This window comes from Geobacter benzoatilyticus, from assembly GCF_017338855.1.
Lineage (GTDB): Bacteria > Desulfobacterota > Desulfuromonadia > Geobacterales > Geobacteraceae > Geobacter > Geobacter benzoatilyticus.
In genome coordinates this window covers 492,501-606,207 of the sequence record NZ_CP071382.1, presented here as the reverse complement: position 1 = coordinate 606,207, position 113,707 = coordinate 492,501, and the positions used below count along the sequence as shown (strand labels likewise).

Genomic DNA, 113,707 nt, shown 5'->3' with positions numbered 1-113,707 from the left:
CATCTACCAGCTTTTTGACGTGCTTTTGCGCTGCTTGTCGGCTTATGCCGAAGTGTTCTGAAACTGATCTCGAAAGCTTTTGAGCTTGGTTTTTGAATACTGATTCGCAGATATATTCTCTGATTTCCATAGCACCCCTCGATGGCAGGTAATTGCAAACCGTTGCATATATATTTGTAAAACAGACCTCGCAATATTGTCAACTTAAAGTTTGCAATATGGGCTACCTTGTCGAGTGGAGTGGCCCAACACCGACATAGATGCTGACGCGGCAGGATAGTACCCTGCCGCGCAGGTCATGCCGAGCCGCCGTTATTGCCGGTAAGATTGATTACCCGCGCTGACCGCTTGATGATTCGGCTGATCCTGTCGACGTCCAAAGGGCCGATGGACCTACGGGCCGTTGTGGAAATAATCGACTGGCACCAGGTTGAGGTATTCGGTAGAGTTATAATCGATACATAGAAGAAAGGACGGAGGACCATGAAAAAGGCATTGCTGATCATCGACGTGCAAAATGAATACTTCACCGGCGCGTTGCCTGTGACCCATCCGGCGGGGAGTTTCGTCAATATCCTTGCGGCCATGGATGCCGCCACGGCGAACGGCATTCCGGTGGTTGTCGTCCGTCATTCTTCGCCCCGCCCCGGTGCGGGGAGCTTTCAGCCGGGAACTCCTGCCTGGGACCTTCACCCCGAGGTGGCCCGGCGCCCCCATGACCTGCTGCTGGAGAAACAGTTGCCGGGGAGCTTCACGAACACGGGCCTGGAGTCCTGGCTCCGGGAGCGGGGGATCGGCACCGTGGTCATCAGCGGCTACATGACCCAGATGTGCTGCGACACCACTTCCCGCGAGGCGTTTCACCGGGGCTTCGCCGTGGAGTTCCTCTCCGATGCCACGGGGACGCTGGCGTTTTCAAACAACGCCGGCTCCGTCACTGCCGAAGAGTTGCATCGGGCGGTGCTGGTGACCCAGCAGCTTATGTTCGCCACGGTGATGACCACGGCGTCGTGGGTCGGCTCTTTTTCGGGGAAGAACGGCTGAGTGCCGGGGCAGGCGTGCCGCGCTGGCGCGGTCACCGGAAAAAACTACATATATGGCGGAGAGAAATTAATGCGTGAACTGTACGACATAAGCAATGTTTCCAATGCCATTCACCTGGCGGTTGCCCCTGTTTTTTTGCTTACCGCCATAGGTGCCATTCTGGGGGTGATGACGAACCGCCTGGGACGGGTCATTGACCGGGCCAGGCTCCTGGAGGGGAGGCTGGAGAACGCGGCGCCGGAAGATGTGGCCGGCATTACGGCTCATCTCTGCATCCTCTCCCGCCGCGCCAAGCTCATCAACCTGGCCATCACCTGTTGTACGATGACGGCATTGTTGATCTGCAGCGTAATCGCCGTTCTCTTCCTGGGCTCGTTTGTCCATTTCAATTTCGCCATACCTGTCGCCATGCTCTTCATAATGGCTATGTTCCTTATGGTTATTGGACTTCTCTGGTTCCTGCGCGAAATCTTTCTTGCCACGGCCAACCTGCGTATCGGCAACCGGTGATTCACGATTTCTGCCGCATGCGAAATCGCCCTCGCCTTGCAGGGGGGGCGGCCGCCCGATGGCGTCAGCCGTCCCGGAGCTTCGAGCCCTGTGCCGGTTTTGCTGCCGGGACGCCTGGAGGTGCAGTCTATTTGCCGGCTACCATGTCTGAGTCACGGAATCGGGGGTAACGGCCAGGGTGGCGCGCAGCCAATCGAACTTTGACTTCAGCAGGTCATAATCGGGGCCGGACGTTATGAACGCTGCCTTTCCTTTGATCAGAAAGCCGGCGCCGGGACCATGCAGCCCCTGAACTTTACTGCTTCCCAGCGTGATCAGTACTTCGGGGTTAAAGGCGATGTTCGCCTCGGTCCGGTGCATGTAACCGGCGGGAATCAGCAACCGACCATCGGCGGATATCCGGACGTAACTGTTCCAGGTGTTGACCATGTGCGGCCCGTCCTGCCCCATCGTTGCGATGGCGACGATGCCGTCCTGTTTCAGAATTTCCTGCAGTTTTTCGGGAATCATGAATGTTGCCTCCTGTGAGTCGATGGGTGTGCCGCTCCACGCAATGATGGAAAGTTATTCTGAACCATAACCGACCAGGGGCTGATGCGCAAGAAGCTCTTGGAAACGGTCATCGCAAATGATGAAAAGAACAGGGAAAGAACAGAGGGGGGGCTCAAATAAGGATATTGTTAATTGTTGAGACCTGACCCCCCCCTATAATTTCTTCTTTTTTCGCGCTTGCAATTTTAGAGCTTTTACTCTATTAGAATAAAAACTCTAACCGAGCCGGAAAGAGAGGACCCATCATGAAAGTGCTCCTCATTCAGCCTCCAAGCTGTGACCCCATCACGGACCGGGTTTTCATGTTCGAGCCCCTTGCTCTCGAATACCTGGGCGCCGGCCTCAAGCTGGACGGCCACGAAGTCCGGTTGCTGGATGCCCGCATCGAACCGGATATCGATGGGGCTTTCGATGGCTTCCGTCCGGACTTGGTGGGGCTCACCGGCTACACCAGCCACGTGAACATAATCAAGAATATCGCACGCCGTTTGAAGGAAAGATCCCCGGATCTCCTGGTCGTGGTTGGCGGCCACCATGCCACGGTCCGTCCCGCGGACTTCAACGAGCCGTGCATCGACATGGTGGTGATCGGCGAAGGAGTGTTCACGCTACGGGAAATCGTCTGGGCCGTGGGTAACGGCGGGAATCTTGCCCACATCAGGGGGGTGGCGATCCCGAACCCCCGCGGCATGGACTTCAGCGAGCCGCGCCCATATACCGACCTGAACGAGCTCCCCTTTCCCGACCGGACCCTCACCGCTCCCTACCGCAAGAACTACTTCAGCGAATGGTTCAAGCCCCTCGCCTCTGTGCGCACTTCCCTCGGCTGCACCGCCCGCTGTAATTTTTGCGCCCTCTGGTCCATCACCGGCGGCAAGTACCTGCGGCGCTCGCCGGAAGCTGTGGTGGAGGAGTTGCGGGGAGTCGCCGAGCCCAACGTCTTTTTCTGCGACGACGAGTCCATGTGCGACGTGAAACGGATGGACCGGCTGGCCGATCTGATCCGGGAGGCGGGGATCAGGAAGAATTATTTCCTCTACGGGCGGGTGGATACCATCGTCGACCACCCGGAGCTGTTCGCCAAGTGGGCCAAAATCGGCCTGGCCCAGGTGTTCGTCGGCATGGAGGACTTTTCCGACGCGCGGCTTGCCGCCATGAAGAAGGGGGTGACCATCGCCCAGCAGGAAAAGGCGGTGAAAATCCTCGATGACCTGGGGGTGATGATGTATGCGTCCTACATGGTCGATCCCGCCTATACCCGCGAGGATTTCCGGAACCTCCTGGGCCATGTGCGGCGCCTGAAGCACAAGTACGCCACCTTTACGGTGTTGACGCCGCTTCCCGGGACCGAGTTGTATGCGGCCAGGGAAGAGGAGCTCATTTCCCGCAAGCCGGAGTTGTACGACATGATCCACGCGCTCCTCCCCACCACGCTGCCGCTTCGGGAGTTCAACGAGGAACTGGCCAATCTATGGGTCAAGGCGGTGCCGTTTCACCGGGTGCTTCCAACCCTCGCCCGCTTCGGGCTGCGGGGGATGCTGATGCGGATCAGGCTGTTCAGCCGAATTCTGGAAAAGGCCCGCGCGGCACACCTGGATTACTGAGTCACCCTGGCTGGGCAGCCGCCGGAAGAGCGATTCTTTCCGGTGGCTATCGTTATCGCCATCTGCTAAAGTTCCGGCCATGAAAACCCGCGACAGAATCATCGAAACCGCCATCGAACTCTTCAACGGGCAGGGGACCAAGGCGGTGACCACCAACCATATCGCCGCTGCAGCAGGCATCAGCCCCGGCAACCTCTACTACCATTTCCGCAACAAGGAAGACATCATCCGCGCCATCTTCGAGCAGATGGACGCCTACGGCCTGGAGCAGTACCGGCTCATTACCGACGTATGTCCCGTCGGCACCCTGGAGGCGATGGAACGGACTTTCGTCATGATCCAGGAGTACAACTGGCGTTACCGCTTTTTCAAGCGCGAGTTGACGGCCCTGATCATGGCCGACCCTCTCCTGCGGGAGCGTTTCCAGCAGACGCACCACGCCCTGCTTGCCCTGGTTCGGCACTCCGTTGACAGCTCAATGGAGTTGGGGGTGATCAGAACTCTTCCAGAGCGGGAACGGGCGCTGCTGACCGAGGAGATCTGGCTGATTGCGCTTTTCTGGCTAAACTACCTGGAAGTGGGGGGAGAGGAAGTCAACGACAATACCCTCGGGAGGGGGATTGAGCTTCTCCGGAACATTCTTGAAGCTTATGGTGCGCAGGTGGACCGCTGATCGTAACGTTCTGCGGCGCGCTGCGGTGGGAGGCGGAATGCATGCAGCTGTTTTGTGGATAGCGAAACTAAATTTTTTAGTATCGCTAAAATTTTAGTTTCGCTATACTCCTCCGGTGAGCACTCTCGCCTTTACCCTCATCGTAATATCCGCCGTGATGCACGCCCTCTGGAACCTGCTGGTGAAGCGGAGCCGGCACAAGACGGTCTTCATCTGGTGGATGTTCGTGGCCTCCAGCGCCCTTTTTACCGTTACGATACCGTTTCTGCCGGAGCGGTTTCGGTGGCCCGACCCCTCGACCTTCCTGCTGGTGACGGCGGGGGCGGTCTGCTTCGTCCTCTACCATCTCCTCAACGGCCGCGCCTACCGGGGGGGCGACCTGTCGGTGGTTTACCCCCTTTCCCAGACTTCCATGGTGTACGTTCCCGTCTGGGGGATGAGCATCCTGGGGGAGCGGTTGTCGATGCCGGGTGTTGCCGGCATCCTGCTGGTGATCCTGGGGGCGTTTTCGGTGCAAATGGAGCGCATCTCCCTGGACGAATTCCTCCGACCCTTCCGCAACCTCGGTTCCTCCACGGTGCAGAATGCCCTGGCGGCGGGGTTCATCTACTCCCTCGGCTCCATCGCCGAGAAGGTGGGGGTGCGGCACTACTCACCCCTCTACTTCACCTATTTCCTCGTGCTCATCATGCTGGGGCTGATGTCGGTCAATCTCCTTCGCTCCTGCTATCGTCCCCTTGTCGTTGAGGAACTGCGGGAGCACTGGCGGCTCATCCTCATAAGCGGACCGATCATGATGGCATCTTTCCTCACCTTCCGCTACGGCCTGAACCTCTCCCCCATGAGCTATGCGGTGCCGGTGCGCCAGGTGAGCATCCTCATGGGGGTGCTCATCGGCATCCTCTTCCTGGGGGAGTCGTGCGGCCGCATCAGGCTAGGCGCGGCGCTGGTGATCCTGGCCGGGGCCGTCATGATACGGCTGGGATAATGCAACCTGTTTTCTAGGATGGATGTGTTGTCGTTTTTCCGGTGGCAAGGTGTTTGCCCACGGCTGTGAGCACCGCGTCGAACTCGGCAACAAAAAGGGCAAGGAGAGGGTCGCAGCATTCGGAACCTTTTCGCAGAGCCGTCTCGAGGTCACGGGCAATGGTCTGGAGTTGCAACGCCGCCACCAGGCCGGCGGCGCTCTTGATGGCGTGGGCGATATCGGCTGCCCGGCATCGGTTCCCCCTTTCCATTTCCGCGCGTACTTCCTCGGCCGTTTCCCCGTAGTCCTTCACGAATTGCCGCAGCAGTTGCCGGTGCAGATCGCGATTCCCCCCGATTTGCCTGATGCCCTCTTCCCAATCGGTGGGCAAAGGCCGGTTTGGCGATTCGCCGTTTGTTTCGGGGCACTGTTGCGCCTCTGCCGCCGGCGCGACAGTGCCGCAAGGAAGCTGAAGCAGGCGGCCTATCTCCTGCAGCAGGGCTGCAGGAGGATACGGTTTGCATAGGTAGCCGTTCATGCCGGCATTGATGCTTGCCCGGACATCATCGTCATTTTCGCTGGCCGTGAAAGCGAGGATGGGGAGGGCGTCGATGCCTGGCTTCGATAGTTGGCGGATCTGATGGGCAGCCGTCAGCCCATCCATGACCGGCATCATGATGTCCATGATCACCAGGTCGAAGTTCTGCTCCTTGACCAACTCGATTGCTTCGGCACCGTTATTGGCGATAGTTACCTCCATGCCGGCTTTTGTCAGGGTAGCGACTGCGAGTCTCTGATTGCAAAGGGCGTCCTCCGCCAGGAGTATCCGCTTGCCGGCCAGTGAATTCCCCGAGAGATTTTTCCCGGGGCCTCCTGCCCCATTGGTGTTCGGCATGTTCCCTCCAACTTTCGGGAATACCGTGACTTCGTGAATGCTTGCGAAGCCCGGTTTGTGTCCCTGGTTTATTCATCGACTCCTGTTATTTGTTGCTTTAGAAAAACTTGTTCCACCTCGGCTTCCGAAAACATCTTTTCCGGGTCAATAATGATCAGCATCTGAGCCGCCAGGTTGATTACCCCGATGAGGCATTGGTGGCTGTCGCTGCCTGACAGCATGGTGGGGGGATACTGGATGTCGCTCCCCGAGACACGCATTACCTCGGAAACGGTATCAACCTTGAATCCCATCAGGGAGTTCCCGACGGTCATGACGATGATCCGGGTCCGGCTGTCGCTTTCGGCCAGTTGAAAGCCAAACCTCTCGCGCATAGATATGACAGGAATCAAGCTTCCCCTAAGGTTGATGATCCCTTCCACGTATGGGGGGGCTGTTGGAACGTGGGTAATGGAGGGAAGCCGTATTATTTCGCTTACTTTTAATACGTCAACCCCGAATTGCTCTCCCTCGACGGTAAAGCTGACGAGTTGCGTCAGTTCGTATCTCACCGCTGCCGGTTCCTCTGCAACAAGGGCATGTGCCATGATTTTCTCCCGTTATCCCTGCATTGAAAGGGGGAGCGTCATTATCTCCTTCCCCCAGCAACCCTGCTGATAGTCTCATGCCAGGCTGAACCGGCTCACAAGGGTCTGCAAGTCGGTAGCCTGCCGGGCAAGCTGTGCCGCCGCCCCGGCCGTTTCCTCGGCCCCGTTTGCCGTCTGGTGCACCACTTCTGTGATCTGCTGGATGTTGGTGGTCACTTCACTGGTGGTTGCGGTCTGCTGCTCGGCAGCGGTGGCTATCTGGCTCACCTGCATGGCCACTTCGTTTATGCGGCTCAGGATATCTTCCAGCGCTTCACCCGATTTCTGGGCCGACACCGCACCCTTTTCGGCCTCCTGAACCCCCTCGTCCATGGCGCGTACTGCATCCCGGGTCTCGCTCTGGATCGTCTTGATCATGGCACCGATCTCCTTGGTGGCCTTGGTGGTGCGCTCTGCCAGCGCCCGCACTTCGTCGGCGACAACGGCGAAGCCGCGTCCCTGTTCCCCGGCTCGCGCAGCTTCAATGGCGGCGTTCAGGGCCAGAAGGTTCGTCTGATCGGCGATGTCCTCAATGGTTCCGATGATTTCGCCGATTTCCTCCGAGCGGGTTCCCAGGGCTTCAACCGTTCTGGACGTCTGGCGCACCCGGTCGGCGATGACCCCCATGCCGGTTATGGTTTCCTGAACGATCTTGGCGCCGGCGGTTGCCGATGCGGTGGACTGCATGGAGGCATCGGCTGCTGCACCGCAGTTGCGGGCGATGTCCGAACTGGTGGCTGCCATTTCTTCACTCGCCGTGGCAACGGTGCCGCTCTGGGAGGCCACTTCTTCCGCGCCGGTGGCGATCTGCTCGGACGTTGCATGGAGCTGTGAGGAGGCGGCCGCGATGCCTGTGGATATGGTTACGGTCTGGATTACCATGTCACGGAGGCTTCTCACCATGTTTCCCATGGCGGAGAGCACCTGTCCGGTCTCGTCGCCCGACGTGGCGACGACATCAACCGTCAGGTCGCCGTCGGCCAAGCGGTTGGCGACTTCGACTGCCTTGCCCAATGGGGCGGTGATTATCCGGGAGATGATCAAGCCGAGGCCGACGGCCATAATCACGCCGATAACCGCGAGCATAGTCATAAGCCGCGAGGCCGATGTGGCAACGGCGTTGTTATTTTCTGCGGTCAGCTTGGCCTGCTTCTCTTTCGACTCCATCAGCTTGTCCAGCAACTCCTGCTCGTGAAATGCCGCTTTCTTGGCGTCGCCATGCATCAGCTCCACCGCCTCGGCATCCCTGCCGGCTTCGTCGAGCTGCAATACTTTGTCGGAAAGCCCTATGTACGCCTTTCGTGTTTCCTTGAACTCGGTAAAAAGTCTCCGCCCATCTTCGGTCAGGATTGTCTTTTCGAAGCGTTCAGCCCTCTCGGTTATTATTTGGCGAAGCTGAAGGATTTTTTCCACATTATGCTGTCGTTCCGTCGGCTCTCTCTCTTCCACTGCGTCGCGCAAGTTAATCCTGATCCGCTGGAAGGCGACAGACATGTTGCCCAGATCGCCCAGGGGAACGGTTACCTTTTCGTTGAGTTTAATGCTTTCGTCTTTAAGCTGGTGAATCTTCAAGATGCCGACAACCCCGATGATGGCGGCGACCATGGCCACCGAAACAAATCCTGCAATGAGCTTCGTGCCAACCTTGAAATTGTTGAACCATTTCATGCCGATTCCTCCTGATGATTTAATAAGTCTCTTGGTGTAACCCTTGCGGTACCTTCGGTGCATATCAGGTGCTGGCGCGGGAAAATCGCTCGATGCGGCTGTCAAGCTAGGCTGAATAGGGGTGAATCTTCCCCTTCGTATCACGGCGAGTTCTTCGGCGCTGAGTACGTAACCCTAATCCCGACAAGCATCTTGCAGGAGATTTTGCCGCTTCCTGCCGAAAGGCATCGTCTGCCGGCAAGCATCCCAGAAATTTCCCACACCTACCTGTGACATGGTTGTTTTCCTGTTCTGTCCCGCAGCGGGACAGTTGCCAATGCTGTTACCCTTAATGTGGCAGGAGTGGTGCCAATTTGTAGATGTAAGTGATTACAGCTATTTATGGTGTTGCGTGCTTTTTGTATTGTCCCTTGAGGGGACAGTGTGGCCTGGGAGGGGACACATGCGGCGGGAAAATGATCGAGGGGAGTTTCAGGAGCGGTAGAAGGCCTTGCGGTTTATCCGAAGGAATTGGGAGGCCTTTGACTTGTTGCCGCCGCACCGCTCCAGGGTTATTGCTAGGATGCGGTCGGTGAGGGCATCGAGGGAGATCTGGTCTGATGGGAGCGTCAGGGTGTAGGTTGTGGTTCCGGGACTGCTCACGGTCTGGATATCGTCGGCCGGCCCCGTTCCTATTCCCAGGTGGGAAGGGCGGATGAGTTCGCCGTCGGTGAGGATGGCGGCCCGCTCCAGGCAGTTGCGCAGTTCCCGGACATTGCCGGGCCATGGGTAATCGAGCATGATATTCATGGCTTCCTGGGATATGCCGGGGAGCGGTTTGCCGAGGTGCTGACGCAACTGGTCGAGGACATGTTCGCACAGCAGGGGGATGTCGTCCTTGCGTTCCCTGAGGGGGGGGATGGTAAGGGGAAAGACGTTGATCCGGTGGTAGAGGTCCTCCCGGAATTTGCCGGAAGCAACCAGGCTGACCAGGTTGCGGTTTGTGGCCACGATGACCCGGCAGTCGGCCAGCAGCGGAGTGTTGCTGCCGATCTTCTCGAAGACCCGTTCCTGGAGGACCCGCAGGAGCTTTGCCTGGAGCGGCAGGGGCATGTCGCCGATCTCGTCCAGGAGGATCGTCCCGCCTCGGGCCATGCTGAATTTCCCTTCCCGATCCCGATCGGCGCCGGTGAAGGCTCCCCGTACATGGCCGAAAAGCTCGCTTTCCAGAAGATGCTCGGGGATAGCGGCGCAGTTGACTGCAACAAATCCGGCAGGGAGCCCATTGCCGGCAAAGTGGATGGCGCGCGCCAGCACTTCCTTGCCTGCACCGCTCTCACCGTAAATGGCCACCGTGGTCTGCCGGGCCGACGCGACCCTGGCGGCCAGTTCCAGAAGTTCCTTCATGGCCGGGTTGACGGTGACGATGCTCTGGAAGGTGAATCGCTCCCGCAGCAATCCCGTGATCTGCTGGTTTTCGCGGATGACGTGATGATGGTCGAGGGCGCGCCGGATGGTGATACCCAGGACATCCGGGTTGTAAGGTTTCTCCAGATAATCGTAGGCGCCCCGCCGCATGGCCTCCACGGCGCTTTCGACGCTCCCGTGGCCGGTGAGAACTATTATGGGAAGGCCGGGATGGCGCTTGTGAACCTGTTCAATGAGTTCAAGGCCGTCCATTCCCGGCATCATCAGGTCGGAGATGATCAGGTCGACCGCTTGCTGTTCGAGGATGGCCAGTGCCTCTTGTCCGACTGACGCGGTCAGGGGGGTGAACCCAGCCTCGCGCAGGTGATTTTCGAGGAGAAGCAGAAAAATCTGCTGATCGTCTACCGCTAGGATTTTCGGGTCGCCCATGGTTCAGATGGCCTTTGCGTTCTCTATTGCAGTTCACTTTAAGTCTTATCGGCAAGAATGAAGATTTATTCACTGCGAATAATAATTTTGAAAATTGCAATAAAATCGAATCATTATATTAATTCTTGAGGCTGGGTCGGCTTTCTGTTAAGTTTTTTTGCATGTTCGAGGCTGTGCGTGGGGAGAGGAGTCCGGCCCCTGCCCATGAGCAGGCAAAGGAGGCGAACGGATGCTCGGAAAACTCGTCTGGTTGGTGATTTCGGCGGTTGCGGCGATTTCACTTGCCGTGGTGGCTGGGGTTGTGAATCCGGGGGAGAAGGTGAACGCCCTCTGGCTCGTGACTGCCGCCGCCTGTTTCTACCTGGTTGCCTACCGCTTCTACGGCGCCTTCCTGGCGGCGAAGGTTCTCTCCCTCGATGCCCACCTGAAAACTCCGGCCCGGCGCCTGGCCGACGGCATGGACTACCACCCCACCAACCGCTGGGTCCTCTTCGGCCACCACTTCGCGGCCATCGCCGGGGCCGGTCCCCTCATCGGCCCGATGCTGGCGGCCCAGTTCGGCTACCTGCCGGGATTCCTCTGGATTCTCATCGGGGCAGTGGTGGTGGGGGCGGTGCACGATATGGTGATCCTGGCGGCGTCGGTGCGGCGCAACGGCCGATCCCTGGCCCGGATCGCCAAGGACGAGATCGGGCCGGTGGGGGGGCTGGCGGCGTCGCTGGCCATCCTCTTCATCCTGATCGTGGCCCTGGCGGGGCTCGGCCTTGCGGTGGTGAACTCCCTGGCCAATAGCCCCTGGGGGACTTTCACCATCTTCCTCACCATCCCCATTGCCCTCTTCATGGGGCTCTACCTCTACAAGCTCCGCCCCGGCCGGGTGGGGGAGGTGAGCGCCATCGGTTTCGTGCTCCTTCTGCTGGCGGTATTCAGCGGCCACTTCATTCCCGGTTCTCCCCTTGAGCCCTTCTTCAGTCTCGGGAAGGGGGGGCTTACCCTTGCCATGGCAGCCTACGGCCTCATCGCTTCCATTCTCCCGGTCTGGATGCTCCTCTGCCCCCGGGACTACATCTCCACCTACATGAAGATCGGCACGGTGAGCCTTCTGGCCGTCGGCGTCATCTTCATGGCTCCCACCATCCAGATGCCGGCCGTGACCTCGTTCGTTTCCGGCGGCGGGCCGGTGATCCCCGGCAAGCTCTTCCCATTCATGTTCATTACCATTGCCTGTGGCGCGGTTTCGGGGTTCCATTCCCTCATATCCTCGGGCACCACGCCGAAGATGATCATGAGCGAACGGGAGATACCGATGATCGGCTATGGGGCCATGCTGGCCGAGGGTTTCGTGTCGGTCATGGCGCTGGTGGCGGCCACAATCCTCATCCCCGGCGACTACTTCGCCATCAACACGAAGCTCTCCTTCGACGCCATCGCGGCCCTGGGGTTTCCCATCGACCGGGTGCGGGAGCTGTCGGCCATGGTGGGGACCGACATCGTCGGCCGCCCCGGCGGCGCCGTTTCCCTGGCGGTGGGGATGGCTTCCATCCTGTCGTCGCTCCCCGGCATGAAGGGGCTCATGCCCTACTGGTACAACTTCGCCCTCATGTTCGAGGCCCTCTTCATCCTCACCACCGTCGATACCGGCACCAGGGTGGCCCGCTTTCTCCTCCAGGAGCTGGGGAGCCGGGTCTATGCGCCCCTGGGGCGGCAGCGCTGGCTTCCCGGCATCATTTTCACGAGCGCTGTCGTGGTGGCCGCATGGTCATACCTGATATGGTCCGGCAACGTCTCCACCATCTGGCCCATGTTCGGGGTGTCGAACCAGCTCCTGGCGGCCATTGCCCTCGGGGTCGGCACCACTATCCTCATCAAAACCGGCAAGGTCCGCTACGCCTGGACTACGTTGATCCCCATGGCTTTCATGTACGTGACGACGTTCGCCGCCTCGTGGGACCTCGTGGGCATTTTTCTCGGCAAGGCCGCCACGGCTCCCGCGGCATCGGAAGCCCTGACCTTCAGGATGAACGCCGGGCTGGTGGCGGTGATGGCTGTCCTGGCGGTGGTGACCCTGATCGATATGCTCTACAAGTGGTACGGCTACCTCACCGAGAAGAGGCCCATTGCCACAAGCGAGGTGCTGGAGTATGAGGATGCCGCGTAGCCGCACCATGATCGTCACCATCATCGCCGCCATGGCCGAGAATCGCGTGATCGGAAAAGACGGCGCCATGCCGTGGCACATCCCCGACGATCTGGCCCGGTTCAAGTCCATAACCATGGGGCACCCGGTCATCATGGGCCGGAAGACCTTCGAGTCCTTGGGACGCCCGCTTCCGGGGCGGCAGAATATCGTCCTTACCCGCCGGGAAGGATATGCCCCCGAAGGTGTGACCGTCGCCCGCACCCTTGACGAGGCCCTGGAGCTGGCCGGTGCCGCCCGCGAGGTGTTCATCTGCGGCGGCGGCGAGGTTTACCGGGAGGTTCTGCCGCTTGCGGGCCGCATCCTTCTCACGGTTATCCATGACGCGTACGAAGGGGATACGGTTTTTCCGGAGATCCCCGGCGATTTTCAGGAGATGGAGCGGATTTCCGGCGAGGGGGCGCCCCCCCATGAGTTTCTCTCTTTCGAGCGCCGGAGGGAGCTGACGCCATGACCAGCCGCCGCTTTTCCGTATTCCTTGTCCCGGCTGCGGACGACCGCCGTTGGGCCGAAGGGGTGATCCGCGAGCTTGCCGCCCGCTATGACGCGCCTCCCTTCGAACCCCACGTCACCGTCTATGGCGGGAGCTACGATACGGATGCCGACCTGGAGCCGGTGCGCCGGGCCCTTGCCGAGGCGGCGGCCGGAACTGGCCCCATCACCCTGCGGGTGACGGGGCTCGGTGTGACGGAGGAGTACTTTCGGTCCCTCTTTGTTGCCTTCGGGGATGAGCCCCCCCTGAGCCGGGTTCATGAAATGGTGAAGGGGGCGGTGGCCGCCGATTCGGGGCACGTGCTCATGCCGCACCTCTCGCTGCTCTATGCCGACATGCCGCTGGCAGCAAAGGAGATGGCGGCGCGCACCGTCTCCCTGGACAGGCAGGAGATGCGCTTTGACGAGCTGAAGATCGTTGCCCCAGACCCGGTGACCGGCTGGAGCGACGCCCGGAGGTGGCAGACCCTTTTTCGGGTGCGGCTCGGGGCGCCGGCGAAGGGGGTGAAGGCGGTCCTCTTCGACTATGGCGGGGTGCTGGCCGAGGAGGGGTTCCGGGAGGGGCTCTTCGAGCTCGCCCGGCGCCAGGGGCTGGACCCAATCGCGCTTCACGGTGCCGGCATGGAGGCGGTCTATGAGAGCGGCTATGTCCTGGGGACGGGGAGCGAGAGCGCGTTCTGGTGCATGGTGCGGGAGCGGACCGGCCTGCGGGGTAGCGCCCGGGAGCTGACATCAGTCATCCTGGACCGCTTCGTTCTCCGCCCCGGGATGCTGGAGCTGGTGCGGGCACTTCGTGCAAAAGGGTACATCACCGCAATCGTCAGCGACCAGACCGACTGGCTGGAATGGCTTGACCGGCGTGACGGCTTCTTCCGGGAATTCGACCGGGTATTCAACAGCTACCGCCTCGGCAAGGGGAAGCGCGATCCGTCCCTCTTTGACGATGTGGCGCGGGAGTTGGGCATCGACCCCCGTGATGCGGTCTTTGTGGATGACATGCTGGCAAACGTTGTCCGGGCCGAGAGCCGGGGGATGCGGGGGATCGTTGCCGATGGCGAGCCGCAGCTGCGGCGTGAGCTCAAACGGTTCGTGGAGGTGTGACATGCGTGCGATGATTTTCGACGGGGCGGGGATGCCCCTTCGTCTTGCCGATGTGCCGGTGCCGGAGCCGGGTGCCGGGGAAGTGCTCCTAAAGGTCCACGCCTGCGGCATCTGCCGCACTGACCTCCACATCGTGGACGGCGAACTGACGGAGCCGAAGCTCCCCCTCATTCCCGGCCACCAGATAGTGGGGAGCGTGGTGCGCCTCGGTGCCGGAGTCCATCGCTTCGCGGAGGGAACCAGGGTGGGGGTGCCGTGGCTGGGGGCCACCTGCGGCACCTGCCGCCACTGCACTTCCGGGCGGGAGAACCTGTGCGACCATGCCCTGTTCACCGGCTACCAGCGAAACGGCGGTTTCGCCGAGTACACGGTGGCCGATGCCCGTTTCTGCTTCCCGATCCCCGAAGGGTACCCGGACCTGCAGGCGGCGCCGCTCCTCTGCGCCGGGCTCATCGGCTACCGCTCCCTGGTCATGGCGGGGGACGCGGAGCACCTCGGGGTCTACGGCTTCGGCGCAGCGGCGCATATTGTAACCCAGGTGGCCGCTTTCCAGGGGCGCAAGGTTTTCGGATTTACCCGGCCCGGCGACGGTGAAGGGCAGGCATTCGCCCGGGAGATGGGGGCGGTTTGGGCGGGAAGTTCGTCGGAGCTTCCTCCCGAGGAACTGGATGCCGCCATCATATTCGCCCCGGCGGGAGAGCTGGTGCCGGCCGCGCTCCGGGCGCTGGGGAAGGGGGGGGGCGTCGTCTGCGGGGGCATCCACATGAGCGATATCCCGCAGTTCCCCTACGACATCCTCTGGGGAGAACGGAGCATCAGGTCCGTCGCCAACCTCACGCGCCGGGACGGCGAGGAGTTCCTTGCCCTGGCGCCGCGGGTGCCGGTGCGGACTGAAGTTCAATCCTATCCGCTTGAGGCTGCCAACGAAGCCCTGGGCGATCTGCGCCGTGGAGCGATCCGGGGGGCAGGGGTCCTGGTGGTGACGTAAGCTGTAAATATTTTTTCTGCTAAATGGCTGCATGATTGTCGAAATTTGTTATGGTGACATTTTTTTTATCTTTGTTTGTTGAGGATTTTTGATTAATTGTAGTCCCTTACATCGCTTCGCGATGCCGTTATATAACTGGCTCGAATCTTGAAAATAGATTGGTCAGATGGACGGCAGTTCCTAAGGGGGTTAGCGAGGCGCACCATGCAGGCATTACATGATGACGAGTGGTTTGAGCGGGGGGTCGAGGCGCTGGACAACGGTAATGTCTATATGGCGCGCTCCTGTTTTGAACATGTGGCTCGGGTGGGTGCAAATCCGGAAGCCTTTTCCTATCTTGCCCTCTGCCAGGCAAAGACCCGTGGCAAGTTCAGCGACTCCATATCCCTTGCCCGCAGCGCCATTGCCCGCGAACCGGACAATCCCCGCCTGTACGAGAATCTGGGAAGAATCTATTATCTGGCGGGGATGAGGCTTGAGGCGGTGGAAGTCCTGCGCGAGGGGGTGAGGCGCGGAGCCGGTGAAAATGCGGTGAACGAACTGAAGCGGATTGGTACCCGGAAGCCGCCACCCTTTCGCTGGCTGCACCGCAACCATGTCCTCAACAAGTACACCGGCATTTTGCTGGCGCGGCTCAAGCTGCGGTAGGGTGGGAGAGAAAAGGGGCGTCCGGATAACCGGGCGCCCTTTCCAGTTTCAGGCTGAGATTGACGGGATTGGAGGTCCGATGGTACCTTGTCCCCCATGGAATTGACCTGCTCCGAAGCCATAGTTCTTGCCTCCATGGATTTTCGCGAGAGCGACCGCATCGTCACCCTCTTCACATTGGAGCACGGGAAGGTGCGGGGCGTGGCCAAGGGGGCCAAGCGGAGCGCCCGGCGTTTCGGCCCGGCGCTGGAGCCCTTCGCGCGCATTCGCGTGGAGATGGTTGTGAGGGAAGGGCTCTCATCGGTGCGGGGGGCCGACGTGGTTACCCTCTATCCCGGAATCCGCGGTGACCTTTACGCCATCGGCCTTGCCGGCTATGCCGTTGAGCTTACGGACCGCTACCTTCCCGATGGGGCGCCGGCCCCCCGGCTCTACCGGCTTCTGACCGCATACCTGGAGCGGCTCGATGCCGGGGAAACCGCCGCTTCGGACCGGCGTTTTTTCGAGGCGAATTTTCTCAATATTCTCGGTTATCGCATATCGCTCGACCAGTGCGCGTCGTGCGGCGTTGATATTCCGCCGGAGGGTTCCCGGCGGGTGGGTGGGGGGGGAGCGGTGCTCTGTGCCGGTTGCGGCCGTCACGGCATCACCCTTGGAGCGGAAGCTGCGGCGCTTCTCGGGCGATGCCTCGAAACCGGCCGGTTCGGAACCGTGCACTTTTCACCCCCCGCCCTGCGTGAGGCGGGGGCGCTTCTCGACAGCGCCATCGCCGTCCATCTGACCCGTCCACTCAACTCCATTGCCTTTCTTAAACAGATTGAGCCCGATTAATCCTTGACACGCTCGGCCGGACGATGTAATCTTTCCGACTCTAATTGTGCGTAACTTGGACTCTTTTTAAGTTTCGTCAAACACTGTTTATAACGGGTAAAGAGCTTTGTTTTTTACCGACGGAGGAGCCGTTTTGACGTTTCAAGATCTGATTCTCTCCCTCCAGGGGTACTGGGCCAAGCAAGGCTGCGTGATTCAGCAGCCCTATGACACCGAAAAAGGTGCCGGTACCTTCAACCCCGCGACATTCCTCCGCGTCATAGGCCCCGAGCCGTGGAACGTGGCCTATGTCGAGCCTTCCCGCCGTCCCACCGACGGCCGCTACGGCGAAAACCCCAACCGACTCCAGCACTATTACCAGTTCCAGGTCATCATGAAGCCGTCTCCCCTCAATATCCTGGATCTCTACCTGGATTCCCTGCGGGCCTTCGGCATCGATCCCCAGAAGCACGACATCCGTTTCGTTGAGGACGACTGGGAGTCGCCGACCCTGGGAGCCTGGGGCCTCGGCTGGGAGGTATGGCTTGACGGGATGGAGATCACCCAGTTCACCTACTTCCAGCAGGCGGGCGGCATCGACCTGAAGCCCGTAGCCTCGGAGATTACCTACGGCTGCGAGCGGATCGCCATGTACCTCCAGGGTGTGGACAACGTCTACGACCTGGAATGGGTCAAGGGGGTCAGCTACGGCGACATCCACCATCGGAGCGAGGTGGAATTCTCCACCTACAACTTCGAGGAGGCGGATGTGGCGATGCTTCTCCAGCTCTTCACCATGTACGAGAAGGAGTGCGTCCGGCTGGTGGAGCGGGGGCTTGTGCTCCCCGCCTACGATTACGTCATGAAATGCTCCCACACCTTCAACCTCCTGGATGCGCGTGGGGCCATCTCGGTCACCGAGCGCGCCTCCTACATCGGCCGGGTGCGGAACGTGGCGCGGCTGTGCGCCGAAGGGTACCTGAAATTACGCGAAAGCCTCGGCTTCCCGCTGTTGAAAGGAGGCCGTTAGCATGAGCAAGGAGCTTTTTCTTGAAGTAGGCACCGAAGAGATTCCGTCGGGTTTCATCCCCAAGGCCATGGCCGAGATAGAGGCCCTTCTCGCGAAGGAGCTGGAACACGCCCGCCTCACCTATGGCGAAATTCGCACGCTCGGCACGCCGCGCCGCCTTGCTGTTGCGGTCAGCGGACTGCCGACGGTGCAGCCCGATGCCGAGATAACCGCCCTCGGACCGGCAAAGAACGTGGCCTTCAATGCCGAGGGGAAACCGACCAAAGCTGCCGAAGGTTTTGCCCGCGGGCAGGGGGTGGACGTTGCTTCCCTTACCCTGGTCTCCACCGAGAAGGGCGAGTATGTTGCTGCCGTTCGCAAGGAGAGCGGCCGTCCGGTGACGGATCTCCTGGGCGAGATCCTGCCGCGGCTCCTGGGGAACATCTCCTTCCGCAAGTCCATGCGCTGGGGCGATCTGGATGTGCGCTTCGCGCGGCCCATCCACTGGATCGTGGCCCTGTTCGACGGGGTCGTGGTCCCCTTCAGCTTCGGCAACATCGAGAGCGGCACCATCTCCCGCGGGCACCGTTTCATGGCTAACCAGCCCTTCCCGGTGCGGGACTTCGCCCACTATCTTGAAGAGTGCGAGCGCCACTTCGTCATCCCCGACCCGGAGCGGAGAAAAGAAATCATCCGCCGGGAGGTTCACCGGGTTGCCAAACTGGCCGGCGGTCATGTCCTCCCCGATGAGGGGCTCCTGGAAGAGGTTGCATATCTCTGCGAATATCCGAGCGCGGTCCACGGCACCTTCTCCGCCGAGTTCCTGAAGGTTCCCCGGGAGGTCCTCATCACCTCCATGCGGAACCATCAACGCTATTTCTCCGTCGTCGACGAGGACGGGAAGCTCCGCCCCGCCTTCATCACCATCAACAACACCCTGACCGACGACCCCTCCGTGGTCATCAAGGGGAACGAGCGGGTGCTCCGTGCCCGTCTTTCCGATGCCCGCTTCTTCTTCGAGGAAGATCAGAAGGTGAAGCTGGAAACCAGGGTGGAATCGTTGAAAAGCGTTGTTTACCAGCAGAAGCTGGGCACCTCCTTCGAGAAGATGGAGCGCTTCCGGGCTCTGGCCGAAGGGCTTGCCGGCCTCCTCAATCCGGCGGTTAAGGAAAAGGCCAGCCGGACCGCGTTCCTCTGCAAGGCCGATCTCGTCTCCGGCATGGTGGGCGAGTTCCCCGAGGTGCAGGGGATCATGGGGCGCGAATACGCCCTCATCGAAGGGGAGGATGCGGAGGTGGCCGCAGCCATTGCCGAACACTACCTCCCGACCCAGGCGGGGGGCGAGCTTCCGGCTTCGGACATCGGTGCCTTCGTCTCCATCGCGGACAAGCTTGATACCATCTGCGGCTGCTTCGGCGTGGGACTCATCCCCACCGGCTCCGCCGATCCCTACGCTCTGCGCCGTTCTGCCCTGGGCATCATCAATATCATCCTGGACAAGGAGTACCGCATCTCCCTTGAGGAGCAGGTGGACAAGGCTCTGGGGCTGTTGGCAGCAAAACTGACCCGCCCCGTTGCCGAGGTTAAGGCGGATGTTGTGGAGTTCTTCCGGGGCCGTTTCGTGAATCTCATGGCCGACCGCTATGCCGCCGATGCGGTCGAGGCGGCCGTGTCGGCCGGTTGCTCCGACCTGGTGGATGCCGAGGCCCGGATTGCCGCCCTGGCTGCCTTCAAGCTGCAATCCGATTTCGAACCCCTTGCCGTGGCTTTCAAGCGGGTCGGCAACATCGTGAAGGACGGGGTGGACGTGCCCGTGGACCCGAAACTGTTCCAGGACCCCGCCGAGGGTGGGCTTCACAAGGCTGTCCAGGCCGTTGCCGCCACCGTACGCAAGAAGATCGAGGAGAGGGCTTACCTGGACGCCCTTACCGAGATTGCCGCCCTTCGGGGGCCGGTCGATACATTCTTCGACAAGGTCATGGTCATGGCCGAGGACGAACGGGTGCGGACCAACCGCCTTGCGCTCCTGACAGGGATCGCAAGGATGCTCGGCACCATGGCCGACTTCGCCAAGATAGCCGCCTAGCTCACGCTAGGCGGCTTTTTTTATGTTTTAGTCCGGCTGAACTGTGTTGAGTAACACTTAAGGTGAATTTAATAAGGCCGAAAAGAGTTTATTGTCAATAAATGGCGGCGTAACCGTCACAACCACAGAGGAGGAGTGCAATGGCTGAAAAGTATGTCTATTTCTTCGGTAACGGCAATGCAGAGGGAAAAGCCGACATGAAGAACCTGCTGGGGGGCAAGGGGGCCAACCTGGCGGAAATGACAGCAATCGGACTGCCGGTTCCCCCCGGCTTCACCATCACCACCGAGGTATGCACCTACTACTACGCCAACAACCAGACTTATCCGGCGTCCCTTGCGGCCGAAGTGGCCGGGAACCTGAAGCAGGTGGAGGCCATCATGGGGCGGACCTTCGGCGATCCGAAGAATCCCCTGCTGGTTTCGGTTCGCTCCGGTGCCCGCGCCTCCATGCCGGGTATGATGGATACGATTCTCAACCTGGGCCTCAACGACGAAACGGTGCAGGGGATCATCGCCCAGAGCGGCGACGAGCGCTTCGCCTATGACGCCTACCGCCGGTTCGTGCAGATGTACTCCGACGTTGTCATGGGGATGGACAAGGATGCCCTGGAGCACCTGCTGGAGGAAAAGAAGGAGGCTAAAGGGGTAAAGCTCGACACGGAGCTCACCGCTGCCGACTGGAAAGAACTGGTTGGGAAGTTCAAGGCAAAAATCAAGGACGTTCTCGGAGTCACTTTCCCCGAAAATCCCCAGGATCAACTCTGGGGCGCCGTGGGTGCCGTTTTCGGCTCCTGGATGAATCAGCGGGCCATCACCTATCGCCGGCTTAACGGCATCCCCGCCGACTGGGGCACCGCCGTCAACGTCCAGTCCATGGTCTACGGCAACATGGGGAACGATTGCGCCACCGGCGTCGCCTTCACCCGCGACCCCTCCACCGGCGAGAACTATTTCTACGGCGAGTACCTGGTCAATGCCCAGGGCGAGGACGTGGTTGCCGGCATCCGGACCCCGCAGCCCATCAATCGCTCCAACAGCAAGGACTCCACGCTTCCCGCCATGGAAGAGGTCATGCCCGAGTGCTACAAGCAGCTGGTGGATATCCGCGGCATCCTGGAGAAGCACTACAGGGACATGCAGGATATCGAGTTCACCATCGAGAAGGGCAAACTCTTCATGCTCCAGACCCGCAACGGCAAGCGGACCGCCAAGGCGGCCATAAAGGTTGCCGTGGATATGGTGAATGAAGGGCTCATCGACGAGAAGACCGCGGTCCTGCGGGTCTCTCCGTCACAGCTTGACCAGCTCCTCCACCCCTCCCTTGACCCCAAGGCCAAGAAGAATGTCATTGCCAAGGGGCTTCCCGCATCGCCGGGCGCCGCATCGGGCGAGGTGGTCTTCACTGCCGATGAGGCCGAGGCCGCCGGCCGGCTCGGGCTCAAGGTCATCCTGGTCCGGGTTGAAACTTCCCCGGAAGACATTCACGGCATGCATGCGGCCCAGGGAATCCTCACCGCCAGGGGGGGAATGACCTCCCACGCGGCGGTGGTGGCCCGGGGGATGGGCAAGTGCTGCGTGGCCGGTTGCGGCGACATCAAGGTGGATTATGCCGCCGGCCAGTTCATGACTGCCAAGGGGGAACTGGTCAAGAAGGGGGACACGATTACCCTCGACGGTTCAACCGGCGAGGTTATGCTCGGCGAGGTGCCCACCGTGGCACCCCAGCTCACCGGCGACTTCGGCATCCTCATGGGGTGGGTCGACAACTACCGCAAGCTCAAGGTGCGGACCAATGCCGACACACCCAACGACTCCCGGGTGGCCCGCGAATTCGGCGCTGAGGGGATCGGCCTTTGCCGTACCGAGCATATGTTCTTCGAGGCGGACCGTATTGCGGCTGTGCGCGAGATGATTCTCTCCGACGATGTCGAGGGGAGAAAGCGGGCGCTGGCCAAAATCCTCCCCATGCAGAAGGGGGACTTCCTCGGCATATTCCGCGAGATGAAAGACCTGCCTGTTACCATCCGTCTCCTGGATCCGCCGCTGCACGAGTTCCTTCCCCAGGATGACAAAGACATAGATGCCTTGGCCAAGACCATGGGTGTGACTGCCCAGACCCTAAAGAACAAGGTGGATTATCTGCACGAGTTCAACCCGATGCTAGGCCATCGCGGGTGCCGCCTGGGGCTCACTTTCCCTGAGATCTACGACATGCAGGTGCAGGCTATTATGGAAGCCGCCTGCGAACTGACCAAGAACGAGGGCTTCACCATAGTCCCCGAGATCATGATTCCGCTTGTGGGAGTGGTGAGCGAACTGGCCCGCCTGAGGGAGAACACCGTGCGGGTCTGCGAGGAGGTCATCGCCGCCTATGGCGTGAAAATCAACTACCTGATCGGCACCATGATCGAGCTCCCCAGGGCGGCCATCACCGCCGACGAGATTGCCCGTCAGGCCGATTTCTTCTCCTTCGGCACCAATGACCTGACCCAGACCACCTTCGGCCTGTCGCGGGACGACGCCGGCAAGTTCCTGCCGTTCTATGTGGAGTCGGGGCTCCTGGAAGAGGACCCCTTCGTCTCCCTCGACCAGAACGGCGTCGGCGTTCTGGTGAAAATGGCAACGGAGAAAGGGCGCGCCACGCGGCCTGGCATCAAGCTCGGCATCTGCGGTGAGCACGGCGGCGACCCGTCGTCGGTTATCTTCTGCCACAAGATCGGTCTCGACTACGTTTCCTGCTCCCCCTTCCGGGTGCCCATCGCCCGTCTGGCCGCTGCCCATGCGGCCCTGGAGGAAGCGAACTGAACCACGGTTGATTAGTTGTTTGTTAAAAAAGCCCCGGCATTGCCGGGGCTTTTTTTGTTGTCCCTCCCGTTTGCCATCACTTGAAGCCTGATGTTTACCGAAAAATAAAACATTTTTATAGAAACGCTAAAGAGTTGACACCCGGTGCCGATAAGGTAGTAACGGCCAGGTTATACGATGGAGGTGTCATGATATGCTGAAGAACAGACTTGAATTTAAAGTGCTGGGGATAATCGGTGCGACGCTCTGCGTGGGGTTCGCGATCCTCGGCGTGACCGCAATCTGGCTGGAATATGCCGCGTTGATGAAGCTCCAGACAACTAACACGCGCGGCCTTGCAAACCTCATTGCCCAGGAACTCGCCGAGAATATGATGGCAGGGGAGATGGCGGTTATAAACCGGTATGTGGAGCGGGTGAAGGGAAAGGGGCAGGTGCTGGACCTCAAGGTGTTCAGTCCTGAAGGCAAACCGTCGGGGAACAAGAGTGCGCCTGTCGACCCGGTTGTTGCCGAAGCCCTTGCCTCGGGCCAGGCCAGAGAATTGCGTCGTACACTCGACGACGGGAAGCACGTTCTGAGCTTTGCCGTCCCGCTGGCGAACGAAGAACGCTGTACCTCGTGTCATGACAAGGGCGCCCGGTACGCCGGCGCAATCCTTCTCACCACCTCGCTTCAGGATGGATATATCGCCGCCCGGAATCTGACCTTCACCCTCACGGCGGCGGGTTTTGTCTTTTTCCTGATCATGCTCGGGTCTCTTTACCTCTTCTTCCGCCAGACCATCGTCCGCAACATCCGTGAACTGTCGGAGCGGATCCAGGTCATTGCCCACGGGGAAGGCGACCTTACTTCCCGGATGCCGGTTCGGACCGGCGACGAGCTCGGCGAACTGGCCGAAGGGGTCAATATGCTGATCGCCAAGCTGCGGGAGATCGTGACCTCCCTCTACAGCCAGGCGGGGCATATCGCCATATCGGCCTGCCGTACCGTAAAGGGAACTGAAGAGCTTGTTGCGTCCACCTCGGAACAGAAGGACCTTTCCACCTCGGTGGCGGTGGCCTCCGAGGAGATGTCGGCCACCCTGAACGACGTGGCTGCCACTACCCAGCGGGCGGCCCAGCTTTCCCTCAATGTGGACCGCGCCGCAAAGGTGGGAATGGAGACCGTGGAGGAGACCTCCCTGAGCATCGACCAGATTCGGACCAACGTATTAGGCACCCTTGAGGCCATGGGGAAGCTGGAGGTGTCGTCGGGACAGATCGGCGAGATTGTGGGGATCATCGAGGATATCGCGGATCAGACCAATCTTCTGGCCCTCAACGCGGCCATCGAGGCGGCCCGGGCCGGCGACGCGGGGCGGGGATTCGCAGTGGTGGCCAACGAGGTGAAGACGCTCTCCAATCGTACCGCCACCTCCACGCGGCAGATTGCCGCCATTGTGAAGAGCATTCAGGAAGAGATCGGCGCGGTGGTGGCTTCCATCGACGAGGGTAAGGCGAGGGTTGAGGAGGGGGTTGAGAGGTCAGTCCATGCCCGTCAGCAACTGGAGGGGATTCTGCGGCTGGCAGGCGACTCGACGGAGATGATCAGTCAGATTGCCACGGCTACCGAGGAGCAGAGTGCCACAACCATTGAAATTACGGAGAAAATCGGCCAGGTGTCGGCCACGGCGGGAGCGGTGAATGGGCAGATGGAGCAGACGGCCCGCATATTCCGCGAACTGTCGGAAACGGCCGAAAACATCTACGGTACCGTGGGGAAGTTCAGCGTGGGGTGCTATCACGATACCGTAAAAGGGTATGCCGCAGAGTTGCGGGAGCGGGTCACGGCAGCCCTGGAGAAGGCCATTGCAGACCGGAAGATTACCATGGAGGCCCTTTTCAGCACCGACTACATGCCGATTCCGAACACCGCCCCCCAGAAATACCGCACCCCCTTCGACCGGTTCTTCGATGAAGTCGTGTCGCCGCTCCAGGAAGATATCCTTGCGCGGGACAGCGGCATGTACTACGCCATCAGCGTCGATCGCAAGGGGTACTGCCCTTCCCACAACCTGCGCTATGCCCGTCCCCTGACCGGAGACGCCGCCGAGGACAAAGAGCACAACCGCACCAAGCGGATATTCAACGACCGGACCGGTATCCGCTGCGCCACCCATACCCAGAGCTTCCTGCTCCAGACCTACCTCAGGGATACCGGAGAGGTCATGAACGACCTGTCAACACCCATAACAATCGGCGGGAAACACTGGGGGGCGGTCAGGATCGGCTACCGGGCCGACGACTGATACAAACCCTATACCTGGAAACCGCTCATGGCCTCGCTCAGTTCATCGATCTGGCGCGTGAGGCCCGAGACGGTCCCATCCATGATGCGGGTAGTTTCCATCCCCCCCTCGGACGTGGTGTTCAGATTATCCACTGCCAGGACAATCTTCTCCGTGCTTGCGGTCTGGATCTGGCAGGCCTGGCGGATCGTTACGACCATCTGCGATATTCCCGCACTGGACGTGACGATGAGGGTGCCGGCGTTGCGCTGCTCCTGGGTGGCCCGCCGTACCTGGGAGGTAAGGTTCTTCATGCGGCCGGCGGCATCCATGATAAGCCCTGTGCCGTGGGCCTGCTCCTCTGTGGCCCGGGCGATCTGTTCCACCTTGCCGGCAACCCGGTCAACGGCAGCCCTCATGTGCTCGCTGGCCTGGGCCTGTTCAACGGCGGTGCGGGCAATGTCGCTCACCTGACCGGAGGACATTTTCACCCCGTCAACAATCTTGTTGAGGGCTTCTCCCGAACGGTACGACAGTTTTTCCCCCTCGGCGATCCGTAGTTCGGAATGCTTGATGGCGGCCACAGCCCGTTCGCTCTCTTCCCTCAGACCTGTAATGATGGTGCCTATCTCGCCCGTGGAATTGGTGGTCCGCTTGGCAAGTTCCTTGATCTCGTTGGCCACTACCGCGAAGCCCTTGCCGTGTTCGCCCGCCTGCGCGGCGATGATGGATGCGTTCAGGGCGAGGAGTTTCGTCTGCTCCGCGATGTCGTTGATTACGGAGATGATGGTGCCGATGTGGTCCGCCCTTTGTGAGAGCGTTGCGACGGTTTCACCCACGTAACGGGAAGAGCGGCGGATTTCGTCAATGCCGGCGATGGTGCTTTCTACGGCCTCGCGCCCCTGCTCCGCATCCCGTATCACTTCCTCCGATATGGCGGCGGTTTCCATGACGCTTTTTTCGATCTGCTTGATGGATGTATCCATCTCGGCCACCAGTGACGCGGTCCGCATGGCATCGTTCATGAGGGTGGAGGCATTGGAACCGATCTCCTTTTCGGCGGCCGCTGTCTGAACAATGGAGGCGCTTACCTCTTCAACGGCTCTGGCAAGGGCGTCCACGTGCTCGGCAACATCCTCGATGCTTGCCGACATTTGCATAATGGATGAGGAGTTTTCCGCGGCCGTGCGGGAAAGCTGCTCCACCGAGAGAGCTACGTCGGTAACAGATCTGTCGATGGCCCGGACCCCCTCGGTGGTTTCCAGAACGGCATCTGCCTGTATTTTTGCATTGCTCACGCCGCTGTTGGCCGCCGCCTGTACGGTTTCGGCAATCGTGCGCAACTCTGCCACCGATGATTTTACCCTGGTAAGGGTTGCAGCCAGGCGTTGCAGCATGGTGTTGAAGTTGACGGAGAGGAGCCCCAGTTCGTCATCTGCGTCACTCTCCACTGTGACGGTCATGTCACCTTCGGCGCCACGGTCCATGGCGTAGGCCAATTTGTTGACACGCTTTACCACTTTTCTGGCAGCGAACATCCATAAAACGAACAGGAACAGCACGGCATTGACGAGGGAAATCACAAGGGTGAGCCGGGCGATGTTCTGGGCCGCGGGGGGCGCATCTGTCAGATAACCGCTGGAATAGTACGCACAGATGCTGCCGATAAGGGCAATTACAATGCCCGCAATGAGCGAGAAGCGGATCAGCCTTGAGCCGATGCGCAGGTTTTTTGCCATTATTGCTCTCCTTTAAGACGGCGGGGAACACCGGAGGGATTGATGCTGTCCCCTGTGTCAAGCGGACATTTGGGGTATGACTGCAAAGGGTGTACCCTTAGAGGTCTTTTCTTACCCGAAGCGATAGACTCTTTTACCCCCGTGGTAGAGTTCGATCGGGCCGTCTTCGGACACCTTGATGACCCGCCCGAAGTAGGACGCTGCGCTGGCGGCCGTTGTGCGGCCTCCGCCCACCACAACCTCCCGCGTATGGGAGGTGTCGATTATGAAGCCGGTCTCCATGAGCTTTCCTTTTTTGCTGAAGACGGTCATGCCGTCCGAAGAAAGGAGCCGGAGCAGTTCTCCCGACTGTTTGAGCGTGCTGATACTCTTCCCCTTGACTTTTCCGAACAGGATGGCGCTAAGGGGGTCGCCTCCCCCCACTGAGCCACGTCTGAGGGTTGCCAGTTGTCGCGGGCTCCGTTCATGGATCAGGACGACGGTGCCGTGACGGGTTTTGGACAGGGTGTAGACCGTCCACAGCAAGTGGTCGATCTCCTCTTTCCCGAGGCTTTCCGCCAGAAACGAGCGGATGATGTCCGGATCGAAGATTCTCCACTGCCCACGCCTCCTCACCAGAAGCTTGTCGGGCCCGATGATGACTTCGATTTCCGATGACTCGTTTACCTTTATGGCGAAGGCCCCTGCGCCGGCGCTGCGCAGCAGAGAGAAGGCCCCCTGGTGGGTCTGGCGGTCCACCTCTTCCCGCTCGGCCGTGGCGCTGGTCCGGATAATTCCGCCCACCTGCATCTGGATATTGGCCACAAAAAGAGAGCTCAGGCCGTCGATGAACCGGTAGGTGAGGGGATTCGCAAAAAAATCGTCATTTATGGCTTGCGGAGGCTTGAGTTCGGTCCAGTCGTATTTCTGGTACCGTATTCTCCGGCGAAGGTCGGGGAGTTTTGTCCGGTGGATGAGAAATCCCGTGGTGGCAGGCTTTCCTTCGTACCGCTGGTAGGAAAGATTCTTCAGGAGCTGGATCAGTTGCTGGATCGACCAGAAGGCTTTGCGATGGTCGCCCCGCAGGAAACGGGCCACGGCGATATCCATAATCGAAGCGAGAAGCGCCGTGCGAAAATGGGCTGCGTATCCCTCCTGCTTGAAGCCGGTGAACATGGCGGCAAAGGCGGCCAGCAGCTCGCGGCAGAAGACTTCCTCCGTCCGGGTAAAGGGGATGGCGTAGCGCCGTGCCGTGAAGCTATAGGGGAGGTCGTCGATGGTGATTGTTTCGCGCAGGAGCGGTTCGCCTTCCTCTATGGGCGCTTCGCCGGGTACCAGGCTTAGCTCTGCTCCTCCAAGAAGTGTCTGGATACTTCCCTTGATTACATCGAAGGCGGCTGCCGGCATTGATTTCTCCCGGTTCATGGGTTGTAGGCGGATTTAATTCTAGCATCGAGCGGGACTGACGACAACCGTCACAAAACGAAAATGAATCCGCGAAAATGCTGAAAGGGGATGGAATCCCATCCCCTTTCGCTCATCCGCAGCAACCCGTCGGCTGATTGTCCGACAACGGCATTTTCTTTCCACACTTCTGGCACCGCCAGAAGAGGCCCCCTCAGCCGGGAAGGAGGATCATTTTCCCCTGGCAGTCGGGACACGTTTTCTCATTCTCCATGTACCACCTCCTGTATGGTCTTTTACTGATTAGAGCAATAAATATACCTATTCGAATTATTTGACGCTAGCCCGGAGGCGGGCAACACCAGGTATCTCGGCGACAAGTTCGTCTCCCGGAACAATGGCGCTGACGCCGGCCGGTGTGCCGGTGAGAATTACGTCGCCCGGTTCCAGGGTGAAAATCCCCGACATGTAACAGATAATGTCGCGGACGGTGTGAATCATGAGAGAAGTGGAGCCGTCCTGGCGGGTCTGCCCGTTGACGGTGAGATGTATCCTCAGATCCTGGGGGTCGCTAACCTGGGCCGCGGGGGTGAACGACGAGAGGGGGCAGGCAGTGTCGAATCCCTTGGCAATGTCCCAGGGGAGCCCTTTCTTCTTAAGCTCCGCCTGCACGTCGCGGAGTGTCAGGTCGATGGCGACGCCGTAGCCTGCCACGTGCTCCAGGGCGCGCTCTGCCGGGATATTCTTCCCCTTGGTTCCGATGAGTGCCGCCAACTCCGCTTCGTGGTGGCAGTCCTTCGAGTAGGATGGGATAACAATGGCACCGCCGTCGCCGATCACCGACGTGGCTGGTTTCATGAAGATTACCGGCGCTTCGGGAGTCTCGTTTCCCAGTTCCTTGATGTGCTCCGCGTAGTTCCGGCCGATGCAGAGGATTTTTCCGATGGGGTACTCCTGCCCCAAGCTGGCGATTCTGGCTGTCGTCATGGCGTCACTCCATTCAGAGATTTCCGACCCTGCACGGGGTGCCGGCAAGCCGGAATCCCTGCCAGGTGCCGCGGCGTTTCAGTTCGTTCACGATTGAATACCACATCTGGTTGTTCTTGAGATCCCAGTGGGGGGCTATCCGTATGGCGATGGGGGCCGAGCCGTAGAGCCTTTGGATGGCGATTCGCGGCGGCAGGAGCTCCAGGAAATCGCAGGCGGCGGAGACATACTCCCGGTGGCTGATGGGGATGAATTCACCGCTATAGTAAAGCTCTGCCAGTTTCGTCCCCCGTATTGCCTGGAGCTGGTGGAGCTTTACCGAGTTGACCGGAAGTTTTGCCATCAGATCGGCGGTACGCAAAAACCCTTCTCTGGTCTCGCCGGGGAAACCGTAGATCAGGTGGGTGCAGAGATCGATGCCGCGGCCTTCGATTCGTCCAACCGTCTCGAGGTATTCGTCCAGGGTGTGGCCACGGCCGATCTGACGGAGGATTGCATCATCCATGGACTGGAGGCCCAATTCGATACAGACGTAACGGCTTTTCGCCAGATCGGTCAGGAGGTCCAGCGCTTGGTTCGACAGGGAGTCTGGGCGGGTGCCGATTGAGATGCCGACGACGTCGGGATGGGCCAGGGCGCGGGTGTAGAGGTCACGGAGCCGCTCAACCGGGGCGTAGGTGTTGGTGAATTTCTGGAAGTATACGATGAATTTTTCGCTTCCCAGGCGGTGGCGATGATAGGCCATCCCCTCATCCATCTGGAGCTCGATCGTTTTCTCGGGCACGGTGCCCCCAGGCGAGAACGAGGCATTGTCGCAGTAGATGCATCCCCCGGTCCCCCGGGCACCATCACGGTTGGGGCAGGTGAAGCCGCCGTCCACGTTCACTTTGCTGACACGGCAGCCGAAGCGGCGGCGCAGGTATGTGCCGTAGGAGTTGAAGCGGAGATCTGGGTTTATGAGCGAATCGGACATCGGTTACTCGGTGTGTTCTACTGCGCCAGGAGCGACAAAAAGACGCGGGCTTCTTCTTCGGGGTTGCCGGCAGCAATGATGGCGGAAATGAGAGCAATGCCGGCTGCTCCCGCAGCAAGGGTATCGGGCGTGTTTTCCCTCTTTATACCTCCGAGGGCGAAGACGGGGATGCTTAGGAGCGAAACCGCTTCGGCAAGGAGTTTCAGCCCCACGGGGGCGCCGTAGGCCGCCTTCGAGGGAGTGGGGTAAACGGGGCCGAAGGTGATGAAATCGGCTCCAGCCTCTGCGGCAGCCATGGCACTCTCCCTGCTGTGACAGGAGACGCCGATGAGCCGATCTCCGCCGAGAATCCGGCGGGCCGCATTGGCGGGGATGCCCGCTTCCCCCAGGTGGATGCCGTCGGCGCCTGCAGCCAGGGCAATATCCGCCCGGTCGTTGATGATGAGTTTCGCCCCGTAGCGGTCGGTCAGCTTCCGCATGGCACGGGCCAGTTCAAGAAGATCCCTGGGGGGGATATCCTTTTCCCGAAGCTGTACCGCCCGCACCCCCCCTGCCAGAGCCCCCTCCACCGCGGCAAAGAGGTCCCCGCCGGGCGCCTGGTGGCGGTCGGTAATGAGGTAGAGGCGAAAATCGGCCTTATTCAATCATCCCCTCGACGGGGCTTGACGCGGTGGCGTAGAGTTTTTTCGGAATGCGTCCCGCCCTGTAGGCAAGGCGTCCCGCCCGCACTGCCAGATTCATGGCTTCCGCCATGGCGATTGGGTCTTTAGCCCCGGCGATGCCGGTATTCATGAGGACGCCGTCAACGCCCAACTCCATGGCTATTGCTGCGTCGGAAGCGGTTCCTACGCCTGCGTCCACGATGACCGGCACCTTCACGGTCTCCATGATGATCCGGATGGTATAGGGATTGCGGATGCCGAGGCCGCTCCCGATGGGGGCTCCCAGGGGCATCACGGCGGCACAGCCGATATCTTCCAGCTTTTTGCAGATGATGGGGTCGTCGCTTGTGTAGGGGAGGACGGTGAACCCTTCCTGCACAAGGATTTTGGCCGCCTTGAGGAGTTCCTCGTTGTCGGGGTATAGGGTTTTCTCGTTCCCGAGGACTTCCAGCTTCACCATGTCGCTCATCCCGGCTTCCCGGGCGAGGCGGCAGGTGCGGACCGCGTCATCGGCCGTGTAGCAGCCGGCGGTGTTGGGGAGCAGGGTGTATTTCTTGGGGTCGATGAAGTCGAGGAGCGATTCCTTGGAGCGGTCGGTGATGTTCACCCGCCGCACCGCAACGGTTATTATCTCTGCCCCCGAGGCTTCCAGGGCCGCTACCATCTGCTCGTTGCTGGCATATTTGCCGGTGCCGACCATGAGGCGTGAGTTGAACTCCCGGCCGGCGATGATCAATTTGTCGTTCGAGTTGGACATTGGTAAATCTCCTTTGTTATCCCCCGCCCACGAAGTGGACGATTTCGATCCGGTCTCCGGCGTTGAGGATGGTGGATTCATATTCCCCTTTGGGCAGGATGTCCTGGTTCAGTTCGACGGCTACCCGGCGGGGATCGATGTCGAGGGAGCGGAGCAGTTCCATGATTGACACGGGCGTGGCGGCGCGTGTTTCGCCATTGACGATGATTTCCATTGCGGTCTCCGAGTTATTGGTGCCGACTCTGTCGGCGGCATGAGTCGTGTAAACAAAAAAAGCCGCAGAAGCGGCCCGTGGTTGTGGATTAAACCATGCTGGAACGCTTCCCTACGCCGGCATTATCCGGATCAGGTTCAAAGGGTTGTCCGAAGCAGTGCATCGGACTCTCAGTCGAAACTCCCCTAGCGATTTGATATTATGCAATTATAAAACAGCGTAACCTCGACACAAAGCTAACAAGTATGCCGGGATTCGTCAAGGGTTTTCAGGTGATGTCTCCTGTCGAGGGGCAGGGGGAGTGGGGGAAGGATGCGTCATGATTTCCTGAACCGCTCGATGGTGTCGAGAACCTCCTGCTCGCGGCGGATTGCTTCGTTGCAGAAGTTCCAGATGTGATAGCTTTCGAGCCCCAGGATGGTTATTCCTGCCACGAAGACCGCCCAGTAATTTTCGTTCAGGGCCCTGGAGAAATGGTAAAAACCGTAGAAGGCCGTGAGGTAGCCCACATGGGCAAAACCGCTGTATTCCTCCTTGCCTGCCATCATGCGCGAAAGGATGAGGATGATGGCTGAGAAGGTGTACAGAACAAGCGCGCCGCTGATCATTATGGCGGAGGGTGGCTTTCCGAGAGTCGAGCGGATTGATGCCGGGAGCGAGGGGAGAATGCTGAAATCTCCCAGTGCCACGATACTTACTGCAATAAAGAGAGCCATGGCCCATAGCCCGCGGTTCGCCTTGCGCCGGAGCTTGTTGACCCGTTGAATGGTTTCAAGGCGCACGGCATCCCGGTCGGGCATAGTGCCGGCTGCATCAGGCTGGGCGGGCGGTTGCTGGTCACGCTTCATGGGTGATCTGTCGTGGTTGTCTGCCATGAACGACGTATGTCAGGAACGGCTGTCGGCGCCATCGCCTTCGGCTGAGCGCGGTTGTTTCAACTCATTCTGAGTGGTCTTCAGCCTGTTTGCCATATCTTCATAGGCACGGGCCAGTTCGCCGATCTCGTCCCGGTAGGCAGGCGCTTTACTGCTCTGCTCTCCTCTGTTTATGGCGGTGACGTAGTTGGCCAATTCCTTGATGGGGAGCAGGACGTTGCGGAGCAGAAGGGCGGAAACCCCGCCTACGGTCAGAACCAGAACCATGAGACAGAAGACGATCATTCTGCTGCGCAGGGTGCCGAGAGTTTTCTGAAGCGGCTCTTCCGAAAGGCCGATGTCGAGGGTGCCGAGGAGTTTCTGGGTGGAGCTGTGGACGTGGCAGGCGGCAGTGAAGCAGTCCGGTTCGTTGTAGATGGGAACCGTGATGGCGATGACGCTGTGACCATTTTCATTGATGAAGCGCCGGGCCTGTTCCATTCTCCCCATGCTGGTGAGGGGTACCGGGCCGGCATGGCAGGCGATGCAACCTGCTGCTTTTTTGTCCACAAACTTGTTTACGTCCTCGGGGTGGGCCGAGAACATGATAACTCCCTTTTTGTTGAATATGCGGGTGTGTTCAACCCCCTTCTGCTGGCCAATATTATCTATGATGTTGCGCAAGGTTTCCCGATCGTCCTTGAGCATGGCGTAGCGTGCCGATTTGACGATGGTTCCTGCCAGGTTGGTTTCGTTCAGAATTGCGTCATTAAGCATATCGGTCTTGATGACCGAGTACAGGAGTATGCAGCAGACCACGACAAAGCCTGTTACGGCTATGGCGGGCGGCACAGTCGCCTTCGCGGCAAAGCTCTTCAGCATGGGAGCTCCCTGAAAATGATATATTTTTCTAAATCATACTCTCGGCGGCAGATAATGCAAGGGCGGGAGTTGTTTCCCCCCGCCCTTGGTAATGACCTGTATCAGCTGCTTTGTATGACTACATGTCGTGACACTTCACGCAGTCTTCGCGGACTGAAAAAGCTTTCTTGCCGTCGTGGCAGGCGCCGCAGGACTTCCCGTTCTCCATTTCCAGCATGGTCACTACTTTGTTGTTGCGCCCCGCCTTGAAAATCTTGGTGTGGCAGGCGTTGCAGCTGTACATGCCCAAGTGGAGATCGTGATCGAATTTCGCCGGTCCTGCCCCTTTTACCTTGAAGTCGACATTCTTGACCGGGTGGCACTTGGCGCATTGCTTCACATCGAAGAGACCCTTGCCGTTGTGGCAGGCCCCGCACGATTTCCCTTTTTCCATGGCCGCCATGCCGACCGGCGTGTTGCGCCCGGGGGTGTAGAGCTGGTTGTGGCAGTCGCCGCACTTTCTCTTGCTGGTATGGAGCTTGTGGCTGAAGATAATCCTGCCGGTTTCCTTGGATGTGAGGCTCACTTCTTTAACCAGGTGGCAACGAGCGCATTCATCGACACTGAAGGCTGATTTGCCGTTATGGCAAGCCCCGCAGGATTTCCCTTTCTCCATCTCGGCCATGGTGACGGGCTTATTGCGTCCGGCCTTGAATAACCTGGGGTGGCAGGCGCTACAGTCGGAGTACTTGGCCAGGTGCTTCTTGTGGCTGAAGGGGGTGGGGCCGGCGGATTTTACATGGTAGGTGATTTCCTTCACGGCGTGGCAGCGGGCGCAATCCTTGAGCGGGAAGACTCCGTTCTTGCCGGTGTGACAGGCTCCGCAAGACTTTCCCCGCTCCATGTCGGCCATGGTGTAGGTGACTTTCTTCTTCATGTCGAAGATGGAGGGGTGACAGGCTTTGCAGTTATTTTCAATCCCCTTTTTGCCAAGGTGGGCCTTGTGCTTGAAGACGACATTTCCGGCGTCTTTGGTGGTGAAGACGACATCCCTGATGCTGATGCCGTAGGAAAGGCCGGCGGCGACGAGCGTGTAGGCCACGAGCAGAAGGGTGAAGCGGAATCTCATATTAGCCTCCTCAAAAAAATAAATGCTTATGCGCCAGAACGGCCTGAATTATAGGGAAACCATTCAGATTAGTCAATTTTAAATCCCCGTCGTTCAATGCGGCTTATTCTTGAGCGCAAAAAGAAAGGCGAAACGGGCTGTCCATTTCGCCTTTGCATGGTCTGACAATTCAAATCAGTGGTGGTCTACTTCTTCCCAGCCATTCCACATGGGCTTGAAGTGGGCTATTACGGTGTGCCCCATGGTGGCCAGGTAGATGTGAACGAAAAGGAAGGCGAAGAAGCAGCAGGCAATCAGGAAATGGGCACTGACCAGAATTTTGAGGCCTCCCAGGAGCATGATCATTTCTCTGAGTGGTGCCACGTTGAGGATCAGGATGCCGCTCAGGATTACCAGTGGCAGCAGTACGAGCATCAGCCCCATGTAAGCCACTTTCTGCATCGGGTTGAACTTGTCGTCGGGACTGGGGTGGTGAGGGCTCGAGCCGCCTTTGAAATAATAGTAAAAGTAATAGAGCACCTGGCGGAATATTCCCATCTTTATGTCATAGACGCTGGGGACATAGAGCTTGAATAGATTCCCCTTTACGATCAGGTAGTAGGCAAACCATATAGCGTAGAAAATGGAGACCGTTATTCCGGCAGTATTATGGAGTCTTATGGCGGCCTTGTAGGTTCCGAAGATGTTCACATATTCTGGGAACCTGATCTGGATGCCGGTAACCACAAGGGTTACAATCCCGAGGGCATTGATCCAGTGCCATATCCTTACCGGCATGGGGGTGAGGTAGATATATTCGACGTGTTTTGCGTGTTCATTGAGTTCAGCATGTTCAGCATGCAATGTTTGCTCGCTATGGGCGCTCATTGTTAGTGCTCCTTTCTATTTCTTCTGGTAAGGAATCTGAAGGTCCCGTGTACTCCGGCAAACCCCATGCCGCCCAGGACGATGAGGCCGCCGACTATGGAGAGCGCCGTGCTGCGGGTGGAGCCCATCATGTAGAAGTCGGGGGTCCCATAAAGGACATCGAGTACTGCGCCTTTCTCCACTGCTACGCGGGTGTACGTTCCTCCCTTGTCAGGAAATGCGACGTAGCTCGTCTGCATTGCCTTGGGGCCCGATGCGTGGCAGAAGGTGCAGTCCCAGCGGTTGTCTAGAATCTGATAGCTGTGGGTCACCTTTTCAGGGGTCATCATCCCCCAGAGCCTCATGTCGTCGTGTTTCGAGTTAAGGTTAAAGGAGCGTAGCTCATCAAGGGAGATGAGGTTGTCGTTGTTGCTGTCAATGAGGGATTTAACATCTTTGCCGCCCGGCACGAGACGAGTGAGATCGTCGTGGCTTGCTACCTTGAAATTGCTATGTTTCTCTGATCCTATACGTTTTTCGATGTACATGGTAATGACGTAATTCTCAGACCCGGTGTGACAGGTGATGCAGGGGAGCGCGTCAATGTGGAGGTCAGCCTGAGGAAGCCATTTTGCGTGGGCTTTTACCATGTCGTTGGTCCCATGGCACTTGGCGCACATGGCGTTCATGTCGCTGGCGGATGTCATTGCCGGCGATTTCACCGTGTGGGGATTATGGCAATCGGCACATCCGGCGTTGTTGGCGTGGAGACTTGCGGCATATTCCTGATTGACTTCATTGTGGCATTCCTTGCAGGTAGCCCTGGAAGGCCTGATCCCGTCATTGGGGTGGTTCGCGGTTACCGATTCATGGCAAGACGTGCACCCGATGATTGAGTGGCTGGTTTTCTTGTATTGAACCGGATCGACGAAGAGATGCGACCCATTTTTGCCGCTGATGTTCTTGTCGCCGTGGCAGGTGATGCATGCATCTTCAGGCATGTTGGCAGCAAGAGCCGTAAGCGGGAAGATCGAGAGAATCGACAGCACGAAAGCTGCTGATCGTAAGGTTAACATTATGCCGTCTCCTTTTTCTGTGCCATTTGATGGTTGACTCATCGCGAAGCGTCCTTTGTCCTTTTCGCTAGTGGTGCGCGGATTCACTGGCCAGTGGCCGTTCCTTTTTCACTCCTTTGGCGAAACCGAGCATCATGAAAACGGCCGGAAGGAGTTGGGCTACAATGATGAGGGCGCAGAACCCGAGGAAGAGCCAGACGAAGATGCCGCTGTTGTCTTCCCGTGCCCCTGAAGCGGCCAGAGCCGGAGCTGCCGTGCCGAGCCATGCTGCGATTGCCTGTACCAATGCCGAGCGTTTCATGATGTCCTCCTTGTGTTCTTTTCTATCGGCGAGGTTGCTTAACCTGTTTGCTATTTCTCCGGTCGGCTGTTGAGGAGGTTTTCGAAGGCGCATCGCACCACCTGGCGAATCTCCTCCTTGTCTTCCGGCTTGACCGGTCTCAGGGCGTGATAAAAAATCCCTTCCTTTCGCAGTTTGCGAATGACAGGAAGCGATGCGTCGTTGGAAACGAGGATGATGGTTACGTTCCTGTCGCATTTTTTTATCAGGGGTATCAGTTCCCCCGCCTTGAATTCGTCGAACTCGCTTCCGATCAGTACTACTTGGGCGGTCTTTTTGAGGACCCCATTGAGGGCGTTGGCTGCGGAGTTGGTTACGGTTACATTGTAGCCCGCCTCGATGAAGAGATCCGCCAGTTCCTTGCGAGCGACCGTATCATTATCAGCAATGAGAAGTCCTAACATGGTCGTCCTCTCCCCGTCGGAATTGCCGGATTTATCGCTCTCCCCGTTGTGTATTCAGGGGGATCTCTTCGACAGGATGAGAAAAAAGTCCTCTGAGCATGGAGCCGAACAGAAACAGGCCGGGGGCCAGTTGGAACACTATTATCAATGCTCCGAATGCAAGGAAGAAAGTAGCCAGAAAACCGTTGGCCTCGAACTCGGCGCTGCTTGCCGCAAAGGCTGTACCGGATGCTGCGAGAAGTGTGATTAAGATTCTTGATGTGGCCTTCATGATATTCTCCCTGAATAAGTCGAATGGGATTCGGTTTATTGTTTTGCAATCTATTCTGCATTCGTTATGCCATGTTGATTAAATGTTTTTAAGTCGGCGAAAGTAGGGGGAAATCGGCTTGGTTGCCACGGGGGCTGGAGTGTTTAAAAACGCTAATGTGTATAGTGTGGTTATACGGACTCCGGCTTATGTGGGAGCCGGCCAACTTGGTGCCAAATGCTAACCTGCCGAAATTGCGAATAATTATTGCTGGTTCTCGGGTGTATAAAATAATATACGGGTGTAAGCTGATGTAACATGCCGAAATTACCGGTAAACATCATTGGGGGCGGCGAATACCTCGTGGTTGGGGATTATAAGGTGTTTGACTTGTTATTTCGGTTGATGTAATTTGAAAACATTAATTGTATGTTGTTTTATCGCCGTTCTGTACTGTTATGTATGAGAAACCTGATCATGCGTTCGAAAACGAAAAGGGAAGGTGGCGATGGAAAACATTGATGTACTTGTGGTTGATGACGAAGCGGTCATACGTGAAGGGTTGCGGCGCATTCTGGAAAAGGAGGGATTTTACGTTGAGACCTCCGCCAGCGGGCAGATTGCGCTGGAGCGGATGCAGGAGGAAAACTTCAGCCTGGTCATAACCGACCTGAAAATGCCGGGCATGAGCGGCATGGAGGTTCTCAAGGCCATAAAGGTTCTTCAGCCCGAAGTCCCGGTTATCATCATAACCGGCTTCTCGACCGTAGATACTGCCGTGGAGGCCATGAAAAACGGCGCCTTCGACTATATTGCCAAGCCGTTCACCCCCGAACAGATTACCGAGAAAGTGAAAAAAGCCCTCGATCAGCGGGCTGTACTGATTGAGAATATCTTCCTGAAGAAAGAACTGGGAGACCATCACGGCTTCGACCTCTTCGTGGGAGAGAGCAAGGAGATACAGAAAGTCTACCGGCGTATCATCCAGGTTGCTCCCACCGACAGTACGGTCCTCATCACCGGAGAGAGCGGCACGGGCAAAGAGCTCGTTGCGCGTGCAATCCACAACCACAGCAACCGTCGCGAAAACCCCTTTGTTGCCGTCGATTGCACTTCACTGGCAGAAAATCTTCTTGAAAGCGAGTTGTTCGGCCACGTGAAAGGATCATTCACCGGCGCCATCCAGACCAAGACCGGTCTCTTCAAGGTTGCCGACGGCGGCACCCTCTTTCTTGACGAAATATCCAACATCAGCCTCACGACCCAGGCTAAGCTCCTGCGGGTCCTCCAGGAGAGGGAGATCACACCCATCGGCGGCACTCAGCCGGTTCCCATCGATATCCGCCTTGTTGCCGCCACCAACAAGAACCTCCGGACCCTGGTCGCGCAGGGAACCTTCCGGGAAGACCTCTTCTTCCGCCTGAACATTATTCCCATCGACCTTCCTCCACTGCGTGACCGCAAGGGGGATATGCCGCTGCTTATCGCGTTCTTCCTGAAGAAATTTTCCGAGGAGATGGGGCGGGAGATCCGCGGGCTTGCGCCTGATGCAATGGCGCTGCTGGAGGACTACAATTTCCCCGGAAACGTCCGGGAGCTTGAGAACATCATAGAACGAGCCGTGGTCCTTGCCGAGGAGGATCTGATCCAGAAGGAGGATCTGGAACTTCGCCTCGCAGGAGGCGAGGGGACGGCAGCCGCGGCCTATATCCCCCAGAACGTAGAGGAGTTGAAGGAGACCAAGCGCCAGATACGGGAGCGGGCCGTCGAGCCCATCGAGAAGGCTTTTGTCCTCCAGGCGCTTAAGCGCAACAACTGGAATATCACCCGTGCTGCCGAAGAGACGGGCATGCTCCGCCCGAACTTCCAGGCGTTGCTGAAAAAACTGCGTATTTCAGTGCGGAATCAGATGAGTAATTGACCCTTGCAGGCAACAGCGGGGTCTTGAAATGGAGAAAGGGGCATACGAATCGTGTGCCCCTTTTCTGTTCCCAGGCGTCGGATGATCAGGCGGGTTTTTGCGGAGGGGGCGGGTCCGGCTCCGTTGCGGTCTTTTGCGATTCTTCATAATCCACAGGGAGCCAGCAGGTGAAGGTGGTTCCCACGTCGACGGTGCTTTGCACGTCTATTCTTCCTCCGTGTCCCTCAATAATTCCGTAGGAAACCGAGAGCCCCAGACCGGTACCCTTGTTGTCTTTGGTTGAGAAAAACGGATCGAAGATTTTCGACAGGTTTTCCTCGGGAATGCCGCAGCCGTTATCGGTTATGGCCGCGTAGACCTCGCCCTTTTCATGGTCAATGCCGGTTTTTATCCTTATTTCTCCCGGGCCGCCGATGGCATGGCAGGCGTTCAGGAGCAGATTTATGAAAACCTGCTCTATCTGGTTCGGGTCGAGATGCATCTCGGGGATATCCGGGTTGTACTCCTTCACTACGTTGATGTCGTGGAAACAGGCCTGGTTGCAGATCAGGGTCAATGTCGCGTCCATGATGGCATTGAGCGCGGAGGGCTTTTTCTGGGGCATCGATTCCCGTGCGAAGTCGAGGAGCCCTTTCACGATCCGGGCACATCTCTGGGTCTCTTTGACGATGAGGTCCAGGTCCCCCTTCAGGGACGGATCGAGTTTGGAGTCGCCTGCGATCAGCGATGCGAAGACGAGGATTCCGGTCAGCGGATTGTTGATCTCGTGGGCGATCCCCGCAACGAGTTCTCCCAGGGAAGCGAGTTTTTCGGAGTGGACCAGTTGCGACTCGATTTTCTTGATCTCCTGAGTCCGCTCTTCCACTTTCTCTTCAAGGTTTTTCCCCCAGTCCTCAAGTTCTACCCTGGCTTTTTTGAGGTTTTTTGTCATCCTGTTAAACGCATTGGCCAGTTCGCCGAGTTCGTCGCGGTTTTTGACGGTCACCGTGGCGTCGAGGTCGCCTCCTCCGATCAGGTGCGCGTGCTGAACCATTGCACGGACCGGCCGGTTGACCAGGCGCTGGGTCAAGAAAGTCAGGCAAAGGGCGATAAGGCCGATTTGCATGACGGTCAGGACGATGATTTCATTGCGGTAGACGTAGACTTTCTGGTGCATCTGGTCGAGGGAGACGATGACATCGAGGACGCCGAGGACCTTTGCCTCCTTGGGGTGGAAATGGCAGGGGGCCGTGAAGCAGCGTTCTTCGTTGTAGATGGCCTTGGCCAGGCCGAGGACCTCTTTCCCCGCCTTGTCGGTGAAGATGCGGCTGCGGTTCATGCTGGTGGCGTGGAGCAGGGGGGATGGCCCCGAGTGGCACATGCTGCATGCTTCGGCTTTCTTGTCGAGATAGAGGCCGTTTTCCTTGCTGTCGGTAGAATGGGTGACCAGCCCGAACTTGTTTACCATCCTGATCCGCTCTATGGAGTCCCTTTGGGAACCTACTTCGTCGATAATCTGGTAGGCCCGCTTCAGGTTGTTTTCGAGCATGTGGTAGTGGGTGGTGCGGATGATCGTTTCGCTCAGTTTGTCGGCATCGGTTATGGCTTCTTCGTAGAGGAGCTTCTCGAGCTGTTCCACGTTGATATAGGCAAAGAGCCCCATGGTGGCGAGGAGGATGAGGCTTATAGCGAGGGACAGTTTGGCTAGCAGCGACAGGCGCAAAGGCATAACCTCTTGATGGTTCGGTTGCCGCAAAGGTTTATGGGGTGTGATAAATTAAAGACAGATTAATCTCTGCCGGGGCATTAGTCAAGGTTCCTGGTTCGCCGTCAGGCATGGTGGGCTGCGTGCCGTTGACGGAGATGCCGCGATCGGATACGATCAGCCGGAGGTTCTTGCCGGAGAGGTCATGCGAATACCAGTTTTCATTTTCCTTCTCATTCTGATGCTGATATGTCCGGGCTGTTCGTCGCTCCTGTTTTACCCTCAGCGGCAACTGGTGGACAATCCGCTGCTCGTCCGTTTTCCCGCCGAAGACGTATTCTTCCGCTCTTCCGACGGGGTCCGCCTGCACGGCTGGTTCCTGCGCCCCTCCCGCCCGTCCCGTGGCAGCATTCTCGTTCTCCACGGCAACGCCGAAAATATCAGCACCCATGTGAACAGTGTCTTCTGGCTGGTTCAGGAAGGTTTCGCGGTTTTCATCATAGATTACCGGGGATTTGGCTTGTCCGAGGGGAAACCGGCCATCGAAGGGGTTCATCGGGATGCCGAGGCGGCTCTTGCTACGCTCTTGACTCTGCCGGGTGTGGACCCGCGCCGGATAGCGGTTATGGGGCAAAGCCTGGGTGGGGCCGTTGCAATCCATCTGGTGGCGACTACACCATACAAAAAAGCAGTCCGGCAATTAATCGTCGACAGCCCCTTTGCCGATTACCGGCTCATCGCCAGGGAGAAGCTGGGCGGTTTCTTCCTCACCTGGCCCCTGCAGTATCCCCTCTCACTTCTCTTCAATAACTCTTACAGCCCCCTGCTGTTCATGGGGCAGGTTGCGCCGGTACCGGTCATCATCATCAACGACGAGCAGGATCCGATAGTTCCGGCGCATCACGGCAGGCTGCTGCGCGATGCGGCCGGCCCCAAAGCGGAGCTCTGGACGACGTCGGGCCGGGGTCATGTCGGTTCGTTTGCCGACCCGGAGTTGAGGCGCACCCTTGTGGAGCGTCTCGACCGGGTGTTTGCCCCCATGACTTCAGGGCAGTAAGGCGTTGACATCGTTTCTCGATGTGATAGGGTTAAGCAATGAAAAAATTTTAGCCCAGGAGGTAGGTATGAAAAGAATTATTCTCGCGGCAGCCATCACCGTCGTCACTGCAAGCTCTGTTTTTGCGGCCGGCGGCAAGGCCAATACCGGCTGTGGTCTCGGAACGGTCCTGTGGGCCGGCAGGGCAGACGGCTCCATCCTCTCGCAGGCATTTCAGGCAACAACCAACCAGACCTTCGGCAACCAGACCTTCGGCATCACCTCCGGAACCCTTGAGTGCGGTACTCCCGGCAAGGCAGTGCAGAATGAGCGCCTGAACCACTTTGTCCGCGCCAACATGGACAACCTGGCCCTTGATATCGCCCAGGGCCACGGTGAGTCCCTCGACGCCTTTGCCGAGCTCCTCCAGGTTCCGGCCGAAAAGCGCCCCGGTTTCTATGCTGCCCTCCAGAGCAACTTCTCGTCGGTATTCACCTCCGAGAACGTGGTTGTGGCAGAGGTAATCGATAACGCCGTTGCCGTTGCCAACTGATTTCCCGTTGTGACCAGACCAACAAAGGGGTGCGTCCCGCGGCGCGCCCCTTTTCTATATGCACCGTCATCCCAACGGCGAGACGAACCGGCTTTCTGTATTTTATTGTGACTATGCCAATGATCTGTTGCTCGTACCGAAAACGTTTCCACCTGATTATGCAGCCCCTGGCCGTGGGGCTGCTGGTGTTGTTAATCAATTTTGGGGCTTCTGCCGGCGTCTGCTTCGGAGCCGATGACCCCTATCTTTCAGATCTCCTGAACCGGGCCGCGGAACGCCGGCTCCATAGGGAGCGTGCCTGGGAGGTGCTGCTCCACTATCGCCCCAGGGGTGAAGAGCGGAAGAGCCTGGTGGACGATCCCCGTTTTTTCCTCTCCCCGGAAGGGAAGACCGACCCTGCGGCGGAGCTGGCTGCCACCCTGCGCGGCATATTCTCCCCGGATACCACCGGCGACGAGCACCCCCGCTGCCGGTTCCCAGCCCGCGCCGCCTGGCTCGCGGAAGAGCTGGCCATCGCCCCGGAGCATCTCCCCCCCATGGCCTGCCCCCAGCTGGACGAGGCAATGGAGGCCGTCAATCCCCGCACTGCGGTGTTGGTATTCCCCGCTGCCCATCCCAACGGACCAGCCTCCATGTTCGGCCACACCCTGTTGCGGGTGGGAAGCACCTATCGGAGCGATCTCCTCTCCTACGCGGTCAACTACGCCTCCCATACCACCGACACCAACGGTATCGTCTACGCCTTCAAGGGGATTTTCGGGGGATATCCAGGGTATTATTCAATTCTTCCCTATTATGAAAAAGTAAAGGAATACAACGATCTGGAGCACCGGGATGTTTGGGAGTATCCCCTCGCCCTCACCCCCGATGAGGTTGTGCGGATGGTGCGCCATATCTGGGAGCTGCGGGGTATCTACTCTGATTATTATTTCTTCGACGAGAACTGCTCGTTCAATCTGCTCTTTCTTCTCGAGGCTGCCCGGCCCCAGCTGAGGCTTGCGGAGGAGTATTGGGACCGAGCAGGCTTTTGGGTGATGCCGGCCGATACCGTTGCGGTCATCGACAGGGCCGGGCTCCTCGAGAAGCAGACCTACCGCCCCGCCCAAGCGACCCGCATTCGCCACAGGGCGTCGCTACTGTCGCCGGATGCCCGCAGGGAGGCGCTCCTGACGGCCCGTTCGCCCCGGCTGGCACAGAATGTTGCCGCTTCCGGCCGCCCCGTTGAGGAGCGCCGCCAGATACTCAACCTGGCAGCCGAATACGTCCAGTACCGCTATTCGCGCAAAGAACTGGAGCAGCCGGAGTTTCAGCGGCAGTTCCTGGAGGTGCTCCGGGCGCGAAGCCCCCTGGGCCCCGACGAGTCGGACGCTGGACAGGTTCCGGTCCCTCCTCTGCCGGAGACCGGGCATATGCCGGGACGGATCGGCCTCGGTGCCGGCTACCGTCACGACACCCCCTTCGTGGAGTTGACCCTGCGCCCGGCGTACCACTCCCTGATGGATGCCGATGAAGGATACAGCCCCCATTCCCAGATTAACTTCATGGAGGCGACCGGCCGCTACTACACGGAGCGGAACTCGGTCAAGCTTCAGAAGCTCACGGTGGTGGACATCGTATCCCTGGCCCCCCGGGACGAGTTTTTCAAGCCCATTTCCTGGAAGGTGAACGGCGGCCTTTCCCGCCGCCCCTTTGCCGATGGTTCCGATCGCTTGTTTGCCCGGTTTAACACCGGCGGCGGCATGGCTTGGCCGGTTCCCGGCAACGGGGTGGTTTATGGCATGGCGGAGATGGATATAAACGTGAGTGACCGCCTGCGGGACAAGGCAGTGCTTGGTGGCGGCCTTTCCGCGGGAATTATCGTCACTCCCGTCGAGCGCTGGAAGGCGGCGCTTTCGGGGAGTGCCTTCGGATACGGGCTCGAATTTCATGAGTACTACCGTGTGGCCCTGGAGCAGAACCTGGCCCTGAGCCGTTCCCTGGGCCTCGGCTTCACGGCATCGTGGGAGCGGAGCTTCGACCGAAACCGGGCCGAGGCCCTACTGACGGTAAACCGCTATTTCTGATGGCTGGCGCCGTCTGAATTTCGGTATACTCTTCAGGCATGAGGAAGCGCTTAATGACAAAGCAGACCATGATGGTTTTGACGGCAGGCATTCTTTTTCTGACGGCCTGCCTGCCGGGGTGCGGCATGACCCGTGCGCTGACACCTCCGGAGTCTTCCGTTCTTGCTGCGGGTTCAAAACCCGTTGCCGTCATGTATGTGCGGCCCGGATGCCCTTATTGCCGGGAAGCCCGCCGGTTCTTTGCCGACCGGGGGCTGCCGGTTATGGAACGCAATGTGCTGGCAGACCGGCAAGCCTTGGCTGAGATGCTTGAAATCCATGTCAGGAGCTTCCCGGATGAGGAGCCGATTGTGCCGCTTATCGTTATCGGCGGCCATGCGATGAGCGGTTTCGACCGCGAAGAGGTCGAGGCGGCCCTTGAAATGGCGGGGCCGAAGCCGGTAGCGGCAGGGAGTAAACAGTGACCATCAAGCAAATCCCCCCCTTTTTTCCATTCAATATGCAGATTGCCGGCCGCTTCTGGCGTCAGCTGGACCTGGCGCCGTCAGCCCGGGAGCTTGAGCGGCTGGGCAGGCCGGCCATTCTCTTCTGCCGGGAACTGGCGGCACGGCTCAATCGTCTTCCGGAGAGGGCCGGACGGCCGGTCCAGGGGGGGCTCCTCAATCTCTACGCCCTGCAAGGGACCATATTCCGGCACCTGATATACCGCTATGTGCAGCAGAAGGGCCCGGTCATGCTGGAGCAGGCCCTGACCGATGCCGGCTTTCCCCCCGATTCGCCCGAACTGACAGGCCTCCTGGAACGGTTTGTCACCCTGTTCCCTCCTGCGGCGCTTCTCTACGGCGAGACCGGCTCTCCGGCCGCCTGGCTTGCGGGGGGGGGCGCACCCAGGCGGCTCCAGGCGGTGGGCGAGTTGCTGCTCCTGGCGCTTTCCGCCGAGAATCCCGCACTGGACAGCTTCCGGGAGCTGGTGGACGATGCCGAACTCGTGGCCACGACCCCGTATCGGCCTGCCGTGGCCAGGCTGGAGCAGGCCCTGGCCGCTGCCCCGCCGGTGGGGGGCTTCGGCGTAACTCTTGCGGAACTTCTCCGGGCGCCGCTACGGGCCGCCCCACAATCCCTGGCTGGGCAACTTGCCTACATGCGTGAGGCATGGAGCCCCTTGCTGCCTGATGAGCTCTTTGCCCCGCTGGAGGTGGCTTTCGGCATTGTGGCCGAGGAGACCCGTCCATTCTGGAGCGGTGGCGGCGGTCCTTCGCCGGTCCTGGAATTCGGCTCCGGTGACGGGTTGCCGTCACCCGACGAGTATTACCCGGAGCCGGAGCAGTTTTCCGCCGACGTGGACTGGATGCCCAACGTGGTCCTCATGGCCAAGATGGTCTATGTCTGGCTGGGCCAGCTATCCGGCTGGTATGGCAAAGAGATCCACCGCCTCGACCAGATTCCCGACGCGGAGCTGGACAAGCTCGCCCGGTGGGGGATCACGGGGCTCTGGCTCATCGGCATATGGGAGCGTTCCCCCGCCTCCCAGACCATCAAGCGGATCTGTGGTAATCCCGAGGCGATAGCATCGGCATATTCCCTCTACGACTACACCATCGCCCATGACCTTGGGGGGTGGGAGGCGCTGGCAAATCTGCGGGAGCGGGCGCTGAAGCGCGGCATCAGGCTTGCCAGCGACATGGTGCCGAACCACACCGGCATCTACTCCAAGTGGATCGTGGAGCATCCCGACTGGTTCGTGCAGCTGGACTATCCGCCTTACCCCACCTACCGGTTCACCGGCCCCGACCTTTCATCCTCTCCCGAGGTCTCCATCCAGATCGAGGACGGCTACTGGAACAAGAGCGACGCCGCCGTGGTCTTCAAGCACTACGACCACCGCAACGGCCGGACCCGTTACATCTATCACGGCAACGACGGCACCAGCACCCCCTGGAACGACACGGCCCAACTGGATTACCTGAACCCCGAGGTGCGGGAGGCAGTGACCCGCACCATCCTCCACGTGGCCCACAACTTCCCCATCATCCGCTTCGATGCCGCCATGACCCTGGCCAAGAAGCACTACCAGCGCCTATGGTTTCCCCAGCCGGGGCTTGGTAGCGGCGTACCGTCACGGGCGGAGCACGGCCTTACCCGTGCCGCCTTCGACGCCGCCATGCCCGACGAGTTCTGGCGCCAGGTGGTGGACAGGGCCGCTGCGGAGACGCCGGACACGCTCCTTCTGGCCGAGGCCTTCTGGCTCATGGAGGGGTACTTCGTCCGGACGTTGGGGATGCACCGGGTCTACAACAGCGCTTTCATGAACATGCTGAAGATGGAGGAGAATGCCAAATACCGCCAGACCATCAAGAACGTTCTCGAATTCAACCATGAAATACTGAAGCGCTTCGTCAACTTCATGAACAACCCCGACGAAAAGACCGCCGTGGAGCAGTTCGGCAAAGAGGACAAGTACTTCGGCGCGGCGGTCCTCCTGGTGACCATGCCGGGGCTGCCGATGCTGGGCCATGGTCAGGTGGAGGGATTCCACGAGAAGTACGGCATGGAGTACCGGCGGGCCTACTGGGATGAACAGGTGGATGAACACCTGGTAGCGGAGCACGATCGGCGGATATTCCCACTCATGCGGCGGCGGCGCCTCTTTTCCGGCTCCGAAAGCTTCATTCTCTACGATTTCTTCGTGGAGGGGATAGTGAACGAGGATGTCTTCGCCTACTCCAACCGTCATGGTGACGACCGGGGGCTCATCCTCTTTAATAACCGCTATGGCCGCACTGCCGGGTGGATAAAGAATTCCACCGCCCGGGCCGAGCGGATCGATTCGGGGGAAACTGTCCTGCGCCAGACCGAGCTGGGGCACGCCCTCGGCGTGAACACCGATGGGCGGCATTACTATATCTTCCGCGATTATGCGACCGGCCTGGAGTATATCCGTCATGGCAGGGAGATTGCCGAGAAGGGGATGTTCGTGGAGCTGGAGGCCTACGAGTATCACGCTTTCCTCGATTTCCGGGAGGTCCGCGACGATGACTACGGTACCTGGGGCGCGCTCTGCTTCGGGCTTGAGGGGAGGGGGGTGCCGAGTATCGACGAAGAGGTGCAGCTTATCCGCTTTGCCCCTCTGGTTGAACGGTTCCGGGTGCTCTGCAATCGTCTTGTTGCGCCACCGGCAAAGACCCGCCAAAAGCCCCCAATGGCATTCAGGGAAGCGCTTGAAGCCTTCCTTGAAGAGCTTGATGCGGTGGCTGGGGCTGCCGGGCCGGTGACGGCATGTGCCGATGCCATGGTGGAGCGACTCGATGGTCTCCCCAAGCGCTTGAAAACCCTGGAAAAAAGTATGGCCGGGGACGAAGCACAGCGTCTGCCGGCAGGCTCCGCGCGGTGGTTCCTCTCTCTGCTCATAATCATCCACGAGTCAGGGAGACTTGGCGGCGATGATGCGGAGTACCTTTCCCGATCGAGCCAATGGTTTGCCACCTATGGACTCCGGAGAGCATTGGCCGATATCGTCCGGGAGACCGTCGGCAAAGATGGCGAACCGCCTTGCGGCGATGCCGGGCGGATGATTGCCCTGGCCGATATCCTTATTGGCCATGCCGGTCTGGGTGAGCTTCTGGGTGGTCCGAAGGGGGGCGAGGCCGTTCAGCGGCTTTTCGTTGATCGGCGGGCAAGGGGATATCTCGGCGTTCACCGCGGCGGCATTGTCGAGTGGTTCGTGAAGGAGCCCTTCGAGGAGCTTCTTTTCTGGATTATGCTGCTGGCTGCAGTTACGCGGGCGCCGCTGGAGGGTGAGGCAGCCGATCCGCTTTCGTCATTGCGGGTGCAGGGGGATTTGGCTGCTTTGGCGGAGGAGGCCGGCTACCGGGTTTCGGCATTCCTGGCCCTGGTGAATCCAGCCGCCGAACAGCCTGAAGAGGGTGTCCGGTAGATGAAGTGCTGCAACATTGAGATGAAGCTTGACGGCGCCCCGGCGGGACGCCGTTGCTGTTTGAGGCCCGCCCCGGAGGATAAAGCCTGATGGGACTGTTTGCCGGATTGCGACGAAAGCGTCTTGCCGGGCGTGAGTTCCCGCCGCAGTGGCTCGATATTATCGAGCGGAACGTTCCCTTCTACCGCATGCTTCCCCCGGAAGACCGGCGGGAACTTCTCGGGCATGTCCAGGTATTCCTCTCGGAGAAATACTTTGAGGGGTGTGGTGGTGCCAGGGTGACCGATGAGGTGCGGGTAACCGTTGCCGCCCTGGCCTGTATTCTTCTTCTACATCGGAAGACCGATTACTATCCGCAGCTTTCTTCCATCGTCATCTACCCCGACGAGTACGTGGGGGAGAGGCAGCTATGGGATGAGGCGGGGGTGGTCACGGAAGGTCCGGAATCTCGCGTCGGCGAATCTTGGGGGCATGGAACGGTGGTGTTGTCGTGGAAGGATGTTCTGCTTGACGCGGCGTCTCCCGACGATGCCTTCAATGTGGTCTTTCACGAGTTCGCCCATCAGCTTGATCATGAAGAGGGCATAACCGGTGAAGAGGGATTCTTGCCGGGGTTCCCCAGGGAGTCACGGTGGCGGAAGGTGTTCGAGGATGAGTATGGGCGGCTTGCGGCTGACGATGCTGCGGGGCGCCGGACTCTCCTTGACCCCTACGGGGCGGAGAGTCCGGCTGAATTCTTTGCGGTGGCTACGGAAACCTTTTTCGAGATGCCCGGTGAAATGCGGAGAGAGCATCCGGAACTTTACGAGGCCCTCAGCCAATACTACCGTCAGGATCCGGAGTCGTGGACCCGGTGACATGCTGCGGACCGGGGAGAATCAGTTTTCGGCCACCTCGATCTCAATGTAGGGGGAGAGGTTCGGATCGCTTGCGTGGCGCAGGGTCACTTCCGTGGAAGTAAGCTTGTTGTTTTTATAGTTGTAGCCCGAAAGGACGATGACCTGGGCGGAGGTCTTGATGCCGAATACTTCGGCCGGTGAGGCTGAACTGTCCGTGTCCCCGGCCACGATAACAGTCCGGTGGGTCTCCTTGAGTTTTTCGTCGAAGAACGCCTCCACTTCCCGCAGATCCCCTTCCACTGAATAGACCACGTTGCGGCGCTCGCCGTCGTTCTGGCGCACGAGCCGCACTTTAGAGCCGGGATAGCGGCCGGTCTTCGGCTCGGGAGCTGCGGGCTCCACCGACGGGATGATTTCGATCCGTTGCCACGATTTTCCGAAGTCCTCTTTCAAAGGTATGGAAAGTTCATTGATCGAGACGGTTAGGGGCATGAGGGGAAGGTTTGTTTGCGGATCCCTTGCGATTCCTTCCGAAATCTCAATGGTGCCGGGCACCCCAGTAACAGGGCGGGTGATTGTGATTGCTGCGTCGATTACGGTCCTGTCCCAGGCAAAGTCGCCGTAATAGGCGGCACCGTAGATGTTGATGCCCCGTTCTTGCAGACCTTTACTGAACTTGCGTACGGTTCTCCCGTTCAAAATGTAGTCGGAGGTGAAGGTGAGGAGTCTGGAATCTCCTTTTCCCTCGCTGATTTTTGCCTCACTGTATGTGATGGATGGGGCGAAAATCTGGACAAGATGTCCTTTCTCCGGCGAAGTTTCCTGTGCTTCTATCGTTAGATACCCGTTCCCCCGTTCAACAACCGGCGAGTCCTGGGTTTGGGCCTGGAGTGGGAAGGCTGCAAAGACGGTGGCGAGAATCAGGGCGAGTTTCGCTCCATTCATGAGCTTTGTGTGGATCGACACGGGATGATCTCCTTTGGGTTCAATCTTTCTCGGCCTGCCGGGGGGTGAGGCAATGAGAGAGTGTTAATTTTGCATAGATCGGGAAAAATTTCCAGAGTTTAGTGCCTTCATCAATGTAAAATCGAGACAAGATGCTGTAACCATTGATGTAATGCTTGTTTTGCCGTTAATGTAAACAGGTACAATACCTTCAGTAACAGTGTTGCGTCAAGGGATTAGAATAATTCATCCGCATGCAGAAGCAGCCCATGAAAGTATCTTTTTATACACCCCTGGGTATCGTTTTGAAGTGTAGTTATTTCAAGTGGTTGGCAGGGCGGAGAGGTGCCGGCGCTTCCGTTGGTGTATTAGCGCTTGTACATACTTTTTATACGGTACTTCACCTTTTTATAAAAATGCCGAGCAGACTTTGCGTTTAAATAGTGCCAAGTTTACAGTAAGTTACGGATAAAATGCCGGTAGGGCCTAGTTCTGGCATGAGTGCTGCTTTATAAATGGCAAGATCATGAGAATTGGTTGAATCAGGAGGACGCCATGAAAACTGCACTCGCCACCATAATTGCCCTTATTGCCACATCTACAGCCTTTGCCGCCAGCGGGGCGCAAACCGAGGATAGCGGACTGCTGGTAGCGCTTTTCCTCGGGGTCGGCGCACTGATCGTAGCTTTCCAGTTGCTGCCGGGCCTCACGTTGTTCGGATCGATGATGAAGGGATTGCTGCCCGGCAAGGGTATAAAATCACGCCACTGAGCATTAGAGTGAGAGCTGCCCGCACGTCACCTCAACGGAAAGGGGAACTCATCATGCAAGAGCTACTTATCGCGGAAAAGGATCCGGCTACCCGCCAGCAGATGGCCGAACACCTCATAAAAGAAGGTTACGCGGTTACCGTTACCGACTCCATTCCCAATACTCTCTCCACCATTTTGAAAAAGGTAACGCGCGTGATCCTGCTCGGTGCGAAGTTCGATGAACTTCCAACCCTGGCTCTGATCGACCTGTTGAAAAAGTGCAACCAGAAGTTGGCGATTATCCTGGTAGCAGATGAGCTCCCGTTGCCGCTTTTACGCAAAGTCCGCAGCAGCGGGATATTTTATCACGCACTCAAACCGTCGGGGCCTGAGGATGTGGAAGAGATCTGCCAAGCTGTCAGATGTGCATTCGGTAGCGGTATGAAAGGCCACGCTGCGCGGTAGTCGACAGTTAACCGACCAGTTCGCTTAACCATTAGAAAAAGGAGGATGTCATGAAAAGCTCAACCCCAATCATAAGTACTTTGGTACTGCTTCTCGGTTCAGTCTCGACGGCTTTTGCGGCCTCCGGCGCACGGGAAGACAACAGCGGCATCTTCGTCTGGATTTTTCTCGGGTTCTGTGCGTTGATCGTGGTTATGCAGCTCATGCCGGCCGTGTTTATGATGCTGGGGATCGCCAAAGGGCTGCAAAAGGAGTCGCCCCAGGAGCATAAGGCAACGCACTAGTCTTTTTTTGCAGGTAAAAGCCCGACAATGATGGAGAAAATTAGGCTCAGCAATGCAACGGGCCGGCCACCGACAGATGGCTGGCCCGTTGTTTGTTGTTGCCCGTCCGGCGTTGGAAATTTTGTCGGAACTGCAACCTCAATATGTTATAACCAGCAAAATTCGCTTTTTATTCAGGGTCAAGTGGAGGTGTAATGTCCGTGTCGCCCGCGGTCATGCTGACGGCTATCGGCTTGATTCTCGGCCTGATTGCCGGTTTTGTCATGCACCGAGCCGATTTCTGCATTGCCGGCATGTTCAGGGATCTGTTCCTCTTTCGCTCCTTCGCCAAACTGCGCGTCATGGTTCTCTACGTGGTAGTGGCCATGGCATTGTTCGAAGCGGCAAGGCTATTGGGCCTGTTGCCGCTCTATCCGTTCCCGATGCTGGGGCCGGCGACGTTTGCCGGTATTTTGGGAGGGGTTCTGTTCGGTATCGGCATGGTGCTGGCCGGCGGGTGTGTTGTCGGTACCCTTTACCGCATGGGGGCCGGGAGCCGCGTCAGTTTCATCGCTTTTGCAGGTCTCATAATCGGCAGCGCTCTGTATGCCGAGTTTCACCCCTTCTGGAAATCCCTCCTCACCGCTACTACCATGTTTTCCGGCAGCATCACCATTCCCCTGTATCTCAATCTGTCGCCGACTCCCCTGGTGCTCATCTCTATAATTCCCCTTGGCTGGCTGGTGGCGTTATGGTGGCGGCGCGGGCAACTATCGAGCAGGCTCTATGCCAAGGGAGCATTGCATTTGTGGCAGGCGGCTCTTCTGCTTGCCGTCGTCAGTCTTGCCTCGTATCTCCTGATCGGCATGCCTCTGGGAATTACGACCGCTTACTCCAAAATCGGTGCCATGGGAGAGCAGATTCTGTTTCCGGAGCATGTTGCCAATGTGAGTTATTTTGCAACCCAGTCCATTTCATGCCGGAATCCGCTGACCGGCATGATGTTTAAGGGAGGGCCGGGGCCAGCCATGGACTCCATTGCCCTGATCCAGTTTCCGCTCATTGCCGGTATCATTCTGGGCGGGGCGGTGTCCGCCCTGTCGCTTGGCGAATTCACAGTTCGGCACCCTGCTCCATGGCGACAATACATTTCTGCGGCCGTGGGGGGGGTGCTTATGGGGCTGGCTTCGCGTATGGCTCCGGCCTGCAACGTCTGGCATTTAATGGGGGGGCTGCCTGTTCTGGCTTTTGCCAGCATTTTTTTTCTTGCGGGGATACTGCCCGGCGCCTGGCTTGGAGCTTGCATGCTAACCAGATGGGTAGTACGCTGATAACCATGCTTGGAGATAAACCATGACTTCCGCTGAACCAGCCACCATCGAATTCGACATTCGAGGACAAATCTGTCCATCCACTTTGCTCACGGCCCTGCGGGAAATCAACAGGCATGCTCCTGCCTTGCGTAAGGGGGAGACAACTTTACTGTTTCTTACCACCAATCGTGATTCTACGCACACCATTCCCGAGTCGGCGGGGAATATGGGGTTTCATGTTGAAGTGATTTCCCGCGACGGTTATTACGCCATCAGGGTGTTCGGTAATGAGTAAGCTTCAATCGCAGACAACCGGCATTGCAGCCGTTCTTGACTCTGACGAAACAGTTACGGAAATCGCGCGGCTCAAGGAAGAAAATTTCCGGCTGCGCTCCCGCCTTGCCGGCAAGTGTGCTTACATCCGCAACAAGGTCGACCAGATGCTTAAGGTCATGGGGACCCTGCCGCTTCGTCCCGAGGAACTCGACGACGATACCTTGGTCGAACTGGACCCCTTGGGCATTCTGGTGGATTCCTTCGCCCATATCCTCGACCATCTGCACGAAACAAACCGCGAACTTTCCGAGAATCGGGAATTTCTCCAGACAATATTCTCATCTCTCGAATCCGGGGTCATGCTGATCCGGGAAGAAGACCATGTAATCATGGACGTAAACCAGACAGCGTGCCGCATCCTTGGCCGGTCCCGTGAAAACATCATCGGCCATGTCTGCTTTTCGTTCATCTGCCCGGATTGCAATGGTTCTTGTCCGATGAAGGATATGAATCTGCGGATCGACAATGCCGAACGCATTATTCTTGCGGGGGACGGCCATGCCATCCCAGTCCTGAAAAGTGTCGGGCGGGTCGCTTTGCACGGCGTTCCGCACTTTGTCGAAAGTTTTGTCGATATTGCCGCTCAGAAAGTGGCCGAAGGGAAGATTCTGGCCCTGAATGAAGAACTGGAAAGACGTGTGCAGAAGCGCACGGCGGAACTGATACATGCAAACAGGGAGCTGGAGTCGTTTTGTTATTCCATATCCCACGACCTGCGGGCACCGCTTCGGCATATCAACGGCTATATCAATATCCTCCGCGAGGACCACGGTGACCGGTTGGATACTGCCGGCCTCAACTACCTGCAACGGGTCGATGCCGCCAGCAACCGGATGGGCATGCTTATCGACGATCTGCTGTCTTTCTCGCGCATTGCACGCACGCCGGAAAATACGGAGCAGGTCAATCTGAGCCAGTTGGCCCGTGAGATTACGGTCATGTTCCGCGAATCTACGCCAGGCCGGGATGTGCAGGTGGATATTCAGGATGGCATGATTGTCTCCGGAGATCCGTCGCTGTTGAATATGGTAGTGCAGAACCTGATCGGCAATGCTTGGAAATTCACGGCCCAAAATCCCCGGCCGTGCATAACTTTCGGTACGCAGCGCCAGGGGGCGAGGGATGTCTTTTTTGTGAGGGACAACGGAGTCGGATTTGATATGGCGTATCAGGACAAGCTCTTCAAGGTTTTTGAGCGTCTGCACAGGGAAGATTTCGAGGGGACCGGCATCGGCCTGGCGATAGTCAGCCGTATAATTCACCGTCACGGAGGGGAGATTTGGGCCGAGTCATCTCCCGGCAAGGGGGCGACATTTTACTTTACCCTTGCCGCCCCTCACCATTGCTAGCGGTAACATTGCAAACGATTATTGAAGATTAAGAGGCCGGGTTCTCCCGGCCTTTTGCTTTGTCGTGCATCAAGCATGCGCAGGATTGACAACATTTCATGGAGGAGTATTATTCTTAACCGAGAAAACACAACAGGAAAGGAGGAGTGACAGCAGTAGCTAAGATTAGTAACAAAATTAAGTTTCAACCGAACATCAGAAAGGAGTAGAAAGGATGAAGATTAAGACGTTGATTCTGGCTGGTTGTATGTGTATGGCATCTGCTATCCCGGCTTTTGCGGCCGGCCCCTATGTTGGCTTTGGTGGGGGCTTGTCGCTCAATCACGATTCAGACCTCGAAGTTTCCGGTTACTCCGGTTCAGCAGATGTGGAGTATGACCCCGGTTACGGTTTCAACGTAGTTGGTGGGTATGATTTTAACCCGATCCGGCTAGAGGCTGAGTTCGCATACAGAAATTCAGACGTTGATGAAGTTGAAAACTCTAGCATTTCAGATACGGAAGTATCTACCATGTCGTACATGATAAATGCATATTACGACGTTAAAACGTTCAATTCCCAGATTAAACCGTACTTTGGTGTCGGTATGGGCCTTATAAACGGCGAACTCGAAGTGGATGGTTATGACGAGGACGACACTACCTTCGGTTACCAGTTCACCGCTGGTGCAACCACCGAAGTTGCAAAAAACGTCAACCTAGATCTTTACTATCGGTTCCAGGGAGCACCGTCGGATTTTGAAAAAGACGGCGTGGAACTTTCTTACAATAACAGCAGCTTCTTCGTAGGTTTCCGCTTTGGTTTCTAAGTAATAACCTGGATAGTCTCAGTACGGGCGACACAAATAGAAAAAGGCCTCACGGTTGATATCGTGAGGCCTTTGTTCTTTCTGGAGCCACCTGCCGGAATCGAACCGGCGACCTACTGATTACGAATCAATAAAATCAAGTCTTGCCGTGTTTTGTCTTCTTTTGTCTGCTACATAAAGTCTGATGTGCTAAGCACTTTTTGTTTTGCTGAGTATTGACAAGTTTTATTTCGAGTGGTACCTATGTGGTACCTAGGCGATTTGCTCAATAGGTCAGCGAGTAGGAGGTGCATCATGCCGAACGTGAAGATCACCAAGGCCGTTGTTGATAAGCTTCCCCATCCTGAGAAGGGGCAGGTTGATTATTTTGACACCGACATGAAGGGATTTGGCGTCCGGGTGAGTGCCGCGACAAAGACCTATTTCGTCATGCGCCGGGTTAACGGCAAGAAGGTTCGCGTCACCATCGGGCGACATGGCGAGTTCACCGTTGAGAAGGCCCGTAAGGAGGCCGAGAACCTTTTTCCCGACATGCGAAAGGGTGAGAACCCGAACCAGAAGAAGCGTGAAGCCAGGATCAAGGGAGCAACGCTGAGCGAGGTCTTGGACGATTATCTGGCAAGCCGGAAGCTCAAGCCGCTGACGGCTCAGGGGTATCAACAGATGGTGGAGTTGTACCTTTCCGACTGGATGGACAAGCCGGCGTCCAAGATCACCAAGTATATGGTGCAGAAGCGTCACGCTCAGATTGCCAACGGGAAGCGGGGCCGCAAGGTCTATGAACGTGAAGTGAAGGCCGAGAAGAAGGGCGGCAAAGAGGTTCGCACTCTCAAGCGAATCGAGAAGGACGCGCCCAAGCGCCGTGAGGCTGCTGCTGATGGTGCCATGCGGGTACTTCGCGCCGTGCTGAATTTCCATTTCGCCGATGCCGAGGACGATGGCAAGGTGCAGGTGAACCCCGTCACCACTCTTTCCCGCAAAAAGACATGGTTTGGTGTGGTGCGCCGCCGCAGCCTTATCAAAAACAGTGACCTCCCGAAGTGGCACAAGTCCGTCATGTCTTTGGACAATCCGCACATGCGGGATTTCCTGATGTTTTTGCTCTTTACCGGCCTGAGACGCACGGAAGGTGCGCGCCTCAAGTGGTCACAGGTGGATTTTCAAGACATGGCCTTCACCGTCGTGGATACCAAGAACAAAGAACCCCATACCCTCCCCATGAGTGATTACCTTCATGATCTTCTCAAGGCCCGGTACGACAACTACCGGGAAAACGAGTATGTGTTTCCTTCGTCCGGGGAGCGTGGTTACATCCAGGAGCCGAAACGCGCCATTGACGCCGTAACTGCTGCAACCGGAATCTTCTTTTCCTGCCACGATCTTCGCCGGACCTTCATCACCATCGCCGAAAGCCTGGACCTGTCCCGCTATACGGTGAAAGCCCTTGTGAACCATAAGCAGGACAAGGGCGACGTAACCGCCGGCTACATTGTTCTGAATGTCGAACGTCTCCGGGAGCCAATGCAGCGGGTAACGGAGACCATTCTTGAAAAGATCAAGACGCAGCACGGGGAGGTTGTGGAGCTTCGGGCAAGGGGGAAGGAAGGGGAAGCGTAAGAAAACCGTTCACAGGCCGAATTTCGCGGCCACAACACGAAAAGGGGGGAAGGTATGGCAATGGATAAGAATCAGGTTCTGCTTAATGTGTTGGGAAGCACAGAAGACCTTACAGAAAAAGCATGGCTCCTCTTGCATCGTCTTTCTGAAAGGTGCAAATCGATGGCGCACGAGGTTGGTCACATGGATTTCCCGGAAACTCCTCTGGTTTTAGAAGTGGAAGAATTTTTGTTTGAGATAAGTCATTCGTTAAGTTTTGTGGGTGAATCCCTAGAGGATCAAAGTAGCCATCTAAGAAAGATCAGACAGGAAGCTGTCTAAGTCTGCCGATGGCTCCACAAAATTGCGGAGTCCCCCGATGGAAGCAAGGGCGCGGTTCCGACCGCGCCTTTCGTTTATGGTGAATCGTTGACATTATACTAAAAACAAGTATAAGGTGACTTATGGAATGGATTGTCAGGATCACGGGCAAGGTTGACAAGCAGGCTCACAAGCTGCCACGAAGCGTTGTTGAACGGCTCTTCCTGCTGATGGAGGAGATCAGGCTTTCCGGCCCCGTGCGTGGCAACTGGCCGAACTATGGCAAGCTGGGAGAAGGTCGGCACCATTGCCACCTGAAGAAGGGTAAACCGACTTACGTTGCGGTATGGGAAGAACGTGACAAGGAAATCAGACTTATCGAGGTGACTTATGCAGGGACTCACGAAAAAGCGCCCTACTGAAGAGTTTGTGACGTTGCGCCTCCGGGTGCAGCGTCAGAACGTGGAGCGGGTCCGCCGCTATGTGGATAGCATCGAGGCCGAGGAGGGGGGTGCTGTCTCCCTGGAGGATTTCTTTGTCGGCCATTTCCCCGGTGAGTCCAAGCCGTCTGTCTCACTTCGGGGAGCACGGGGAAAGGAAGGGCTTACCCAGTGCCAGCTTGCGGAGCTGACGGGGATTCCGCAGCGCCATATCTCCGAGATGGAGAACGGGCGGCGTCCCATCGGCAAGGAAACGGCCAGGAAGCTGGCAAAGGTTCTGAACGTCGATTACCGGGTGTTTCTGTGATCATCTCCGAACTGATAGCCCACCTTGAAGCCATGCGAAAGCAGCACGGCGACATTCCGGTTGACGGCGGCACGGATTGTTTCATCGTTGAGCGCCGGGAATATGGCGGTGGACTGTTTCTCAAGGTGCGCGGCCTGTGGGAGGTTGAACAGGGGTGACTGATTCCCGCTAAAAAATGCTTGCCCTTTGCTCGTTTTTTGGCAATACTAGACGAAACTGAATAAAAAAGAGTTAGCGGTAAGCAACGACTCTGCAATGCAGAGGATCAATGACCCGCGACGATAGGCATAATTGCCTCTTGTCGCGGGTTTTTTCGTTTCTGGGCCACGAAAGGAGCATGCACATGAAAGGAGAACCAGTGAGGAACAAGGTAATTCTTACCATCGAGTTGCGCGAAGAAATCTTGAAACAACCCCTCTACCGACAAACTGACATGAAACGCTTTATCCCTGCCGCTGATAGCACCTTTGAGCAAGGTCGTCTTGGGATGGGGCCACTTTCAGGCCTATGTTTCACCAAAGTTGGACGGTCGGTCTATTACCCCGCAGCGGCAGTTATCGATTTCCTCGAATCATTGCCGCAGTTCGCCAACACCACCCAGTCTGAACAGTTCAAGCGAACGGCGGCGTGAGCTGAAAACTACGAATCTGAGGGTCGGGAGTTCGAACCGACATAACACCGCATAGGGCCGGTGGTCTGAATATCGCTGGTCTGAAACAATTTACCGGAGGGGGCGACGGTATGAGAGAGACGAGACATGAAAACTTATCGTATCAAAGACCTAGACCTCGTTGCAGCACTAATTACATCTACAGGAGAGAAACCTGACCTTATCCCCCAGGGGACAATGATCGAATTTGGATTTCCGGCCACCCCGGAAATCATAAGCACTGTCGCCAGTTACGCTTCAGAAAACTTAGTCCTCAATGCGAGAAGACTGCTCACAACCCGTCAACGGCTTTTCAGGGAAATCCGGGGGTTGCGCTCATGAGCAGCCAAATCCATCACGCCAACGAAGCCGCCAATCTCCATGAGTATTGCGGTACTCTTACCCCTTTTAAAAATCAACAAAATTCCGGGGAGCCACGGCACGGCCAAATTAAGCGATTCTACGCCGTAGTATGGGATGCCAACGTCCGCGAGTGGATTATGGTTGAGTGCAGCCGCGCCGACTTGTTGAAGAAGGTGCTGTTGTGAGTGGCTGGATTCCTCTCGACAAGGCCCTTGTCCGTGAACTCCCCAAGGAGAGGCCATACACCCGGCTTGAAGCCATGTTCTCCCTTACCTGCGACTATGACAACGGGGAGACGGCCACGCTGAGGGGATATGCAAGCCTTTGGAGATGGTCAACCGGCAAGGTGGAGCGGTTCTTAAAGGAAATCGGAGTCCGCCTTGAATATCCAGAACCCGCAGGAAAGAAGACCAATCAACGCGGGACAATCATGAGTACTAAACCGAGACAAAGCCGAGACAATAGCGGAACAATAAACTTTATTGATTCCAAGGCTTTATCGGAAGAGGCGAGACAGCGGCGAGACAATGACGAGACAGCGGCGAGACAATCGCGGGGTCCTACTAAAGAACCTAGAACCTTAAATAGCCAAACCCTCCCAAAATTGGAGGAAGTAAGAGCCTATTGCCTTGAGCGCGGCAAGGGCGTTGACCCTGAAGCATGGTTCAACCACTACGAGGCCAAGGGTTGGATAATCGGCAAAGCGCCCATGAAGGATTGGAGGGCCGCAGTACGCACCTGGGAGAAATCAACTGCAACACAACCGACACCCGTTCAAAGCGGCGGGCACCCGACGTGGTACTGATGGAGGGCGTATGAAGGGAATTATCAAAGTATCGGCCTTCTATGGCGAGGTCGAAAAGGCGCGATACAAGGGGCAAGACCCCGGCCATAAGATTGAACTCCCCAGCCTGGATGAACTCTACCGTGTGCGGCTCGGGATGATGACCATCGTTACCGGCATCCCTGGCCATGGAAAGAGCGAAATCGTTGACGATATGTTGGTGCGCCTGTCCCGGCTCTACCGCTGGAAGTTCTGCTTCTTCAGCCCGGAGAACTATCCCCTTGAGCAGCACTACATCAAGATTGCGGAGAAGCTGGCAGGGGAGCAGTTCAGCAAGTTCGAGGCATCAGACCACCGCGTTTCTAAGGACTGGATACAGGACCATTTCACATGGCTTTACCCGGACGATGACGGCGAAACCGTCAATCTCGACTGGATTCTGGATCGCGCACGGTTCCTGGCAGAGTCGGAAGGCTTGCAAGGTCTTGTATTGGACCCGTGGAACGAAATCGAGCATCAGCGGGGCACCATGTCAGAAACGGATTACGTGAGTCTTGCCCTAACGAAGATACGCCGGTTTGCTCGTCGCTATGACGTTCATTGCTGGATCGTTGCCCACCCGACGAAGCTCCAGAAGGACAAGGCCACAGGACAGTACCCCGTGCCGACTCCTTACGACATATCCGGTTCGGCTCACTGGCGGAACAAAGCTGATTTCTGCCTCACCATCCACCGGCCCGACGTAACCAAGAACATGGTCCACGTCTACGTGCAGAAGGTGAAGTTCAAGCACCTGGGGCGCGTCGGTCAATGCACCCTCAATTACCGCTGGCATTGCGGCACCTTCGAGGAAGTAAAACCATGAAGCCGCAAGACACTGCGAGAGCGGCCCACGACATGGGAATCTCAATCGAGGCAGCTTTTGCCATGAGGATTCGTTACCTGTTGGAAGAAATCGACGCATGGCTTGAGATAGACGACGAGGTTTCACATGTCTACGCCTTCCAATGTCTGGATGAGATCGTTGCAATCAAGGGCTACAAGGCGAAGCCGAAATACCAGAACCAAGACGGCCACCTAACAGTCTCGCAAATCGAAGCAGCCCGAAACGCCGATATTCGCTCCTTGGTCGGCTTTGACCGGCAAGGGAAGGCAACGGCACCCTGTCACGAAGATAAACGGCCTAGCCTCGTATTTCTCAGCAGGACGGGCAAAGCATGGTGCCCGGTCTGCGATCGTAAGTTCAACGCTGTTGACTGGCTCATGGAGGTGGAGGGTTTGACCTTCCCCGAGGCCGTCAGGAGGCTGGCAGCATGAATTGGCTCATCAATGCCGTTCGAGAAAAGAGAGAGGCCGCGACAACCAGACCGGCCATGGAAAGGACAACCAGCATGAAGATCATAAGTGTTGACCCCGGCCAACGGGGAGGAATCGCTCTACTTGACGGCAACCGTGCCGAGGCGTGGCCCATGCCCGGAACCGTCGCGCAGATCGTCGCATTGATTCGCTCAGTCTCAGAACCGGGCGACACCCTGGCAGTGGAACGGGCACAGCCGATGCCGAAGCAGGGCGTCACGTCCGTTTTCACCTACGGACAGCATTTCGGCGGCTTCGAGGCGATAGCGGCCTGTCTCGGGTTGCGTTACGTCACCGTGCGGCCTGCGGAGTGGAAGAAGGTCATGGGGCTGAATTCAGACAAGACCTCGTCGATTGTCGAAGCTGAACGGCTCTTCCCCGGCGTGAACCTGATACCGGTGGGGTGCCGGAAACCTCATGACGGAATTGCTGAGGCCCTGCTTGTCGGTGAGTACTCCCGGCGATTGGTTCTTGGCAGCGCAAAAAACTTTATGGAACGAAAGGAGGTGTGAAGTGCCGTGGTTAGTGGGTTGCGAGGGTAAAGAGGCTTTTGCAATCGAAGATGATCCTGAACTTGTTGCCTACTACGTGGCCCTCGGTTGCGTCGTTGTTCAGGAAGGCGGGTTGAGTGTTGAGGAAGTCGGACGACGGAATGAAGAGGTTAGCAACGAGCTTCGGCGGCTCAAACCACCACAGCGCCCCATGCGGGACCGTGATCGAGAGTTGGAGAAGATCGCCGAAGCTTCAAACCAACAACGTTGAGAGGAGAATTTTATGGAAATGTCGCAAAGCCAGAGAAGGAAATTGCAGAAATATGACGACCTCGCCGATCACCTTGAGAAGTCCCGGCAGTTCTGTGAAGAGGTTGCAACTGTAGCCGAGCAGGTAAAGGGGGCGACAGGGGACAGCCTCAAGGAGGCCGTTGCCGCTTTCCGTGAGCAGTTGGGTAGGGTCGATTGCAGTTTGGCGCCGTAATGGGGGGTAGATCATGACTGACGACGAAATTCGCGGCGGATCAAGAAGGAGAGGTGAGCATGGCAAAACCACAGAAACCTATCAAGGGCAAACCCGAGACACCACCATCAACACTGCCGGCGGAATTCTCCAAGGAGGAATTGGCACTCGCCGACGAGATGCTTTCCTGGCCTCAGTTCCCCAAATTCAAGGATACCGGGACCAGTAAAGTTGCCTTCACGGAAACTTCCGGGGAGTACGGCGACAAGTTCAACATCATCAAGCTTGCATCGGCGTTCGGGGTCAAGAGCGTCGGCGGGACAGAAGAGATCATCAGCAATTTGGCGAATATGGGAACGACGCGCAATGCCGAGGGCCTTAACCGCAACATCGATATATTGGCTGGCATTGCCCCGCAAAACACGACAGAGGCCCTTCTGGCGGTCCAGATGATCGGTTGCCACAACGCCGCCACTGAGTACATGCGCCGCGCCATCGCCCTTGAATCTACGGGGGGCATCGACGCCAACGTGAACCGCGCCGTGAAGCTGATGCGGACTTTCACGGCCCAGGTTGAGGCGCTGCAGAAGCTCCGGGGGAAAGGCCAGCAGACCGTCCGTGTTGAACACGTCAACGTCCATGCTGGCGGTCAGGCAATAGTCGGGCATGTCGAGCACAAGGCCGGGGGGGAGGGCGCGAAGGATGAAAAACAAGGATAACCCGATGCAAAGCGCCCACGATTCCCCACGATGCGGAGCGAAAACAAGGTGCGGGACACCATGTCAGGCCCCAGCAATCCACGGAAAGAAGCGTTGCCGGCTCCATGGCGGTAAATCCCCTGGCGCACCAAGGGGCGAACGTCACGGACAGTGGGTTGACGGGCGATACTCCATTGAGGCAATGGAAGAGCAGCGCCGATTTCGGGAATTCTTCAAGATGCTTCGGGAAAATCTTGCTGACCTGTAAGAAAGCCCCCAAGGGAGATTCATTCGTCTCTCAAGGGGGCTTTTCACTATTCAGGGTACGCTTTCGATATATTGCCGGTCTTCTTCTGGTACCGGGCTGTTTTCAGAAGCCACTCGTTGACCCGAAGCTTGACCTTGGGCGGTAGCTTCTCCCATTCCGGCGTCTTGCGGAAAGCTAAGAACTGTTCCAGGCGCGACTGAATCTTGGAGAGGTTGTCCATGTGTTTGTTCCTCTCATGGCACACTGTCGGGCCGATAAAGCCCTCCGCTATTTCATCCTAAAACTTAAGCCAACCCAAAATCACAATTGCCAGAAAAACAAAAACCATCCAAAAAATTCCAGCTCCAGCTTCATCCATTTGTCGAAAAAATTTCAATGGAAGCGATTTCAACAAATAAGGCATCAGATTCATTGCGATCAAAAAAAGAACCGCTATCAGGATGACGGCCCAAGAAATGTGTCCTACCCCAGAATCTCCTTCCTCAAAATTACCCGAATATGAGCCAGGAGCCGCATGTACAATGAGCGGAAAGATTAAGGACGACAGCAAAAAAAGCCATTTCATGTTATCCCCCCATCAGTCGCTAAATAAACTTCTGCTAATCCTACCACTCCTAAGAGGGACTGCAACGAGGGCAAAAAAAGACCGGCTCACCCTATCGAGGGAGGCCGGTTTTTTGTTCTAGTGGTACCTATATGGTACCTACAAAAAAAGAAGGTCCACAGTGAAAACTGTGAACCCTTGTCTTTTCTGGAGCCACCTGCCGGAATCGAACCGGCGACCTACTGATTACGAATCAGTTGCTCTACCATCTGAGCTAAGGTGGCGAATGAGGAGAAGATAAATACCGTACTTTGCCTGTCAAGTCAACGGCTAATCGGCCGGTTATCTGCCGGCGCCCCGCTGCTTTTCCATGGCGTCGTCCATGACTTTGTAGGCGCAGAACTCACCGCACATGGTGCAGGCGCCGTGGTCGGACACACCCGATTCCTCCCGGAACCTGCGTGCTTTCTCCGGGTCTAGCGAGAGGTTGTACTGCCCCTCCCAGTCGAGCTTCTTGCGGCACTTGGCCATGGCGATGTCCTTCTCCATGGACCCCTTGACCCCTTTTGCGATGTCGGCGGCGTGGGCTGCGATGCGGGAGGCGATGACCCCTTCCCGGACGTCTTCGACGGTCGGCAAGCGCAGGTGCTCACTGGGGGTGACGTAGCAGAGGAAGTCGGCGCCGGCCGAGGCGGCGATGGCTCCGCCGATGGCGCAGGTGATGTGGTCGTAGCCCGGAGCGATGTCGGTGACCAGGGGGCCGAGGACGTAGAACGGCGCCCCGTGGCAGAGCCGCTTCTGGAGGAGGATGTTGGCCTCGATCTGGTTGATGGGCACATGGCCGGGCCCTTCGATCATTACCTGCACCCCGGCGGCCTGGGCCCGCTGGGTAAGCTCGCCCAGGAGAATCAATTCGTGTATCTGTGCCCGGTCTGTGGCGTCTGCCAGGCAGCCGGGGCGGAACCCGTCTCCAAGCGACAGGGTCATGTCGTAGGCCTTGGTGATTTCCAGGAGCCGGTCAAAGTGCTCGAAGAGGGGGTTTTCGCAGTTGTTGTAGGCCATCCACTCCACGGTGAAGGCGCCGCCGCGGGAGACGACATCCATGAGCCGCCCTTCGTTTTTCATCCGCTCAACGGTGGAACGGGTCACGCCGCAGTGGACGGTGATGAAGTCGACCCCGTCCTCGGCATGTTTGATAATCCCCTCGAAGATGTCGTCCACGGTCATGTCGACGATGGCCTTCTTCTTGGTGCGCACCGCGTCCAGGGCCGCCTGGTAGAGGGGAACGCTGCCGATGCAGGCGCTGGTCTCGGCGATGATGGCGCGGCGGATCTCATCCACGGGGCCGCCGGTGGATAGGTCCATGATTGCGTCGGCGCCGTGGTGTACCGCCACCCGGGCCTTCTCCAGTTCCTTGGAGATGTCGGTGTCGTCGGCGGATGTGCCGATGTTGGCGTTCACCTTGGTGCGGAGCCCTTTCCCCACGGCCAGGGGACGGCCGTTGCCATGCTTGATGTTGTGGCATATGATGATGGTGCCTGCGGCGAGCCCCTCGCGGATGAACTCGGGTGATACCCCTTCGGCCAGGGCGGCTTCCTTCATTTTGTCGGTGATGATCCCCTGACGGGCGTATTCAAGCTGCGTCGTTGCCATGTGTCAATACTCCTTGATTTGAATGAAGAAACGTTTTTACCGGTCCCTGACTTCCTCCGCGGCCAGAAGGTGGTTCACCGGACCATGTCCCCGGCCCAGTGGCTGGCCGAGGCGAATGGCGGCGGTGACGAACTCTTTTGCGCGGCCGACGGCTTCCCGGAGCGGTTCCCCCTGCGCCAGATACGCGGCGATTGCCGAGGAGTAGGTGCAGCCGGTCCCGTGGGTGTTCTTGCTGAGGATGCGGGGAGCGGTGAAACGATGAAATGCTGAGCCGTCGAAGAGGATGTCCACCGCATCTCCGGCCACCAGATGGCCCCCCTTGACGAGGACGTTGCGGGCACCGAGCCGGTAAAGGCGCCGGGCAGCCTCCTGCATCCCTTCTTCGTTGGCGATCGTGAGACCGGTGAGCCGTTCAGCCTCGGGGATGTTTGGGGTGAGGAGGTATGTGCGGGGAATCAGCCGGTCCTTGAGGACGTTGATGGCACTCCGGTCGATGAGGTGAGCGCCCCCTTTTGCGATCATGACAGGGTCCACGACCACGATCCGCTTCTGGTATTCACTCAGCTTATCGGCTACCGTTGCGATGATGTCCGCCGAGAAGAGCATGCCCGTCTTTACGGTGTCTACGGCAATGTCGGACAGGACCGCGTCGAGTTGGTCGCCCACGAAGAAGGGGCTCGTGCCGTTGATGCCGGAGACTCCCCTGGTGTTCTGGGCGGTGAGGGCGGTAATGACCGACGATCCGTAGCTCCCCAGCAGCGTGATGGTCTTGAGGTCGGCCTGAATGCCGGCTCCGCCCCCCGAGTCGCTTCCCGCTACGGTGAGAACCGAGCCGCGTGGGTAAGCCGTACTGCGGTTGAAGAGAAGGCCTATTTCGGCCGCAGCCATGGCCGGGTCGTGGTGGGAGAGGACCGCCGAGATGATCGCCATTGCGTCGGCGCCGGCGTCGATTACGCGGCTGCCGTTGTCGCGGGTGATCCCTCCGATGGCAACAATCGGGATTGAGATCCGGCTGCGTATGGCGGCAAGTCCCTCGGGTCCCGCCAGATGCTCGATATCCTTGCTGCGTGTGGGAAACATGGCGCCGAAGCCGATGTAGTCGGCGCCGGCCGCCTGGGCCGCCAGAGCTTCCTCCAGGTTGTGGGTTGAAACCCCGATGAGCTTCCCCTGTCCGAGTTCGCGGCGCACCGCGCGGGGATCGCCGTCGTCCTGGCCCAGGTGAACGCCGTCGGCCTTCAGCTGCCGTGCCAGTTCCACGTCATCGTTTACTATGAAGAGAACTCCCCGCCTGCGGCAGAGTTCGCAGAGCTCCTCTCCCATGGCGAAGCGTTGCGAGCGGTCCAGCCCCTTGTTCCGGTACTGGACGATGCGGGCGCCGCCGTCGATGGCCGCCTCGACCCGCTCCATGAGACGATCGCCATGGTCGGTGACAAGGTACAGCCCCCGGATGGCAGAATCCTGCTTGTCGCGATTGACTACCAGCCGGAGCGTGTGACCGTTGCTGCTCATGCTCTATCTATTCTCCCGTGAATCCGGTTGATCCCGTAAAACCGGCCGGTGGCCGGCGGTGGGGGCAAACAAAAAAACCGTGACAGGTGGTCACGGTCCCAGAACTCAAAATGGATAGCGAGGTTTCTGGCCGCTTCCCTACGCCGGCATTACCCGGATCAGGTGGTAAGGGTTCGGGCAGCGCCCGTCTCAGTTCTCGAAGAACTCCCCCAGCAGGCTTTTTTTGTAAACAAAGCTAAACGAATTTTTCCGTTAAGTCAACGGATTTAACCCTTTGGCAGGGGGACCATTCAGGTGGAAGCCCGATGTCGGGATTTACAGGTTCATGCTTTACAGCAACGGGGAGAAGTGGTAGGAAAAGGGCATGGAAAGCCGCCCTACCATTGCCGAAATAGACCTTGCCGCATTGCGCGATAATTTTTCCCTGGTGCAGCGCACCGTTCCCCCCGGCTGCGGGCTCCTTGCAATAGTCAAGGCCGACGCTTACGGTCACGGTTTCATGGACATCTCCCGCGAGCTGGAATCCCTCGGAGTCGCCGCGTTCGGCGTGGCCTTCCTGGCCGAGGGGATTCAGCTGCGCAAGAGTGGCATCGACCGGCCGGTCCTGATTCTCGGGGGGGTCTATCCGGGGCAGGAGCGCAAATGCGTCGGATTCAATCTCTCCACTGCCGTCTTTTCCCTGGAGCAGGCGCGGGTTCTGAACGACACGGCATCCCGCCTCTACCGCAAGGCCAAGATCCATGTAAAAATGGACACCGGCATGGGGCGGCTGGGGGTTTCCGCCGCCGATGCCCCTGCCTTTTTCCGGGAACTGCGGGAGATGCGTTCCGTGGAACTGGAGGGGATTTTCTCCCACTTCGCTTCTGCCGATGAACTGGATGATGACGGCCGCCGTTTCTCGGAGCGCCAGGCAGCCGTATTTGCCCAGGCGGTGGCCGAGGCGCGGGCGGTGGGGCTCAACCCCCGTTATGTTCACATTGCCAATAGCGCGGCGGCCTTCGGCATGAGCTTGCCGTTCTGCAATCTGGCCCGTCCCGGTATCGTGCTTTACGGTGCTCTTCCGTCGGGGGATTTCGAGGGGAAGATGTCTCTTCGCCCCATAATGAGGCTGCGGAGCACCGTGGCCATGCTCAAGTGGGTGGAGCCCGGCACGAGCATAAGCTATGCACGCCGCTACACCGCCCCTGACCGGCGCCTCATCGCAAGCGTTCCAGTGGGTTACGCCGACGGCTACAACCGGGCGTTGACCAACCGGGGGGAGGCGTTGATCCGGGGAGAACGCGCCCGGGTCGCCGGTACCGTCTGCATGGACTGGATCATGTTCGACGTGACCCATATACCGGGCGTGGCCGTGGGTGACGAGGTGACGCTCCTCGGTTGCGACCGGGAGGGGAACTGTGTCAGGGCCGAGGAGTTGGCTACCTGGGCCGGAACCATCCCCTACGAGATTTTCTGCGGCATCAGCAAGCGGGTGCCGCGGGTTTACCTGAATGCGACACGGTGACTAAATACCGGGATCTGTGATTTATGACACGACAGAAAATCAAGCTGACATCAATGGTGAAAGCTGCGGGCTGAGCGGCAAAACTGGGCCCGGCGGGCCTGGAAGACGCTCTGAGCGGCATCATTGGCAAGGGGGACGATGCGAACCTCCTCGTGGGGCCGGAGACTGCCGACGATGCGGGAGTCTACCGGATAGGTGAGGGGCTTGCCCTTGTGGAGACCGTGGATATCATCACCCCGCTGGTGGATGACCCGTTCACGTTCGGCCGGATTGCAGCGGCAAACGCACTTTCCGACGTCTATGCAATGGGGGGGCGGCCGGCCACCGCCATGAACCTGGCGTTCTTTCCCGCCTGCACGTTGCCGGGGCAGATCCTGGCCGACATCATGGCCGGCGGTCTCGATGCGGTGCGCGAGGCTGGCGCCTGCCTTGTGGGCGGGCATACGGTGGAGGACCATGAGCTGAAATATGGCCTTTCGGTCACCGGGCTCATCAATCCCGACCGCATCGTGCGCAACAGCACCGCCCGCCCCGGCGATCGACTCATTCTCACCAAGCCTTTGGGGACCGGGATCGTCTCTACGGCCATAAAAGCCGACATGGTTTCTCCCTGTGTCGCGGATGAGGCGATTCGCTGGATGACGGCGTTGAATGCCGGGGCCGCGGAGCTCATGCTGGAGTGCGGGGCGTCCGCCTGCACCGACGTCACCGGTTTCGGCCTTGTGGGCCATGCCTGCGAGATGGCCAGGGGAGCCGGGGTAACCCTCGAAATCGGACTCGACAGGGTACCGCTGATGCAGGGGGTCATGGATCTGGCCTCTGACGGCCTCGTGCCGGCGGGTTGTTACCGCAACCGTGACCATTATGCTTCCTTTGTCTCGTTCCCTGCCGGTGCAGACGACCGGATGCTTCCCCTCTTCGATCCCCAGACCTCCGGGGGGCTTCTCATGGCTCTTGCCCCTGAATCCGCCTCCGCTTTCCTCTTGGCGGCAGCGGGTCGTGGCCTGTTTGCCGTCGCTGTCGGGGACGTTCTCCCCCGGCGGGACCACGCCGTTGTCATCGTCTGAACGGCTTGTCATTGCCGTTGATCTCGGCACCACGACCCTCGCCGCCTCGCTCCTCGATGCCGTGACCGGCGAGAGGCTGGCCGTTGCCGGCAGTCTCAATCCCCAGAGGGAGTTCGGAGCCGACGTGGTCTCGCGGCTCGATGCCGCCTGCCGCTCCGATGACGCCCGGCGCCTGATGGCCGAACTTGTTCGCGGGGAGATCTGCCGCCTTGCCCATGGGCTTCTGGACGACGCCGGGAAATTGCCGGAGCATCTTGCCGCCATGGCGGTAGCCGGCAACCCTGCCATGGAGCATCTTCTGCTGGAACTTCCGGTCAACTCCCTCGCGTTCCCCCCCTATCGTCCCCTCTTCGCCGCCGGCAAAACCGTTCCTGCCCCCGAACTGGGCTGGGACCTTCCGGCGGAAGTGTTCCTCTTCCCCCTCCCCGGCGGCTTTGTCGGCGGGGATACCGTGGCGTTCCTCCATGGTGTTTCCGGTCCCCGGTCCCCGGTCCCCGGTCCCTGTCTCTATCTGGACCTGGGGACCAACGGCGAGATCGCCCTGGCGTTCGGCGGCAAGCTTGTCGCAACGTCCGCCGCGGCCGGCCCCGCCTTCGAGGGGGGGAATCTTTCATGCGGCATGGCGGCGCTTCCCGGAGCCATCAGCGGGGTGGCCCTGGAAGGGGAGCGGCTGCTCCTCACCACCATAGGAGTGAAGCCTGCGGCCGGCATCTGCGGCTCCGGAGTTCTTGCGACGATTGCGCTCCTCCTCGGTCAGGGGATCATCGATCAGACCGGCCGGCTGCTCCCTCCCGAGGAAATTCCGTCGGGCCTCGGAAACCGGGTGATGACCGTGGGAGAGGAGCTTTCCTTTGTGCTCCACCGCGATGCCGCGCGAACGGTACGGCTCTCCCAGGGGGACATCCGTCAGGTGCAACTGGCCAAGGGGGCAATCCGTGCCGGGATGGAGGTTCTGTTGGAGCGGGCGGGCGTCGGCGGCGGGGATGTGGCGGGCGTGGTCCTGACCGGCTCGTTTGGCGCGGTTCTCGATCCGGCCACCCTAAAAAGCGTTGGAATCTTAACGGAAAACATGGTACAAACAACGAGTTTCGTGCGGGAAGGGACGCTTCGCGGTGTCGAGCGGGCGCTCCTTGCACCCGGCGGGTTCGCGGCGGTTAACCATCTTGCGGAAAAGGTCCGCGTAATACCTCTTTCCGGCACCCCCGCCTTCGAGAAACACTTTCTGCAGCAGATCAATTTCCCTCAATTTCGTTGGACATCCGCCACGGAGACGCAGAGCACAGAGAAAAAGCAATAAACGCAAGCCGGGGAATATGTTTCGGGGCCGGGGAAAGATGGCCTGATGTCCATCCTGACAACATTCTGAACACCCTCTGTTAAACGGTTTTGGCTTTCTCAGTGCCTCAGTGTCTCTGTGGCTAATTTGTTTTCAAGGAGTATGCAAACCATGGCAAAAATCACGCGGGCACTCATAAGCCTATCCGACAAGTCCGGCATCGTCGAGTTCGCCAGGGAACTGGCCGGTTACGGCGTCGAGATTCTTTCCACCGGCGGCACCGCAAAGCTGTTGAGGGATGCCGGCTTGGTGGTGAAGGACGTATCCGAGCACACCGGTTTCCCCGAAATGCTGGACGGGCGGGTGAAAACCCTCCATCCGAAGGTCCACGGAGGGCTTCTCGGGATGAGGTCCAATCCCGAGCACGTGGCAACCATGAAGGAGCACGGCATCCCTCCCATCGATATGGTCGTGGTGAACCTATATCCCTTCGAGGCCACCGTGGCGAACCCTTCCTGCACCCTGGAAGATGCCATCGAGAACATCGACATCGGCGGCCCCACGATGCTCCGCTCCGCGGCCAAGAACAACGCCGACGTGACGGTAATCGTCGATCCGGCCGACTATCGCACGGTGCTGGACGAAATAAAGGCATCAGGCGGCTCCGTGGCGAAGGAGACCAACTTCCGCCTGGCGGTGAAGGTCTACCAGCACACCGCCGCCTATGACGGCGCCATTTCCAACTGGCTCGGTGCGCGGCTCGAAGAGGGGGTTGCCCGGTACCCCGATACGTTCACCATCCAGTTCAAAAAGGCCCAGGAGATGCGCTACGGCGAGAACCCCCACCAGTCGGCCGCCTTCTACGTGGAGCGGCAGGTGACGGAGGCTTCGGTGGCCACGGCGCGCCAGCTCCAGGGGAAGGAGCTCTCCTACAACAACATCGGCGATACCGACGCGGCCCTGGAGTGCGTGAAGCAGTTCGACGAGGCCCCGGCATGCGTCATCGTCAAGCACGCGAATCCCTGCGGAGTGGCCATTGGGAAGAACCTACTGGAAGCCTATGACCGGGCCTACTCCACCGATCCCGAATCGGCCTTCGGCGGCATCATTGCCTTCAACGGCGAGCTGGATGGCGAGACGGCCAAAGCTATCTGCGACCGGCAGTTTGTGGAGGTAATAATCGCGCCGCAGGTTTCCCGCGAAGCAATCGAGGTGGTGGCCGCCAAGAAGAACGTCCGGCTCCTGGAGTGCGGCATGTGGCCGGCCCAGCCGGCACAACGGCTGGATTTCAAGCGGGTTAACGGCGGCCTGCTGGTTCAGGATGCCGACCTGCTCCTCTCCGCCGAGTTGACGGTTGTGTCCAAGCGTCAACCCACGGAGCAGGAGATGATCGACCTCCGCTTTGCCTGGCGGGTTGCCAAGTTCGTGAAGTCCAACGCCATCGTCTACGGCAGGGACGGCATGACCATCGGCGTTGGCGCCGGCCAGATGAGCCGGGTCAACTCGGCCCGCATCGCCGCCATTAAAGCGGAGCACGCCGGGCTCCAGGTGAAGGGGGCGGTAATGGCGTCCGACGCATTCTTCCCCTTCCGCGACGGCATCGACAATGCCGCCGCCGCGGGGATAACGGCGGTCATCCAGCCCGGTGGGAGCATGCGTGACGCCGAAGTGATCGCGGCCGCCGACGAGCACGGCATGGCCATGGTCTTCACCGGGATGCGGCATTTCCGGCATTGAAAAAAAACGAAAATCCGCCAAGGAGGCACGGAGAAAAGCAATAAGAGCATTCTCTGTGTTCTTGTGACTCCATGGTGGACGTTTAAGGAGATTTTTATATGAAAGTACTCGTTGTCGGCGGCGGCGGGCGTGAACATGCCCTTGTCTGGAAAATCGCCCAATCCCCCCTGGTGGAGAAGGTCTACTGCGCCCCGGGCAATCCCGGGATCGGCACTATCGCTGAAAACGTCCCCCTGGCGGTCGATGATCTTCCCGGCCTTCTGGCTTTTGCCATGGAACGGGAGATCGGCCTTACGGTGGTTGGTCCGGAATTGCCCCTGTCGCTCGGGATAGTGGATCTGTTCGAGGAGCATGGCCTTCTGATTTTCGGTGCCCGGAGAAACGCGGCCATCATCGAGGCGAGCAAGGCATTCTCCAAGGATCTGATGAAAAAATACGGAGTCCCCACTGCCGCCTACGACGTTTTCACCGAAGTAGAGCCGGCTGTCGCCTTCATCGACAAGGTCGGCGTCCCCATCGTCATAAAGGCTGACGGGCTTGCTGCCGGCAAGGGGGTAATCATCGCCCAGAGCCGCGACGAGGCGGTGGCAACCGTTACGGATATGCTTTCCGGCAACTCGTTCGGTTCCGCCGGTTCCCGGGTCGTGATCGAGGAGTTCCTCGTGGGGGAGGAGGCCTCGTTCCTCGCGTTTACCGACGGAAAGACCATTATCCCACTGGCAAGTGCCCAGGATCACAAGGCTGTTTTCGACGGCGACAAGGGGCCTAACACCGGCGGCATGGGGGCATATTCGCCTGCGCCGGTGGTAACTCCCGAGATTCACGATTTCGCCATGGCCGAGGTTATGAAGCGGACCGTGGACGGCATGGCTGCCGAAGGGCGTCCCTATCGAGGGGTCCTCTACGCGGGACTCATGATCAACGGCAACGATGTGAAGGTGCTGGAGTTCAACGCCCGTTTCGGCGATCCCGAATGCCAGCCGCTACTCATGCGGATGAAGTCGGACATCGTGCCGGTCCTTCTCGGCGTGGCACGCGGCGACCTGTCCGGCGTCGCCGTCCAGTGGCAGGACAAGGCAGCCGTATGTGTCGTCATGGCTGCCGGCGGCTATCCCGGCGATTACCGGAAGGGGGACGTTATCCGGGGACTTTCTGAAGCTGCGGCGATTGACGATCTCTATGTTTTCCACGCCGGTACGGCGGAGAAAAACGGTGCAGTCGTTACCTCCGGGGGGCGGGTGCTGGGGGTTACCGGTCTTGGCGCCACGGTCAAGGAGGCCATTGACCGGGCCTATGAGGGGGTTGGAAAGATCAGTTGGGATGGGGTCCAGTTTCGCAACGATATCGGCGCCAAGGCTTTGAGGCGCTAACAGGCCGGCAAGGGAGGATGTTGAGATGAATGGTCCGCAAGTGCTTATAGTTATGGGGAGCGATTCGGACGTTGCCATCATGGAAGAGGCGGCGAAAGTGCTTGATGAGTTCGGAGTAGCGTGGGAGATGCGGGTCGCGTCGGCGCACCGCTCACCCAAAAAGGCGGCAGCTCTTGCATCGGGAGCAGCGGGACGAGGGGTCAAGGCGATTATTGCGGGCGCGGGCATGGCCGCCCATCTGGCAGGCGTTATTGCCGCCGATACGGTTTTGCCGGTGATAGCCGTGCCTATTCCAGGCGGGGCGCTCAACGGTGTTGATGCTCTCTATGCCATGGTACAGATGCCGGGCGGGATTCCGGTTGCCACCATGGCCATCGGCAAGGCCGGAGCCAAGAATGCCGGACTCCTGTCGGTCCAGATCATAGCCCTGGGGGATTCTGCACTCACCGCGAAACTTCAGGAATACAAACAGACCATGGCCGATGAAGTGGAAGCAAAGGACCGGGCGCTTCAGGAACGCCTGGGCAATAGTTAGTCTTGGCACATTAAATGTCGGTAATTGCTGGGTTTAGGCTCGGTTGTATACGGTTTTCCCCTTGACAAGAAGGGGTCTCCGGTATAAGTTTCTGGCGGTTTTTACCAAAAGCTTCGAGCAAAAAGGGGGTAAATCAATGAAAAGAATCATCGCTTCTCTCGCCCTGACCGTTTTCTGCGCCGGTTTCGCCTTTGCTGCCGACGAAATCGTTTTCAAGGCCAAGAACGGGGATGTGAATTTCCCGCACAAGATGCACCAGCAAGCGGTTGGCAACTGTAAGAAATGCCACGAAAAGGGCATCGGCAAGATCGAGGGCTTCGGCAAAGAGCTGGCCCACAGCAAAGGGTGCAAAGGCTGCCACGAAGAAATGAAGAAGGGGCCGACCAAGTGCGGCGAGTGCCACAAGAAATAGTATCTGAGTGACGCCGGTAGTGATACGGCATTTGAAAAGGGGGTAACAAACTTGTTGTTATCCCCCTTTTTTTAGGTTGATTCAGGGTTAGAAAAAATTAAATATTTGTTTTTTTACGATAAATTTGGTTATAATGAGAAACGCCCGCAAGGACGTTTTTTTGATTAAAATACATAGGAACCCGGGAGTATTACGTTGACAACCAGCGATCGCGGCTTTTTGCAGACCCTGTGGGATTTTTTCTGTTCTGTCAAACTCGCCATTTTCCTCCTCATCTTGCTGGCGGCCACTTCAATCATCGGCACCATTATCCCGCAGGGGACCCCGCCCCCTGAATATCTTCAGACTATTAGCGAGGGGAAGTACAAGATTTACCAGGCCCTGGGCTTTTTCGACATGTACCACTCCTGGTGGTTCATCCTTCTACTCTATCTCTTTACGGTCAACATCGTCGCCTGCTCCATAAAGCGCCTGCCGCGGGTCTGGAAGATTATCTCCGAGCCGGTTCTGGTTATGGATGACAGCTTCGAGAAAACCCTGAGCCTCACCCATGATGTCAAAATGAACGGTGATGCGGCTTCGCTCCGGGACAAGATGGCCGCTTTCCTGAAGGGTGAATTCTCTGAGCCGGTGATTACCGAGCGTGATGGCGAGTACCACCTGTTTGCCCAAAAGAGCCCCTACAGCCGGCTGGGGGTTTATGTTGTCCATCTGAGCATCGTGGTCATATTTATCGGGGCGCTGATCGGTTCTTTTTTCGGGTACAAGGCCTATGTGAATATTGTCGAGGGAACCGGCACATCGGTTGTCTACAACCGTGCGGGACAGAAGCCCATTGATCTCGGCTTCACCGTACGGTGCGATGATTTTTCGGTTTCATTCTACGAAACAGGTGCTCCCAAGGAGTTCAAGAGCCTGCTGACCGTCATTGACGACGGCAAGGTTGTGGTCGAAAAGCGGCCGACCATTGTCAATGATCCGCTCAGCTACAAGGGAATAACCTTCTACCAGTCGAGCTACGGCCCGGCGGGCGAAGAGGGGCTCTATCATTTCACGGTTCGCGAGCGCAAGGGAGGCGAGCCGGTCAGGCTGTCGCTGCACCAGGGGGAGCGGAAGCTCCTTCCCGATGGTTCTTCAATGCAGGTGCTGGAGGCTGCCCAAGAGGTAAGTCAGTTCATGCCCCAGTTCAGTGGCGCTGCCGCTCGCATTGAGGTTACGCCCAAAGGGGGAGGTGAACCCCAGGCGTTCGTCGTTTTCAAGAATTACCCCGAGTTTGATGCCCAGCGTGGGGCTGATCTGATCTTTACTTATGATGGCTCTGACGAGAAGATGTTCACCGGCCTTCAGGTGGCCAAAGACCCGGGGGTCTGGGTCGTCTGGACCGGCTGTTTCCTGATGGTGGCCGGCTGTTGTATGGCATTTTTCATGTCCCACAAGCGCATCTGGATCCGGGTGCGCAAAGGGCAGGTAACCCTTGGCGGCAGCGCGAACAAGAACCAGCCGGGCTTCCAGCTTGCCTTTGATGGGCTGGTCGAAAAACTGAAACAACTGTAACGGGGCGGAGGATCTATTAAATGACCAGTTCAATGCTGTTCAATATCGCTACTTTTTCATACTTGATTTCAATGCTTGTTTTCTTCACGTTTCTGGCTGTGAAGAGCAAACAGGTGGGATTTACCGGAAGTCTTGTGGCGTATTTCGGATTTGTCGTCCATACGGCCGCGATTATTCTCCGGTGGAAAGAATCCTATGATATCGGGATGGGCCATGCCCCCCTGTCAAACCTCTATGAGTCGGTGGTCTTCTTCTCCTGGACCATTATTCTCATCTTCGGTGCCATCGACCTTAAGTACAAGTACCGGGTTGTCGGGGCTTTCGTGGTTCCCTTTGCACTTCTGGGAATGGCCTGGGCGCAGCTGGGGATGGACAGCGGCATCCAGCCGCTGGTGCCGGCGCTCCAGAGCAACTGGCTTCTCTATCATGTTATTACCTGCTTCCTGGGCTACGCTGCATTCGCTGTGGCCTGCGGTATCTCCATCATGTACCTGATCAAGGCGGGCAAGGATGAGCCGTCAGGGGGAGCCCAGACCGGCGGGATAATCGCCATGTTCCCTTCGATCAAAATTCTTGACGATTTGAACTACAAGGCGATTATTATCGGTTTCCCGCTCCTTACACTGGGCATCATAACCGGTGCCGCCTGGGCCAACTATGCCTGGGGCACCTACTGGAGCTGGGACCCGAAGGAGACCTGGTCCCTCATTGTCTGGTTCATTTACGCTGCGTTTCTCCATGCGCGCTTTACCCGCGGGTGGGTCGGCAAGAAGGCTGCGGTTCTGTCCATTGTGGGCTTTGCCGCGACTATTTTCTGCTACCTGGGGGTTAACCTCCTGCTCTCCGGTCTTCACAGTTACGGAGGGGGGTAATATTCCCGGTTGGATATTCCTTAAGCCCGGCCCGCGATACTGCGCAGGCCGGGTTTTTTATGCCCGGCACCATGACGGCAGTTATTTTGCATTAAATGGGAAGCGTGGATTGCAATTCTGCGATAATTTCACTAGTCTATCCACGAAATTACTTATCGGAGCCGGGCTGACGGTCCTATGACAGCATCTTCTCTTTTACTTTCCGTAAGTACAACCGCCATTTGGCTTCTGCTGGCATGCGGCTTCGCCGGTGCATCTTCGTTGCCCGGAGTGCCGGACGGTTGCAATACCCGCTGTCACAAGAGCAAGGTCCGGGAAATGTTCGTGCATGGCCCCGTGGGCTCCGACGACTGTATCGCGTGCCATAATCCCACCGGCCTGGAGCATCCGAAGCAGCCCGGGGCTTTCCGCCTGATTGGCGAGGGGGCCAAGCTGTGCGATGTCTGTCACGAAAGCAAGGCAAGCAAGAAGGTGGTTCATCCCCCTGTGGCCAAGGGGGCGTGCCTGGATTGCCATGATGTGCATCAATCTCCTTACCGCATGCAGCTCAAAGCCTATGGAGCCTCGCTTTGTTTCGGGTGCCACGGTGAGGAGCAGTTTAAGGCAAAACATGGACATGCGCCGGTTGCGGAAGGCTCCTGCCTGAAATGCCATGACCCCCACCAGTCGGACAACCCTGCGCTCCTCAGGGAGAGTGGTGCGGGGCTCTGTTTTCTCTGTCATGACAAAAAAATGACTGAAGGTGTGTCAATTCACGGTCCGGTAGCCGCAGGCGATTGTACCGCCTGCCATGCACCCCACGGCTCGCAGTTCGGCAAAATTCTGAAAGATGCGTTTCCGGAAAAGTTTTACCTCCCCTATGCCCAGGAGAACTTTGCTCTCTGTTTCGAGTGCCACACAAAGGATCTTGCCGAGGATAAGCGCACCGACACTCTGACCGGGTTTCGCAACGGCGACCGCAACCTGCATCAGCTCCACATCAACAAGCCCGACAAGGGGCGCTCATGCCAGACCTGCCACGATGCCCACGCGGCAAGGCAGCAGCGGCTCATCAAGGAGCGGATTCCCGGCTTCGGAAGCTGGGAGATACCTATCCGCTACACTAAGACCGATACCGGAGGCACTTGCGTGGCGGGATGCCACAAGCCCAAGTCCTACGACCGGCTCCGGGCTCTTATAAATCCGTAGGTGATGTGATGGAGGAACCATGTCCCGCAGGGGAATAATCGGAATAGCGGCGGCAATGTTGCTTGCCTCGGCAGCTACGGCATTCGGGGCGGTTACTTTCATCTACCCCGGACCCAATACCTGGGTTGCAAACTCAAAGCACCTGATTTTGAAGTTGAACAGCACCGAGGTTACCGGTGTGAAAATCGGGGTGAACGGTGTTGTCAGCGACCTTCTTGTGGTCGGCTCGCCGGAGTACCGGCGCGCTTTCCAGGATATTCTCATCGTGCAGCCGGTGTGGGACCGGGGGCGCAATGAGGTGACGGTGGAAACATTTATCGGCAACAGCCGGGCTGAGACCGTTCAGGCTTTGGTGTACTTTGCGCCCAATGCGGAACGGTCATCCATCCCGCCGGAATTCAAGCCGTATCCGTTTCACTTGCCGGAGTTGGAGGCCCGCTGTGTGGGTTGCCACGAGATGACTCCTTCATCAGACCAGGCCCTGAGTACTCTTAATAAAGAAAACCCCTGCATCGGCTGCCATCGGAAGATACTTGACGTTAAATTCGTCCATGGCCCGGCCGGCACCTATTCCTGCGGCTATTGCCATAATGATAAGGCGGCGCAGCGGTATGCGGTTACCAAGCGGGAGGCAGCCCTCTGCAACGAGTGCCATAGCGACAAGTCTGCCGAGTTTGCGAAGCGTAAATATATCCATGGCCCGATTGCCGGCGGGATGTGCGAGGTCTGCCACGATTCCCACGGCAGCGCCAACTACGCCCAGCTCAAGGCTCCCATCAACGAGCTCTGCCTGTCATGTCACGAGTCCATCAAAAAGACTCCCCACGTGGTGCGCACTACGACTGGCGCTGGTCACCCGGTCAGCGGCGTAAAGGACCCGTCGGCCCCCAAGACCGGCCGTGAGATGTCGTGCATTTCGTGCCACAACCCCCATTCAAGCGACGTGCGGTATTTCTTTGTCAATAATGCCGACGACCGCTTGCTGCTCTGCCAGATGTGTCATAATAAATAACATTCCATTCTCATGGAGCGAGGAGAAAATATGAAAGCAATTCGCATCATCAGCAGGCTTATTATTTTAACGGCCCTGGCAGCGCTTTTCGCCGGTTGTGCCGGACAGCAGGTGCAGCAGCAGCGCTATTTCTGGCCGCCGCTCCCTGAGCGCCCACGTCTCGAATGGATTGGGGCATACAGCAGCGAAAACGACTTCCCGAAGGAAGGTTTTGCCGCGTTTTTAGAGAAGGTTGCGGGTGGTGAGGACGTAATGGGCCTTATGAAACCCGTTGATATCTATTCCGACGGCAAGGGAATGGTCTACGTTGCGGATCCGGGGCTCCGTGGTGTCGTGGTGTTCAACATGAATGAACGCCGGGTAGGGTTTCTGGGGGGGGATAGTTCATTAAGCCAGTTTTCCATTCCGGTTTCAGTTGACGGCGACTCCCAGGGAAATATCTATGTATCAGATGCGGACAGGAACCGGATCCTGGTTTTTGACAGTAATGGGGCAATCAACCGTTTTATCGACACAAAAACCAACGTGCAGCGTGTCGGTGGCATCACTCTTGACGAAAAACGTCAACGAATACTGGTTGTTGATACCCGTGGGCATCAAATAGTCATCCTCGATATGCAGGGGAATCTGATTACGACCATCGGCAAGCGGGGAGCGGAAGACGGTACGTTCAACTTTCCCGTGGCAGTTACCCTTAACCATCAGGGAGAGATCATTGTGGCCGACGCCATGAATGCCCGCATTCAGATTTTTGACAATGATGGGAAATTCTTGCGCAAATTCGGTCAACGGGGAGATGGGCCCGCTGATTTCCAGATAATCAAGGGGGTGGCTGTCGATTCTGAAGATCACATCTACGTCACTGAGGGAAAGGGGCATAAGCTGATTATATTCGGGACCAATGGTGAATATCTTCTCACCGTAGGAGGTCTTTATTCTTCCATAACAACCGGCAAGCAGGCACCCGGCGGCTTTGTCATACCCCAGGGGATCTGCATCGACGATAAGGATGTGGTTTACGTGGTTGACCAGCTTAACCGTCGTTTTCAGGTTTTTCAGTACATTTCCGATGCTTTCCTTAGCCGCAACCCGATTTCTGGTGTTCAGGGCGGTGTCGTGAAGTAGCGGCTGACAATTTATGTTGCTTTGAACCCCCGGCATTACCGTTGCCGGGGGTTTTTTTGTGGTTATCTCACCGGTTGCTAAATTTGTGCTTGGACAATTTTTGCCATAAAACCGGACGTTCGGGCGAGAGTCAAAAGGATGTCACGCTAAATCGCGTACCCTCTCGCTGTGGAAATATTCGTCTGCTTGGCATTTGGCCAAGGGCTTCGCGAGATGTTTTGTTGGGAAGTATGCAGAAGTCCGTTGTTTTTATTTGTGTTAATGCGTTGTTGTTATAGTTGGCGTGCTGTTTGCAGTATCTTAGGCGGAACTAAGTATAGATTTGTTTGGATAATTAGAAACATAGCACCCCATAAGGGAAAGGAGAAGACGATGAGAAGTGAGGCAAGAATAGGATTGGCAGTGGTGATGCTTATGGCGGCCGTTGGAACGGCCTCGGCACTCTCCATCAAGAACTCGAAGCATGACTTGAGCAAAGATGCAACAGGCGTAACGTACCAGGCAACAAACACCGACCAGATTTGTGTATTCTGTCACACCCCACACAACGCGGTTCAGAATATTCCCCTGTGGAACCGCACAAACCCGACGGCAAGCAACTTTACCCTTTATTCGTCGAGCAGCATGAACAATAAGCCGGTAAAGAGCGGATTTACCGCAGACTCCATCTCGCTGTTCTGCATGAGCTGCCATGATGGCGCCACCGGCCTGGGTTCTGCCGTACACAACGATCCGAATGGTACCCCAATTACCATGGATGCTTCCGGCTCGGTAATCAGTGGCGATGCCAACCTGACTACGGACCTGCAGGATGATCACCCGGTTAACTTCCTGGTTACGGCGGCAGATATTTCCGCAGACGGGAACCTCGGTTCACTTGACACTGCCACTAACCCGCCGACCATGAAAACGGCCGATGTAAGCAAGGGTCTCCCGCTCTTTAAGTCGGGGCGCGGCGATACAACCCTCGAGTGCGGCAGCTGCCATGCCGTCCACGATAATACTAATGCTCCGTTCCTCCGTACCACCATGGCAGGCAGCAAGCTCTGCCTCGGTTGCCATAAGAAATAAAGCGTTATCTGAATGGAGGGTGGACCCCCGGTCCACCCTTTTTTTGCCTTTTACCCTCTGACCGGGCTCTAGACACGATGCCCTCCGATTCTATGGCCATTATCCTATGATGCGTAGCTTCTTTCACATAGGCCTTCCGGCACTCTTGCTCATCTGCGCGGCAGCGCTCGGGGCGCCTTCGGCCCATGCGCAGATATCGGGCGAGGCCGAGCTGGGGTATACGCGCTATGACGCCGAAGTGAACGGGGAGAAGGCTGTCGAGGGGAGCTCGTTCTACCATCGCTATTCATTGATGTACCAGACTGCGGGCGATATCTACCGGGGAAGGGTCGGAAACTACAATGTCGCTCTTGGTTATGAGTGGGGTTCCTTCGATACCGATGTAAAGTTTACCGGTGCCCAGGCCGGGGTGCTGGCCGATGACAGCCGCTCCGTCAGGGCAGGGCATCTTCTGTACCGGGGCGAAGTATTCCTGGACCCCAAGGAATTGCCCCTCAAGCTGAGGGCATACAGCTACGACCTGAACCGGGTAAATCTCTATCACGACTACACCGCTCTGAGCGGAAGAAATATCATCGATTCGCAACTCGTTTCCGACCTCAGTGACGGCACCCGCATAACCAGTGGCGCAACGCTCCTCCTGGGGGTTAAAAGCGGCCTTACCAACGGCTACAACGCCATTTTTCGGCATATCCCCCTGGTAATGATCGATTACCGGGACGATATCGTCAATGACAAGAAATCACTTACTCCCACCGATACGCGGATGCGCCGCCTGGCCTTCGTGAGCCTTAACAAGCGCGATAACTGGTTCCATTACCGCACCACCGACTATTCCGATAGGATCAATCCTGACCAGTCCTATGAGGAGACTCAGATACAGCTCGGCACCGTTGACCAGGCGCTGACGAGGCGCTGGATCGATCTTACCAACTGGCTGAAGATCTCGGCTGACGGGCTATTCACCAAGCACGACACTAATACGTCGGTCAATGCCTTTGAATCCTATGAGGTGAACCTCTTTGCCATTGCCAGTCGCAGGAACTGGGATGCGCGCACCTTTTCCAGTTTTTCGCGCCTGCTGGACAGGGGGGGGATTACCCTTGAGCGGACCATACCCGTTTATGGCAGGGGGGTCATTGGCTCCGGTATTGAGTGGATGGGAAATCTCTATTCCAACGAACAGAGGATAAGAGAGCCTGACGGCAATGTGGTGAACAATTCCAACTACAGCGCTTCCCTCCGTGCCGACATGCTGAGGCGTTCGCCGTTTACCCTTGCGGTTATCGCCAAGGGAGAAACGAACAACACCTATGGTTCGAAGCTCATGTCTCTTGAGGGGGGGGTGGAAACCGCGAGCACTGCACGGTTCTCCCGTGACTACAGCGTGGCAGGAAGTTATACGGTCAAGTATTTTGATTCCCTCAATGATTCCGGCGGGGGGTATTTGAACCAGAACCTGAATGGACGCGTTGCCTATACAGCATCTCCAACGTTCAGGATCGATGTGACCGAGGACCTGTCTGCCGCCAGCGGCAAAAACCCCGGGAACTTCAGCAACTCCGCCATTACCGTAAACAGCGGCTTCAACGGGGGGGATGCCCTTGTTTCAGGATCGGTTTCGTCGTTCCAGCGCCGCAACAATGACATTAATGAATATATCCGCTCCGTCACGACGGTGAATACCTCTTGGGCTCCATTGCCCCGCATGTCCATCGGTTTCTCCGTGAGCGAGGATATCCTTGCACAGTCCGGTGGAGATACCGACTACCTCACCACGCTCCGCAATACTATTGACTACAGCGTGTCCGCATTCCAGGCACGGGTGCGGAACAGTTATAACATAAGGATGTTGGACGGAGAGTCCCTTGACTACGTCGAGAGCTATGGCACGGTCGATTACCGGCCTAATCGCTATCTGGATGGCCTGCTTACTTATACCTATAGCGTTGGGGATGTGGATAAGCACACGACAAGCGAGTTCATCGACCTTAAGGAGCGCCTGGGCTATTCCTTCTATCAGCGGGCCGGAGCCGGCAGGAAACTGATGGAACTTTATGAGGAGTTCACCTATAATCGCACCAAAAACAGCAGCGGCGTGGTCAACACTGCGCGTCGCTTAACCCTTGGAACCCGTTATTTCCCCCTGCGCAGTCTGTATATTGGGGGGGATGCCCGTTTCTCGCTTCTGGACCCCGCAGGGATCACCGAACAGCTTTACACCGGCGTGATCGGAGTCAATTTCCGCAAGTTCCAGGCAAATCTGGAATATTCCTACGGGCGTCGCAATGATGATGACAAGCAGATCGAGAAGAGAATTGCAGCCAACGTGAAGAAGCTGTTCTGACCGAGTCGCCTATTCCTGCCTAGCGTATGTGGAGACCGGGTTAATCCCGGTTTTTTCTTTTATCATCATGGACGATTCTCTTACCTTTACTATCATCATTCCCGTAAAACCCGCAGGTGAGGTGCGTGCGCTCGATCGGCTCCGGAAGAGTGTGGACTACCCCCCTGAGCGCTTCGAAGTCCTGGTGGCCGAAGGGCGGAGGCCGAGCCGCCAGCGCAACCTGGCCGCAGCAGAGGCCAAAGGCGAGGTGCTTTACTTCCTGGATGATGACTCGCTGACGGAACCCGGTTTCCTGCGCCGCGCTGCCCGGCATTTTTCGGAGCCGGCGGTGTCAGTCGTTGGGGGGCCATCCCTCACCCCGGAAACCGATACTATTTTCCAACGTTCAGCCGGGATTGCCTTGTCCTCCCTCCTGGGAGGGGGAGGGGCGCGAAACCGTTACCGCAAGACCGGTGTGGCGCGCCCCACGAGTGAGCGGGAGCTGATTCTCTGCAATATGGCAGTGCGCAAGGAAATATTCCTTGCCATGGGAGGGCTTGACGAGCGGCTTTATCCCAACGAGGAAAATGAGCTGCTGGATCGCGTTTCCCGAAAAGGATTCCGCCTCATTCATGATCCGGATCTTGCGGTGCACAGAAGCCAGCGTCCGGGGCTGGGAGCGTTCTGCCGCCAGTTTCTCGGCTATGGCCGCGGCCGCGGGGAGCAGACCAGAATTGCCGGGGTCCGCTCGGCAATCGATTTCCTCCCGTCCCTGTTTCTGGTCTATCTTCTGGCGCTTGCGGTATCGCACTCCGGCATGGCGCTGCTGCCGCTTTGTGTTTACGGCCTTGCGGTGCTTGCATCATCGCTGGCGGGGGGGGCGAAGCAGCGACTCCTTCCTGCCGTCCCTTGGCTCATAATCCTGTACCCGGCACTTCACATCTGCTATGGCGCAGGTTTTGTGCAAGGCATCCTGTCTCCACGTTTTGTACGCAATGGAGGTCTTGCTGTCGATGTTACTCTCCGCTGTGCGAAAGCGCTTAACGCCCCCTGGGGAGATCGCTTCCGGGAGGACCGGTAATGCAAGAGTTCAATCTGTCCCGTAAAGGCATCTTGTTGCTGTTCCTGCTGCTGGTTTCGTTCACGGTATTCGGTAACACCTTTTTCAACCAATGGACTTATGATGATCTGCCGGTAGTCCTGCAAAACCCCGATGCTCATTCCCTTGCCGGTTTCCTGGAGAATACCCGCCACGGCCGCCCCATGAGGGAGTTGACCTACATCCCCGAGCACATCCTGTTCGGAGACAATCCGGCCGGCTACCGCATACAGCAGCTGGCCTGGCATGGGGTTAACGGCTTCCTGCTGGTTCTTGTTTTCAACGCCCTTGGGGTCGAGCTCCCCTTTGCCCTTATAGGCGCGCTTTTTTTCATGGTTCACCCCCTCCAGTCCGAGTCCCTTGCCAACATCTCCCATCGTAAGGAGTTGCTGGCGCTCTTTTTCTCCCTTGCCGCAATTCTCTGCTATCTGCGGAGTTTCTCCGCCCAGGGGATGAGGCGTCTTCTGCTGTGGGGGAGCTCCGTTGCCGCCTATGGCGGCGCGCTCCTGTCCAATGAGACGGCGGTGACGCTCCCCCTGGTGGCGCTTCTCTACGAATGGCTCATGGTCGAGCGCGGGAGGAGGGTTCTGTGGCGCAAGCCCTTGCTTACCTCGGCGGTCTGCCTCCTGGTGGGTGCGTTTCTCCTCTATCGCTTCCGGTGGATCTTCGCTGCAGAGCAGCTGCTGACGGTCTATTCCAAGAACAGCTTCGAAGCCTCCCAGAGCTACATACCCCTATTCATGGGTGCAATGAAGGCCTTCGGGTTCTATCTGTACAAGATTGTCCTGCCTGTGGGGCTCGCCCCCGAGTATCATTTCAATCTTTCTGAAAGCTTCTGGCAGCCGTGGGCATTGCTGTCGCTCTCTTTATTGGGAGGGGCGGTAGCCCTGGCAGTATCTATCCGCAAGAAGCTCCCCCTTGTATCCCTCGGTATCGGGTGGTTTCTCACTTTATGGCTTCCGATTTCCAATCTCCTTCCAGTTGCCTATCTTGCGGCTGATCGCTACATGTATCTCTGCCTCCCCGGCATTGCCCTTGTCCTGGCCGTGCTGCTGCAGCGGTGGCCGAAGCGCGTGGTCATGGCCGGAACCGGGCTGGTACTGGTTGTGTTTGCGGGGCTCACCGTGGTACAAAACGGGTATTGGCGCGATGAGCACACCCTCTGGCGGCATGCAGCCAAGGTGAACCCTGATTCCAGCTGGGTTATGGAGTCGGCCGCCTACAGCTATTACCTGAAGGGTGATTACGAAACGGCCCGGACTTATGTGCGGGAGGCGTTGCGACTGAACCGGTTCAATACCAAGGCTTATCTGGTGCTGGCCCGGATAGAGGAAGCCAGGGGGGATCTCGCCGAGGCCCTCCATAACTATGAATTCTTTACAGAGGTGGGAGCGGTGGAGTATCCGGATCTGGTTTTGGAAGCGCGTGGCAAAATCCCGTTCCTGCGTGAGCGGTTGAGATTGGTGGAGATTTACCGGAAGAGGATGGGGAGCTCCGGGGAAGGCGGTGGCCGGTGAGGGGGAATGCGGAAAATTCGCCGACGGGGCTCAGCATCGTAGTTCCCATCTACAACGAAGAGGAGAACGTCCCCCCGCTTTACGATCGGGTTACCGCGGCCCTGGCCGGTACGGGGATCGACTATGAGCTGATCCTGGTGGATGACGGCTCCAGCGATGGTTCTTTCATGTTGCTGAAGCAGCTTGCGGAGAAGGACCAACGGGTGAAGGTGATCCGCTTCCGCCGCAACTTCGGCCAGACCGCGGCCATGGCCGCCGGTTTCGGAGTGGCCAGGGGAAGGGTGGTTGTTCCCATGGATGGCGATCTCCAGAACGACCCGGCCGATATTCCCATGCTCCTGGCGAAGATCGACGAGGGGTACGACGTGGTTTCCGGCTGGCGCAAGGACCGCCAGGACACCTTCATCAACCGCCGGCTCCCCTCCATTATCGCCAACGGCCTCATCTCGCGCATGACCGGGGTCCACCTTCACGACTACGGCTGCACCCTCAAGGCCTACCGCCGCGAGGTGCTCGACGGGGTGAACCTCTATGGCGAGATGCACCGTTTCGTGCCGGCCCTGGCCTCCCAGGTGGGGGCACGGGTGGCGGAGCTGCCGGTGCGGCACCACCCACGGCTCCACGGCACCAGCAAGTACGGCATCTCCCGCACCACGCGGGTGGTCCTCGACCTCATGACGGTGAAGTTTCTCCTCTCCTACTCCACCAAGCCGATTCAGCTTTTCGGCAAATGGGGGATCTACACCATCCTCGCCGGATTCGCCACCGGCAGCCTCACCCTCTGGATGAAGCTCTTCGAGGGGATGAGCATGAACCGCAACCCGCTCCTGATCCTCACGGCGTTCCTCCTCTTCGGCGGAGTCCAGTTCATCGCCCTGGGGCTTCTGGGCGAGGTGAACGCCCGGACCTACCACGAGTCCCAGGGAAAACCCATTTACGTGGTCAGGGAGAAGATCAACCTGGGTGAAGGGTAGAGGGGCACGGCCGTGAAGATTCTCATGGTGGCTCCCACGCCGTTTTTCTCCGACCGCGGGTGCCACGTCAGGATTTACGAGGAGGCCAGGGCGCTCATGGCCTGCGGACACGAGGTCCGGATTGCCACCTACCACCTGGGGCGCGACATGCCCGGCATCGCCACGGACCGCACCGTCAGCGTCCCCTGGTACCGGAAACTCTCGGCCGGACCCTCCTGGCACAAGCCCTACCTTGACATCCTTCTCTTCTTCACTGCCCTGCGCGCCGCCCGCCGGATGCGTCCCGACCTGATTCATGCCCATTTGCATGAAGGGGCCTTCTTCGGCGTCTTTCTGAAGAAAATCCTGGGTATCCCGCTTCTCTTCGACTGCCAGGGGAGCCTCACGGGGGAGTTGGCCGACCACGGCTTTGCCCGGGAAGGATCGCTTCTCTACCGCGTCTTCGCCCTGATGGAGGGGTGGATCAACCGCAACGCGGATGCCATCATCACCAGTTCCGGCGCCGGGAGGGACGACCTCGTGGGGCGATGGGGCGTCCCGGCCCGCAAGGTGACCGCCCTCATGGACGGGGTGGATACGGCGGTGTTTCGCCCCTATCCCCGGGACGAGGTTCGCCGCAGGCTCGGTATCGCGCCCCAGGTGCCGCTGGTGGTCTTTCTGGGGGTCCTGAACCGCTACCAGGGGATCGATCTTCTCCTTTCCTCCATGGTGATCCTCAAGGCGAAGGGGAGCCCGGTCCGGTTCCTGGTCATGGGATTCCCTGATGGGGGCTACCGGGAGAGGGCGCGGGAGCTGGGGGTGGAAGATATGGTCACCTTCACCGGCCGCATCGACTACGGCAAGGCGTCCGCCTACCTCTCGGCGGGGGATATGGCCGTGTCGCCGAAGATTTCCCTTACCGAGGCCAACGGCAAGCTCTTCAACTACATGGCCTGCGGGCTCCCCACCGTGGTGTTCGACACCCCCATAAACCGGGAGATACTCGGTGATGCCGGGGTTTACGCGCGGTTTGGCGATGCCGCCGACCTGGCCGACAGGATCGAAGCCCTTGCCGCCGATGGTGCGGGAAGGGACCGGCTCGGCCAACAGGCTCGCGACCGCGCCGAGAAGGAACATTCGTGGCGGGCCCGTGGGGGGGAGTTGTCCGGTATCTACCGGCGTCTTGCCAACCCGGCAGGTTCACGCTGAAATCAAGAGCGTTCATAATATGAACATAAATGTTGCCATTTCGCATTGTTTTCGGTAGTGTTCATTTTATGAACGATGATGTCGAAAAGTCTCTGGATTCCTACCGTTCCTTCCAGCTTCTCTCGGAAATTGCCGGTGAGGAGCCCCTTTCCCAGCGAGAACTCTCCCGCAGGCTCGGCATTGCGGTGGGGCTGGTGAATTCCTACCTGAAGAACCTTGTGGCCAAGGGGTACGTGCGGGTGAAGAACTTTCCCCGCAATCGCTACGCCTACCTCCTCACGCCCACGGGGCTTGCCGAAAAAAGCCGGCTCGCCTACCAGCACCTGAGCTATTTCACCAATCTCTATACCGTTGCCCGGCAGGATTACCTGACGCTGTTCCAGTCCCTCAAGTCGGAGGGGGTGACGCAGGTGGTTTTCTGCGGTGTCGATGAGGTGGCGGAGATCGCCTATCTCTCCCTTCAGGAGGTGGGGCTGGAACTGGTCGCGGTTCTGGATGAGGATGCAGCCGGTGAAAGGTTTTTCGGCATGCCGGTAGCGGCTCTTGCCCAGGGAGTTGAGTCTGTTTCCGATGTTATTGTTATTTCTTCGCTTAAGCGGAAGGAGCACCTTCGGGGGCTGTTGGAACGGGCCGGCGTGCAGAAGCGCAGCATCCGCGTTGCCGGTGAAGGGGTACAAAATTGATAAGCCGTTGTACCAGGGAGGTTGAATGAAAGTTGTTATTCTTGCCGGCGGATTAGGGACACGCCTCAGCGAAGAAACAGTGGTGCGGCCGAAACCGATGGTGGAGATCGGCGGCAGGCCGATTCTCTGGCACATCATGAAGATCTATTCCCATTATGGCTTCAACGATTTTGTCATCTGCCTCGGTTTCAAGGGGTACATGATCAAGGAGTATTTTTCCAACTACTTCCTGCATATGAGCGATGTCACCTTCGACATGCGGAACAATTCCATGGAAGTGCACCAGCAGCATGCGGAACCGTGGAAGGTGACCCTGGTGGATACCGGCATGGACTCCATGACTGGCGGACGTCTCAAGCGGGTTGTGCCATACCTGGAAAATGAGACCTTCATGCTTACCTATGGCGATGGCGTGGCCAATGTCGACATCGGCGATCTGGTTCGATATCACCGGAGCCATGGCAAGCCGGCAACGGTGACCTCGACTCAGCCGTCAGGCCGCTTCGGGGCACTGAACATGGGAGAGGACGGCACGATATATTCCTTCCAGGAAAAACCTGCTGGCGATGGTTCCTGGATCAACGGCGGTTTTTTCGTCCTGGAACCGGCGGTCATCGATCGCATTGCCGGTGACGGGACGGTCTTCGAGAAAGAACCGCTGGAAGGGCTTGCCAGTGACGGTCAGTTGATGGCTTACAGGCATGGCGGGTTCTGGCAGCCGATGGACACCCTGCGGGATAAGCAGCACCTGGAGGCTCTCTGGAATGGCGGACAGGCACCGTGGAAGGTGTGGTGAAGTATCATGAGAGGTGAAGAGTGACGGAGAATTCTTTCTGGCAAGGCAAGCGGGTTTTCGTGACGGGTCATACCGGCTTCAAGGGGAGTTGGCTCTGCCTGTGGCTCCATACTCTCGGGGCGGAGATTTCCGGCTATGCCTTGGCCCCCCCCACCGAACCGAGCCTCTTCGAATTGGCGCGAGTTGGGGAGTTGGTCGATTCGTCCGTGGCCGACGTGAGGGACCTTGACCGGCTCAAGACGGAAATGGCGAAGGCCGCCCCGGAGATCGTCATCCACATGGCGGCGCAGCCGCTGGTGCGGGATTCTTACAAGATTCCGGTGGATACCTATGCCGTCAACGTCATGGGGACGGTTCACCTGCTGGAAGCTGTTCGCTGCTGCCCGAGCGTGAGGGCGGTGGTCAACGTCACTACCGACAAGGTCTACGAAAACCGTGAATGGGTATGGGGATATCGCGAGAACGAGCCGTTTGGCGGCTATGATCCCTATTCAAACAGCAAGGCATGCTCTGAGCTGGTGACGGCAGCCTATCGCTCATCCTATTTCAATCCCGGGGATTATGGCAAACATGGGGTCGCGCTTGCTTCTGCCCGGGCCGGCAACGTCATCGGCGGCGGCGATTGGGCCACTGACCGGCTGATTCCCGACGTCATCCGCGCAATCCTTGCGGGAGAACCGGTCAGGATTCGCAACCCCCACGCCATCCGCCCGTGGCAGCATGTGCTGGAACCCCTTTCCGGGTACCTGTTGCTGGCGCAGCGGTTGTACGAGGAGGGGGCCAGGTACGGCGAAGGGTGGAACTTCGGTCCTGAAGAGAAGGATGCCCGTCCGGTTGAGTGGCTGGTCAGGCGTATTTGCACACTTTGGGGGGATGATGCTTCCTATGGGATCGACAAGGGGGACCACCCCCATGAGGCCCATTACCTGAAACTCGACTGTTCCAAGGCCGGCGCGGAGCTGGGCTGGAGACCCCGGTGGAGTCTCGATTCTGCCCTTGAGAGCATTGTTTCATGGACCAAGACGTATCGCGACGGTGGCGACCTCAGAAGAGCCTGCCTCGCACAGATCGAAGCATACGAATAAAGCCCGGCAGGAGTGCCGATCGCTCGGCGGGGGCTGATTATATTGTGAGGTTTATATGGATTGCAGATTTTGCAGGCAGAAAGATATTTTCAAGTTTCTTGAATTGGGAACCATGGCGCTGGCCAACAGTTTTCTCACCGCCGATGAACTGGCTTCGGTGAAGGAGCCCGCGTATCCTCTCGATGTCTATTTCTGCGAAGCGTGTGGTCTGGTGCAGATCGGCTATGCCGTTCCCCCCGATGCCCTCTTCAAGGAATATATCTATTTTTCATCGACTTCGGACCTGGTGCACCGCCATGCAGCCTATCTGGCGCAGAGTTTCCAAAAGCGCTTCGCGCTCACCGAGGACTCGCTCGTTGTGGAGATTGCCAGCAATGACGGTACGGTCCTCAAATATTTCAAGCAGGAAGGGGTCAATGTACTTGGGGTGGAACCGGCCGGAAACATTGCCAAAGTGGCGGTAGAGGCCGGGATCCGGACCCACAACGATTTTTTCCATGCTGAGACTGCAAGGATACTCAAGGAGTCTCACGGGTCGGCGGATGTCATTCTTGGCCGCCATGTCTTTGCCCACGTCCCGGAGATTCACGGCTTTGTCGAAGGGCTCAGCACCCTGCTTGCCCCCGGCGGCGTGGTGGCCATCGAAGCCCCTTATCTCATCGACTTTGTGGAAAAGAACGAATTCGACACCGTCTATCATGAGCACTACTCGTATCTTTCGGTCCGCGCCATGTCCAATCTGTTCGAGCAGTACGGCATGGAGCTGTTCGACGCGGAGCGGGTTGCGATACACGGGGGATCGATCATCTATTTCATTGGGCGTAAGGGGGCACACGATATCAGCCCCAATGTTTCACGGCTGATCGAGGAGGAAATTGCCCGGGGGCTGGACAGGAAAGAAACGTATGTGGCCTTTGCCCAACGCACCGCAGCCCTCAAAGATGACCTGCTCAAGCTCCTGCACGGCCTGAAGGAGTCCGGCAAGCGTGTCGCGGCTTACGGTGCCCCGGCAAAAGGGAACACCCTGCTCAACTACTGCGGCATTTCCACCGACTTGGTGGAATACACCGTGGATAAAAGCCCCCATAAGCAGAACCTCTATACCCCCGGCACGCACCTGCCGGTCTATCACCCCGACAGGCTTGCTCAGGACATGCCCGATTACGTGCTCCTCCTTGCCTGGAACTTTGCTGAAGAGATACTGGAACAGCAGGCCGAGTACCGGCGGAGGGGTGGGAAGTTCATCGTGCCGATACCGGCGGTGAGGGTAATTGAGTGATATTTACCGAGACCGCGCTACAAGGTGTCTGGATCGTTGATCTGCAGCAGATAAACGACGAACGCGGTTTTTTCGCCCGCAGTTTTTGCCGGGATGAGTTTGCCGCCCGTGGCCTTAAAACCGCCGTGGCTCAATGCAATGTCTCCTTCAACAAAGTAAAGGGAACGCTGCGCGGCATGCACTTCCAGCTTCCCCCGAAGGCCGAGGCCAAACTCGTGCGCTGCACCCGCGGCGCGATCTATGACGTCATCATCGATTTGAGGCCGGAATCTTCCACCTACTGCCGATGGGTGGCTGTGGAACTCACAGGGGAGAACCGCCGTGCGCTTTATGTTCCCGAAGGCTGTGCCCACGGTTTCCAGACGCTGGAGGATGACAGTGAGGTTTTCTACCAGATGTACGAATTTTTTGCCCCGGAGTCCGCTGCCGGAGTCCGTTGGGACGACCCCATGTTTCGCATCGACTGGCCCCTGAAAAATCCGGTGGTTTCGGCAAAAGACCAGTCATACCCTGATTTTGTGAGGGCTGTATCGTGAGGGTACTTTTGATCGGGAAAACAGGCCAGTTGGGGGGCGACCTGATCCGGAACAATCCCGGTCATGACATCTTCGCCCCCTCGCGGGATGTGTTGGATATCGGTAATCATGAACGGGTGGAAACGATTATTGCCGATCAGAGGCCCGCAGCAGTAATCAACACGGCGGCGTTCCACAATGTGCCTCTCTGCGAAACGGAGCCGCTCAGCGCCTTTCAGATCAACTGCGTAGCGGTGGGAAACCTGGCGCGCGTTTGCGGCCGGATGGGAATTCTTTTCGTTACCTTCAGCACCGACTACGTGTTCGGCGGCGAGCGGCGCACGCCGTATCGTGAGGATGATTGCCCGGAACCTCTGCAGATGTATGGCATTTCACGGGCAGCGGGAGAGTTCGCCGCCCTTGCCGCTGCTCCCCGGCATTCGGTCGTCATCAGGACCTGTGGCCTCTACGGCCGCTCGGGGGCCGGATCCAAGGGGGGAAACTTCGTCGACAAACGGCTAACCGATGCGAAAACCTGCACTCGGCTCGAAATGGGGTGCGACCAGGTCGTGTCCCCAACCTCGACCGATGATTTGAGCAAAGCGGTGTGGCAGCTCCTTTCTCACCCAGGGCTGACGCCGGGAATTTACCACTTGGTGAATGAGGGCGAATGCAGTTGGTACCAATTCACCAAGGCCATCTACGAACTTTCGGGATTGCAGGTGGAGGTTGCTCCCGTTGATCGCGGAGGGATGAGCGGCGAGATGCGCAGGCCGCTCTATTCGGTGCTCGCCAATACCAGGGCCCGAGGGATGGGTATCACCTTGCCCCACTGGCGTGACGGGTTGATGCAGTACCTCGGTGCCCCATGAGCGTTATGGACGAGGTCGGCGTTGTTCATCTGGTGCGCGCCTGTAACGGAGTAGAGCCGCTGAGGCGTTTCCTGGATTCTTACGTCAGATATCCTGCCGGGCTTCCCCACGAACTCCTCTTTATCCTCAAGGGATTCCGGCGAGGCGTGGTGCCGCCCGAAATTGCCATGCTGCTGGACCGGGTGCCTCATCGCACCATTGCCGTGGCCGACCGGGGCTTTGACATTGAGCCCTATCGGGCAGCCGCCTTGCAGTTGCGACAGCAATATGTATGTTTTTTCAATTCGTTCAGTGAAATCCTTGCGGAGGACTGGCTGGAAAAATTGCATCGGCATGCCGCGGGTCCTGGGGTGGGGATTGCCGGCGCTACCGGATCATGGGAAAGCCTGCTTTCCACCTATGAGAGCTCCTGCCGGGAACGTCAGACAATGTTGCCCCACAAACGGGTGCTCAGGGGGATGGAACTCAGGAGGCTCAGGGACGCTTTCCCTCCGTTCCCGAATCCGCATCTGCGGACGAACGCTTTCTGTATCCGGCGGGATCTGTTCATCGAGGCGGTTGGCAACCTGAAGATCAGGGACAAGATGGCAGCGCATCGCTTCGAGAGCGGTAGGGATGGGCTGAGCGGCCGGATTTTGTCAAAGGGATTATCCTTGTTGGTCGTGGGGCGGGATGGAGCGGGGTTCACTGCCGAGCAGTGGCCACAGAGCCTGACGTTTCGGTTCGGCAAACAGGAAAACCTTCTTGTGGCCGATAATAGAACCCGGCACTATGAGATGTCCGGCGAAGGCGAGAAGTCTCTTCTGAGATCTCACGCATGGGGCATGCTTGCCCAGTGATGGGGGGGGGGGGTATGGGTATTTTCCGTAGACTGATGCCGGGAAGTGTAAGGGACGTGCTTAATCGCAGGCGGCTCAGGATGAAATATCCGGGGCTTTTGATCGGCAAGCGTTGTTATGTCGCTGATTCGGATCTCGGGAAGACCGTGAATATCTCATCTGATGTGACATTGCTTTCCTGCCATGTGGGGGACTATACCTACATCGGCCCCGGCTGTGTCATGAGCAACGCCACGATTGGCCGCTATTGCTCCATTGCCCCCCAGGTCTACATCGGACTCGGGACCCATCCATCCCGGAAATTCGTTTCCACACATCCTTTGCTTTATTTGCATCGACCGGATATGGGCTGGACGATTGCTGACCGCGATTACCTTGCTGAATTTTCGCCGACCACGGTCGGCAACGATGTGTGGATAGGCCTCCGCGCTGCCATAGTCGACGGAGTGACGATCGGCGATGGTGCGATTATCGGCGCCGGCGCGGTTGTGGTTAAAGACGTGCCCCCCTATACGATCTGGGGTGGAGTCCCAGCACGCCAGATTCGCGAGCGGTTTTCCCGTGAAGAGGCCGAATTCCTCATGTCCTTTAAGTGGTGGGAGAAAGATGAGGATTGGTTGAGAGAAAACTACCATAAGTTGCACGATGTTTCCGTTTTGATGAAAGATGGCATCTGATGGGAGCCCTTTTTTCGGGAGGGAAAAAACTGACATTCCGCGCAGTGGCGGAGATGCTGGGGCTTCTCGTTACCGCCCTCGGCATGATATACATCAGCCGGGTTGTCGGCCCGGAGTATATTGGCTTCAGCGCCACCACCAGCGCCGTCATAATCCTTTTGGGAAGGCTGGCTGACGGGGGGCTTACCGCATACGCATCACAACTCCTGGCCCGCGACGATGAACCCCTGCCGACTCTCCTGACGATTATTACCCCGCCCAAATTTGTCTCCTCCATTGCGTTGGTCCTGGCGACGGTCGCCGTCGTCGCCTTTGCGCCGTTAAACGAAAAACTGAAGTATTTTCTCAATGCGACAGTTTTGATGGTTGTCCTGGAGTCGTGCACTCCGGCGTGGGTCTTTGTTGCTTTGGGGCGGATCAACGCTTCTTCGGTAATACGCATTGCCCAGAGCATCCTCTATGCGGCAGCCATTGTCATTTTCATCCGCCAGCCCGATGATTGGCGCCATCTGCCGTACTTGACCCTGTTTAATTCCGGGGTCAACTTCGTGCTTTCAGTCGTGCTCCTTGCGTATTTCCGCCTCAATTCGCTGGACCGGCAATTGTTCGATGGCAATTACCTGAAGCGGTTGGGCCGGTTCTACCGGGAAGGGGGGCACTTTTTGAAGGCTGACCTTTCCGGCTATGTTTATACAACTTCCGACCGCCTGATCCTCTATTATTTCACCAATCCGCAGACTGTCGGAATATATGAGGCGGCTTACAAGCTCATTAACCCGTTTTATTCGATCAACGGCGTTGTCACCCCCACGTTTTTCCGGGAACTCGCACAGAGTTTCAAAAACGGGGATATTGGCAGGGTGATGACGAAATATGTGTTTATCATGTCGATTTTTTCAATACCGCTCGGGTTCTATCTGTTCTATTTCTCTTCGTTCATAGTGCATGAGGTCTATGGGCCCCCCTTTGCTGCAAGTGCGGACAGCCTTCTGATTCTGGGCTTCGTGATAACGTTCGGCTTTACCAGCGGGATCATCGCGCAACCATTTTGCGCCTGGAACATGCAGCGGGAGTTCGGGTCGTCGGTTTTCTGGGGCAACGTCATGAACACGATCCTGAATTTCACGCTCATCCCGTTTTTCGGCGCCGTCGGGGCTGCAATTGCCACCCTGGCGGCCAAGGTGATGGTGACAGTGGTCAGCTACGGCTATTTCCGCCGGGCGACCGATTACCCCATCGCGGCGGATTTCGGCTGGTTCTTCCTCGCGTCCCTGATACCGTTGGCGCCGGTTCTGTTGTTGGCTGGTATTACCGACAACGGGTATTTGCTGACAACCGTTTACGGCGCGCTCTATTTGGCCATGATCTACATCGTCTATCGGCGTGTATTCAAGGAACGCATGAGAGGCGCGGAGGCATCGGGATGAGGATGAACTCCGTTTCAGTGGGGGTAGTCGGCATACTGATTCCCACATACAACAGGCTCCCCTTTCTCGAAAAATCCCTGGCGTCGGCCCTTAATCAGACTTGCCGGGACGTGGAGGTGGTCGTTATCGATAACGGCTCCACGGATGGCACCCCAGGCTATATGGCGGGGATCGACGACCCGCGCGTGCGTTACCTGGTGAACGACCGGAACCTGGGGCTTGTGGGGAGCATAAACAAGGGGATCAGCCTCATGTCCGAGGCAGTGTCCTGGTGCACGATTCTCTGTGATGACGATTTGCTGGAGAGCGAATATGTGGCGGATATGAGCGAGTTTGTGGCGAGCCGCCAGGATGTCGGAGTGGCCTATGTTCCCCTGACCTTCATTGACGCCGACGGCAGGCCGGTGCGCAAGGGCATTGCGGGGCCCGAGACGGAGAGTGCCCTGTCCTATCTGAAGGCGCGATCGCAAAACAGGCGGGAAACTTACCTGACAGGGGTCTTTTTTCCGCGCAAATCGTTCGAGGCCATTGGCGGCTATCCGGCCTTTACAACCGGCATGGCAACGGACGATGCATTCATCTTCCACTTGGGGGTGATGGGGAAGCTGGTGGGCTGCAACAAGAAAGCCGAGGCCTTCGTCAGGCTCCACGAAGGCTCGGAAAGCGTGTCTCTGGCCGGCGGTCTCCTGAAGCATTTTCAGGCACTGCTTGATTTCCGGGATTATTGCTGCCGGGTTGCCCGCGATAATGGTTTTTCAGAGAGAGACGTAGAGCAGTGGATAAAGGGCAAGATCAAGCTCTGGCTGAACTCTGAGCTTATCAAGGCAATTCGCACAGGCATGGAGGACCGTTCAGGGAAACGAAAAAAAGAGGCGCTCGACGAAATCCACGGAAGCGAGGGACGACTGAAAGGCTATCTCTCACTTCGCTTCCGCGCCGACTTGTACTTGTATGAACGATTTGATATTTTCCTGGGAAAACACAAATTGTACTTCGCTCTATGGCGCATCATCACGTGGTAACTCGGCCTGTCACAGACTTGAAAGCTGGCCCGAACCGGAGACGCTAACGTGAAGATTCTCCTCGCCACCCCCTTTCCGGCCAACCCTGGCGCCAGCGGCGGCGCCACTGCCGTGTTCAACCTCGTCAAGCGATTGGCCCAACACCACGAGGTGGTCTACCTTACCTTTGCGCGGGAGGAAGACGTCCCGCAGACGGCAACGCTGGCTCCCCACTGCAAAGAGGTCATAACGGTTCCCTTTCCCGGCGGCGAAATGATTTCCTCCAGGGAAAAGATGCTCTACCTCCTGCGCCGGGGTTACCAGAATATCATTTCATTCCTCACCTTGACCCCTGTCTTTGCCGTGAAATGCAAGAGCCGGGTCATGGGACGGGTACTCCGGGAAACTATAGGCAAACATAACCCAGATGTGGTGCACCTCTGTTTCCCCCAGATGGCCCAGTACGTTGCCCTGTGCGGCGGAGTGCCGGCGGTCATGGATACCCAGGATGTGGCGGTTGTCTCCGCGTATCGCCGGGTGCGGATGGCCTCAAGCCCGGTGGCCAAAGGCTATTTCTTTCTCCAGTGGCTTTTCTGGCTCCGGTATGAGACAAGCCATTACCCGCGCTTCGGCAAGGTTCTGACCCTCACCGGGCAGGACGCCGCCGCCCTTCGGGTTTTTTGCCCCGAACTGGATGTGTATGCCGATGCCGTCGGTGTTGATATCCCTCCGATGCCGGAGACCTCGGGAGCCGGGGGGAAACGGATCGGATTCCTGGCCAGCTTCGGCCATGGGCCGAACGTGGATGCGACCCTGTTCTTCCTGCGCGAGATTTTTCCGCGCATCAGGGAGCAGGTGCCCGGCGTCGAGTTTCTGGTGGCCGGCAAGAATCCGCCTGCCGCGCTCCTTGAGGCCGCCGGCGATAGGATTCGATTCGTGGGGTTCGTGGACGACGTTGCGCGTTTTTATGCCGGTGTGGACGTGGTCGTGGCCCCCTTGCGCTACGGCGGGGGGATAAAGATCAAGGTGCTGGAGGCATTGGCCTGCGGCCGGCCGGTGGTGGCCACCTCCGTCGGCGCCGAGGGGATCGCTTCCCCTGGGGATGGTGCGCTCCTGGTGGCCGACGAACCCGGTGACTTCGCTTCGTGCGTCTGCAATCTCCTGAAAGATACCGAATTGGCGGGGAGTCTTGGGGAACGGGGACGGGATCTGGTGACACGGCGATTTTCGTGGGAGCGGGTAACCGCTGACCTGGGGCGAATCTATGCCGCCTTGGCCGGGGGGGCGCGGTGAAGGTATCCGTCATCATCCTGAACTGGAACGGCAAGCGGTTTCTCGATGATTGCCTCACCTCTCTGGCTGCCCAGACCTTTCGGGATTTCGAGACAATTCTGGTGGAGAACGGCTCCAGCGACGGATCGGCCGACTATGTGCGGAAGCGTTTTCCCTGGGTTAAGCTCCTGGCCCTCGACCGGAACCTGGGGTTTGCCGGGGGTAACAACCGGGGTCTCCTCGCCTGCACGGGGGAGTATATCGTCACCCTCAACAACGACACCCGCGTGGAGGCTCCGTTCCTGGCGGAACTGGTGGTGGCGGCCGACGCGGACCCCGGCATCGGCATGGTGGCGGCAAAGATGCTCAATTTCCACAAGCATGGATGCCTCGATTCCGTTGGCATCGGGGCGGCCATGAACGGCCTGGGGGGCAATATCGGGGTGAACGAGCGGGATGCCGGGCAGTATGATACGCCCGCGCCGGTATTCGGGCCGTGCGCCGGAGCGGCCCTCTATCGTCGGGCCATGCTGGACGAGGTCGGTTTCTTCGATCCGGACTTTTTCGCCTATTATGAGGATCTGGATCTGGCCTGGCGAGGCAGGCTGGCGGGGTGGCGGTGCGTGACCGCTCCCTCTGCCGTGGTTTACCATATCCATTCCGCCACTAGCGGCAAGATGAGCCCTTTTACCGTCTACCAGGTGCAGCGGAACAAGTGGTACGTCATGATCAAGAACTGGCCCGCTGCGCTATTCATGGAGCGTCTTCCCCGCATCCTGCTCTATGATCTCGGCGGCATTGCCCTGGCGGTCATCCGAGGTAGGGGGGGAGCGGCGCTCAGGGCGCGCTTCCATGTGCTGCGGGATTTGCCGGCACTGTTGCGGAAGCGTCGCGGGGTTCGGGCGCTGCGGAAAATTTCCATCACGGAGATCGAGCGCCTTCTGGTGCCTGGCGGGTCGCCATTCCGGACGTTCCGGCGGAAAATGGGGGAGGGGCGATGAAGATCGTTTTCCTTGCGCCTTTCGGCATTCGCCCCAAGGGTACGGTTATCGCCCGCATGGTTCCCCTGGCGGCGGCGCTCCGGGAATCGGGCCACTCGGTTGTCATCGTGGCGCCACCCTACACGAACGCCGAAGACTCCGGGAAAACTGAGGTCGTCCGGGGGGTTACGATACGGAACATCTCCCTCGGGCCGAAAAACAGCACCCTGGCCGCACCCGTCCTGGCCTGGCGGATGTTCCGCACAGCGCTGTCCGAAAAGCCTGATCTGGTCCACCTGTTCAAACCCAAGGGGTATGGCGGTCTGGCTGCGATGCTCCATATCCTGCTGCGGCGCGCCGGTTTGGGGCTTCCGCCCCTCTTCGCTGATACCGATGACTGGGAGGGGCGGGGGGGGATGAACGACCTCCATGGCTACGGGAGAGCGGAGAGGGTGCTGTTCGACTTTCAGGAACGCTGGATACTCCCCCGCGCCGACGGCGTCACGGCGGCGAGCCGCACCCTCCAGGGCCAGGCGTGGGGGATGGGGATCCCGCCGGAGCGAACCCTCTATCTTCCCAATTGCGTAGAGGACGCTCCGGCCGGTAATGGCGCGTCCGCCAGGGAGAAGCTGGGCATTGCTCCGGAGGCGCCGGTGGTGCTCCTCTACACGCGGTTCTTCGAGTTCAGCCAGGAGAAGCTCCATTTCCTCTTTGCGGAGATTTGCCGGCGGGTTCCGAAGGCCAGGTTTCTGGTGGTGGGGAAGGGGCGGAACGGCGAGGAGGCCCTGCTTGTGGACGCGGGCCGGCAGATGGGGTTTGCTTCGGTCCTGGTCATGGCGGGGTGGGTGGAACCGGAACAGCTTCCCGATTATCTGGCGGCCGGGAATGTGGCCATCTACCCCTTTGCCGACACCCTGATCAACCGGGCCAAGTGCCCGGCAAAGCTGACGGAGTTGCTGCGGGCGGGCGTGCCGGTGGTGGCCGACCGGGTGGGGCAGTTGGCGGAGTACATAAAACCCCAGGTTTCCGGCATCCTCTGTGATCCGGACGACTGGCAGGAGATGGCGGATCAGGCCGTCGGGCTGCTGAACTCTCCGGAACGAGCCCGCGCTCTTGGAGTCAAGGGGAAGGAGTACCTGCTGGATAAATTCAGCTGGAGCGATTTTGCGGACAAAGTGCACCATTTTTACATGGAGTTGACCAGGCGATGACTGAACGGCGAAAAGACTTCCTCATTGTGACCACGCTCTTGGCGGTACTGATTCTCTTTTTCGCCAGGATTCTCTTTACCGACCAGATCGTTCGCGCCCCCGACATCATCAACGAATTCTACTGGTGGGCGAAGCACCTGAACGATGCAACATTGGGGGAACTTTTCAAGGAGATAAGCCTTCGGGCGGATTGGGACCCGCTGACAAATGGTGGGACAACGACGGGGGGGGGGACCACTTCGCTCCACTTCCTGCTGGACCAGAAACTGATCCTCAACCTGTTTCCGGCTCCATCCAACGTGGCATGGTTCATGGTCCTGCACCTCTTCTGGGGGGGCGCCGGAGTCTATGCGTACTGCCGGCTCATCGGCGCGAGCCCCATAGCGGCCTTTTTCGCCGGACTGGTCTTTGCCCTGGCGCCGGAGAACGCCTCCCTCATAAACGCCGGCCACGTAATGAAGATCGCCACCATTTCGTGGGCCCCCTGGGCGTTCTGGTGTCTTGAAAAGGGATTCCGCACGAATCGCCTCATCTGGTTCATGGCCACCGCCGTTGTCCTGGCCTATCAATTTTTCAATACCCACTGGCAGATCGCATTCTATACCTGCCTAGTCATTGGGGTGTACGGGGTGGTGCGGCTCATGGGCATCCGGGCGGCTGAACCCGGCAGGCCTCGGCGCGATATCGCCCGACTGGCGGGTCTCAACCTGGTGACGATGTTCTTCTTCCTTTCCACGGTTGCCATTTCCCTTGCCCCCTTGGCGGACTGGTCAAAGGGAACAAACCGAGGTGTGCAGAGCGGTGCCAATCAAGGCAAGGGTGGGCTTAATCGGGAAGAGGCGATGCTCTGGTCTCTCCCTCCCGAAGAGGTGGCAGCCTTTGCCATCCCCGGCCTCTTCGGCCTTTCCCGCCAGGAGGCGGGGGACAACCCGACCAACATCCGCTCCTACTACTGGGGGCGCATGGTCTTTACCCAGACGGTCAGCTATATGGGACTTCTCCCCTGGTTGCTGGCACCACTTCCCCTCTTATTCCGCCGTGACAAATACACGTGGCTTGCAGTGGGGGGGATCGTCGGCGGAATCCTCTTCTCCATGGGGAAGTACACCCCCTTCTACCAGTTTCTGTACGACTACTTCCCTGGAATCGACCGGTTCCGCGTGCCCAAGATGATGATGTTCATCCCGGTCATGGGGCTTGGAATCATGGCTGCCCGCGGTATCGACATCCTCCGTGATGAGGTGGCCCGGGATGACCGGAAATTCCGCCGCTACCTTACAGGGCTTGCTGTCTTTGCCTTTGGTCTTCTTGCCGTTCTGGGTGTGGAAGTCGCGGGGCGGGACCACTGGATCTCCTCCTTTTACCAAATGCTGGCCCAGCCCACCCGTTACGAGCAGGGGGCCTATCTGGTGCAGCAGCGATGGGATAACATTGTCCTCGAGACTGCCATCGCCGCCGGATTGGCCTTTGCCATCGCCGGAGTCATCATCTGCTTCGCCCGGAAGCTCATTCCGGCCCGGGTCCTTCTTGCTCTGCTCTTCTTTCTCTTTGTTGCCGATGTCTGGCGGATAAACAGCAAATTCCTGTTCCTTGTGCCTGTGCCGGCCAAAGTGAAAGGGGTCATGACTCCTGCCATGGAGTTCGTTTCCAAAATGCCGGAGGGATACCGTGTCCTCCCCATGGACGGCAGCGACCCGATGCAGTACGTCACCAACAAGATTCCCGTCATGTTCACCCCCAATCCGGTCCAGCAGCAGCGGTGGCAGGACTATCTCGATGCGTTCTCGTTCTCGTCCGCCATGCCTGACATGATGAACGTGCGCTATCTAGTTTACGGCAAGGAGCAGTACGATCAGGAAAAGTCGCTCCTTGACAGCCGGTTCGCCCCTGTATTCACGTCTCCCGACGGGAGCAGCGTGGTTCTCGAAAATCGCTCCGTCCTCCCCAAGGGATGGCTTGTGCCCTCCGTGGCGCTGATTCCCGATTCCCGGCAGACCATGGCGATACTCCAGAATCCCACGTTCGACCCCCGGCGGCTTGCCCTCGTGGAAACTCCGCCGCCGCTGCCTCTTCCGGCCCCGAATGCTTCTCTCTCCGGTGTAGTCGGCACAGTGCGTCTCGAACGGTACGAGGGGAATCGTATCGATATGGCCGTCACTGCCGAGAGCAATTCGCTGCTTGTTCTCGGGGAGAAATATTACCGGGGGTGGAGGGCCAACGTGGATGGGAAAGATGCATCCATCTATCCGGTTAATCACATTCTTCGTGGCGTTTATCTCGTGCCGGGAGCCCATCGCGTGGAGTTCCTGTTCGATCCCATGCCTTTCAGGATCGGCAAATACCTTACCCTGGCGTCCTTTGCTCTGTTCGCCGTAATGCTGGGCCGGGAGTGGCGGCTGCGCAGAAGGGCGGGGATGGGGGAGTGAAGAGCGGAGAGACCGTAGATGAGCTGAAAAAATACGGCTTGCGGATCATCCAGGAGCGCCACGGGTACCGATTCTCCCTTGATCCGCTGCTGCTCTGCGCATTTGCCGCTCCGGCGGTGGGGGCGCGTGTGGCCGATCTGGGAACCGGCAGTGCCATAATCCCCCTTGTCCTTGCCCGGCAGCATGGGCAGGCCACCTTTGTGGGGGTTGAATTCCAGGACGCCATGGCGGATTTGGCGGAACGGAATGTTCTCCTGAATGACCTTGGCGACCGGATCGACATTCTTCGGGAAGACGTTCTCGGCCTCCGTAAGTGTTTTCCCGTTTCCTCCTTCGACCTGGTCCTTTCCAACCCCCCTTACCGCAAGCGGGGGACCGGCAAGGTAAGCCCCAAAATCGGGCGTGACGATGCCCGTCACGAGTCGACGGCCACCCTGACCGATTTTCTCGCCACTGCCAAGTACCTGGTAAAGCCGGCCGGCCGCATCTGTTTCATCTATCATCCGGCGAGGCTTCCCGAGCTTTTTGCCGAGGCCCATCGGCAGAAGCTGGCGCCCATGAGGCTGCGGCTCGTGCATGGAACTGCCGAAGCCGAGGCCCGCATGGTAATGGTGGAATTTGCCAAGGGGCGCAGGGCGGACCTGGCGGTGCTCCCCCCCCTGGTCGTCAGGGGTGCAGGGTTGGATTATACCCCGGAAGTTGCGGAAATCCTGGGCATTGAGATGCCGTGATGTTGGCAACCGGTAGCTGTCAACACAAAGTGGGGCTATTTTTCCGGTGCTGTCGAGGCGAGATGTTTTGTCATGAGGCGCGATATGATCTCGCGGAGTTCGGGATCTTCAATGGATTCAGTCTCTGACGCAACCATTTCCTGCTCGGCTCCGGTCAGTTCGCGAGGGGGGGGGCGGTGTTCAGCGGGTGGGGCCGCGGGTGGGGGTGGCGGGCCTGCCTTGAGATAGATGTCCTGCACCACCGGGCCGCCGAGGAGGGCATTCAATTTTTCGATTATTCCTCGTTTCAGGAAATTCAGTTGCTGCATCCAGGGGGCGTTTGACACCGCCACGGTCAACGTGCCGTCGCGAAATCCCACGGGACGTGCCACGGATGCAATCCGGTCACCAACCGTCTCGTCCCATAGGAGCCAGATTCTTCCCTCTTTCAGTCGCCGCTCCGCGGGCTTCCCTCGCAGGGACTCCGCCAGCAGATCCGCCACAGACCGGGGGCGCGGCATGCGGGCGCGCGTTTCACCCATTACGCTGCCGCCTCCGGTGTATCATGCCGCCGATAATCTGTCCGGCCACGGCGCCTCCGAGGGTAAGAGGGATGAATTTCCAGCTGAACCCGGATTTGATGCGGAGATAAATGATGAATGGGATGGATATGTGGACGTAGAAGTACCAGCCGAAGGTGAACTTCTCGTACCCTTGTCTAAGGTAGCCGCAGGGGAGGTTTATGATGAGGGCGAGCAGTATAAGTCCGAATATCATCAAAAAGGGATGCATTGTCCACCTCTTGCGGCATGGTACGTGATGAGTTCTCTTTTTGTCAACGGGCTTGATTTGTTGCAATGACGCTGCCGGCCTGTATTATTGCTGCATATGAGAGGAAAAAGCGGATTATGGTTCGAGAAGGTGATTGCGTTGCGGTTTTTCATTCAATTCATCGGGTTATGAAAGCTGAAAAAGTACTCAAGGGGCATGGGCTTCCCGTGCTTCTCATTCCTGCGCCCCGGGCGCTTCATGCCGATTGCGGCCTTGCAATCAGGTATGCTGTTGTCGACCGGCAGGCCGTTGAAGATATCCTGAAGGCGGAGGGGCTTTTGCCGGAAGAGATTCACATCCATTCTGGCGGGAAGTATCTCAAGTCTGCTTGACGAATGATGGTGAAGGAGCAGGCGTTATCGTAATGTAGTAAAAATGTTTTTGCTTGACACTGACTTGCGGCCTCATCTATAGTTAACCTCTTTCTTAATGGATACGTGCGCCCTGTGGGCGCTTTCGCCGCTTGTGCGGGCATGATGGAATAGATGTTCGAAAACCTTTCAGACAAACTCGACAGCCTCTTTAAAAAGCTCCGCGGTCAGGGGGTAATGACCGAGGAAAACATCAAGGAGGCGCTCCGCGAAGTGCGTTTGGTCCTTCTTGAGGCCGATGTCAACTTCAAGGTCGTCAAGGATTTCGTCGAAAAGGTTCGTGAGCGGGCCGTCGGCACCCAGGTTCTGCAGAGCCTCTCCCCTGGGCAGCAGGTCATCAAGGTTGTGCAGGAAGAACTCGTTGCCCTCATGGGGGGCAGCGAAGACAACAGTCTTGATCTTGCAGCGAAGCCGCCGGTTGCTATCATGATGGTCGGCCTCCAGGGCTCCGGCAAAACCACTACCTGCGGAAAGCTTGCACGGCTCCTCAAGGGGCAACGCCGCCGACCGTTGCTTGTGCCAGCCGATGTCTATCGGCCGGCCGCCATCGAGCAGCTCAAGACCCTTGGCCGCCAGCTTTCGGTGGAGACCTTTGATTCGCGGGCCGATCAGGACCCGGTTGATATCTGCCGCGAAGCTCTCCGCTATGCCACGCTTAATGGCTTCGATACGGTGATTCTCGACACCGCCGGCCGCCTTCAGATCGACGAGTATCTCATGAATGAGCTCGTCCGGATCAAGGAAGCGGCCGATCCACGGGAAATCCTGTTTGTTGCCGACGCCATGACCGGCCAGGAAGCGGTCAATGTTGCCACCGGCTTCAATGAGCGGCTCGATATAACGGGGGTGGTCCTCACCAAGCTTGACGGCGATGCGAAGGGGGGGGCGGCCCTCTCCATTCGTGCCGTTACCGGCAAGCCGGTTAAACTGGTTGGCCTCGGCGAGAAGCTGGATGCCCTTGAGGTTTTTTACCCGGACCGTCTGGTTTCCCGCATTCTTGGGATGGGCGATATTCTCACCCTTGTGGAGAAGGCCCAGGCCACCTTTGATGTCACTGAGACGGAGCGGCTTCAGCAGAAGCTCAAGAAGAGCCAGTTTGATCTGGAAGATTTCAAGAGCCAGCTTCAGCAGATCAAGAAAATGGGGTCTCTCGACTCGATTCTCGGCATGATCCCCGGCGTGGGGAAGGCCATGAAGCAGATGCAGGGGGCCCAGCCTTCGGAGAAGGAGCTCAAGCGGATCGAGGCAATTATCGATTCCATGACCCCCGGTGAGCGGGCTAACCACCAGATCATCAACGGCAGCCGACGCCTGAGGATAGCCAAGGGGAGCGGTACGACGGTTCAGGAGGTGAACCAGCTTCTGAAAAGGTTCACTGAGGCCCAAAAGGTGATGAAGCAACTTCAGAAGATGGGGCCCAAAGGGTTGATGCGCGGCATGAAGGGGATGGGCAAGGGGATGTTCCCCTTCTGATCTCCGAAAGTTAAATCCGAACTGTCACTGAAGTGACATACAAATATACACACGAAAATGCTCGACGGTAAGAGACCGTGAGAACACCAGGAGGAAGAAGATGGCTATTAAAATGCGTTTGGCTCGTGCAGGGGCGAAGAAGAAGCCCTTTTATCAAATCGTTATTGCCGATGTACGCAGTCGCCGTGATGGACGGTTCATTGAGAATGTCGGAACCTACGACCCGAACCAGAATCCCGCTGCCGTGAAGTTTGAAGAAGGCAAGGCTCTTGAGTGGCTCGGCAAGGGAGCTCTTCCCACTGACACCGTAAAGCAGATGCTCAAGAAGGCGGGCCTTTGGGAGAAGTTCACGACCAAGCCTGCCTAACCGTATCCTGTAACGCTGCTTCGTTCCCGGTCCGCCGGTCATTCCCATTGCAGAGGTTACCGACATGAAAGAACTTGTAGAAACCATCGCAAAGGCGCTTGTGGACGACCCCACTCAGGTGAGAACCACCGAGGAAATGGAAGAGGATACGACAGTCATCAAGCTGACCGTGGCCAAAGAGGACATGGGACGAATCATCGGCAAAGAAGGGCGGACGGCAAAGGCAATCCGGACCTTGCTTAACGCAGTGTCCACCAAGGATAACAAGAAAGCTGTTCTGAAGATTGTGGAATAATGATAAGTAGCACCGATTTCGTGTTGCTCGGCAAAGTAGTCGCAACACACGGCATAAGGGGGCAGTTGACGATCGTCCCCTTTTCCGGTGAATTTGATACGATACTTTCCTTAAAGGAAATCGCGCTTAAGGGACCGGAAAACCGCACGGAGACGTTTGCGGTTGAACGTGCGACGGTGCACCGAAACCGGGTTCTTCTTACGCTGAAGGGCTTTACGAATATTAACGAAGTCCTCCATCTGGTGGGGCGCGAGCTCCTGGTGCAAAGGGATCAGTTTCCTCCCCTTGACGAAGGAGAGTTCTACTGGTGTGACCTTATGGGGCTTTCGGTGACTACCACTGATGGTGAGTCCCTTGGCCGCATAGCGGAGATCATGGCCACTGGAAGCAACGACGTTTATGTCGTCAGAGGTGGGGAGAAGGAATACCTGATCCCTGCCCTTGAGGATATAGTTGTCAACGTGGATTTGACCCAGGGAACCATGACCGTAAGCCCCCCAGAGGGGTTGCTTGATCTATGAAATTAGATATTCTGACCCTTTTCCCGGCTATGTTCGAGGGGCCGCTTACCGAGAGCATTATCCGGCGCGCCGTGGAGAAAGGTCTCCTTGATATCCGGCTCCACCAGATTCGAGACTTTGCCACTGACCGGCATAAGGTTGTGGACGACGCACCTTATGGCGGTGGAGATGGCATGGTCATGAAGGTCGAGCCGATTGCCGCCTGTCTGGAGGCAGTCAAGGTCGACCGCCCTGAAGCGCGGGTGATTTTAACCAGTCCGCGCGGCCGTCTTTTCGATGATGCTGCGGCACGTGAACTGGCACAGGAACAGGAAATAGTTGTCATCTGCGGCCGTTACGAAGGGGTTGATGAGCGGGTGCGGGAACTTTTCGTGGATGACGAGTTCTCCATCGGCGATTTCGTCCTCACTGGCGGTGAGTTGGCTGCCATGGTCATGATTGATGCCGCTGCCCGCTTTATTCCCGGTGTCCTCGGGTCGCCCGGGTCCGCCGAGTCCGACACGTTCTCAGATGGCCTTTTGGAGTATCCTCAATATACTCGGCCTGCCGAATTTCAAGGGGTAGCGGTTCCTCCCGTGCTTTTGTCGGGCAATCATGCCGACGTTGCACGCTGGCGTCGCCACAAGGCCTTAGAGGAAACTCTCCAGACGAGGCCTGATCTTCTTGAAAAAGCCGTTTTGGACCGCGACGACCAACGGTATATAGCTGAACTTAAAGAGGATGCCTGCCGGTGAGAGAGGCGCTTCCGGTCAACTCAAACGTTAGCGTCGCGCTCATTCATTACCCGGTTTACGACAAGAACCGGCAGGTTGTCTCTACCGCGGTAACGAATCTCGACATCCACGACATTGCCCGGTCCGCCAGGACTTTTGGTGTGTCGCGCTATTATGTTGTGACCCCTGTTCAGGGGCAGCAGGAACTTGCTAAAAGAATTGTGCGGCACTGGCAGGAGGGATGGGGAGCCACATACAATCCCAAGCGCAAGGCTGCCCTTGATCTGATAGAAATTACCGCATCTCTTGACGATGCAATTGCGGATATTCAAAGGCGTTCCGGCCGGATGCCGCGGCTTGTTACCACTGGTGCCGGCCAGCATCCACGAAGCGCGCGATTTGCAGACTTGCGGGTACTCATGACTGATCGTGAGCAACCGTACCTGCTTCTCTTCGGTACCGGATGGGGGCTTGTTGAAGAGGTCTTCGACAGGGCTGATATGGTTCTCGAGCCGATCCGGGGGGTAGGAGATTACAATCATCTTTCCGTAAGATCAGCTGCGGCAATCATTATGGACAGGCTGTTCGGGGCGTCCTGATACCCCGCGCACAATACACGAAACTAGTATGCGTTTACGCACATAAGGGAGGAAGTAGCACATGAACACAATCGACATGCTTGAACTTGACCAGATGAAGAAAAACATCCCCTCCTTCAAGCCGGGGGATACGGTGAAGGTCCACGTAAAAATCGTGGAAGGCGACAAGAGCCGGATCCAGGCTTTCCAAGGCGTGGTTATCGCCCGTCAGAATGGTGGGATCCGCGAGTCGTTCACCGTTCGCAAGATTTCCAACGGCATAGGCGTAGAAAGGGTATTCCCCCTCCACTCTCCGTCCCTTGATGCCATCGAGGTAATTACCCGCGGCCATGTCCGCCGCGCCAAACTGTACTATCTGCGTAAACTCAGAGGTAAGGCTGCCCGGATTCGCGAGAAGAAATACGTGGCTGCCCGCTAACGATAAAAAGCCCCGCTCCGCGGGGCTTTTTCATTTACAGGAGCGCGCCGGTGAGTCTGCCTCTGTTTGCCGAAATGGATGAAATGTCTCTCTGGATGTTTGAGCAGCTTGCTTTCCGCAGAGGGTTTCGCAATGTCGCCGGAATTGACGAAGCCGGGCGCGGCCCCCTTGCCGGCCCTGTGGTTGCCGCGGCGGTTATTCTCCCTCGGGATGTGGACCTGCCGGGAATTGACGATTCCAAGAAACTTTCTGCATCAAAACGTGAGGAGCTATATGCCTTGATCTCCGCGCGGGCTTTGGCCGTTGGTGTCGGCGTGGCTGATCACGCATGCATTGATCGTATCAATATACTTCAGGCGACTCTCCATGCCATGGGCGAAGCTGTCGCACAGTTGCCCGTTTCCGCGGACTTCCTCCTCATCGACGGTATATCCAATATTCCTATTAATATCCCCCAGAGAACCATCAAAAAAGGAGACAGCGCCAGCATCTCGATTGCTGCTGCCTCCATTGTGGCAAAGGTCACCAGGGACCGAATGATGGTAGAGTACGACCAGCAATACCCTGGTTACGGTTTTGCCGGGCACAAGGGGTACGGTTGCTCTTCCCATCTTGCGGCAATAGCTGAACTTGGCCCCTGTCCCATTCACAGGAAGACATTCCGGGGGGTAAAAGAACATGTCGCGTCATAATATCTCCGTGGGGTGTGAAGGCGAGAACCTGGCTGTCGCGTACCTGGAGCGGCAGCGCTACCGGATTCTCGAGCGGAATTTCCGCTGCAAGGGGGGGGAGATCGACATTGTCGCCCGCGATGGGAAAGATCTGGTTTTCGTCGAGGTTAAAACGAGGAATACAGGTTCCTATGGGCCCCCTCAGCTTGCCGTTACACCATTCAAGCAGCGGCAGATATCAAAGGCCGCTCTGACGTGGCTTGCGAAGAAGAAGGAGCAGGATTCAGGTGCTCGTTTCGATGTGATCGCCATTACGTTCTCTGGTCAGGAACCGAGAATAGAGCATATTCCAAATGCGTTCGAGCTAGCCTATTAGCTGGGATATGCCGTTGAAAACGCTATGCTGCTGTGTTACTTTTGACCGAAAAATTGGGGGCTCGAATCGTGGATTTTACCGTTGCTCTGGCACAGATAAAACCAAAACTCGGCTGCCTTGCCGAGAACCTCATCATAGTTGAGTCCGCAATTGATCGCGCTATCGCCGAGCATGCAGACATGATTGTCTTCCCTGAACTTGCGATAACCGGCTATTTCCTCAGGGATCTGGTGCCGGATGTTGCTTTGACTCTGAATGCCCCCGAGATTCTGCGCCTTAAAGAACTCTCCCGGCATATCGCCATTGCCGTTGGATTTGTCGAGGTTTCCGACGACTATCGCTTCTTCAACTCGGCCATTTACCTCGATGGTGGAGAAATCAGGCATATTCATCGAAAAGTATATCTTCCCACCTATGGGCTCTTTGACGAGCAGCGCTATCTCGCCCGGGGTGAGCGTTTCCGCGCGTTTGACACCCGCTTCGGGCGGATAGGGATGCTCATCTGCGAAGATATGTGGCATCTTTCCGCCCCCTACATTCTTGCCATGGATGGCGCAACGACCATTTTGTGTCTTTCCAGCAGCCCGGGGCGCGGCATCAGCGGTGATGAGAGCCTGGGGTCAACCGTCGCCTGGCAGAAGCTCACGTCCACGACGGCAATGTTCCTCAATTCTCGCGTATTCTACTGTAATCGCGTTGGCTTTGAAGACGGCGTCAACTTTTGGGGCGGATCGGAGGTTGTGGCGCCATCAGGCACGGTTACCAAGCGGGCACGTTTGTTTGACGAAGATTTGATATTTGCCCCTGTCGACGGGGGAGAGTTGCGTCGTGAACGGATATTCTCCCCGATGATGCGCGACGAGAGCTTCCCCATCACCATGAAAGAACTGCAGCGCATTGAAAAAGAAAGGGATTGCTGATGGGGAGCGTTAACGTAAAGCTTCTGCGCCGGATTCTTGTCGGATTCATTCGGGAGGAAGTTACTAAGGTTGGGGTGCACAAGGTTGTGCTGGGGCTGTCCGGAGGGATAGACTCCGCCCTTGTTGCGTACCTTGCGGCGGAGGCTCTGGGGCCTGAAAATGTTCATGCCTGTGTGATGCCGTACAAAACCAGCAATCCGGAAAGTGAAGCCCACGCAAGACTTGCCGCGCAAGACCTCGGAATTCACTTTCAAGTCATAGAGATCACGCCGATGATTGATGCCTACTTCTCTCTATTCCCTGAGGCCGACGGCATGCGTCGCGGCAACAAGATGGCCCGGGAGCGGATGACAATTCTTTATGACCATTCGGCAGCCCTGTCAGCATTGGTTCTCGGTACAAGCAATAAGACGGAACTCCTTCTCGGCTACGGCACACTGTACGGAGACATGGCAAGTGCCCTCAATCCCATTGGTGATATCTACAAAACCCAGGTCTGGCAGCTTTCCGAAGAGATGGGCGTTCCTCGGGAGATCATAGAGAAGCAACCTTCCGCCGATCTCTGGGCCGGGCAGACCGATGAGCAGGAACTTGGTTTTACCTATAAAGAAGTGGATAAGCTCCTTTATTCTATGGTCGATTTGAGGATGACCCGCGAAGAGTTGATAAAGAACGGTTTTGATTCGGCCTTTATCGACACTGTTTCAGCCCGGATACAGAACTCCCATTTCAAGCGTCGTCTGCCGGTAATAGCCAAGGTTTCAAACCGGACCATTGATCGGGATTTCCGCTATTCGCGCGACTGGGGTAAATGACAATTACCGGCACACTTTATATTGTAGCGACACCCATCGGCAACCTTGAGGATATAACGTTTCGGGCAGTTCGTATCCTTAAAGAGGTTGATCTCATTGCCGCCGAGGATACGCGGCATACCCGCAAACTGCTTACGCATTTCGGTATCAGTAAGCCTCTTACCTCGTATTTCGACCATAATAAGCACATCAAAGGTGAAGCAATACTTGCCAGGCTCCTGGGCGGATCGTCTGTCGCTCTTGTGTCGGATGCCGGCACGCCCTGTATTGCCGATCCGGGATACCAATTGGTGAGGGATGCAATATCGAGAACCATTCCTGTGGTGCCGGTGCCGGGGGCATCGGCAGCGGTGGCGGCCCTGTCGGCTGCGGGGCTCCCGACGGATTCCTTCACATTCATAGGTTTTCTGCCTAACCGGCAAGCAAAACGGCGTGAACAGCTGTGCTCCCTCAAGACTGAGGAGCGGGTGCTCATATTCTATGAAGCGCCGAACCGCCTCATGGCAACCTTGGACGACATAAAGGAAGTTATGGGGGAACGCGACCTGGTTGTGGCCAGGGAATTGACAAAAATCCATGAAGAATTCGCCCGCGGGGCTACCTCCGACGTCATTGGCTGTTTTTCCGGGCGGCAGGTAAAGGGTGAAGTTGTCATTCTCGTTGCACCATCAAAAGAAGATGAGTCCCAAAAGAGGGCAACGGAATCCCTTGCAGAAGTCCTCAAGCAGTATCTTTATTCTGAGGGGCTTTCAGTAAAAGATGCCGTCAAAAGAGCAAGCG

119 protein-coding genes, 1 tRNA gene and 2 riboswitches (2 of these 122 only partly in view) are annotated in these 113,707 nt (G+C 57.9%); of the genes, 90 read left to right on the top strand and 30 right to left on the bottom strand.

Going from position 1 to position 113,707, the window contains the following annotated elements:
• Positions 1-130, bottom strand: partial view of an STAS-like domain-containing protein gene (locus JZM60_RS02770; protein ID WP_207164009.1) — the 5' end (the start) only. Its footprint begins 896 nt before the window's first position; 130 of the gene's 1,026 nt are visible here — the first part of the coding sequence; its start codon is at positions 128-130; its stop codon lies beyond the left edge, outside the window.
• 353 nt (positions 131-483) lie between these two features.
• Between JZM60_RS02770 and JZM60_RS02765 the strand changes: the two genes are divergently transcribed.
• Positions 484-1,044 (top strand): cysteine hydrolase family protein, encoded by a 561-nt coding sequence (locus JZM60_RS02765; protein WP_207164008.1) that lies wholly within the window; start codon positions 484-486, stop codon positions 1,042-1,044.
• Positions 1,045-1,113: 69 nt separating this feature from the next.
• Positions 1,114-1,554, top strand: coding sequence for a DUF2721 domain-containing protein (locus JZM60_RS02760; RefSeq protein WP_207164007.1), 441 nt, complete (start codon positions 1,114-1,116; stop codon positions 1,552-1,554).
• Positions 1,555-1,692: 138 nt separating this feature from the next.
• On the opposite strand, the gene JZM60_RS02755 is transcribed toward JZM60_RS02760, so the two are convergent.
• A complete protein-coding gene (locus tag JZM60_RS02755; protein ID WP_207164006.1) occupies positions 1,693-2,064 on the bottom strand; it encodes a pyridoxamine 5'-phosphate oxidase family protein in 372 nt (123 codons plus the stop codon).
• A gap of 287 nt (positions 2,065-2,351) precedes the next feature.
• On the opposite strand from JZM60_RS02755, the gene JZM60_RS02750 reads away from it, so the two are divergent.
• The 3 genes from JZM60_RS02750 to JZM60_RS02740 all read left to right on the top strand — a co-directional run bounded on the left by JZM60_RS02750 (position 2,352) and on the right by JZM60_RS02740 (position 5,371).
• Complete coding sequence (locus tag JZM60_RS02750) at positions 2,352-3,710, top strand: B12-binding domain-containing radical SAM protein (protein ID WP_207164005.1); 1,359 nt, start codon at positions 2,352-2,354, stop codon at positions 3,708-3,710.
• Positions 3,711-3,789: 79 nt separating this feature from the next.
• Positions 3,790-4,383 carry a TetR/AcrR family transcriptional regulator gene (locus tag JZM60_RS02745; protein WP_207164004.1) on the top strand — a complete coding sequence of 198 codons (594 nt, stop codon included), beginning with the start codon at positions 3,790-3,792 and terminating at the stop codon, positions 4,381-4,383.
• Between the two features lie 115 nt (positions 4,384-4,498).
• A complete protein-coding gene (locus tag JZM60_RS02740) occupies positions 4,499-5,371 on the top strand; it encodes an EamA family transporter (protein ID WP_207164003.1) in 873 nt (290 codons plus the stop codon).
• A 13-nt stretch (positions 5,372-5,384) separates the two neighbouring features.
• On the opposite strand, the gene JZM60_RS02735 is transcribed toward JZM60_RS02740, so the two are convergent.
• The 4 genes from JZM60_RS02735 to JZM60_RS02720 all read right to left on the bottom strand — a co-directional run bounded on the left by JZM60_RS02735 (position 5,385) and on the right by JZM60_RS02720 (position 10,375).
• Positions 5,385-6,245: a response regulator gene (locus tag JZM60_RS02735; protein ID WP_207164002.1), complete on the bottom strand. Its 861-nt coding sequence runs from the start codon at positions 6,243-6,245 to the stop codon at positions 5,385-5,387.
• Positions 6,246-6,313: 68 nt separating this feature from the next.
• Positions 6,314-6,832, bottom strand: a complete 519-nt coding sequence (locus JZM60_RS02730; protein WP_207164001.1) for a chemotaxis protein CheW — start codon at positions 6,830-6,832, stop codon at positions 6,314-6,316.
• 75 nt (positions 6,833-6,907) lie between these two features.
• Positions 6,908-8,539, bottom strand: coding sequence for a methyl-accepting chemotaxis protein (locus tag JZM60_RS02725; protein ID WP_207164000.1), 1,632 nt, complete (start codon positions 8,537-8,539; stop codon positions 6,908-6,910).
• Between the two features lie 471 nt (positions 8,540-9,010).
• Positions 9,011-10,375, bottom strand: a complete 1,365-nt coding sequence (locus JZM60_RS02720) for a sigma-54-dependent transcriptional regulator (RefSeq protein ID WP_207163999.1) — start codon at positions 10,373-10,375, stop codon at positions 9,011-9,013.
• 229 nt (positions 10,376-10,604) lie between these two features.
• On the opposite strand from JZM60_RS02720, the gene JZM60_RS02715 reads away from it, so the two are divergent.
• The 10 genes from JZM60_RS02715 (at position 10,605) to JZM60_RS02670 (ending at position 24,800) form a co-directional block, all read left to right on the top strand.
• Positions 10,605-12,533 carry a carbon starvation CstA family protein gene (locus JZM60_RS02715; RefSeq protein ID WP_207163998.1) on the top strand — a complete coding sequence of 643 codons (1,929 nt, stop codon included), beginning with the start codon at positions 10,605-10,607 and terminating at the stop codon, positions 12,531-12,533.
• On the top strand, positions 12,523-13,026 hold the full coding sequence (locus JZM60_RS02710) for a dihydrofolate reductase (protein WP_241426350.1): 504 nt from the start codon (positions 12,523-12,525) through the stop codon (positions 13,024-13,026). Before JZM60_RS02715 ends, JZM60_RS02710 begins: the two co-directional genes overlap by 11 nt.
• Positions 13,023-14,165: an HAD-IA family hydrolase gene (locus JZM60_RS02705; RefSeq protein WP_207163997.1), complete on the top strand. Its 1,143-nt coding sequence runs from the start codon at positions 13,023-13,025 to the stop codon at positions 14,163-14,165. The genes JZM60_RS02710 and JZM60_RS02705 overlap by 4 nt, the downstream gene beginning before the upstream one ends.
• 1 nt (position 14,166) lies before the next feature.
• The gene (locus JZM60_RS02700; RefSeq protein WP_207163996.1) at positions 14,167-15,153 is read left to right on the top strand and encodes a zinc-dependent alcohol dehydrogenase family protein; all 987 of its coding nucleotides are present in this window, start codon (positions 14,167-14,169) and stop codon (positions 15,151-15,153) included.
• A gap of 204 nt (positions 15,154-15,357) precedes the next feature.
• Positions 15,358-15,801 (top strand): tetratricopeptide repeat protein, encoded by a 444-nt coding sequence (locus tag JZM60_RS02695; RefSeq protein ID WP_207163995.1) that lies wholly within the window; start codon positions 15,358-15,360, stop codon positions 15,799-15,801.
• A 96-nt stretch (positions 15,802-15,897) separates the two neighbouring features.
• Positions 15,898-16,632 (top strand): DNA repair protein RecO, encoded by a 735-nt coding sequence (gene recO / locus JZM60_RS02690; RefSeq protein ID WP_207163994.1) that lies wholly within the window; start codon positions 15,898-15,900, stop codon positions 16,630-16,632.
• Positions 16,633-16,765: 133 nt separating this feature from the next.
• A complete protein-coding gene (gene glyQ, locus JZM60_RS02685) occupies positions 16,766-17,641 on the top strand; it encodes a glycine--tRNA ligase subunit alpha (protein WP_207163993.1) in 876 nt (291 codons plus the stop codon).
• A gap of 1 nt (position 17,642) precedes the next feature.
• Complete coding sequence (gene glyS, locus JZM60_RS02680; protein WP_207163992.1) at positions 17,643-19,706, top strand: glycine--tRNA ligase subunit beta; 2,064 nt, start codon at positions 17,643-17,645, stop codon at positions 19,704-19,706.
• A 140-nt stretch (positions 19,707-19,846) separates the two neighbouring features.
• Complete coding sequence (gene ppdK / locus JZM60_RS02675) at positions 19,847-22,513, top strand: pyruvate, phosphate dikinase (RefSeq protein ID WP_207163991.1); 2,667 nt, start codon at positions 19,847-19,849, stop codon at positions 22,511-22,513.
• 193 nt (positions 22,514-22,706) lie between these two features.
• Positions 22,707-24,800 (top strand): methyl-accepting chemotaxis protein, encoded by a 2,094-nt coding sequence (locus tag JZM60_RS02670; protein WP_207163990.1) that lies wholly within the window; start codon positions 22,707-22,709, stop codon positions 24,798-24,800.
• An 8-nt stretch (positions 24,801-24,808) separates the two neighbouring features.
• On the opposite strand, the gene JZM60_RS02665 is transcribed toward JZM60_RS02670, so the two are convergent.
• The 15 genes from JZM60_RS02665 to JZM60_RS02595 form a co-directional block, all read right to left on the bottom strand.
• Positions 24,809-26,518 carry a methyl-accepting chemotaxis protein gene (locus JZM60_RS02665; protein ID WP_207163989.1) on the bottom strand — a complete coding sequence of 570 codons (1,710 nt, stop codon included), beginning with the start codon at positions 26,516-26,518 and terminating at the stop codon, positions 24,809-24,811.
• 111 nt (positions 26,519-26,629) lie between these two features.
• Positions 26,630-27,904: a hypothetical protein gene (locus tag JZM60_RS02660; protein WP_207163988.1), complete on the bottom strand. Its 1,275-nt coding sequence runs from the start codon at positions 27,902-27,904 to the stop codon at positions 26,630-26,632.
• Positions 27,905-28,231: 327 nt separating this feature from the next.
• Entirely contained in the window at positions 28,232-28,888 is a 657-nt protein-coding gene (locus JZM60_RS02655) for a fumarylacetoacetate hydrolase family protein (RefSeq protein ID WP_207163987.1), read from the bottom strand.
• A 13-nt stretch (positions 28,889-28,901) separates the two neighbouring features.
• A complete protein-coding gene (gene mnmL / locus JZM60_RS02650) occupies positions 28,902-29,861 on the bottom strand; it encodes a tRNA modification radical SAM protein MnmL/YtqA (protein ID WP_207163986.1) in 960 nt (319 codons plus the stop codon).
• Positions 29,862-29,878: 17 nt separating this feature from the next.
• Positions 29,879-30,505 (bottom strand): thiamine phosphate synthase, encoded by a 627-nt coding sequence (thiE, locus tag JZM60_RS02645; protein ID WP_207163985.1) that lies wholly within the window; start codon positions 30,503-30,505, stop codon positions 29,879-29,881.
• Positions 30,498-31,280, bottom strand: coding sequence for a thiazole synthase (locus tag JZM60_RS02640; protein WP_207163984.1), 783 nt, complete (start codon positions 31,278-31,280; stop codon positions 30,498-30,500). The genes thiE and JZM60_RS02640 overlap by 8 nt, the downstream gene beginning before the upstream one ends.
• A 16-nt stretch (positions 31,281-31,296) precedes the next feature.
• Positions 31,297-31,494, bottom strand: a complete 198-nt coding sequence (thiS, locus tag JZM60_RS02635; protein ID WP_207163983.1) for a sulfur carrier protein ThiS — start codon at positions 31,492-31,494, stop codon at positions 31,297-31,299.
• A gap of 91 nt (positions 31,495-31,585) precedes the next feature.
• Positions 31,586-31,691, bottom strand: a riboswitch (TPP riboswitch).
• A 120-nt stretch (positions 31,692-31,811) separates the two neighbouring features.
• Positions 31,812-32,369, bottom strand: a complete 558-nt coding sequence (locus JZM60_RS02630) for a menaquinol oxidoreductase (protein ID WP_241426349.1) — start codon at positions 32,367-32,369, stop codon at positions 31,812-31,814.
• A gap of 12 nt (positions 32,370-32,381) precedes the next feature.
• A complete protein-coding gene (locus JZM60_RS02625; RefSeq protein WP_207163982.1) occupies positions 32,382-33,230 on the bottom strand; it encodes a HAMP domain-containing protein in 849 nt (282 codons plus the stop codon).
• 118 nt (positions 33,231-33,348) lie between these two features.
• Positions 33,349-34,338, bottom strand: a complete 990-nt coding sequence (locus tag JZM60_RS02620) for a cytochrome c3 family protein (protein WP_207163981.1) — start codon at positions 34,336-34,338, stop codon at positions 33,349-33,351.
• 174 nt (positions 34,339-34,512) lie between these two features.
• Positions 34,513-35,205, bottom strand: coding sequence for a cytochrome b/b6 domain-containing protein (locus JZM60_RS02615; RefSeq protein ID WP_207163980.1), 693 nt, complete (start codon positions 35,203-35,205; stop codon positions 34,513-34,515).
• 2 nt (positions 35,206-35,207) lie between these two features.
• The gene (locus JZM60_RS02610; RefSeq protein ID WP_207163979.1) at positions 35,208-36,260 is read right to left on the bottom strand and encodes a cytochrome c3 family protein; all 1,053 of its coding nucleotides are present in this window, start codon (positions 36,258-36,260) and stop codon (positions 35,208-35,210) included.
• Positions 36,261-36,327: 67 nt separating this feature from the next.
• The gene (locus JZM60_RS02605) at positions 36,328-36,561 is read right to left on the bottom strand and encodes a hypothetical protein (RefSeq protein WP_207163978.1); all 234 of its coding nucleotides are present in this window, start codon (positions 36,559-36,561) and stop codon (positions 36,328-36,330) included.
• A 50-nt stretch (positions 36,562-36,611) separates the two neighbouring features.
• The gene (locus JZM60_RS02600; RefSeq protein ID WP_207163977.1) at positions 36,612-37,004 is read right to left on the bottom strand and encodes a response regulator; all 393 of its coding nucleotides are present in this window, start codon (positions 37,002-37,004) and stop codon (positions 36,612-36,614) included.
• A 31-nt stretch (positions 37,005-37,035) separates the two neighbouring features.
• On the bottom strand, positions 37,036-37,275 hold the full coding sequence (locus tag JZM60_RS02595) for a hypothetical protein (protein ID WP_207163976.1): 240 nt from the start codon (positions 37,273-37,275) through the stop codon (positions 37,036-37,038).
• Between the two features lie 487 nt (positions 37,276-37,762).
• On the opposite strand from JZM60_RS02595, the gene JZM60_RS02590 reads away from it, so the two are divergent.
• Complete coding sequence (locus tag JZM60_RS02590; protein WP_207163975.1) at positions 37,763-39,175, top strand: sigma-54-dependent transcriptional regulator; 1,413 nt, start codon at positions 37,763-37,765, stop codon at positions 39,173-39,175.
• An 85-nt stretch (positions 39,176-39,260) separates the two neighbouring features.
• Here the strand turns inward: JZM60_RS02590 and JZM60_RS02585 are convergent, their stop codons facing one another.
• Positions 39,261-40,883: a sensor histidine kinase gene (locus JZM60_RS02585; RefSeq protein ID WP_241426348.1), complete on the bottom strand. Its 1,623-nt coding sequence runs from the start codon at positions 40,881-40,883 to the stop codon at positions 39,261-39,263.
• A 217-nt stretch (positions 40,884-41,100) separates the two neighbouring features.
• Between JZM60_RS02585 and JZM60_RS02580 the strand changes: the two genes are divergently transcribed.
• From JZM60_RS02580 to JZM60_RS02555, 6 genes are all read left to right on the top strand, one after another.
• Positions 41,101-41,916 carry an alpha/beta hydrolase gene (locus JZM60_RS02580; RefSeq protein ID WP_241426347.1) on the top strand — a complete coding sequence of 272 codons (816 nt, stop codon included), beginning with the start codon at positions 41,101-41,103 and terminating at the stop codon, positions 41,914-41,916.
• A 67-nt stretch (positions 41,917-41,983) separates the two neighbouring features.
• Complete coding sequence (locus JZM60_RS02575) at positions 41,984-42,448, top strand: DUF3015 family protein (protein WP_207163973.1); 465 nt, start codon at positions 41,984-41,986, stop codon at positions 42,446-42,448.
• A 113-nt stretch (positions 42,449-42,561) separates the two neighbouring features.
• Entirely contained in the window at positions 42,562-44,511 is a 1,950-nt protein-coding gene (locus JZM60_RS02570; protein WP_241426346.1) for an Lnb N-terminal periplasmic domain-containing protein, read from the top strand.
• A gap of 53 nt (positions 44,512-44,564) precedes the next feature.
• Entirely contained in the window at positions 44,565-44,975 is a 411-nt protein-coding gene (locus JZM60_RS02565) for a glutaredoxin family protein (RefSeq protein ID WP_241426345.1), read from the top strand.
• A gap of 35 nt (positions 44,976-45,010) precedes the next feature.
• Positions 45,011-48,445, top strand: coding sequence for an alpha-amylase family glycosyl hydrolase (locus tag JZM60_RS02560; RefSeq protein ID WP_207165428.1), 3,435 nt, complete (start codon positions 45,011-45,013; stop codon positions 48,443-48,445).
• Between the two features lie 89 nt (positions 48,446-48,534).
• Positions 48,535-49,302: a M90 family metallopeptidase gene (locus tag JZM60_RS02555; protein WP_207163972.1), complete on the top strand. Its 768-nt coding sequence runs from the start codon at positions 48,535-48,537 to the stop codon at positions 49,300-49,302.
• 21 nt (positions 49,303-49,323) lie between these two features.
• Here the strand turns inward: JZM60_RS02555 and JZM60_RS02550 are convergent, their stop codons facing one another.
• The gene (locus JZM60_RS02550) at positions 49,324-50,250 is read right to left on the bottom strand and encodes a hypothetical protein (RefSeq protein ID WP_241426343.1); all 927 of its coding nucleotides are present in this window, start codon (positions 50,248-50,250) and stop codon (positions 49,324-49,326) included.
• Between the two features lie 534 nt (positions 50,251-50,784).
• Between JZM60_RS02550 and JZM60_RS02545 the strand changes: the two genes are divergently transcribed.
• From JZM60_RS02545 to JZM60_RS16910, 22 genes are all read left to right on the top strand, one after another.
• Positions 50,785-51,000 carry a hypothetical protein gene (locus JZM60_RS02545; RefSeq protein WP_207163971.1) on the top strand — a complete coding sequence of 72 codons (216 nt, stop codon included), beginning with the start codon at positions 50,785-50,787 and terminating at the stop codon, positions 50,998-51,000.
• 53 nt (positions 51,001-51,053) lie between these two features.
• Positions 51,054-51,446, top strand: coding sequence for a response regulator (locus JZM60_RS02540; RefSeq protein ID WP_207163970.1), 393 nt, complete (start codon positions 51,054-51,056; stop codon positions 51,444-51,446).
• A gap of 50 nt (positions 51,447-51,496) precedes the next feature.
• Positions 51,497-51,730, top strand: a complete 234-nt coding sequence (locus JZM60_RS02535) for a hypothetical protein (protein ID WP_207163969.1) — start codon at positions 51,497-51,499, stop codon at positions 51,728-51,730.
• Positions 51,731-51,924: 194 nt separating this feature from the next.
• Positions 51,925-53,040 carry a YeeE/YedE family protein gene (locus JZM60_RS02530; RefSeq protein WP_207163968.1) on the top strand — a complete coding sequence of 372 codons (1,116 nt, stop codon included), beginning with the start codon at positions 51,925-51,927 and terminating at the stop codon, positions 53,038-53,040.
• A gap of 22 nt (positions 53,041-53,062) precedes the next feature.
• Positions 53,063-53,317, top strand: coding sequence for a sulfurtransferase TusA family protein (locus JZM60_RS02525; RefSeq protein ID WP_207163967.1), 255 nt, complete (start codon positions 53,063-53,065; stop codon positions 53,315-53,317).
• Complete coding sequence (locus tag JZM60_RS02520; RefSeq protein WP_207163966.1) at positions 53,310-54,707, top strand: sensor histidine kinase; 1,398 nt, start codon at positions 53,310-53,312, stop codon at positions 54,705-54,707. The genes JZM60_RS02525 and JZM60_RS02520 overlap by 8 nt, the downstream gene beginning before the upstream one ends.
• Before the next feature lie 214 nt (positions 54,708-54,921).
• Positions 54,922-55,515: a porin family protein gene (locus JZM60_RS02515; protein ID WP_207163965.1), complete on the top strand. Its 594-nt coding sequence runs from the start codon at positions 54,922-54,924 to the stop codon at positions 55,513-55,515.
• 294 nt (positions 55,516-55,809) lie between these two features.
• Positions 55,810-57,132 (top strand): integrase family protein, encoded by a 1,323-nt coding sequence (locus JZM60_RS02510; RefSeq protein ID WP_207163964.1) that lies wholly within the window; start codon positions 55,810-55,812, stop codon positions 57,130-57,132.
• A gap of 54 nt (positions 57,133-57,186) precedes the next feature.
• Positions 57,187-57,453, top strand: a complete 267-nt coding sequence (locus JZM60_RS02505) for a hypothetical protein (protein WP_207163963.1) — start codon at positions 57,187-57,189, stop codon at positions 57,451-57,453.
• A 122-nt stretch (positions 57,454-57,575) separates the two neighbouring features.
• A complete protein-coding gene (locus tag JZM60_RS02500; RefSeq protein ID WP_207163962.1) occupies positions 57,576-57,854 on the top strand; it encodes a cytotoxic translational repressor of toxin-antitoxin stability system in 279 nt (92 codons plus the stop codon).
• A 7-nt stretch (positions 57,855-57,861) separates the two neighbouring features.
• Positions 57,862-58,179: a helix-turn-helix domain-containing protein gene (locus tag JZM60_RS02495; protein WP_241426342.1), complete on the top strand. Its 318-nt coding sequence runs from the start codon at positions 57,862-57,864 to the stop codon at positions 58,177-58,179.
• The gene (locus tag JZM60_RS02490; protein ID WP_207163960.1) at positions 58,176-58,337 is read left to right on the top strand and encodes a hypothetical protein; all 162 of its coding nucleotides are present in this window, start codon (positions 58,176-58,178) and stop codon (positions 58,335-58,337) included. The genes JZM60_RS02495 and JZM60_RS02490 overlap by 4 nt, the downstream gene beginning before the upstream one ends.
• Positions 58,338-58,522: 185 nt before the next feature.
• Complete coding sequence (locus JZM60_RS02485) at positions 58,523-58,810, top strand: hypothetical protein (protein ID WP_207163959.1); 288 nt, start codon at positions 58,523-58,525, stop codon at positions 58,808-58,810.
• Between the two features lie 356 nt (positions 58,811-59,166).
• Entirely contained in the window at positions 59,167-59,376 is a 210-nt protein-coding gene (locus JZM60_RS02480) for a hypothetical protein (protein WP_207163958.1), read from the top strand.
• Complete coding sequence (locus JZM60_RS02475; RefSeq protein ID WP_207163957.1) at positions 59,373-59,996, top strand: hypothetical protein; 624 nt, start codon at positions 59,373-59,375, stop codon at positions 59,994-59,996. Before JZM60_RS02480 ends, JZM60_RS02475 begins: the two co-directional genes overlap by 4 nt.
• Before the next feature lie 10 nt (positions 59,997-60,006).
• Entirely contained in the window at positions 60,007-60,840 is an 834-nt protein-coding gene (locus JZM60_RS02470) for a DnaB-like helicase C-terminal domain-containing protein (protein WP_207163956.1), read from the top strand.
• Positions 60,837-61,292, top strand: a complete 456-nt coding sequence (locus JZM60_RS02465) for a CHC2 zinc finger domain-containing protein (RefSeq protein ID WP_207163955.1) — start codon at positions 60,837-60,839, stop codon at positions 61,290-61,292. The genes JZM60_RS02470 and JZM60_RS02465 overlap by 4 nt, the downstream gene beginning before the upstream one ends.
• Positions 61,289-61,843 (top strand): RuvC family protein, encoded by a 555-nt coding sequence (locus tag JZM60_RS02460; protein WP_207163954.1) that lies wholly within the window; start codon positions 61,289-61,291, stop codon positions 61,841-61,843. The genes JZM60_RS02465 and JZM60_RS02460 overlap by 4 nt, the downstream gene beginning before the upstream one ends.
• Position 61,844: 1 nt before the next feature.
• The gene (locus JZM60_RS02455) at positions 61,845-62,093 is read left to right on the top strand and encodes a hypothetical protein (protein ID WP_207163953.1); all 249 of its coding nucleotides are present in this window, start codon (positions 61,845-61,847) and stop codon (positions 62,091-62,093) included.
• Positions 62,094-62,105: 12 nt separating this feature from the next.
• The gene (locus JZM60_RS02450) at positions 62,106-62,306 is read left to right on the top strand and encodes a hypothetical protein (RefSeq protein ID WP_207163952.1); all 201 of its coding nucleotides are present in this window, start codon (positions 62,106-62,108) and stop codon (positions 62,304-62,306) included.
• Between the two features lie 59 nt (positions 62,307-62,365).
• The gene (locus JZM60_RS02445; RefSeq protein ID WP_207163951.1) at positions 62,366-63,004 is read left to right on the top strand and encodes a hypothetical protein; all 639 of its coding nucleotides are present in this window, start codon (positions 62,366-62,368) and stop codon (positions 63,002-63,004) included.
• Complete coding sequence (locus JZM60_RS16910) at positions 62,952-63,251, top strand: HGGxSTG domain-containing protein (protein ID WP_420907827.1); 300 nt, start codon at positions 62,952-62,954, stop codon at positions 63,249-63,251. Before JZM60_RS02445 ends, JZM60_RS16910 begins: the two co-directional genes overlap by 53 nt.
• A 46-nt stretch (positions 63,252-63,297) precedes the next feature.
• On the opposite strand, the gene JZM60_RS02440 is transcribed toward JZM60_RS16910, so the two are convergent.
• From JZM60_RS02440 to thiD, 5 genes are all read right to left on the bottom strand, one after another.
• Entirely contained in the window at positions 63,298-63,471 is a 174-nt protein-coding gene (locus JZM60_RS02440; protein ID WP_207163950.1) for a hypothetical protein, read from the bottom strand.
• Between the two features lie 57 nt (positions 63,472-63,528).
• Positions 63,529-63,816, bottom strand: coding sequence for a hypothetical protein (locus JZM60_RS02435; protein ID WP_207163949.1), 288 nt, complete (start codon positions 63,814-63,816; stop codon positions 63,529-63,531).
• A gap of 187 nt (positions 63,817-64,003) precedes the next feature.
• Positions 64,004-64,079, bottom strand: a tRNA-Thr gene (locus JZM60_RS02430).
• Between the two features lie 58 nt (positions 64,080-64,137).
• Positions 64,138-65,448, bottom strand: coding sequence for a phosphomethylpyrimidine synthase ThiC (thiC, locus tag JZM60_RS02425; protein ID WP_207163948.1), 1,311 nt, complete (start codon positions 65,446-65,448; stop codon positions 64,138-64,140).
• A gap of 36 nt (positions 65,449-65,484) precedes the next feature.
• Positions 65,485-66,957 carry a bifunctional hydroxymethylpyrimidine kinase/phosphomethylpyrimidine kinase gene (gene thiD / locus JZM60_RS02420; RefSeq protein WP_207163947.1) on the bottom strand — a complete coding sequence of 491 codons (1,473 nt, stop codon included), beginning with the start codon at positions 66,955-66,957 and terminating at the stop codon, positions 65,485-65,487.
• Positions 66,958-67,075: 118 nt separating this feature from the next.
• Positions 67,076-67,178, bottom strand: a riboswitch (TPP riboswitch).
• 143 nt (positions 67,179-67,321) lie between these two features.
• Here thiD and alr point away from each other — a divergent pair.
• From alr to JZM60_RS02255, 33 genes are all read left to right on the top strand, one after another.
• Positions 67,322-68,461, top strand: a complete 1,140-nt coding sequence (gene alr, locus JZM60_RS02415; RefSeq protein ID WP_207163946.1) for an alanine racemase — start codon at positions 67,322-67,324, stop codon at positions 68,459-68,461.
• A 23-nt stretch (positions 68,462-68,484) separates the two neighbouring features.
• Positions 68,485-69,528: a selenide, water dikinase SelD gene (gene selD, locus JZM60_RS02410; RefSeq protein ID WP_207163945.1), complete on the top strand. Its 1,044-nt coding sequence runs from the start codon at positions 68,485-68,487 to the stop codon at positions 69,526-69,528.
• Positions 69,515-70,825: an ASKHA domain-containing protein gene (locus JZM60_RS02405; RefSeq protein WP_207165425.1), complete on the top strand. Its 1,311-nt coding sequence runs from the start codon at positions 69,515-69,517 to the stop codon at positions 70,823-70,825. The genes selD and JZM60_RS02405 overlap by 14 nt, the downstream gene beginning before the upstream one ends.
• Positions 70,826-70,975: 150 nt before the next feature.
• Positions 70,976-72,541, top strand: coding sequence for a bifunctional phosphoribosylaminoimidazolecarboxamide formyltransferase/IMP cyclohydrolase (gene purH, locus JZM60_RS02400; protein WP_207163944.1), 1,566 nt, complete (start codon positions 70,976-70,978; stop codon positions 72,539-72,541).
• 98 nt (positions 72,542-72,639) lie between these two features.
• The gene (gene purD, locus JZM60_RS02395) at positions 72,640-73,911 is read left to right on the top strand and encodes a phosphoribosylamine--glycine ligase (RefSeq protein ID WP_207163943.1); all 1,272 of its coding nucleotides are present in this window, start codon (positions 72,640-72,642) and stop codon (positions 73,909-73,911) included.
• A gap of 25 nt (positions 73,912-73,936) precedes the next feature.
• Positions 73,937-74,446 carry a 5-(carboxyamino)imidazole ribonucleotide mutase gene (gene purE, locus JZM60_RS02390; protein WP_207163942.1) on the top strand — a complete coding sequence of 170 codons (510 nt, stop codon included), beginning with the start codon at positions 73,937-73,939 and terminating at the stop codon, positions 74,444-74,446.
• Between the two features lie 136 nt (positions 74,447-74,582).
• Positions 74,583-74,858, top strand: coding sequence for a cytochrome c7 (locus JZM60_RS02385; RefSeq protein ID WP_207163941.1), 276 nt, complete (start codon positions 74,583-74,585; stop codon positions 74,856-74,858).
• A 195-nt stretch (positions 74,859-75,053) separates the two neighbouring features.
• The gene (resB, locus tag JZM60_RS02380) at positions 75,054-76,412 is read left to right on the top strand and encodes a cytochrome c biogenesis protein ResB (RefSeq protein ID WP_207163940.1); all 1,359 of its coding nucleotides are present in this window, start codon (positions 75,054-75,056) and stop codon (positions 76,410-76,412) included.
• Between the two features lie 20 nt (positions 76,413-76,432).
• Entirely contained in the window at positions 76,433-77,284 is an 852-nt protein-coding gene (ccsB, locus tag JZM60_RS02375; RefSeq protein WP_207163939.1) for a c-type cytochrome biogenesis protein CcsB, read from the top strand.
• 270 nt (positions 77,285-77,554) lie between these two features.
• Positions 77,555-78,472 (top strand): cytochrome c3 family protein, encoded by a 918-nt coding sequence (locus JZM60_RS02370; protein ID WP_241426341.1) that lies wholly within the window; start codon positions 77,555-77,557, stop codon positions 78,470-78,472.
• A 19-nt stretch (positions 78,473-78,491) separates the two neighbouring features.
• A complete protein-coding gene (locus JZM60_RS02365) occupies positions 78,492-79,484 on the top strand; it encodes a cytochrome c3 family protein (RefSeq protein WP_207163937.1) in 993 nt (330 codons plus the stop codon).
• A gap of 30 nt (positions 79,485-79,514) precedes the next feature.
• A complete protein-coding gene (locus JZM60_RS02360) occupies positions 79,515-80,609 on the top strand; it encodes a 6-bladed beta-propeller (RefSeq protein ID WP_207163936.1) in 1,095 nt (364 codons plus the stop codon).
• A gap of 372 nt (positions 80,610-80,981) precedes the next feature.
• Complete coding sequence (locus tag JZM60_RS02355; RefSeq protein WP_207163935.1) at positions 80,982-81,680, top strand: cytochrome c3 family protein; 699 nt, start codon at positions 80,982-80,984, stop codon at positions 81,678-81,680.
• A 106-nt stretch (positions 81,681-81,786) separates the two neighbouring features.
• Positions 81,787-84,027, top strand: coding sequence for a hypothetical protein (locus JZM60_RS02350; protein WP_241426340.1), 2,241 nt, complete (start codon positions 81,787-81,789; stop codon positions 84,025-84,027).
• Between the two features lie 67 nt (positions 84,028-84,094).
• Positions 84,095-85,087 (top strand): glycosyltransferase, encoded by a 993-nt coding sequence (locus JZM60_RS02345; protein WP_207163934.1) that lies wholly within the window; start codon positions 84,095-84,097, stop codon positions 85,085-85,087.
• On the top strand, positions 85,087-86,622 hold the full coding sequence (locus JZM60_RS02340) for a tetratricopeptide repeat protein (protein WP_207163933.1): 1,536 nt from the start codon (positions 85,087-85,089) through the stop codon (positions 86,620-86,622). Before JZM60_RS02345 ends, JZM60_RS02340 begins: the two co-directional genes overlap by 1 nt.
• The gene (locus JZM60_RS02335; protein ID WP_207163932.1) at positions 86,619-87,596 is read left to right on the top strand and encodes a glycosyltransferase family 2 protein; all 978 of its coding nucleotides are present in this window, start codon (positions 86,619-86,621) and stop codon (positions 87,594-87,596) included. The genes JZM60_RS02340 and JZM60_RS02335 overlap by 4 nt, the downstream gene beginning before the upstream one ends.
• Before the next feature lie 24 nt (positions 87,597-87,620).
• On the top strand, positions 87,621-88,784 hold the full coding sequence (locus tag JZM60_RS02330) for a glycosyltransferase family 4 protein (protein WP_207165421.1): 1,164 nt from the start codon (positions 87,621-87,623) through the stop codon (positions 88,782-88,784).
• Between the two features lie 68 nt (positions 88,785-88,852).
• Positions 88,853-89,467, top strand: a complete 615-nt coding sequence (locus tag JZM60_RS02325; RefSeq protein ID WP_207163931.1) for a winged helix-turn-helix transcriptional regulator — start codon at positions 88,853-88,855, stop codon at positions 89,465-89,467.
• A 25-nt stretch (positions 89,468-89,492) separates the two neighbouring features.
• Positions 89,493-90,263, top strand: coding sequence for a glucose-1-phosphate cytidylyltransferase (rfbF, locus tag JZM60_RS02320; RefSeq protein WP_207163930.1), 771 nt, complete (start codon positions 89,493-89,495; stop codon positions 90,261-90,263).
• A gap of 20 nt (positions 90,264-90,283) precedes the next feature.
• Positions 90,284-91,348, top strand: coding sequence for a CDP-glucose 4,6-dehydratase (gene rfbG / locus JZM60_RS02315; RefSeq protein ID WP_207163929.1), 1,065 nt, complete (start codon positions 90,284-90,286; stop codon positions 91,346-91,348).
• 55 nt (positions 91,349-91,403) lie between these two features.
• Positions 91,404-92,627, top strand: a complete 1,224-nt coding sequence (locus JZM60_RS02310; protein WP_207163928.1) for a class I SAM-dependent methyltransferase — start codon at positions 91,404-91,406, stop codon at positions 92,625-92,627.
• Entirely contained in the window at positions 92,624-93,163 is a 540-nt protein-coding gene (gene rfbC, locus JZM60_RS02305) for a dTDP-4-dehydrorhamnose 3,5-epimerase (protein ID WP_207163927.1), read from the top strand. The genes JZM60_RS02310 and rfbC overlap by 4 nt, the downstream gene beginning before the upstream one ends.
• Before the next feature lie 8 nt (positions 93,164-93,171).
• Positions 93,172-94,014, top strand: a complete 843-nt coding sequence (rfbD, locus tag JZM60_RS02300) for a dTDP-4-dehydrorhamnose reductase (protein WP_207163926.1) — start codon at positions 93,172-93,174, stop codon at positions 94,012-94,014.
• The gene (locus tag JZM60_RS02295; RefSeq protein WP_207163925.1) at positions 94,011-94,853 is read left to right on the top strand and encodes a hypothetical protein; all 843 of its coding nucleotides are present in this window, start codon (positions 94,011-94,013) and stop codon (positions 94,851-94,853) included. The genes rfbD and JZM60_RS02295 overlap by 4 nt, the downstream gene beginning before the upstream one ends.
• Before the next feature lie 14 nt (positions 94,854-94,867).
• Positions 94,868-95,530, top strand: a complete 663-nt coding sequence (locus tag JZM60_RS16830) for a CatB-related O-acetyltransferase (RefSeq protein WP_277603778.1) — start codon at positions 94,868-94,870, stop codon at positions 95,528-95,530.
• Complete coding sequence (locus JZM60_RS02285) at positions 95,530-96,957, top strand: oligosaccharide flippase family protein (protein ID WP_207163924.1); 1,428 nt, start codon at positions 95,530-95,532, stop codon at positions 96,955-96,957. Before JZM60_RS16830 ends, JZM60_RS02285 begins: the two co-directional genes overlap by 1 nt.
• Positions 96,954-97,979, top strand: a complete 1,026-nt coding sequence (locus JZM60_RS02280; protein WP_207163923.1) for a glycosyltransferase family 2 protein — start codon at positions 96,954-96,956, stop codon at positions 97,977-97,979. The genes JZM60_RS02285 and JZM60_RS02280 overlap by 4 nt, the downstream gene beginning before the upstream one ends.
• A gap of 48 nt (positions 97,980-98,027) precedes the next feature.
• The gene (locus JZM60_RS02275) at positions 98,028-99,251 is read left to right on the top strand and encodes a glycosyltransferase family 4 protein (protein ID WP_207163922.1); all 1,224 of its coding nucleotides are present in this window, start codon (positions 98,028-98,030) and stop codon (positions 99,249-99,251) included.
• Complete coding sequence (locus JZM60_RS02270; RefSeq protein WP_207163921.1) at positions 99,248-100,231, top strand: glycosyltransferase family 2 protein; 984 nt, start codon at positions 99,248-99,250, stop codon at positions 100,229-100,231. Before JZM60_RS02275 ends, JZM60_RS02270 begins: the two co-directional genes overlap by 4 nt.
• A complete protein-coding gene (locus JZM60_RS02265) occupies positions 100,228-101,421 on the top strand; it encodes a glycosyltransferase family 4 protein (protein ID WP_207163920.1) in 1,194 nt (397 codons plus the stop codon). The genes JZM60_RS02270 and JZM60_RS02265 overlap by 4 nt, the downstream gene beginning before the upstream one ends.
• Complete coding sequence (locus JZM60_RS02260) at positions 101,418-103,847, top strand: YfhO family protein (RefSeq protein WP_207163919.1); 2,430 nt, start codon at positions 101,418-101,420, stop codon at positions 103,845-103,847. The genes JZM60_RS02265 and JZM60_RS02260 overlap by 4 nt, the downstream gene beginning before the upstream one ends.
• Positions 103,844-104,578: a tRNA1(Val) (adenine(37)-N6)-methyltransferase gene (locus JZM60_RS02255; RefSeq protein WP_207163918.1), complete on the top strand. Its 735-nt coding sequence runs from the start codon at positions 103,844-103,846 to the stop codon at positions 104,576-104,578. The genes JZM60_RS02260 and JZM60_RS02255 overlap by 4 nt, the downstream gene beginning before the upstream one ends.
• Positions 104,579-104,613: 35 nt before the next feature.
• Here the strand turns inward: JZM60_RS02255 and JZM60_RS02250 are convergent, their stop codons facing one another.
• Together JZM60_RS02250 and JZM60_RS02245 are read right to left on the bottom strand one after the other, a co-directional pair.
• Entirely contained in the window at positions 104,614-105,099 is a 486-nt protein-coding gene (locus JZM60_RS02250) for a DciA family protein (RefSeq protein WP_207163917.1), read from the bottom strand.
• On the bottom strand, positions 105,092-105,349 hold the full coding sequence (locus JZM60_RS02245) for a hypothetical protein (protein WP_207163916.1): 258 nt from the start codon (positions 105,347-105,349) through the stop codon (positions 105,092-105,094). Before JZM60_RS02245 ends, JZM60_RS02250 begins: the two co-directional genes overlap by 8 nt.
• Before the next feature lie 65 nt (positions 105,350-105,414).
• On the opposite strand from JZM60_RS02245, the gene JZM60_RS02240 reads away from it, so the two are divergent.
• The 13 genes from JZM60_RS02240 to rsmI form a co-directional block, all read left to right on the top strand.
• On the top strand, positions 105,415-105,720 hold the full coding sequence (locus JZM60_RS02240; protein ID WP_338148865.1) for a putative Se/S carrier protein: 306 nt from the start codon (positions 105,415-105,417) through the stop codon (positions 105,718-105,720).
• Between the two features lie 153 nt (positions 105,721-105,873).
• Positions 105,874-107,232, top strand: a complete 1,359-nt coding sequence (gene ffh / locus JZM60_RS02235; protein WP_207163914.1) for a signal recognition particle protein — start codon at positions 105,874-105,876, stop codon at positions 107,230-107,232.
• Between the two features lie 100 nt (positions 107,233-107,332).
• Positions 107,333-107,599, top strand: a complete 267-nt coding sequence (rpsP, locus tag JZM60_RS02230; RefSeq protein WP_207163913.1) for a 30S ribosomal protein S16 — start codon at positions 107,333-107,335, stop codon at positions 107,597-107,599.
• Between the two features lie 64 nt (positions 107,600-107,663).
• Positions 107,664-107,894: a KH domain-containing protein gene (locus JZM60_RS02225; RefSeq protein ID WP_207163912.1), complete on the top strand. Its 231-nt coding sequence runs from the start codon at positions 107,664-107,666 to the stop codon at positions 107,892-107,894.
• Positions 107,894-108,415 (top strand): ribosome maturation factor RimM, encoded by a 522-nt coding sequence (rimM, locus tag JZM60_RS02220; protein ID WP_207163911.1) that lies wholly within the window; start codon positions 107,894-107,896, stop codon positions 108,413-108,415. The genes JZM60_RS02225 and rimM overlap by 1 nt, the downstream gene beginning before the upstream one ends.
• A complete protein-coding gene (gene trmD, locus JZM60_RS02215) occupies positions 108,412-109,149 on the top strand; it encodes a tRNA (guanosine(37)-N1)-methyltransferase TrmD (protein ID WP_207163910.1) in 738 nt (245 codons plus the stop codon). The genes rimM and trmD overlap by 4 nt, the downstream gene beginning before the upstream one ends.
• Positions 109,146-109,727 carry an RNA methyltransferase gene (locus JZM60_RS02210; RefSeq protein ID WP_207163909.1) on the top strand — a complete coding sequence of 194 codons (582 nt, stop codon included), beginning with the start codon at positions 109,146-109,148 and terminating at the stop codon, positions 109,725-109,727. The genes trmD and JZM60_RS02210 overlap by 4 nt, the downstream gene beginning before the upstream one ends.
• Before the next feature lie 61 nt (positions 109,728-109,788).
• The gene (gene rplS, locus JZM60_RS02205; RefSeq protein ID WP_207163908.1) at positions 109,789-110,145 is read left to right on the top strand and encodes a 50S ribosomal protein L19; all 357 of its coding nucleotides are present in this window, start codon (positions 109,789-109,791) and stop codon (positions 110,143-110,145) included.
• Positions 110,146-110,195: 50 nt separating this feature from the next.
• A complete protein-coding gene (locus tag JZM60_RS02200; RefSeq protein WP_207163907.1) occupies positions 110,196-110,837 on the top strand; it encodes a ribonuclease HII in 642 nt (213 codons plus the stop codon).
• Positions 110,824-111,192, top strand: coding sequence for a YraN family protein (locus JZM60_RS02195; RefSeq protein WP_207163906.1), 369 nt, complete (start codon positions 110,824-110,826; stop codon positions 111,190-111,192). Before JZM60_RS02200 ends, JZM60_RS02195 begins: the two co-directional genes overlap by 14 nt.
• 68 nt (positions 111,193-111,260) lie before the next feature.
• A complete protein-coding gene (locus tag JZM60_RS02190; RefSeq protein ID WP_207163905.1) occupies positions 111,261-112,112 on the top strand; it encodes a nitrilase-related carbon-nitrogen hydrolase in 852 nt (283 codons plus the stop codon).
• Positions 112,112-112,927 (top strand): NAD+ synthase, encoded by an 816-nt coding sequence (locus JZM60_RS02185; protein WP_207163904.1) that lies wholly within the window; start codon positions 112,112-112,114, stop codon positions 112,925-112,927. The genes JZM60_RS02190 and JZM60_RS02185 overlap by 1 nt, the downstream gene beginning before the upstream one ends.
• On the top strand, positions 112,924-113,707 hold the 5' portion of the coding sequence (gene rsmI, locus JZM60_RS02180; RefSeq protein WP_207163903.1) for a 16S rRNA (cytidine(1402)-2'-O)-methyltransferase. The gene runs 77 nt beyond the window's last position; only the first 784 of its 861 coding nucleotides appear in the window; the start codon lies at positions 112,924-112,926; its stop codon lies off the right edge, out of view. The genes JZM60_RS02185 and rsmI overlap by 4 nt, the downstream gene beginning before the upstream one ends.

Bases quoted from the DNA above. Each gene is read 5' to 3' on its own strand.
- JZM60_RS02765 (WP_207164008.1), top strand. From the start codon at position 484: ATGAAAAAGGCATTGCTGATCATCGACGTGCAAAATGAATACTTCACC.
- JZM60_RS02760 (WP_207164007.1), top strand. From the start codon at position 1,114: ATGCGTGAACTGTACGACATAAGCAATGTTTCCAATGCCATTCACCTG.
- JZM60_RS02755 (WP_207164006.1), bottom strand. From the start codon at position 2,064: ATGATTCCCGAAAAACTGCAGGAAATTCTGAAACAGGACGGCATCGTC.
- JZM60_RS02750 (WP_207164005.1), top strand. From the start codon at position 2,352: ATGAAAGTGCTCCTCATTCAGCCTCCAAGCTGTGACCCCATCACGGAC.
- JZM60_RS02745 (WP_207164004.1), top strand. From the start codon at position 3,790: ATGAAAACCCGCGACAGAATCATCGAAACCGCCATCGAACTCTTCAAC.
- JZM60_RS02735 (WP_207164002.1), bottom strand. From the start codon at position 6,245: ATGCCGAACACCAATGGGGCAGGAGGCCCCGGGAAAAATCTCTCGGGG.
- JZM60_RS02730 (WP_207164001.1), bottom strand. From the start codon at position 6,832: ATGGCACATGCCCTTGTTGCAGAGGAACCGGCAGCGGTGAGATACGAA.
- JZM60_RS02725 (WP_207164000.1), bottom strand. From the start codon at position 8,539: ATGAAATGGTTCAACAATTTCAAGGTTGGCACGAAGCTCATTGCAGGA.
- JZM60_RS02720 (WP_207163999.1), bottom strand. From the start codon at position 10,375: ATGGGCGACCCGAAAATCCTAGCGGTAGACGATCAGCAGATTTTTCTG.
- JZM60_RS02715 (WP_207163998.1), top strand. From the start codon at position 10,605: ATGCTCGGAAAACTCGTCTGGTTGGTGATTTCGGCGGTTGCGGCGATT.
- JZM60_RS02710 (WP_241426350.1), top strand. From the start codon at position 12,523: ATGCCGCGTAGCCGCACCATGATCGTCACCATCATCGCCGCCATGGCC.
- JZM60_RS02705 (WP_207163997.1), top strand. From the start codon at position 13,023: ATGACCAGCCGCCGCTTTTCCGTATTCCTTGTCCCGGCTGCGGACGAC.
- JZM60_RS02700 (WP_207163996.1), top strand. From the start codon at position 14,167: ATGCGTGCGATGATTTTCGACGGGGCGGGGATGCCCCTTCGTCTTGCC.
- JZM60_RS02695 (WP_207163995.1), top strand. From the start codon at position 15,358: ATGCAGGCATTACATGATGACGAGTGGTTTGAGCGGGGGGTCGAGGCG.
- recO (WP_207163994.1), top strand. From the start codon at position 15,898: ATGGAATTGACCTGCTCCGAAGCCATAGTTCTTGCCTCCATGGATTTT.
- glyS (WP_207163992.1), top strand. From the start codon at position 17,643: ATGAGCAAGGAGCTTTTTCTTGAAGTAGGCACCGAAGAGATTCCGTCG.
- ppdK (WP_207163991.1), top strand. From the start codon at position 19,847: ATGGCTGAAAAGTATGTCTATTTCTTCGGTAACGGCAATGCAGAGGGA.
- JZM60_RS02670 (WP_207163990.1), top strand. From the start codon at position 22,707: ATGCTGAAGAACAGACTTGAATTTAAAGTGCTGGGGATAATCGGTGCG.
- JZM60_RS02665 (WP_207163989.1), bottom strand. From the start codon at position 26,518: ATGGCAAAAAACCTGCGCATCGGCTCAAGGCTGATCCGCTTCTCGCTC.
- JZM60_RS02660 (WP_207163988.1), bottom strand. From the start codon at position 27,904: ATGCCGGCAGCCGCCTTCGATGTAATCAAGGGAAGTATCCAGACACTT.
- JZM60_RS02655 (WP_207163987.1), bottom strand. From the start codon at position 28,888: ATGACGACAGCCAGAATCGCCAGCTTGGGGCAGGAGTACCCCATCGGA.
- mnmL (WP_207163986.1), bottom strand. From the start codon at position 29,861: ATGTCCGATTCGCTCATAAACCCAGATCTCCGCTTCAACTCCTACGGC.
- JZM60_RS02640 (WP_207163984.1), bottom strand. From the start codon at position 31,280: ATGTCCAACTCGAACGACAAATTGATCATCGCCGGCCGGGAGTTCAAC.
- thiS (WP_207163983.1), bottom strand. From the start codon at position 31,494: ATGGAAATCATCGTCAATGGCGAAACACGCGCCGCCACGCCCGTGTCA.
- JZM60_RS02630 (WP_241426349.1), bottom strand. From the start codon at position 32,369: ATGGCAGACAACCACGACAGATCACCCATGAAGCGTGACCAGCAACCG.
- JZM60_RS02625 (WP_207163982.1), bottom strand. From the start codon at position 33,230: ATGCTGAAGAGCTTTGCCGCGAAGGCGACTGTGCCGCCCGCCATAGCC.
- JZM60_RS02620 (WP_207163981.1), bottom strand. From the start codon at position 34,338: ATGAGATTCCGCTTCACCCTTCTGCTCGTGGCCTACACGCTCGTCGCC.
- JZM60_RS02615 (WP_207163980.1), bottom strand. From the start codon at position 35,205: ATGAGCGCCCATAGCGAGCAAACATTGCATGCTGAACATGCTGAACTC.
- JZM60_RS02610 (WP_207163979.1), bottom strand. From the start codon at position 36,260: ATGTTAACCTTACGATCAGCAGCTTTCGTGCTGTCGATTCTCTCGATC.
- JZM60_RS02605 (WP_207163978.1), bottom strand. From the start codon at position 36,561: ATGAAACGCTCGGCATTGGTACAGGCAATCGCAGCATGGCTCGGCACG.
- JZM60_RS02600 (WP_207163977.1), bottom strand. From the start codon at position 37,004: ATGTTAGGACTTCTCATTGCTGATAATGATACGGTCGCTCGCAAGGAA.
- JZM60_RS02595 (WP_207163976.1), bottom strand. From the start codon at position 37,275: ATGAAGGCCACATCAAGAATCTTAATCACACTTCTCGCAGCATCCGGT.
- JZM60_RS02590 (WP_207163975.1), top strand. From the start codon at position 37,763: ATGGAAAACATTGATGTACTTGTGGTTGATGACGAAGCGGTCATACGT.
- JZM60_RS02585 (WP_241426348.1), bottom strand. From the start codon at position 40,883: ATGCCTTTGCGCCTGTCGCTGCTAGCCAAACTGTCCCTCGCTATAAGC.
- JZM60_RS02580 (WP_241426347.1), top strand. From the start codon at position 41,101: ATGCTGATATGTCCGGGCTGTTCGTCGCTCCTGTTTTACCCTCAGCGG.
- JZM60_RS02575 (WP_207163973.1), top strand. From the start codon at position 41,984: ATGAAAAGAATTATTCTCGCGGCAGCCATCACCGTCGTCACTGCAAGC.
- JZM60_RS02570 (WP_241426346.1), top strand. From the start codon at position 42,562: ATGCCAATGATCTGTTGCTCGTACCGAAAACGTTTCCACCTGATTATG.
- JZM60_RS02565 (WP_241426345.1), top strand. From the start codon at position 44,565: ATGACAAAGCAGACCATGATGGTTTTGACGGCAGGCATTCTTTTTCTG.
- JZM60_RS02560 (WP_207165428.1), top strand. From the start codon at position 45,011: ATGCAGATTGCCGGCCGCTTCTGGCGTCAGCTGGACCTGGCGCCGTCA.
- JZM60_RS02555 (WP_207163972.1), top strand. From the start codon at position 48,535: ATGGGACTGTTTGCCGGATTGCGACGAAAGCGTCTTGCCGGGCGTGAG.
- JZM60_RS02545 (WP_207163971.1), top strand. From the start codon at position 50,785: ATGAAAACTGCACTCGCCACCATAATTGCCCTTATTGCCACATCTACA.
- JZM60_RS02540 (WP_207163970.1), top strand. From the start codon at position 51,054: ATGCAAGAGCTACTTATCGCGGAAAAGGATCCGGCTACCCGCCAGCAG.
- JZM60_RS02535 (WP_207163969.1), top strand. From the start codon at position 51,497: ATGAAAAGCTCAACCCCAATCATAAGTACTTTGGTACTGCTTCTCGGT.
- JZM60_RS02530 (WP_207163968.1), top strand. From the start codon at position 51,925: ATGTCCGTGTCGCCCGCGGTCATGCTGACGGCTATCGGCTTGATTCTC.
- JZM60_RS02525 (WP_207163967.1), top strand. From the start codon at position 53,063: ATGACTTCCGCTGAACCAGCCACCATCGAATTCGACATTCGAGGACAA.
- JZM60_RS02520 (WP_207163966.1), top strand. From the start codon at position 53,310: ATGAGTAAGCTTCAATCGCAGACAACCGGCATTGCAGCCGTTCTTGAC.
- JZM60_RS02515 (WP_207163965.1), top strand. From the start codon at position 54,922: ATGAAGATTAAGACGTTGATTCTGGCTGGTTGTATGTGTATGGCATCT.
- JZM60_RS02510 (WP_207163964.1), top strand. From the start codon at position 55,810: ATGCCGAACGTGAAGATCACCAAGGCCGTTGTTGATAAGCTTCCCCAT.
- JZM60_RS02505 (WP_207163963.1), top strand. From the start codon at position 57,187: ATGGCAATGGATAAGAATCAGGTTCTGCTTAATGTGTTGGGAAGCACA.
- JZM60_RS02500 (WP_207163962.1), top strand. From the start codon at position 57,576: ATGGAATGGATTGTCAGGATCACGGGCAAGGTTGACAAGCAGGCTCAC.
- JZM60_RS02485 (WP_207163959.1), top strand. From the start codon at position 58,523: ATGAAAGGAGAACCAGTGAGGAACAAGGTAATTCTTACCATCGAGTTG.
- JZM60_RS02480 (WP_207163958.1), top strand. From the start codon at position 59,167: ATGAGCAGCCAAATCCATCACGCCAACGAAGCCGCCAATCTCCATGAG.
- JZM60_RS02470 (WP_207163956.1), top strand. From the start codon at position 60,007: ATGAAGGGAATTATCAAAGTATCGGCCTTCTATGGCGAGGTCGAAAAG.
- JZM60_RS02465 (WP_207163955.1), top strand. From the start codon at position 60,837: ATGAAGCCGCAAGACACTGCGAGAGCGGCCCACGACATGGGAATCTCA.
- JZM60_RS02460 (WP_207163954.1), top strand. From the start codon at position 61,289: ATGAATTGGCTCATCAATGCCGTTCGAGAAAAGAGAGAGGCCGCGACA.
- JZM60_RS02450 (WP_207163952.1), top strand. From the start codon at position 62,106: ATGGAAATGTCGCAAAGCCAGAGAAGGAAATTGCAGAAATATGACGAC.
- JZM60_RS02445 (WP_207163951.1), top strand. From the start codon at position 62,366: ATGGCAAAACCACAGAAACCTATCAAGGGCAAACCCGAGACACCACCA.
- JZM60_RS16910 (WP_420907827.1), top strand. From the start codon at position 62,952: ATGTCGAGCACAAGGCCGGGGGGGAGGGCGCGAAGGATGAAAAACAAG.
- JZM60_RS02440 (WP_207163950.1), bottom strand. From the start codon at position 63,471: ATGGACAACCTCTCCAAGATTCAGTCGCGCCTGGAACAGTTCTTAGCT.
- JZM60_RS02435 (WP_207163949.1), bottom strand. From the start codon at position 63,816: ATGAAATGGCTTTTTTTGCTGTCGTCCTTAATCTTTCCGCTCATTGTA.
- thiC (WP_207163948.1), bottom strand. From the start codon at position 65,448: ATGGCAACGACGCAGCTTGAATACGCCCGTCAGGGGATCATCACCGAC.
- thiD (WP_207163947.1), bottom strand. From the start codon at position 66,957: ATGAGCAGCAACGGTCACACGCTCCGGCTGGTAGTCAATCGCGACAAG.
- alr (WP_207163946.1), top strand. From the start codon at position 67,322: ATGGAAAGCCGCCCTACCATTGCCGAAATAGACCTTGCCGCATTGCGC.
- purH (WP_207163944.1), top strand. From the start codon at position 70,976: ATGGCAAAAATCACGCGGGCACTCATAAGCCTATCCGACAAGTCCGGC.
- purD (WP_207163943.1), top strand. From the start codon at position 72,640: ATGAAAGTACTCGTTGTCGGCGGCGGCGGGCGTGAACATGCCCTTGTC.
- purE (WP_207163942.1), top strand. From the start codon at position 73,937: ATGAATGGTCCGCAAGTGCTTATAGTTATGGGGAGCGATTCGGACGTT.
- JZM60_RS02385 (WP_207163941.1), top strand. From the start codon at position 74,583: ATGAAAAGAATCATCGCTTCTCTCGCCCTGACCGTTTTCTGCGCCGGT.
- ccsB (WP_207163939.1), top strand. From the start codon at position 76,433: ATGACCAGTTCAATGCTGTTCAATATCGCTACTTTTTCATACTTGATT.
- JZM60_RS02365 (WP_207163937.1), top strand. From the start codon at position 78,492: ATGTCCCGCAGGGGAATAATCGGAATAGCGGCGGCAATGTTGCTTGCC.
- JZM60_RS02360 (WP_207163936.1), top strand. From the start codon at position 79,515: ATGAAAGCAATTCGCATCATCAGCAGGCTTATTATTTTAACGGCCCTG.
- JZM60_RS02355 (WP_207163935.1), top strand. From the start codon at position 80,982: ATGAGAAGTGAGGCAAGAATAGGATTGGCAGTGGTGATGCTTATGGCG.
- JZM60_RS02350 (WP_241426340.1), top strand. From the start codon at position 81,787: ATGATGCGTAGCTTCTTTCACATAGGCCTTCCGGCACTCTTGCTCATC.
- JZM60_RS02345 (WP_207163934.1), top strand. From the start codon at position 84,095: ATGGACGATTCTCTTACCTTTACTATCATCATTCCCGTAAAACCCGCA.
- JZM60_RS02340 (WP_207163933.1), top strand. From the start codon at position 85,087: ATGCAAGAGTTCAATCTGTCCCGTAAAGGCATCTTGTTGCTGTTCCTG.
- JZM60_RS02330 (WP_207165421.1), top strand. From the start codon at position 87,621: ATGGTGGCTCCCACGCCGTTTTTCTCCGACCGCGGGTGCCACGTCAGG.
- JZM60_RS02325 (WP_207163931.1), top strand. From the start codon at position 88,853: ATGAACGATGATGTCGAAAAGTCTCTGGATTCCTACCGTTCCTTCCAG.
- rfbF (WP_207163930.1), top strand. From the start codon at position 89,493: ATGAAAGTTGTTATTCTTGCCGGCGGATTAGGGACACGCCTCAGCGAA.
- JZM60_RS02310 (WP_207163928.1), top strand. From the start codon at position 91,404: ATGGATTGCAGATTTTGCAGGCAGAAAGATATTTTCAAGTTTCTTGAA.
- JZM60_RS02295 (WP_207163925.1), top strand. From the start codon at position 94,011: ATGAGCGTTATGGACGAGGTCGGCGTTGTTCATCTGGTGCGCGCCTGT.
- JZM60_RS16830 (WP_277603778.1), top strand. From the start codon at position 94,868: ATGGGTATTTTCCGTAGACTGATGCCGGGAAGTGTAAGGGACGTGCTT.
- JZM60_RS02285 (WP_207163924.1), top strand. From the start codon at position 95,530: ATGGGAGCCCTTTTTTCGGGAGGGAAAAAACTGACATTCCGCGCAGTG.
- JZM60_RS02280 (WP_207163923.1), top strand. From the start codon at position 96,954: ATGAGGATGAACTCCGTTTCAGTGGGGGTAGTCGGCATACTGATTCCC.
- JZM60_RS02265 (WP_207163920.1), top strand. From the start codon at position 100,228: ATGAAGATCGTTTTCCTTGCGCCTTTCGGCATTCGCCCCAAGGGTACG.
- JZM60_RS02260 (WP_207163919.1), top strand. From the start codon at position 101,418: ATGACTGAACGGCGAAAAGACTTCCTCATTGTGACCACGCTCTTGGCG.
- JZM60_RS02250 (WP_207163917.1), bottom strand. From the start codon at position 105,099: ATGGGTGAAACGCGCGCCCGCATGCCGCGCCCCCGGTCTGTGGCGGAT.
- JZM60_RS02245 (WP_207163916.1), bottom strand. From the start codon at position 105,349: ATGCATCCCTTTTTGATGATATTCGGACTTATACTGCTCGCCCTCATC.
- JZM60_RS02240 (WP_338148865.1), top strand. From the start codon at position 105,415: ATGACGCTGCCGGCCTGTATTATTGCTGCATATGAGAGGAAAAAGCGG.
- ffh (WP_207163914.1), top strand. From the start codon at position 105,874: ATGTTCGAAAACCTTTCAGACAAACTCGACAGCCTCTTTAAAAAGCTC.
- rpsP (WP_207163913.1), top strand. From the start codon at position 107,333: ATGGCTATTAAAATGCGTTTGGCTCGTGCAGGGGCGAAGAAGAAGCCC.
- JZM60_RS02225 (WP_207163912.1), top strand. From the start codon at position 107,664: ATGAAAGAACTTGTAGAAACCATCGCAAAGGCGCTTGTGGACGACCCC.
- rimM (WP_207163911.1), top strand. From the start codon at position 107,894: ATGATAAGTAGCACCGATTTCGTGTTGCTCGGCAAAGTAGTCGCAACA.
- trmD (WP_207163910.1), top strand. From the start codon at position 108,412: ATGAAATTAGATATTCTGACCCTTTTCCCGGCTATGTTCGAGGGGCCG.
- rplS (WP_207163908.1), top strand. From the start codon at position 109,789: ATGAACACAATCGACATGCTTGAACTTGACCAGATGAAGAAAAACATC.
- JZM60_RS02195 (WP_207163906.1), top strand. From the start codon at position 110,824: ATGTCGCGTCATAATATCTCCGTGGGGTGTGAAGGCGAGAACCTGGCT.
- JZM60_RS02185 (WP_207163904.1), top strand. From the start codon at position 112,112: ATGGGGAGCGTTAACGTAAAGCTTCTGCGCCGGATTCTTGTCGGATTC.